This window comes from Amycolatopsis coloradensis (assembly GCF_037997115.1).
Lineage (GTDB): Bacteria > Actinomycetota > Actinomycetes > Mycobacteriales > Pseudonocardiaceae > Amycolatopsis > Amycolatopsis coloradensis_A.
On the sequence record NZ_CP150484.1, the window covers coordinates 6,496,095 to 6,611,437 of the forward strand.

The 115,343-nt window shown below is 70.2% G+C and carries 87 protein-coding genes (2 of these 87 cut by a window edge); 42 read left to right on the top strand and 45 right to left on the bottom strand.

Annotated elements, in window-relative coordinates; all coding sequences use genetic code 11:
* The 4 genes from ctaD to LCL61_RS30455 all read right to left on the bottom strand — a co-directional run.
* Window positions 1–1,246 carry the 5' portion of a cytochrome c oxidase subunit I gene (ctaD, locus tag LCL61_RS30440; protein WP_425342071.1) on the bottom strand. Its footprint begins 521 nt before the window's first position, so 1,246 of the gene's 1,767 nt are visible here — the first part of the coding sequence; it begins with the start codon at window positions 1,244–1,246; its stop codon lies off the left edge, out of view.
* A gap of 150 nt (window positions 1,247–1,396) precedes the next feature.
* The gene (locus LCL61_RS30445) at window positions 1,397–2,542 is read right to left on the bottom strand and encodes a glycosyltransferase (RefSeq protein ID WP_340682948.1); all 1,146 of its coding nucleotides are present in this window, start codon (window positions 2,540–2,542) and stop codon (window positions 1,397–1,399) included.
* A 101-nt stretch (window positions 2,543–2,643) separates the two neighbouring features.
* Window positions 2,644–3,816 carry a hypothetical protein gene (locus tag LCL61_RS30450; protein ID WP_340682949.1) on the bottom strand — a complete coding sequence of 391 codons (1,173 nt, stop codon included), beginning with the start codon at window positions 3,814–3,816 and terminating at the stop codon, window positions 2,644–2,646.
* A 583-nt stretch (window positions 3,817–4,399) separates the two neighbouring features.
* The gene (locus tag LCL61_RS30455; protein WP_340682950.1) at window positions 4,400–5,305 is read right to left on the bottom strand and encodes a LysR family transcriptional regulator; all 906 of its coding nucleotides are present in this window, start codon (window positions 5,303–5,305) and stop codon (window positions 4,400–4,402) included.
* A gap of 71 nt (window positions 5,306–5,376) precedes the next feature.
* Between LCL61_RS30455 and LCL61_RS30460 the strand changes: the two genes are divergently transcribed.
* Complete coding sequence (locus LCL61_RS30460) at window positions 5,377–6,366, top strand: YeiH family protein (protein WP_340682951.1); 990 nt, start codon at window positions 5,377–5,379, stop codon at window positions 6,364–6,366.
* On the opposite strand, the gene LCL61_RS30465 is transcribed toward LCL61_RS30460, so the two are convergent.
* A complete protein-coding gene (locus tag LCL61_RS30465; RefSeq protein ID WP_340682952.1) occupies window positions 6,344–7,519 on the bottom strand; it encodes an MFS transporter in 1,176 nt (391 codons plus the stop codon). The two genes, LCL61_RS30460 and LCL61_RS30465, sit on opposite strands and share 23 nt — an antisense overlap.
* Window positions 7,520–7,575: 56 nt before the next feature.
* Window positions 7,576–8,472, bottom strand: coding sequence for a DMT family transporter (locus tag LCL61_RS30470; protein ID WP_340682953.1), 897 nt, complete (start codon window positions 8,470–8,472; stop codon window positions 7,576–7,578).
* Here LCL61_RS30470 and LCL61_RS30475 point away from each other — a divergent pair.
* Together LCL61_RS30475 and LCL61_RS30480 are read left to right on the top strand one after the other, a co-directional pair.
* Window positions 8,471–9,895: a PLP-dependent aminotransferase family protein gene (locus LCL61_RS30475; RefSeq protein ID WP_340682954.1), complete on the top strand. Its 1,425-nt coding sequence runs from the start codon at window positions 8,471–8,473 to the stop codon at window positions 9,893–9,895. The genes LCL61_RS30470 and LCL61_RS30475 overlap by 2 nt on opposite strands.
* A 37-nt stretch (window positions 9,896–9,932) precedes the next feature.
* Window positions 9,933–10,628 (top strand): Crp/Fnr family transcriptional regulator, encoded by a 696-nt coding sequence (locus tag LCL61_RS30480; RefSeq protein ID WP_340682955.1) that lies wholly within the window; start codon window positions 9,933–9,935, stop codon window positions 10,626–10,628.
* On the opposite strand, the gene LCL61_RS30485 is transcribed toward LCL61_RS30480, so the two are convergent.
* The gene (locus LCL61_RS30485) at window positions 10,600–11,160 is read right to left on the bottom strand and encodes a hypothetical protein (RefSeq protein WP_340682956.1); all 561 of its coding nucleotides are present in this window, start codon (window positions 11,158–11,160) and stop codon (window positions 10,600–10,602) included. The genes LCL61_RS30480 and LCL61_RS30485 overlap by 29 nt on opposite strands.
* A 341-nt stretch (window positions 11,161–11,501) precedes the next feature.
* On the opposite strand from LCL61_RS30485, the gene LCL61_RS30490 reads away from it, so the two are divergent.
* Window positions 11,502–13,022 carry a sialidase family protein gene (locus LCL61_RS30490; RefSeq protein ID WP_340688714.1) on the top strand — a complete coding sequence of 507 codons (1,521 nt, stop codon included), beginning with the start codon at window positions 11,502–11,504 and terminating at the stop codon, window positions 13,020–13,022.
* A 56-nt stretch (window positions 13,023–13,078) separates the two neighbouring features.
* Here LCL61_RS30490 and LCL61_RS30495 read toward each other — a convergent pair whose 3' ends face one another.
* The 5 genes from LCL61_RS30495 to LCL61_RS30515 form a co-directional block, all read right to left on the bottom strand.
* Window positions 13,079–14,488, bottom strand: a complete 1,410-nt coding sequence (locus LCL61_RS30495; protein ID WP_340682957.1) for a DHA2 family efflux MFS transporter permease subunit — start codon at window positions 14,486–14,488, stop codon at window positions 13,079–13,081.
* Window positions 14,489–14,578: 90 nt separating this feature from the next.
* Window positions 14,579–15,046, bottom strand: a complete 468-nt coding sequence (locus LCL61_RS30500) for a hypothetical protein (RefSeq protein ID WP_340682958.1) — start codon at window positions 15,044–15,046, stop codon at window positions 14,579–14,581.
* Window positions 15,047–15,316: a DUF1905 domain-containing protein gene (locus LCL61_RS30505; protein ID WP_340682959.1), complete on the bottom strand. Its 270-nt coding sequence runs from the start codon at window positions 15,314–15,316 to the stop codon at window positions 15,047–15,049.
* 38 nt (window positions 15,317–15,354) lie between these two features.
* Complete coding sequence (locus LCL61_RS30510) at window positions 15,355–15,861, bottom strand: flavodoxin domain-containing protein (RefSeq protein ID WP_340688715.1); 507 nt, start codon at window positions 15,859–15,861, stop codon at window positions 15,355–15,357.
* A gap of 88 nt (window positions 15,862–15,949) precedes the next feature.
* Complete coding sequence (locus LCL61_RS30515; protein ID WP_340682960.1) at window positions 15,950–17,158, bottom strand: nitric oxide synthase oxygenase; 1,209 nt, start codon at window positions 17,156–17,158, stop codon at window positions 15,950–15,952.
* 375 nt (window positions 17,159–17,533) lie between these two features.
* Here LCL61_RS30515 and LCL61_RS30520 point away from each other — a divergent pair, with 375 nt between their 5' ends.
* Both LCL61_RS30520 and LCL61_RS30525 read left to right on the top strand, forming a co-directional pair.
* Window positions 17,534–18,550 carry a GTP-binding protein gene (locus LCL61_RS30520; protein WP_340682961.1) on the top strand — a complete coding sequence of 339 codons (1,017 nt, stop codon included), beginning with the start codon at window positions 17,534–17,536 and terminating at the stop codon, window positions 18,548–18,550.
* Window positions 18,551–18,855: 305 nt separating this feature from the next.
* Complete coding sequence (locus tag LCL61_RS30525; protein ID WP_340682962.1) at window positions 18,856–19,122, top strand: hypothetical protein; 267 nt, start codon at window positions 18,856–18,858, stop codon at window positions 19,120–19,122.
* A 61-nt stretch (window positions 19,123–19,183) separates the two neighbouring features.
* Here LCL61_RS30525 and ligD read toward each other — a convergent pair whose 3' ends face one another.
* The 3 genes from ligD to LCL61_RS30540 are packed head-to-tail and all read right to left on the bottom strand — an operon-like array spanning window position 19,184 to window position 22,459.
* Window positions 19,184–20,191, bottom strand: a complete 1,008-nt coding sequence (ligD, locus tag LCL61_RS30530) for a non-homologous end-joining DNA ligase (protein ID WP_340682963.1) — start codon at window positions 20,189–20,191, stop codon at window positions 19,184–19,186.
* A complete protein-coding gene (locus LCL61_RS30535) occupies window positions 20,188–21,267 on the bottom strand; it encodes an ATP-dependent DNA ligase (RefSeq protein ID WP_340682964.1) in 1,080 nt (359 codons plus the stop codon). Before LCL61_RS30535 ends, ligD begins: the two co-directional genes overlap by 4 nt.
* A gap of 40 nt (window positions 21,268–21,307) precedes the next feature.
* A complete protein-coding gene (locus LCL61_RS30540) occupies window positions 21,308–22,459 on the bottom strand; it encodes a DUF1015 family protein (RefSeq protein ID WP_340682965.1) in 1,152 nt (383 codons plus the stop codon).
* 111 nt (window positions 22,460–22,570) lie between these two features.
* Between LCL61_RS30540 and LCL61_RS30545 the strand changes: the two genes are divergently transcribed.
* Window positions 22,571–24,091: an MDR family MFS transporter gene (locus LCL61_RS30545; protein ID WP_340682966.1), complete on the top strand. Its 1,521-nt coding sequence runs from the start codon at window positions 22,571–22,573 to the stop codon at window positions 24,089–24,091.
* Between the two features lie 28 nt (window positions 24,092–24,119).
* On the opposite strand, the gene LCL61_RS30550 is transcribed toward LCL61_RS30545, so the two are convergent.
* Window positions 24,120–25,010 (bottom strand): TIGR03854 family LLM class F420-dependent oxidoreductase, encoded by an 891-nt coding sequence (locus LCL61_RS30550; RefSeq protein ID WP_340682967.1) that lies wholly within the window; start codon window positions 25,008–25,010, stop codon window positions 24,120–24,122.
* 145 nt (window positions 25,011–25,155) lie between these two features.
* Between LCL61_RS30550 and LCL61_RS30555 the strand changes: the two genes are divergently transcribed.
* Window positions 25,156–25,902 (top strand): thioesterase II family protein, encoded by a 747-nt coding sequence (locus LCL61_RS30555; RefSeq protein WP_340682968.1) that lies wholly within the window; start codon window positions 25,156–25,158, stop codon window positions 25,900–25,902.
* Here LCL61_RS30555 and LCL61_RS30560 read toward each other — a convergent pair.
* The 3 genes from LCL61_RS30560 to LCL61_RS30570 form a co-directional block, all read right to left on the bottom strand.
* Window positions 25,892–26,188 carry a response regulator transcription factor gene (locus LCL61_RS30560; RefSeq protein WP_340682969.1) on the bottom strand — a complete coding sequence of 99 codons (297 nt, stop codon included), beginning with the start codon at window positions 26,186–26,188 and terminating at the stop codon, window positions 25,892–25,894. The two genes, LCL61_RS30555 and LCL61_RS30560, sit on opposite strands and share 11 nt — an antisense overlap.
* Before the next feature lie 129 nt (window positions 26,189–26,317).
* Window positions 26,318–26,749 (bottom strand): DUF6292 family protein, encoded by a 432-nt coding sequence (locus LCL61_RS30565; protein ID WP_340682970.1) that lies wholly within the window; start codon window positions 26,747–26,749, stop codon window positions 26,318–26,320.
* A 100-nt stretch (window positions 26,750–26,849) separates the two neighbouring features.
* Complete coding sequence (locus LCL61_RS30570; protein WP_340688716.1) at window positions 26,850–27,293, bottom strand: MarR family transcriptional regulator; 444 nt, start codon at window positions 27,291–27,293, stop codon at window positions 26,850–26,852.
* A 104-nt stretch (window positions 27,294–27,397) separates the two neighbouring features.
* Between LCL61_RS30570 and LCL61_RS30575 the strand changes: the two genes are divergently transcribed.
* Both LCL61_RS30575 and LCL61_RS30580 read left to right on the top strand, forming a co-directional pair.
* The gene (locus tag LCL61_RS30575; protein WP_340682971.1) at window positions 27,398–27,790 is read left to right on the top strand and encodes a DUF5313 domain-containing protein; all 393 of its coding nucleotides are present in this window, start codon (window positions 27,398–27,400) and stop codon (window positions 27,788–27,790) included.
* A 144-nt stretch (window positions 27,791–27,934) separates the two neighbouring features.
* A complete protein-coding gene (locus LCL61_RS30580; protein ID WP_340682972.1) occupies window positions 27,935–28,876 on the top strand; it encodes an RluA family pseudouridine synthase in 942 nt (313 codons plus the stop codon).
* A gap of 54 nt (window positions 28,877–28,930) precedes the next feature.
* On the opposite strand, the gene LCL61_RS30585 is transcribed toward LCL61_RS30580, so the two are convergent.
* A complete protein-coding gene (locus tag LCL61_RS30585) occupies window positions 28,931–29,536 on the bottom strand; it encodes a hypothetical protein (protein ID WP_340682973.1) in 606 nt (201 codons plus the stop codon).
* Between the two features lie 30 nt (window positions 29,537–29,566).
* On the opposite strand from LCL61_RS30585, the gene LCL61_RS30590 reads away from it, so the two are divergent.
* Window positions 29,567–30,250, top strand: a complete 684-nt coding sequence (locus LCL61_RS30590) for a hypothetical protein (protein ID WP_340682974.1) — start codon at window positions 29,567–29,569, stop codon at window positions 30,248–30,250.
* Here LCL61_RS30590 and LCL61_RS30595 read toward each other — a convergent pair.
* Window positions 30,222–31,001 (bottom strand): alpha/beta fold hydrolase, encoded by a 780-nt coding sequence (locus tag LCL61_RS30595; protein ID WP_340682975.1) that lies wholly within the window; start codon window positions 30,999–31,001, stop codon window positions 30,222–30,224. The genes LCL61_RS30590 and LCL61_RS30595 overlap by 29 nt on opposite strands.
* Window positions 31,002–31,067: 66 nt before the next feature.
* On the opposite strand from LCL61_RS30595, the gene LCL61_RS30600 reads away from it, so the two are divergent.
* Window positions 31,068–31,694, top strand: coding sequence for an alpha-ketoglutarate-dependent dioxygenase AlkB (locus LCL61_RS30600; protein ID WP_340682976.1), 627 nt, complete (start codon window positions 31,068–31,070; stop codon window positions 31,692–31,694).
* A gap of 3 nt (window positions 31,695–31,697) precedes the next feature.
* Here LCL61_RS30600 and LCL61_RS30605 read toward each other — a convergent pair whose 3' ends face one another.
* Entirely contained in the window at window positions 31,698–32,972 is a 1,275-nt protein-coding gene (locus LCL61_RS30605) for a cytochrome P450 (RefSeq protein ID WP_340682977.1), read from the bottom strand.
* Between the two features lie 256 nt (window positions 32,973–33,228).
* Here LCL61_RS30605 and LCL61_RS30610 point away from each other — a divergent pair, with 256 nt between their 5' ends.
* Window positions 33,229–36,354 carry an ATP-binding protein gene (locus LCL61_RS30610; protein ID WP_340682978.1) on the top strand — a complete coding sequence of 1,042 codons (3,126 nt, stop codon included), beginning with the start codon at window positions 33,229–33,231 and terminating at the stop codon, window positions 36,352–36,354.
* A 145-nt stretch (window positions 36,355–36,499) separates the two neighbouring features.
* Here LCL61_RS30610 and LCL61_RS30615 read toward each other — a convergent pair whose 3' ends face one another.
* From LCL61_RS30615 to LCL61_RS30640, 6 genes are all read right to left on the bottom strand, one after another.
* Window positions 36,500–37,351 carry an ABC transporter permease gene (locus tag LCL61_RS30615; protein ID WP_340682979.1) on the bottom strand — a complete coding sequence of 284 codons (852 nt, stop codon included), beginning with the start codon at window positions 37,349–37,351 and terminating at the stop codon, window positions 36,500–36,502.
* On the bottom strand, window positions 37,348–38,328 hold the full coding sequence (locus LCL61_RS30620) for an ATP-binding cassette domain-containing protein (protein ID WP_340682980.1): 981 nt from the start codon (window positions 38,326–38,328) through the stop codon (window positions 37,348–37,350). The genes LCL61_RS30615 and LCL61_RS30620 overlap by 4 nt, the downstream gene beginning before the upstream one ends.
* Window positions 38,329–38,350: 22 nt before the next feature.
* Window positions 38,351–38,923: an NAD(P)H-dependent oxidoreductase gene (locus tag LCL61_RS30625; RefSeq protein ID WP_340682981.1), complete on the bottom strand. Its 573-nt coding sequence runs from the start codon at window positions 38,921–38,923 to the stop codon at window positions 38,351–38,353.
* 99 nt (window positions 38,924–39,022) lie between these two features.
* Window positions 39,023–39,922, bottom strand: a complete 900-nt coding sequence (locus LCL61_RS30630) for an ROK family protein (protein ID WP_340682982.1) — start codon at window positions 39,920–39,922, stop codon at window positions 39,023–39,025.
* Window positions 39,919–41,328, bottom strand: coding sequence for an APC family permease (locus LCL61_RS30635; RefSeq protein ID WP_340682983.1), 1,410 nt, complete (start codon window positions 41,326–41,328; stop codon window positions 39,919–39,921). Before LCL61_RS30635 ends, LCL61_RS30630 begins: the two co-directional genes overlap by 4 nt.
* A 544-nt stretch (window positions 41,329–41,872) precedes the next feature.
* Complete coding sequence (locus LCL61_RS30640) at window positions 41,873–42,706, bottom strand: alpha/beta hydrolase family protein (protein ID WP_340682984.1); 834 nt, start codon at window positions 42,704–42,706, stop codon at window positions 41,873–41,875.
* A 183-nt stretch (window positions 42,707–42,889) separates the two neighbouring features.
* On the opposite strand from LCL61_RS30640, the gene LCL61_RS30645 reads away from it, so the two are divergent.
* Window positions 42,890–43,969 (top strand): J domain-containing protein, encoded by a 1,080-nt coding sequence (locus tag LCL61_RS30645; RefSeq protein ID WP_340682985.1) that lies wholly within the window; start codon window positions 42,890–42,892, stop codon window positions 43,967–43,969.
* A 117-nt stretch (window positions 43,970–44,086) separates the two neighbouring features.
* Here the strand turns inward: LCL61_RS30645 and LCL61_RS30650 are convergent, their stop codons facing one another.
* Window positions 44,087–46,585, bottom strand: a complete 2,499-nt coding sequence (locus tag LCL61_RS30650) for a M14 family zinc carboxypeptidase (protein ID WP_340682986.1) — start codon at window positions 46,583–46,585, stop codon at window positions 44,087–44,089.
* A gap of 214 nt (window positions 46,586–46,799) precedes the next feature.
* Between LCL61_RS30650 and LCL61_RS30655 the strand changes: the two genes are divergently transcribed.
* The gene (locus tag LCL61_RS30655; RefSeq protein WP_340682987.1) at window positions 46,800–47,489 is read left to right on the top strand and encodes a DUF998 domain-containing protein; all 690 of its coding nucleotides are present in this window, start codon (window positions 46,800–46,802) and stop codon (window positions 47,487–47,489) included.
* Between the two features lie 92 nt (window positions 47,490–47,581).
* Window positions 47,582–48,259, top strand: a complete 678-nt coding sequence (locus LCL61_RS30660) for a class I SAM-dependent methyltransferase (protein WP_340682988.1) — start codon at window positions 47,582–47,584, stop codon at window positions 48,257–48,259.
* Here LCL61_RS30660 and LCL61_RS30665 read toward each other — a convergent pair.
* The gene (locus LCL61_RS30665; RefSeq protein ID WP_340682989.1) at window positions 48,153–48,803 is read right to left on the bottom strand and encodes a hypothetical protein; all 651 of its coding nucleotides are present in this window, start codon (window positions 48,801–48,803) and stop codon (window positions 48,153–48,155) included. The two genes, LCL61_RS30660 and LCL61_RS30665, sit on opposite strands and share 107 nt — an antisense overlap.
* Window positions 48,800–49,132: a hypothetical protein gene (locus tag LCL61_RS30670; RefSeq protein ID WP_340682990.1), complete on the bottom strand. Its 333-nt coding sequence runs from the start codon at window positions 49,130–49,132 to the stop codon at window positions 48,800–48,802. Before LCL61_RS30670 ends, LCL61_RS30665 begins: the two co-directional genes overlap by 4 nt.
* Before the next feature lie 359 nt (window positions 49,133–49,491).
* On the opposite strand from LCL61_RS30670, the gene LCL61_RS30675 reads away from it, so the two are divergent.
* The 9 genes from LCL61_RS30675 (at window position 49,492) to LCL61_RS30715 (ending at window position 59,329) form a co-directional block, all read left to right on the top strand.
* The gene (locus tag LCL61_RS30675) at window positions 49,492–50,781 is read left to right on the top strand and encodes a helix-turn-helix transcriptional regulator (RefSeq protein ID WP_340682991.1); all 1,290 of its coding nucleotides are present in this window, start codon (window positions 49,492–49,494) and stop codon (window positions 50,779–50,781) included.
* On the top strand, window positions 50,778–51,515 hold the full coding sequence (locus LCL61_RS30680) for a hypothetical protein (RefSeq protein WP_340682992.1): 738 nt from the start codon (window positions 50,778–50,780) through the stop codon (window positions 51,513–51,515). The genes LCL61_RS30675 and LCL61_RS30680 overlap by 4 nt, the downstream gene beginning before the upstream one ends.
* The gene (gene dcd / locus LCL61_RS30685; protein WP_340682993.1) at window positions 51,506–52,102 is read left to right on the top strand and encodes a dCTP deaminase; all 597 of its coding nucleotides are present in this window, start codon (window positions 51,506–51,508) and stop codon (window positions 52,100–52,102) included. The genes LCL61_RS30680 and dcd overlap by 10 nt, the downstream gene beginning before the upstream one ends.
* Complete coding sequence (locus tag LCL61_RS30690) at window positions 52,086–53,168, top strand: thiamine-phosphate kinase (protein WP_340682994.1); 1,083 nt, start codon at window positions 52,086–52,088, stop codon at window positions 53,166–53,168. The genes dcd and LCL61_RS30690 overlap by 17 nt, the downstream gene beginning before the upstream one ends.
* 461 nt (window positions 53,169–53,629) lie before the next feature.
* A complete protein-coding gene (locus LCL61_RS30695; RefSeq protein ID WP_340682995.1) occupies window positions 53,630–54,346 on the top strand; it encodes an AfsR/SARP family transcriptional regulator in 717 nt (238 codons plus the stop codon).
* Between the two features lie 577 nt (window positions 54,347–54,923).
* Window positions 54,924–55,799, top strand: a complete 876-nt coding sequence (locus LCL61_RS30700) for a helix-turn-helix transcriptional regulator (RefSeq protein ID WP_340682996.1) — start codon at window positions 54,924–54,926, stop codon at window positions 55,797–55,799.
* Window positions 55,800–55,936: 137 nt separating this feature from the next.
* Window positions 55,937–56,746: a 2-amino-3,7-dideoxy-D-threo-hept-6-ulosonate synthase gene (locus LCL61_RS30705; protein WP_340682997.1), complete on the top strand. Its 810-nt coding sequence runs from the start codon at window positions 55,937–55,939 to the stop codon at window positions 56,744–56,746.
* A complete protein-coding gene (locus LCL61_RS30710; RefSeq protein ID WP_340682998.1) occupies window positions 56,743–57,846 on the top strand; it encodes a 3-dehydroquinate synthase II in 1,104 nt (367 codons plus the stop codon). Before LCL61_RS30705 ends, LCL61_RS30710 begins: the two co-directional genes overlap by 4 nt.
* A 61-nt stretch (window positions 57,847–57,907) precedes the next feature.
* Window positions 57,908–59,329 (top strand): class I adenylate-forming enzyme family protein, encoded by a 1,422-nt coding sequence (locus tag LCL61_RS30715; RefSeq protein WP_340682999.1) that lies wholly within the window; start codon window positions 57,908–57,910, stop codon window positions 59,327–59,329.
* On the opposite strand, the gene LCL61_RS30720 is transcribed toward LCL61_RS30715, so the two are convergent.
* Window positions 59,330–60,124 (bottom strand): AfsR/SARP family transcriptional regulator, encoded by a 795-nt coding sequence (locus tag LCL61_RS30720; protein ID WP_340683000.1) that lies wholly within the window; start codon window positions 60,122–60,124, stop codon window positions 59,330–59,332.
* A 56-nt stretch (window positions 60,125–60,180) separates the two neighbouring features.
* Window positions 60,181–61,626, bottom strand: a complete 1,446-nt coding sequence (locus tag LCL61_RS30725; RefSeq protein ID WP_340683001.1) for an MFS transporter — start codon at window positions 61,624–61,626, stop codon at window positions 60,181–60,183.
* A gap of 295 nt (window positions 61,627–61,921) precedes the next feature.
* Here LCL61_RS30725 and LCL61_RS30730 point away from each other — a divergent pair, with 295 nt between their 5' ends.
* The 15 genes from LCL61_RS30730 (at window position 61,922) to LCL61_RS30800 (ending at window position 79,560) form a co-directional block, all read left to right on the top strand.
* Window positions 61,922–62,434 (top strand): flavin reductase family protein, encoded by a 513-nt coding sequence (locus LCL61_RS30730; protein ID WP_340683002.1) that lies wholly within the window; start codon window positions 61,922–61,924, stop codon window positions 62,432–62,434.
* Window positions 62,431–64,017, top strand: a complete 1,587-nt coding sequence (locus tag LCL61_RS30735; RefSeq protein ID WP_340683003.1) for a 4-hydroxyphenylacetate 3-hydroxylase family protein — start codon at window positions 62,431–62,433, stop codon at window positions 64,015–64,017. Before LCL61_RS30730 ends, LCL61_RS30735 begins: the two co-directional genes overlap by 4 nt.
* A 15-nt stretch (window positions 64,018–64,032) precedes the next feature.
* Window positions 64,033–65,685: a class I adenylate-forming enzyme family protein gene (locus LCL61_RS30740; protein ID WP_340683004.1), complete on the top strand. Its 1,653-nt coding sequence runs from the start codon at window positions 64,033–64,035 to the stop codon at window positions 65,683–65,685.
* Entirely contained in the window at window positions 65,682–66,743 is a 1,062-nt protein-coding gene (locus LCL61_RS30745; RefSeq protein ID WP_340683005.1) for a methyltransferase, read from the top strand. Before LCL61_RS30740 ends, LCL61_RS30745 begins: the two co-directional genes overlap by 4 nt.
* Window positions 66,744–66,750: 7 nt before the next feature.
* Entirely contained in the window at window positions 66,751–68,730 is a 1,980-nt protein-coding gene (locus LCL61_RS30750) for an FAD/NAD(P)-binding protein (protein WP_340683006.1), read from the top strand.
* Window positions 68,715–69,521 carry an SDR family NAD(P)-dependent oxidoreductase gene (locus LCL61_RS30755; RefSeq protein WP_340683007.1) on the top strand — a complete coding sequence of 269 codons (807 nt, stop codon included), beginning with the start codon at window positions 68,715–68,717 and terminating at the stop codon, window positions 69,519–69,521. The genes LCL61_RS30750 and LCL61_RS30755 overlap by 16 nt, the downstream gene beginning before the upstream one ends.
* A 12-nt stretch (window positions 69,522–69,533) precedes the next feature.
* Window positions 69,534–71,192: an FAD-dependent monooxygenase gene (locus LCL61_RS30760; protein WP_340683008.1), complete on the top strand. Its 1,659-nt coding sequence runs from the start codon at window positions 69,534–69,536 to the stop codon at window positions 71,190–71,192.
* Window positions 71,189–72,949 carry an adenylosuccinate lyase family protein gene (locus tag LCL61_RS30765; RefSeq protein WP_340683009.1) on the top strand — a complete coding sequence of 587 codons (1,761 nt, stop codon included), beginning with the start codon at window positions 71,189–71,191 and terminating at the stop codon, window positions 72,947–72,949. Before LCL61_RS30760 ends, LCL61_RS30765 begins: the two co-directional genes overlap by 4 nt.
* Before the next feature lie 159 nt (window positions 72,950–73,108).
* Entirely contained in the window at window positions 73,109–73,870 is a 762-nt protein-coding gene (gene fabG, locus LCL61_RS30770) for a 3-oxoacyl-ACP reductase FabG (protein ID WP_340683010.1), read from the top strand.
* A 3-nt stretch (window positions 73,871–73,873) separates the two neighbouring features.
* Window positions 73,874–74,326 carry a MaoC family dehydratase gene (locus LCL61_RS30775; protein WP_125674813.1) on the top strand — a complete coding sequence of 151 codons (453 nt, stop codon included), beginning with the start codon at window positions 73,874–73,876 and terminating at the stop codon, window positions 74,324–74,326.
* Window positions 74,327–74,417: 91 nt separating this feature from the next.
* Entirely contained in the window at window positions 74,418–75,440 is a 1,023-nt protein-coding gene (locus tag LCL61_RS30780) for a phosphotransferase family protein (protein ID WP_340683011.1), read from the top strand.
* A 136-nt stretch (window positions 75,441–75,576) separates the two neighbouring features.
* Window positions 75,577–76,800: an acyl-CoA dehydrogenase family protein gene (locus LCL61_RS30785; RefSeq protein WP_340683012.1), complete on the top strand. Its 1,224-nt coding sequence runs from the start codon at window positions 75,577–75,579 to the stop codon at window positions 76,798–76,800.
* Window positions 76,797–77,978, top strand: a complete 1,182-nt coding sequence (locus LCL61_RS30790) for an acyl-CoA dehydrogenase family protein (RefSeq protein ID WP_340683013.1) — start codon at window positions 76,797–76,799, stop codon at window positions 77,976–77,978. The genes LCL61_RS30785 and LCL61_RS30790 overlap by 4 nt, the downstream gene beginning before the upstream one ends.
* A complete protein-coding gene (locus LCL61_RS30795) occupies window positions 77,975–79,090 on the top strand; it encodes an acyl-CoA dehydrogenase family protein (RefSeq protein ID WP_340683014.1) in 1,116 nt (371 codons plus the stop codon). The genes LCL61_RS30790 and LCL61_RS30795 overlap by 4 nt, the downstream gene beginning before the upstream one ends.
* A gap of 83 nt (window positions 79,091–79,173) precedes the next feature.
* A complete protein-coding gene (locus tag LCL61_RS30800) occupies window positions 79,174–79,560 on the top strand; it encodes a DUF7715 family protein (RefSeq protein WP_340683015.1) in 387 nt (128 codons plus the stop codon).
* A gap of 3 nt (window positions 79,561–79,563) precedes the next feature.
* Here the strand turns inward: LCL61_RS30800 and LCL61_RS30805 are convergent, their stop codons facing one another.
* On the bottom strand, window positions 79,564–80,181 hold the full coding sequence (locus tag LCL61_RS30805) for a TetR/AcrR family transcriptional regulator (RefSeq protein ID WP_192745156.1): 618 nt from the start codon (window positions 80,179–80,181) through the stop codon (window positions 79,564–79,566).
* A 173-nt stretch (window positions 80,182–80,354) separates the two neighbouring features.
* Here LCL61_RS30805 and LCL61_RS30810 point away from each other — a divergent pair, with 173 nt between their 5' ends.
* Together LCL61_RS30810 and LCL61_RS30815 are read left to right on the top strand one after the other, a co-directional pair.
* The gene (locus LCL61_RS30810) at window positions 80,355–83,138 is read left to right on the top strand and encodes an AAA family ATPase (protein WP_340683016.1); all 2,784 of its coding nucleotides are present in this window, start codon (window positions 80,355–80,357) and stop codon (window positions 83,136–83,138) included.
* A 208-nt stretch (window positions 83,139–83,346) separates the two neighbouring features.
* Window positions 83,347–85,719: a BTAD domain-containing putative transcriptional regulator gene (locus tag LCL61_RS30815; RefSeq protein WP_340683017.1), complete on the top strand. Its 2,373-nt coding sequence runs from the start codon at window positions 83,347–83,349 to the stop codon at window positions 85,717–85,719.
* Between the two features lie 508 nt (window positions 85,720–86,227).
* On the opposite strand, the gene gntA is transcribed toward LCL61_RS30815, so the two are convergent.
* The 11 genes from gntA to LCL61_RS30870 form a co-directional block, all read right to left on the bottom strand.
* Complete coding sequence (gene gntA, locus LCL61_RS30820) at window positions 86,228–86,932, bottom strand: guanitoxin biosynthesis heme-dependent pre-guanitoxin N-hydroxylase GntA (protein ID WP_340683018.1); 705 nt, start codon at window positions 86,930–86,932, stop codon at window positions 86,228–86,230.
* Window positions 86,929–87,687, bottom strand: coding sequence for a 4'-phosphopantetheinyl transferase family protein (locus tag LCL61_RS30825; protein WP_340683019.1), 759 nt, complete (start codon window positions 87,685–87,687; stop codon window positions 86,929–86,931). The genes gntA and LCL61_RS30825 overlap by 4 nt, the downstream gene beginning before the upstream one ends.
* Window positions 87,684–88,430 carry a thioesterase II family protein gene (locus LCL61_RS30830; RefSeq protein ID WP_340683020.1) on the bottom strand — a complete coding sequence of 249 codons (747 nt, stop codon included), beginning with the start codon at window positions 88,428–88,430 and terminating at the stop codon, window positions 87,684–87,686. Before LCL61_RS30830 ends, LCL61_RS30825 begins: the two co-directional genes overlap by 4 nt.
* Window positions 88,427–89,476, bottom strand: a complete 1,050-nt coding sequence (locus LCL61_RS30835) for an HAD-IIIC family phosphatase (protein WP_340683021.1) — start codon at window positions 89,474–89,476, stop codon at window positions 88,427–88,429. The genes LCL61_RS30830 and LCL61_RS30835 overlap by 4 nt, the downstream gene beginning before the upstream one ends.
* A complete protein-coding gene (locus LCL61_RS30840; RefSeq protein ID WP_340683022.1) occupies window positions 89,473–90,612 on the bottom strand; it encodes an acyl-CoA dehydrogenase family protein in 1,140 nt (379 codons plus the stop codon). Before LCL61_RS30840 ends, LCL61_RS30835 begins: the two co-directional genes overlap by 4 nt.
* A gap of 13 nt (window positions 90,613–90,625) precedes the next feature.
* Window positions 90,626–90,877 (bottom strand): acyl carrier protein, encoded by a 252-nt coding sequence (locus LCL61_RS30845; protein WP_007029786.1) that lies wholly within the window; start codon window positions 90,875–90,877, stop codon window positions 90,626–90,628.
* A gap of 106 nt (window positions 90,878–90,983) precedes the next feature.
* Entirely contained in the window at window positions 90,984–91,829 is an 846-nt protein-coding gene (locus LCL61_RS30850) for a 3-hydroxyacyl-CoA dehydrogenase family protein (protein ID WP_340683023.1), read from the bottom strand.
* Entirely contained in the window at window positions 91,826–94,756 is a 2,931-nt protein-coding gene (locus LCL61_RS30855) for a type I polyketide synthase (protein WP_340683024.1), read from the bottom strand. Before LCL61_RS30855 ends, LCL61_RS30850 begins: the two co-directional genes overlap by 4 nt.
* Before the next feature lie 8 nt (window positions 94,757–94,764).
* Window positions 94,765–103,497, bottom strand: a complete 8,733-nt coding sequence (locus LCL61_RS30860; protein ID WP_340683025.1) for a type I polyketide synthase — start codon at window positions 103,495–103,497, stop codon at window positions 94,765–94,767.
* 208 nt (window positions 103,498–103,705) lie between these two features.
* Entirely contained in the window at window positions 103,706–114,700 is a 10,995-nt protein-coding gene (locus tag LCL61_RS30865) for an SDR family NAD(P)-dependent oxidoreductase (protein ID WP_340683026.1), read from the bottom strand.
* A 33-nt stretch (window positions 114,701–114,733) separates the two neighbouring features.
* On the bottom strand, window positions 114,734–115,343 hold the 3' end of the coding sequence (locus tag LCL61_RS30870) for an SDR family NAD(P)-dependent oxidoreductase (protein ID WP_340683027.1). 21,113 nt of this gene lie beyond the right edge of the window; 610 of the gene's 21,723 nt are visible here — the last part of the coding sequence; its start codon lies off the right edge, out of view; it ends in the stop codon at window positions 114,734–114,736.

Consider the following 115,343-nt stretch of genomic DNA (forward strand, 5'->3'; position numbering starts at 1 on the left):
AGAAGTAGATCCCGGCGAACGTGGCGAACACGATGGTGCCGAACAGCACGTAGTGGAAGTGCGCGACCACGAAATAGGTGTCGTGGATGTGGAAGTCCAGCGGTGGCGCGGCCAGGATGATCCCGGTCAGCCCGCCGAGCAGGAACGTCACCATGAACCCGATCGACCACAGCATCGGTGATTCGAACGTGAGCTGCCCCTTCCACATGGTGCCGATCCAGTTGAAGAACTTGATCCCGGTCGGCACCGCGATGAGGAAGGTCATGATGGAGAAGAACGGCAGCAGCACCGCGCCGGTGGCGAACATGTGGTGCGCCCACACCGCGAAGGACAGCGCGGTGATCGCGATCGTCGCGAACACCATGAGCTTGTAGCCGAAGAGCGGTTTCCGGCTGAACACCGGGACGATCTCGGTGATGATGCCGAAATACGGCAACGCGACGATGTACACCTCGGGATGGCCGAAGAACCAGAACAGGTGCTGGAACAGGATCGCCCCGCCGTTGGCCGGATCGAAGACGTGCGCGCCGAGCCGCCGGTCGGCCTCCAGCCCGAACAGGGCGGCGGTGAGGATCGGGAAGACCGCCAGGATCAGGATCGTGGTGAACAGGATGTTCCAGGTGAACAGCGGCAACCGCCACATCGTCATCCCGGGCGCGCGCAGGCAGAGGATCGTGGTGACCATGTTGACCGCGCCGAGGATCGTCCCGAGCCCGGAGACGATCAGGCCCATGATCACCAGGTCGGCGCCGACGCCCGGGGTGTGCGCGGCGTTGGACAGCGGCGTGTACATCGTCCACCCGAAGTCGGGCGCCCCGCTCGGCGTGAGGAACGCGCTGAGCGTCATCAGCCCGCCGAAGAGATACAGCCAGTAGGAGAACGCGTTCAGTCTCGGGAAGGCGACGTCCGGCGACCCGATCTGCAGCGGCAGGATGTAGTTGGCGAACGCGAAGAGGTTCGGTGTCGCGTACAGCAGCAGCATGATCAGGCCGTGCATGGTGAACAGCTGGTTGTACTGCTCCTGCGACAGGAACTGCATCCCCGGCCTGCCCAGTTCGCCGCGCATCAGCAGCGCCATGAACCCGCCGATGAGGAAGAACGCGAACGAGGTGCTCAGATAGAGCACGCCGATCGTCTTGTGGTCGGTGGTGCGGACGATGTTGAGGAACACGCTGCCTTTGGGTGCCCGGCGCCGCCCGCCGAAACGGACGGCCTCCGGTCGGAGCGATGTCTTCACCGCGGTCATGACGACTCCCAGCACGAGGACGCACCTTCTGAAGGCTGGTACCCCTCCAGGAGAGTCCCTACACGCGTGCTTTTCAAGAGGCCGAAGGGGACCATGCCCGCGTCTGATGAGGTGAACGCCCTTCACCGCGTGCGACACGGAAAGTCCCCGTCAGCCGCTGAGCAGAGCCTCCAGATGGTCCGCCGCCGCGGCGGCCCCGCCCGCCGCACGGAACGAGGCACCCACCTTTTCGGCGGCCGACCGGTACCCCGGATCGTCCAGCACCCTGGTGACCGCGGCCGCGATCCGGTCCGGTTTCGCGCGGCCGAACCGCAGCCGGACACCGGCGCCCGCGTCGACGACCTGTCCGGCGACGATCGGCTGGTCGTCCCGGATCGGCGCGACCACGAGCGGCACCCCGTGCCACAGGCTTTCGCAGACGGTGTTGTACCCGCCGTGGCAGACGACGGCGTCCACGCGGGCCAGAACTGCCATCTGGGGCACGTGGGGCACCACGAGCACCGTGTCCCCCATCGGCCCCACAGCTCGGCCGGGGTCGGCGATGACGGTTCGGATCCCGTCGATCCGAGAGAGCCCCCGTGCCGCCGCGCGGAGGAAGTCACCCGCGGCGTCGGCGTTCGTGGTCCCGAGGGTGACGAACACGGTCGGCACCGCCGGGTCGAGCCGGTCCCAGGGGAAGTCGCAGGTGGGCGCGCGGCCGCCGATGGACGGCCCGACCAGCCGGACCTGGTGCGGCACCGTGGCCGGGCCGAGCAGTTCGCGGGTGGTGAAGGCGAGCACACCGTGCGGGGACATCCTCGGGTCGGCGGGGCCGCCGTCGATCCGCGAGCGCAAACCGTCGAGGAGTTCGTCGAGCCAGGCCGCCACCTTCGGCGTCCCGGCCAGACGGTCGACGAGCTCCGCGGACGTCGTCGCGGAGGTGATCCACGGCAGGCCGAGCCCGTCGGCGACGAGGCCGCCCGCGATGGCCTGCTGGTCGGCGACCACGACCTGCGGGCGGAACCGGCCGATCGCGGCGCGGACGCCGGGTGCCATCGCCTCGGCCAGCGGGATCAGGAACTCCTCCCACAGGAACCGGAACGCCGCCGGTCCCTTGAGACTCGCGTCGCGCTCGGGCAGGCGGCGCGGGACCGCGCACGGGAACACGTCGGCGCCGTCGCCGGCGAGCCGCCGGATGATCTCCGGCCGCCCCGCCCAGGCGACCTGGTGCCCGCGCGCGGTCAGGGCGGCCGCGACCCCGACCGCGGGGTTCACGTGCCCGGTCAGCGGCGGCGTGACGAAGAGGACTCTGCCCACTCAGGCCGCCGCGCCGTGGTTCTCGGCGATCCAGCCGATCACCTTGTCATTCGCGAGCCGGTTCTTCGCCTCGGCGAGCCCGGCCGCCACGGTTTCAGTGGTCATTCTTCGTTCTCCGTCCAAGCCACGACGTGATCCTCCGCCGGTGTGGTGATCGTGGTGTGCCACACCGGATACCGGGTACCGCTCACCGCGACGGTGAGCCGCCCGTCGTCCGCGCCGACGACGGTGAAAGCGCGCGGGCCGGTGCGGAGCCGTTTCGCGACGGCTTGCTTCGCGGCCCGGAATCTGGTGGACCACAAAGCTTCCGGCGCACCGAGCAGTGCTCGTTCCGCCTCGTTGAGGTCGGCGTCCGTGCGGTCTTCGACAGCCTCGACGTCGATACCGCACGGTCCTGGGCGGGCGATGGCGACGCGGCAGCGCGACGCCGAGGCCAGCGTGATGGCCAGCCGGGCGGTGATGCCCTTGGCCCCGCCGATCAGGAGGACGACCGAATCCCGGTCCAGCCCCAGCGCCTCGGCCTCGGCCGTCCCGTCACCCGCCGGACCGGCGCCCGTGCTGCCGAGGCTTTCCTCGGCCATCCGCAGACCGCGCCGCGCGCCGTCGCGGCGGACGACGACCGGCTCCCAGACCCCGGCGGACAACTCCGCGAGCAGGCTCTCCACCTGTTCGTCCACAGTAGACTTGGGATGCTGCTCGACCACCCGGGCGACCGTGTCCGGATACTCCCTGGCCACCGTCCGGAAGAAGCCGCGGGCACCGTCGGCGGGTCCGTTCGCGATGAGCCAGCGCGGCCCGCCCGCCAGAACCGCTTGATACAGCGCGAAGTCGTCGGGGAAGGACGGTGACAAATGGAACACGCCGTCCGCGCCGTGCCGCGGTACACCCTGGACCAGTTCGGTTTCGGCGCCGTACCCGGCGAGCCGGGCGGTGAGCATCTCGGCGGCCTGGCCTTCACCGACGACGGCGAAGCGCAGCCCGGCCAGCTCCTCGTCGACGGGGAGGGCGTCGGCGAGGTCGAACTCCCGCATCAGGTAGCGCTTCGGCGCCACCACGACCGCGTCCGGCTCCTCGGCGGGCAGTGCCGGTTCGGTGCCGCCGCCGGAGATCAGATCCGCCGGCGCCGCCGCGGTCCTTGCTTTGGCGAGCACCTCGGGATCGGTACCGAGGTAGCCGAGCAGGACGTCCCGTTGCGCGGCGATCATTTCGCGGCCGGTGCGGAGGAACTCCGAGATCAGCGCCTCGCCGCCGTCGGTGCCGGGCCGGGAAGTCACGATCGCCTCCGTGGGGAGTGGCTGTGCGGGGTGCAGGGGATCTCGCCGTCGGCGGTGCGGACGAAGTGCCCGTCGACGGTCCAGCCCGCCTTCGAACACGACCGTCCGATGTGGACGGAGATCGAGCACGGCCCCGACGAGCCGGGCACCAAGAATCGACCTACCCACAGGAAGCCTCCGACACACGGAAGAGTGACTTGGTTACCGGGCGTACTTAAACGCAGGCGAGGCTTCCCGTCAATACTCGACGGTAGGGTTTCCGGTCACAGGAACCGGATGGCGGAACGCCGACCTGCGAAACGCGAAGACCTTCGCGAAAATTTAGCGTTCCGAATAAATCGCAGACCGCTGAGCGGCTTGGTTTTCCCGCAGTGGCAAGGAAGAACGGTCAACGGCCGGGCGACCCAACAGCCGATACGCCATCCGGCCTGTTACCCGGAGTCCACCATTCCGCTTTCATCGGACCACCGGGAATAGTGGTCCGCACCTATTTCCGGAAATCGACGGTGATTCCCCCTATCGTCGGTAGCACGCCGATGACGGACTCGGTATCACGCGCGTTCACGAAGAAACATGAAAGGACTCAGCGGGTATTCGCATTCCGGACCGCGATGCTCAGCAGTTCCGCGGCCGGACCGGCGAGCCGCCGTCCGGCCGGCCACACCGCGCGCAGTTCCCGGCCGAAGTCGACGCCGTCCACCGCGACCGGGACGAGCCTGCGGTCGGCGACGTCCCGGGTGATGGCGAGTTCGCTGATCACCGCCGGTCCGGCGCCCGCGATCACGGCGTTGCGGACGGCGGAGGCGGAACCCAGTTCCAGCAACGGTTTCGCCGGTCCGACCCCGGCCTTGCGCAATGCCGCGTCCACGGTCTCCCTGGTCCCGGACCCCGGTTCGCGGACCACGAGCGGCGTGATCGCCAATTCGGCCGCCGTGAGGGGGCGGCGTTTGCGCGCCCACGGATGGCTCGCGGGTACGACGAGGACCAGCCGGTCGGTGGCCACCCGCCGGGACGAAAGGCCGGGCAGCGAACCGGGCGACTCGACGAACCCGAGATCGACCTTGCCTTCCCTGGCCATTTCGGCGGCCTGGTCCGAGTTGGTGACCTCCAGCCCGAGATACAGCCCGGGGTCGCCGCGTTTGAGTTCGCCGATCCAGCCGGGCACCAGGTACTCGGCCAGTGTCATGCTCGCGGCGACCCGCAGATGTGCCTCGTGCTGGGTGCGCAGCGCTTCGGCGCCGTCGAGCAGGCCGTCGAGTTCGGACAGCACGCGATGCGCCCAGCCCGCGATCACCCGGCCGTCGGGGGTGAGCGCGGAACCACGCCGCGTGCGGTCGACCAGCACCAGCCCCAGCCTCCGCTCAACTGTGGACAGTCGTTTGCTGGCCGACGGCTGTGCGATCCCGAGGCTGGCCGCGGCCTGTCCGATACTGCCGAGCTCGTCCACGAGCACCAGCAGGCGCAGGGAGTCCAGATCGGGAGTGGTCATAGCTCAAGTGTATGACCTACCCCTGGTATTCCCGGCTACCGAGGCCGGCCCGTCCGGGCGAGGCTCGAACCATGAGCACCACGCACGCGAGACCGACGAAGCCCTACCTGACCGCGTTCGCGATCACCGGCGCCGGAGTGGCCGCCGCGTACCTGGTCGGCACCGCTTTCCCGGTCATCAGCGCGCTCACCATCGCCGTCGTGCTCGGCATCGTCACCGGATCGCTGCCTTCGCTGTCCGACGGGACCCGGAAAGCCATCGCCGGAATCACCAAGAAGCTGCTCCGCGCCGGTGTCGTGCTGCTCGGTCTGCAACTCTCGCTCCCGGCCGTCCTGGCGCTGGGCCCCGGGACCCTGGTCGCCGTCGTGCTCACCGTCGGGATCACGTTTCTCGGCACGATCGGTCTCGGCAGGCTCCTCGGCGTGCCCCGCGGCCTGGGGATCCTGGTCGCGACCGGGTTCTCGATCTGCGGCGCGTCCGCCATCGCCGCCATGGAAGGCGTCGTGAAACGCGAGGACTCCGACGTCGCGACCGCGGTCGCCCTGGTCACCTTCTACGGCGGGCTCGCCATCGCCGCGGTCCCGCTGATCGGTGGCTGGCTGCGGCTCGACGCGGCCCGGATCGGCGAGTGGGCGGGCCTCAGCGTGCACGAAGTCGCGCAGGTCGTCGCCGCGGCCACCCCCGCCGGGAGCGCCGCCATCGCGGTCGCCATCGTGATCAAGCTCAGCCGGGTGGTCCTGCTGGCCCCGATGGTCGCCGCGGTCGGCGTGCACGAGCGGCACCGGCCCGTCGACGGCAAGCGGCCGCCGCTGGTCCCGCTGTTCGTTCTCGGCTTCCTGGCCATGGCCGCCCTGCGCAGCACCGGGATCGTGCCGGGTGTCGTGCTCGACGTCGCCAAGGTCGCCTGCACCCTGCTGCTGGCCGGGGCGCTGTTCGGGCTGGGCTGCGCGGTGCGGATCGGCAAACTCGTCCGCACCGGGGGCCGAGCCCTGCTGCTCGGCCTGCTCTCGACCCTGCTGGTCGGGACCACCGCGCTGGTCACACTGGCCGTGCTCGGCTGAGGACGGCGGCCGCGAGCAGCGCGACCACGCCTCCGGTGACCATCACGGCCGGGACGGAGACCGCGTCGACGACCAGCCCGCCGAGCAGCGCGCCCGCCGAAAGGGTCGCTTGGAACGACGAGGTGAACAGCACCGACGCCGCTTCGGGCGTGTGCGGTGCCGCCCTCCCGAACCACGTTCCCGAGCAGACCGGGACGGCACCGTAGGCGAAACCCCAGAGCACCAGCAGCGCGAGCGCGCCCGCTTTCGTGTCGCCGATGAACGGCAACGCGCAGGTCACGACGCCTATCGAGACCGCCGCGGCGAGGAAGGTCAGCCGGAGATCGCGGGCGATCGCCGCGCCGGCCACGAAATTGCCGGCGATCCCGGCGGTGCCGTAGACGAACAGGAAGACGGTGAGCAGCTCCGGGCTCACGTGCGTCACCTGGCGCAGGAGCGGCGTGACGTAGGTGTAGGTCCCGAAGTGGGCGAGCACGGTCAGCACCGTGACGAGCAGGCCGAGCCGGGTCGCGCGCTCGCGGGTCATCCCCCGCAGGACGCCGAGCCGGGTCGCGTCCACCGACGGCAGTGGAGGCAACGCCAGCGCCAGCGCGGCGAGGACGCCGATCGTGAAGACCGCCATCACCGCGAAAGCCGCTCGCCAGCCGAAAAGTTCGCCGAGGAACGTTCCCGCCGGAACGCCGAGAACCGAGCCGAGCGGGACGGCGGAGAAGATCACCGCGGTCGCCCTGCCCGCGCGCCCGGGGCCGATGAGCCGTGCGGCGAGACCGGAACCGATCGCCCAGAAAGCGCCGATCACCAGCCCGACCAGGACTCGCGACAGCAGCATCGCCCAGTAGGCCTGCGCGGTCGCCGCGAGGACGTCGGCCAAGGCCAGGACCACCATCAGCGCGCACAGCAGGATCCGGCGGTCGAGCCGTCCGGCGGCGACGGTGACGGCCGGGGCCGCGAGCGCGGCGAGGAAACCGGGCAGGGTCATGGTCAGGCCCGCCGTCCCCGGGGTGATCCGGAAGTCCTCGCCGATCGGGGTCAGGAGGCCGATCGGCAGGATCTCCGTGGTGACGAGGGAAAAGATCCCGAGCGTCACCGCGAGGACGGCGAGCCATCCCTTCAGCGGGGTCCGCGCGGAGGTGTCGAGGGTCGAAGCGGTCATGTGCTTCAGCCCATCACCACGCGGGCACCGCGGTCTGGCGGATTCGCGACGTTGATCTAGGTCCGCGACCGCTGGGTCACGACGATGCAGGCGACGACGATCAGCGCGGTCACCGGCGCGGCGGCCGGGAGGTGCTCGCCGAGCAGCAGGACCGCCCAGACCAGGGTCAGCAGCGGCTGGGCGAGCTGCAACTGGCTCGCCCGCGCGACACCGATCTCGGCCATTCCCCGGTACCAGGCGAAAAACCCGCCGAACTGCGAAATGAGCGCGATGTACAGCAGGCCGACGATGCCCTCGCCGGTGACGTGCGGCGGTTCGGTCGCGAGTCCGAAGACGGCGAACGCGCCGGTGACCGGCAACGCCATCACCAGCGCCCACGCGATCACGTGCCAGCCCGCCATCTCCCTGGCCAGCCTGCCGCCCTCGGCGTACCCGAACGCGCACAGCACGAGCGCGCCGAACAGGAACAGGTCCGCTGTGGACAGTCCGCCGCCGCTCTGCGCGACGGTGAACACGACGACCGCGCTCGCACCGACCGCCGCGGCGAGCCAGAACCGGCGGGACGGCCGGTTCCCGGTCAGCTTCGAGGAGATGACGGCGGTGGCCAGCGGCAGCAGCCCGATCACCACCGCGGAATGCGCGGTCGACGACGTCTTCAGCGCGAGCGTGGTGAGGATCGGGAACGCGAGGACACAACCGAGGGAGACCACGGCCAGGCCCCGCCACTGGTCGCGCCTCGGCAGCGGGACCCGGAAGACACGAAGACAAGTGCCGGCGACCAGCGCGGCCAGGACGCTTCGCAGCCCGGTGGCGGTCCACGGGTCGAAACCCTTGAGCGCCCATACGGTGGCGGGGAACGTGAACGAGAAGGCGAGGACACCCAGCGCCGCCAGCACGGTCCCGGAGCGGACCGCTACTGCCCGATCCGCGATAGCGCTATCATCCAGTCTCATGTCCGATGGTAGCAGCGTCACCAGCCTGGTCACACAGCTGAGGTCCGGCCTGGAGCGCTATCCGGTCGATGGAAAGCTCCCGTCCAGCCGGGAGCTGGTCCGGCAGCTGAAGGTGAGCCCGGTGACGGTGTCGCGGGCCATCGCCGCGCTGGCCGCCGAAGGACTGGTGATCACCCGACCCGGCGCCGGCGTCTTCCGGGCCCCGCCGCCCCGCGAACGGGCGGTGACCGGTGACGTGTCATGGCAGGAGGTGGCGCTGAGTTCCCAGTCCGGCACCCGCGCGATCGACGCGACCGGCGTGCTCACCGCGCTGAGCGACCCGCCGTCGGGCGTCATCGACCTCAACGGCGGCTACACGCATCCCAGCCTCCAGCCGGAACGCGAACTCGCGGCGGCGTCGGCCCGCGCCGGACGCCGCCCCGGCGCGTGGACACGGCCGCCGATCTGCGGCCTGCCCGAACTGCGGGCCTGGTTCGCCCGCGACATCGGCAGCCCGGTGAACGTCGAGAACGTGCTGATCACCTCGGGCGGGCAGAGCGCGCTGACCACGGCGTTGCGCGCGCTCGGTGCTCCCGGCGCGCCGGTACTGGTGGAATCCCCGACGTACCCGGGGATGCTCGCCATCGCGCGGGCGTCGGGGCTGCGGCCGGTCCCGGTGCCGATCGACCGCGACGGCGTCCGGCCCGGACTGCTCGCGGACGCCTTCCGCGACACGGGCGCCCGGTTGTTCGTCTGCCAGCCCGCGTTCCAGAACCCGACCGGCGCGGTGCTGTGCGCCGAACGCCGGGCCGAGGTCCTGCGGATCGCCCGTGACGCGGGCGCTTTCGTCATCGAGGACGATTTCGCCCGCCTGATGGCGCATCCCGGCAGCCCGGCTCCCCCGCCGCCGCTCGTGGCCGACGACCCCGACGGCGTCGTGGTGCACATCCGCTCGCTCACGAAACCGGCGTCACCGAGCCTGCGGATCAGCGCGCTGGCCGCGCGTGGCCCGGCGCTGGAACGCCTGCGCGGACTTCACGCCGTCGAAAGCTTCTTCGTGCCGCGTCCGCTGCAGGAGACCGCGCTCGAACTGGTGAGTTCTCCCGCCTGGGGCCGCCACCTGCGAAGCCTCGCGGCCTCGTTGCGGGAACGCCGCGACGTCGCCGTCTCGGCACTGCGGGAGTTCCTGCCCACCTGGGCCGCCGTCACGGTCCCGACCGGGGGTTATCACCTGTGGCAGCCGCTGCCCGGCTTCGTCGACGAAGTAGCGCTGACCAGCGCCGCTTTCCGCGCCGGAGTAGCGGTCACCCCCGGCAGGATGTACTTCGCGGCCGAGGCACCGGGGCCCTATCTGCGCCTGAGCTACGTCAGCGCCGCGACCGGCGCGCAGCTGCGGGACGGCGTCCAGCGCCTTTCCCAGGCGTACCAGGAGATCCCCGGCTGACGTCTCGTACGATCGCGCACGGAGGCGACGAAAAGGCATGACACAGTCGGCAGCGGCGCACGATCCACCTGGCAGGCTCTGGGAGCTGCTCGACGACGGCCAGCGCAAGGCGCTGCGTGCCGAGGCCGAACTGCGCCGGTACCCGGCGGGCACGGTGATCATCCGCGAGGGCGACCGGTCGGACTGGGTGCTGATCCTGATGACCGGGCGGGTCAAGATCACCTCGGTGTCCACCGGCGGTTACGACGCCGTGCTGGCCGTCCGCGATCCGGGCGACATCATCGGCGAGATGGCGTCGATGGACGGCAGCCTGCGCTCGGCCACGGCGATCGCCGTCGAGCCGGTGACCGGCCTGTGGCTGTCCTCGCGCGCGTTCAACGCCGTGCTCCGCGAGCATCCCGGCATCTCGGTGGTCCTGCTCCGGATCATCACCTCCCGCCTGCGCTACGCCAACTCGCGCCGCACCGAATTCGGGGACAGCACCGCCGCCGAACGGATCGCCGCGATCCTCGTCGACCTCGCCGAGCGGTACGGCGTGCCCGTCGCCGACGGCACCCTGATCGCCCTGCGGATCAGCCAGCGCGACCTGGCCGGGCTCGCGTCCGCGTCGCGGGAAGCCGTCGCGCGGACCCTGCGGACCCTGCGCGCCGACGGGTTGCTCAGCACCGGCCGTCAGCGGCTGGTCGTGCGGAGCGTGGACGATCTCAGACAGCTGGCACCCGACGACCGCTGAGCCGCCACGGCAGGCCGAAGTGCCGTTCCACGCGCGCTCCGGTCGCCAGGAACAGTTTCCGCACGCGTGGCTCGTCCTCCGGATCGAAGTCCGGCGTGGTCTCGATCAGCGTCGCGAGTTCGCGGACGAGCCCGGCCGCGGACTTCCCCGGCACGAGCAGCACCCGCACCGGCGCGAGGCTCCGCACGGCCGGGGGCGGCGCGACGAGGTCGACCCGCGCACGGGCCAGGCCGGTCAGCCTCAGCAGCCGGAGAACGGCGCCCGCCACCGCCCAGGCCACCAGTTCCGCCACGAGGACCGGCGACAGGATCAGCGCCAGCCCGGCAGCCTGCCCGACGGCGATCCCCAGCATCAACCAGTCCTCGAAGCCCAGGCGTTCTTCCTCCGCGGACCTGCCGCGGTGCCGGGTGAACGACACTTCCCGGTAGCGCTCGCTTTCGGTGACGATCGCGAGCGGGCGGATCCGGCGCAGCCAGGGCGCGAACCGGCGCACGATCAGCCATTCCCCGCCTTCGGCATCGGTCACTCGCATCGCGTTCCCCCTCATCGGTGTGCAGCTCTCCGACGAAACAGCCGCCGATGCCGTTCCCCCGGGCCGGCAACCGCCGGTGGGTCCCGCCAACGGCCGGACCCACCGGCGCCACGACGCGAACCGGTGATCGACCGCCCCTCACCCTCTCCGGATCGATCACCGTCATCGGCCCTCCCTTCCGATCTCACGCCGTGTCCGACGGGAACGAGCTTGGCAGTCATCGTCCCGTCGTTCTGCGTCACCTGACACAAAGCGCGAAACCGGGTTGTACGCGTCTTGTACGAGCCGGAAGGACTCTGATGCCCCGTCACCTGAACCGCATCCAGGACGGAGTCACTCCCGTGAAGATCTCCCGCGTCGCACAGGGCCTGTTCGCGGCCCTCGTCGCCACCGCGGCGGTCGGCGCAACCCCGGCCACCTCTCTCGCCGCGCCGGCCACCGGCGACCAGTTCTCGACCGCCGCGGTCGGGAACACGTTGGTGTACAAACAGAAAACAGAAGGTTACGACTGCTTCAGAATCCCCGCTATCGTCAAGGCGAACAACGGCGAACTGCTCGCGTTCGCCGAAGGCCGCAACGGCGGAGCCAGCTTCTGCAACGACAGCGGCGACATCGATCTCGTCGTGAAACGCTCCACCGACAACGGCAGGACCTGGAGCGCCCCGAAAATCGTCATCGAAGGTTTCGGTGACACCAAAGGAAACCCGACACCGATCGTGATCCCGTCCACCGGGCGGATCGTGCTGCTCTCGGTGATGGAATGCGTCAAGAACCCCGACTGCAACCGGATTCCGCGCGTCTCGATCAGCGACGACCACGGCAAGACGTGGACCGCGCCCAAGGTGCTCACCACGCAGCTCGGGTTCAGCACCGCGCCCGGCTGGCTCGCGACCGGGCCGTCGCATGGCATCGTACTGACCCGCGGCGCGCACGCCGGCCGGATCGTCGCCGGAATGAGTTACACCTTCGACGGCAAGAACAGCGGCGCGCTCATCTACAGCGACGACCAGGGCGTCACCTGGAAGCGCGGCGCCACCGACACCCCGGCGTCGACGGCCGGGCTGAACCCGCAGGAGATCAGCGTCACCGAGCTGCTCGACGGCCGGGTCTACGCCGCGGCGCGCAACCAGGCCAACAACGACAACAAGTGCCTCAGCGGTGGCGCCAAGAACCGCGCCTACGCCATCAGCTCCGACGGCGGGGCGAGCTTCTCGACCAAGTTCACCTTCGAAGAGGACCTGATCACCCCGGTGGTGCAGGCCTCGACCGCGCGGATGACCGCCACCGACAAGGCGGGCAAGTACAACCGGATCCTGTTCGCCGCGCCGTCGGTCTGCGACCGCCGCAAGGAACTCGTCGTGCGGTCGTCGTTCGACGAGGGCGCGAACTGGCAGGGCAACTCCGCCGGAACGCTGGTGTGGAGCGGTGACGCCGCGTATTCCGACATGGTGCAGCTGTCCTCGGGTTCGGTCGGCGTGCTGTACGAGGCGGGCCCGGCGGGGAACGCCAACGAGACCATCCGCTTCTCGACCGTCACCGAGACGACCCTCGGCGCCCCGGTGTGCGGCGGCGGATACGGCGTGATCGACTCGGCGCCGCTGGGGACGGCAGGAACGGTTTACCTGTCCTACAACGCTTCCAACGGGCAGAACTGTGTCAGCACGATGAAGAGCGAGTCCGCGGGCACCGCGACCGCGACGTCGGCCTACCTCGAGGTGGCGGGGGCGTCCCGGATCACCGACTCCGGGTCGTTCTCGTGGTTCGCCGGTCCGGTGCGGGCGGCCGCCGCGGGCAAATGCGTGAAGTGGGGCGGTTCCGCGGGCGGGACGTCGTACAACAGCCCGTCGGAACACTGCGGCTGACCCCTGGGTCTCATGAGTGGTAAGGACGGTTCTGACCGTCCTTACCACTCACGAGGTCACCTGCGGCGTGTCACCCACCAGAGCCGCGCTCCCAGCACCGCCGCGACCGCGGCCGCGGCGGTGAGCCACCAGAACGTCGCCCGGAACGCCGCGTCCGCGCCCGCGGGCAGCAGGTTGGCCAGGACGACGGCGAACAGGGCCGTCCCGGCGGCTCCCCCGACCCGGCTGACGATGTTGATCTGCGCGGCCGCGTCGGGCAACTGATCCTTGGTGACGGCCGCATATCCGGCCGTCGTCGCGGGCATCAGCAGGAACGCGACGGCGATTCCCCTGGCCAGCAACAGGATCTGCACGACAAGGCCGTCCGGCGGGAAACCGCCGATGGCGAAGGGGACGGTGGTGGCGAGCGTCGCGACACTTCCCCAGGCGGCGACCAGGCCCGCGCCGTAGCGGTCGGTGAGCGCACCGGAGATCGGCAGCGCGATCGCCGAGCCGACCCCGAGCCCCATCAGCAGCAGCCCCGTCTCGACGACCCCGCTCCCGCCCAGCACCTGGAAGTACAGCGGCAGCAGGAAAAGCGCGCCGAACAACGCCGGTGCGGCGAAGAAGGACAGAGCGACCGCCGCGGTGTAGACGCGGCTCCGGAACAACGTCAGGTCCAGTACCGGGTTCGCCCGGCCCCACGAACGCCGGACGAACAGCGCCAGCAGCACGAACCCCGCCACGAGCGGCAGCAGCACTCCGGCGCCGAATTCTTCGCCGCCTTCGCCCCAGGTGGTGAGGCCGTACAGCAGTGCCGGGATTCCCGCGCTCACCAGGACGAAGCCGAGCCAGTCGGGCCGGGTCGCCGCGCCCTTCTCGCCGCGAGGCACCAGCTTCAGCCCGAGCGTCAACGCGATCACACCGACCGGGATGTTGATCAGGAACAGCCACTCCCACGAGAGACCGCGCAGCAGGACACCGCCGAGGACCGGACCGAACGTCGGGCCGACGCTCATCACGATGCCCAGCGTCCCCATGACACGGCCGAGCCGGGCGGGCCCGACCGCTTGGCCGAGCACCGTTTGCCCGGCGGGCAGGAGCAGTCCGGCGGCGAGGCCCTGCAGCACCCGCAGCCCGATCAGCCAGCCGATGTTCCCGGCAAGCGCGCACAGCACCGAAGCGACGGTGAACGCCGCCAGCGAAGCCAGCCAGACCCTGCCCGCGCCGAAGCGGCGGCTGAGCCAGCCGCACAACGGCAGCGCGACCGCCAGCGCGACCAGGTACGCGGTGAAAACCCATTGCACGGAGGCGATTCCGGCGCCGAGTTCACGGGTGAGTGTCTCTGCCCCCACCGCGAGGACCGTGGTGTCCAGCATGGTCATGAACGCGCCGAGCACGATCACCCAGGCCATCCGCCAGGCCTCGGCCGGAACCTTGTCCGGCGGCGGAACCGCTTTCGCCCGCCGTTCCAGCGAAACAGCCATCGGAGTGTTCTCCTCACGTGCCCCAGGGATCTTGACCTGGCCCACGCTAAGACCTCGACTTAACTCAAGGTCAAGCGAAGAACGCTTCGATCACTTCGGCGGACGCTGCCGAGGGGAGAGCTTGGTGAGCGCCAACTTCTCCAGCCGGCTCGAGATCTCCGCGATGCCGGCGTCGAACCGGTCCAGGTCCACGCCCTTGGCGGCCAGCTCCTCGCGAACGTGCTTCTCGACCTTCGCCCAGTCGTTGCGGTACTCGGTGGCGAGTTCCTTCCACGGCACACCGGCCAGCCCGGCGGTGAGGCCGCTGTCGTAGGCGAGCACGCCGCGCTCCATCAGGTACGCGATGCCCGGGTACCCGAGATAGCCCTGCCAGTAGGACCCGTTGTCGTTGGCCGTGATCGACCCCGCCGCCGGATCATGGCGGACGTCGTACGTCTTCGCCTTGTCCGACGACGCGACCCGCGCGGTGTCGCCGTCGATCTCGACCCGCCCGTCGGCGACCGCGCCGAGTGCCTCGTAGATCTTGATGACCGGGGACGGCTTCCAGTCCGCGGCCACTCAGCCCTCCAGCCGTTCGAGCAGGACGACCTCCACCGTGTCACCCTCCTCCTTGCCGATCGCCTTGCGCACATCGGCCTTCACCGGGAGCTTGTGGGTGCCGTCGCCCAGCGCCATGAACGAGCTCCGGAACGGATGCCCGTCGATGGTGCCGCGGACCTTCACCAGCCCCTTGGTGCCGAAGAACTCGGCGGAGCCGGGCATGACCACGTACGTCCAGCCGCCCTTCTCCGGGCTCTTGACCAGCGTCGCGGTGAACCGTTTGTCCATGGGGGCACCATACGGCAGGGCACCGACGAAACGGTCTTTCACAGTGCGACACGGATGCGCACCCGGCGGCCGACGTCACGGGCCCACGCCCGGATCGACGGCCAGTCCCGGAAGTCGCCCGCCCACGGGCCCGCGGCCATGATCTTCCAGAACAGGCCGCTCGCGGTGGCCGGGGTGAGCCTGCCGCCGAAGGTGGCCGTCCGCTCGGCGTCGATCCTCGCGGCCAGCACGGCGACCCCCGCCGGCAGGCTCACCCGTTTGCCCGCGGCGCGCGGCCCGCACGGCCCGCTGTGGAACAGCCAGACCGGCCGGTTCCGGAGCGCCTCTTCGTGCTCGGTGAGCAGGCGCACCGCCTCCGGGCGCCAGCGCCGGTGGTACAGCGCGCTCCCGACGATCACCGCGCCGTACGGCTCGACGTCCTTGACTTCGGCCGCGTTCAGCAGCTCGGCCGTCAGACCGCTTTCGCGCAGTTCGGCGGCGATCACCTCGGCGATCTCCCTTGTCCCGCCGGACTTGCCGGCGTGGGCGACGAGCACTGCGGTCATGCCGCCATTGTCCGCGCGGCCGCCTGCCGTGCCACCGTCCAGCCCATCGACACGCCGCATTCGGCTCACCTCTTCACCCGTCGGAGCGCTACCCGGGAGGCAGGAACGCCGGTCTCGCCGCCGGATCGGGTTCGTCGTAGTAGCGATGGAACACGGCGGTCTGCCCGCCGGACAGTGGCGGGACTATCCAGCTCCACTCGGCCTGGCAACGGCGTCCCGCGCGCTCCTCCTTGGCGATATGCGTGAGGAACCGCCGCGATTCGGTGTGATGGTCGGCGACGGTCACGCCCGCCGCGTCGAAGGAGTGCTGGACGGCCAGCGTCAGCTCGACGAGCGCGCGGTCGCGCCACAGGGTGCGTTCCGACTTCGTCGACAGGCCCATCAGGTCCGCGATCACCGGCAGCAGGTCGTAGCGGTCGGTGTCGGCCAGGTTACGCGCTCCGATCTCGGTGGCGAGATACCAGCCGTTGAACGGTGCCGCCGGGTAGGTGATCCCGCCGATGACCAGCCGCATGTCGCTGATCGCCGGTACCGCGTGCCAGCGCAGCCCGAGCCCGGCGAACCAGCGGTGGTCGGGATGCGACAGCGGGACCTCCAGCACGGCGTCCTGCGGCAGCCGGAACAGCCGCCGCTCCCCCGGCACGGACTCGATGAGCAGCGGAAGGACGTCGAACGACCCCTTGCGCTCGGGCGGGCACCAGCCGTGCTCCCGGACGGTCTCGGTGAAGCCGGCGTAGCGCGGATCGCCCAGCACCGAGCCGTCGCTCAGCCGGTAGCCGGCGTACCGGACGAGCTGGTCGTTGTGGATCTTCGGACCGGGCCCCTCGGGACCGTCCGGCGCGAACACGGTGATGGTCGGGCGGATCCGGCCGCCCCGGGTCGCCTCCCGCAAATGGGTGACGCATTCCTCGGCGACTGCGGCGGCTCCGACGACGTCGCGCCGATCCCGCACCCTCAGCCCCTGCCAGTACAGCCTGCCGATGCACCGGGCGGAATTCCGCCAGGCCACCCGCGCGCCGAACTCGACCTCGGCCGTCGTGTGGCGGTACGTGCCGGTCGCGGCGATCTCGGCGCGGACCCGGTCGAGCCGCTCGCGGAGCCGCGTGGGCCCGCCGTCCGTTTCGGCGTGGAAGAGCTGGAGGAAGTCCTCCGCCTCGGCCACGTCCACGCTCCGTTCCCGCGGCGCCGCCTCCGGAGGCAAGCGAGGGATATCCGTCACCCGCATCGAGGCCGTCGCCACCTCCGCTTCCCGCTCTCCGAATTCGACGCCGGCACCGGCGGCGGGAACGATCACCATTCCTCCTGCACTCGGAAATGCCCGGAGGGATCATGCCTGATCGGCAAGATGGCCAGGTCCGGACCAGACGAAAGACGATACCCCACGGAAAGACGACCACGATCCTCCAAATGGCAGAAGCTTCGCCCGCGAGGATATTTCAGCAGGTGGAAAGCTTGCGGACGACAATATTTGGAATTGCGTACGACTTCGCTGGATATTCACCGAATTGCACCGCGTGAAACGATCACCTCCGGCCAAGATCACTTACGATCGTCGCTAATCACTCTTTCGAGCGTATTCGACAGCGGACTCTTCTGCACTTTCCCCGTGCCGGTGTATTGGCCCGCTCCCACCGTCGCTAGAGTGCGGGGAGCTCCGACGGAAAGGAAAATCGTGGTCGACAGGCGGATTCCGGTCATCCTGGTCGCGGGCTTCCTCGGCTCCGGCAAGACCACCCTGCTCAACCACCTGCTGGCCAACCGGCAGGGCGCGCGGATCGGGGTCGTGGTCAACGACTTCGGCAGTATCGCGGTCGACGCGATGGCCGTCTCCGGCCAGGTCGACACCATGATGTCCTTCGGCAACGGCTGCCTGTGCTGCGCCGTCGACGCCAGCGGGCTCGACGCCATGCTCGCGAAGCTCTCCGAGGCCGAGGCCGGGATCGACGTCATCGTGATCGAAGCCAGCGGACTCGCCGAACCGCGTGACCTCATCCGCCTGATGATCGCCAGCGAGAACCCCGTCATCGCCTACGGTGGCCTGGTCGAGCTCGTCGACGCCGCCGAGTTCGAGTCGACCAGGAAGCGGCACCCGGAGCTGGACGAGCACCTCGGGTTCGCCGACCTGGTCGTGCTCAACAAGACCGACCGGGCCGACGAGGACACCTTGGCCAAACTGCGCGGCACGATCGACGAGATCGCGCCCGGCACGCCGGTGATCGCGACCTCCCACGGCCGGATCGACCCCACCCTGTTCTTCGACGCCCGGCCGCGCGAACGGGCGGGCCAGCTGTCGTTCGACGACCTCCGCGAGGAGGAGCACGACCACGAGCACCACTTCCACACCGCGTACGACAGCGTCGCCTTCACCACCGAACGGCCGCTGGACCCGCGACGGCTGATGGATTTCCTCGAACAGCGCCCCGGCGGGCTCTACCGGATCAAGGGTTTCCTCGACTTCGGCCCGAACGACCCGCGGTCCCGGTTCGGCCTGCACACCGTCGGCTCCTTCATCCAGCTGGACCGGTCGGCTTGGCCCGCCGGCCGGCCGCGCCGGAGCGAACTGGTGCTGATCGGCTCGGGGATCGACACCGAAGCCGTCACCGCGCGCCTCGATGCCTGCGTCGCGGACGATCCCGAGGCCGTCGACGATCGGGGCATGCTGCGCGTGCTGCGGTTCATTCAGGACTGACACGCCGAAAGGCCGCTTTACCCGCATCGCTGCCTCGCGTGTCCAGGGCCGGATCTCCCGTGATCGGGGGCGGCTCTCGTTCCGGTGGTGAATCCCGCCTCCAAGCACGCGAGTTCCGCTCCCAGGCACGCGTGTCCTTCGCCTGGACACAGGGATCGCGATTCCCCGGCCTGCCGAGTGAGTCAGGACCGGACGTACTTTGACACGCCGAAAGGCCGAAATACCGGGAATCGCGGCGCGTCTCGTCGACACTGGCCTGCGGAAGGAATCTCGAGCTGGACCACCTGTATCGGGAGGACAGTTCCATGACGAACACCGCCGGACGCTGGTACCTGGTCGGCGCGCTGCCGGAGGACTCCCCCGCCGCGCATCTGATGACCCGCTCCGAAGACCTCCGCTATCGGCGTTCCGCCTGCGGGGACAAGGAATCCCGGCTGTGGACACCGGTGGATCTCACCACCACCGACGTCGCCCCGTGCCCCCGCTGCGCCGCGACCCTCCCCGGCCACCGGTCCACCCGCAAGGCCGAACCCGCCGCGAACACGCAACTCGCTTTCGACCTGCCGCTCTGACTCCCCCGCGTTTAGTCCTCTGAATGCGATTATTGCGCGTGCAACTACCGCATTCAGAGGACTAAACGCTGTCTTTCTTGGCCCTGCTCGGCGCGACCCGGGGCGGCTCGTTCGGCATCTTCGGGTAGACGGGCGGCCAGGGCGCGTCCATCAGCCCGTTCGCCATGTCCTTCCTCGACAGTGCGAGCAGCGGCTCGATCGACTGTGGTTTCGTTCCCTCCCAAGGGTCTCCGCGTTCGGCGAGCCGAGCGGGCACAGTGGACAGGGTGAGCTTGTCCGGCTCGATGGTCTCCAGTTCGTCCCAGCCGATCGGTGTCGACACCTGCCCGCCGACCCTCGGCCGCACACACCACGCGCCGAACACCGTCTTGTGCGGCGCGTTCTGGTTGAAGTCGACGAACACCCGGGAGCCGCGTTCTTCCTTCCACCACTGCGCCGTCATCTCGTCCGGGTGGCGGCGTTCGAGTTCGCGGGCGAGCGCGACGGCGGCCGCCCGGACCTCGTAGCCGTCCCACTTCGGTTCCAGCGGCACATAGAGATGCAGGCCGCGCGAGCCCGAGGTCTTCAGCTGCGCGGTGATGCCCAGCTCCTCGAGCAGCGCCTTCGCCAGGACGGCGCCATGCCGCAATTCGGGGAACCCGATCCCCGGCGACGGGTCGAGATCGACGCGGAGCTGGTCGCTGATGTCCAGCGCGTCGGCCCGGTTCGGCCAGACATGGAAACCGAGGCAGCCCTGGTTCACCGCCCAGATGATATGCGCGAGGTCCTTCGCCACGAGCGCGTCCGACGTGGTCCCGTTCGGGGTGGACACCATCGTCGTGGTCAGCCAGCCGGGTGCGTTCTTCGGGACCCGCTTCTGGAACCACGACTTCCCGCCCGCGCCGTCGGGATAGCGTTCCAACAGCAGAGGCCTGCCGCCGAGTTGCGCCAGAAGCGGAACCGAGACCGCGCGGTAGTACTCGACGAGGTCCAGTTTGGTCTCGCCGTGCTCCGGGAAGTAGACCTTGCCCGGATTGGACACCGTGACCTCGACGCCGTCGAGGTCCAGCGTGACCGGCTCTGCCTTCATCTTTCCCCCAGTTCGGTGAACAAAGTGGCCAGCTCGGCGGGCGGGACCTCTTCGAGCTGCGCGTACGTGCACGAGGCAGGTTCGCGGTCGGGGCGGAAGCGCACGAGCCTCCCGCCGTGGCGGAACCTGGTGCCCTCGACGTGTTCGTAGCGGACCTCGGCGACCCATTCGATGCGGAGCGGCTCCCAGCTCAGATCCTTCTGCGGCGCCCACCGGCTGCCCGCGCCCGGCATGCGGCCGCCCGCCTCCTCGTGGGTCTCGGCCCACTCGCGCCACGGATGGTTCTCCAGCGCGTTCTCCCGCAGCGGCGCGAGCTCGTCCACCAGCTCACGACGCCTCGCGGCGGTGAAACTGCTGGCCACGCCCACACTGTGCAAGACGCCTTCGTCGTTGTAGAGCCCGAGCAGCAGCGACCCGACGCCGACGCCGTCCTTGTGCCACCGGAACCCGGCGACGACGCAGTCCGCCGTCCGCTGGTGCTTGACCTTCCACATCACCCGCTTGTCCTGTTCGTACGGCGCGTCGGCGGGTTTGGCCATCACGCCGTCGAAACCCGCGCCCTCGAACCGGGTGAACCAGTCCTGGGCGACGTCGGGATCGTCGGACAGCGGGGTGAGGTGGACCCGGGCGAACTTCGTGTCGACGACGCCCTCGAGCAGCTTCCGCCGTTCCCCGAACGGTTCGGGCGTCAGATCCCGGTCGTCCAGCGCGAGCAGGTCGAACACCACGAAACTGGCGGGCGTCTCCTCGGCCAGTTTGTTCACCCGGGACGCCGCCGGGTGCAGGCGCAGCTGGAGCGTCTCGAAGTCGAGCCCGCCCTCGGTGACCAGCACGATCTCGCCGTCGACGACACAACGCTCGGGCAGCGCGTCCTTGAGCAGCCCGACCAGCTCGGGGAAGTACCGCGTCAGCGGCCTGTCGTTGCGCGAGCCCAGCACGACCTCGTCGCCGTCGCGGAAGACCACGCACCGGAAGCCGTCCCACTTCGGCTCGTACAGCAGCCCCGGCGTACGAGGCAGTTCGTGCACGGCCTTGGCCAGCATCGGCTTGACGGGTGGCATCACGGGCAGTTCCACGAGGCCGATCCTAGGCCGCGCCACCGACAGAAGCGCGGCATCAGAGCTCGGCCAGGAGGAGCCCGCTCCGCGGTTTCGGCGTGAAGTAGGTGGCCTTCCTCGGCATCCGCGATCCGGCCGCGTGCACGGCGAGCACCTCCGCGTACGGGACCGGGGCCAGCAGCACTACCGCGTCCGCGTCTTCGGGCACCGGCGCGCCCGGCAGCAACGGACGCACGTTCGGCCCTTCCGGATCGACGCCGAGCGCCCCGCGAAGCAGCTCCTGCTCGACCATCGCGTGGTCGCCGCCCGCCTTGCCGAGCGTCACCCGGAGCGCCGACTCTCCGGCCAGCACGGTCACCTCGCCCGGCTCGGCGGGCGGCCCCGGCGGGCCGGGATGGACGTCGAACCCCGCCTCCGTCCATCGCCGGAGAAGGGTGGCCGGGTCGAGGCCGGTGCCGGCGAGCACCCGGTGGATGGGCCCGATCCGCAGCCCCGGCCCGCCGGTGACCAGCGCGAGCAACGCGCCGCGCCCCGAAGCCGCGGCGGCCGCGACCCGGTGGTTGCCGTCCGCGACCAGGAGATCCAGCTCGTCCAGTGCCGCCAGCAGCTCGTCCTGGGCCGGGCCGGGACCGGCGAGCCACAGTTCGTGCTTGCGACCCGGGCCGTCCACTGTGGACAGGCTCGGCACCTGTCCCCGGCAGAGCCGCTCGATCAGCGCGGTCAGCTCCCGGCCACCGGTCGCGGGGACCAGCATCGCGGCACTCGTCGCGACACCGAGCGCGGCCAGCATCGCCGCCCGCTCCGCGACGACGTCCGGATAGACGTCCTCGGTATGCCGCACCCGGGTGACCCCGTCGTCCCGGACCGCGGCCGGATCGACCAGGCACAGCACGCCCAGCGCGACCCCGTCCGGTCCGTCGATGCGATACGGCGCGACGACGTCGGCGACCGGGCGATAGTGCCGCTCCCGGATCCGCTCGAACGTCGCTCTGGCCTGCGGCAAGGCCGCCTCGATCGAGAGGCCGCCCGCCAGCGCGGCCGGGGTCCTCGCCGGATGCTGGACCGCCAGCAGGCTGTCGCCGTGCGCCCCGGCGAGCGCGGCCTCCACCCGGTCCGGGTCGGCGAACTCGTCGACGTCGGGCCCCGGGACGCAGTCGCGGACGGCCCAGCCGCGGCCGATCGGCCGGATCCAGGTGCTCATCCGATCCATTCTGCGGGATAGCTCACGGAAAAAATCGGTCCCATGACCGGGTGTCTCCGTGGAATGCTTACCCATACGAAGTAGTTGACGCCGTTCATGAGCCTGAGGAGACCGCCACAGATGACGACCCCGGCCCCGGTCACCGCGAAGGAAGGGGTCGGTTTCCGGTCCGAACGCGGCCCCGTCCTGATCGCCGTGATGCTGTGTTCCGGCCTGATCGCGCTGGACTCGACCATCATCGCCACGGCGGTGCCCTCGGTGGTCGCCGATCTGGGCGGGTTCTCGCAGTTCCCGTGGCTGTTCTCGATCTACCTGCTGACCCAGGCGGTCACCGTTCCGCTGTACGGCAAGTTCGCCGACGTCCTCGGGAGGCGGCCGGTGATGTTCTTCGGGATCGCGGCGTTCCTGGTGGGCTCGGTGCTGTGCGGCGCGGCCTGGAGCATGCCGGTGCTGATCGCGGCCCGCGCGGTGCAGGGCATCGGCGCGGGCGCCATCCAGCCGATCGCGCTGACCATGGTCGGCGACATGTACACCGTCGAGGAACGCGCCAGGGTGCAGGGCTATCTCGCCAGCGTGTGGGCCATCTCGTCGGTGGTCGGGCCGACGCTGGGCGGCGTGTTCGCCGAGTACCTCGACTGGCGCTGGATCTTCTTCATCAACCTGCCGCTCGGCGCGCTGGCGGCGTGGATGCTGTTCCGCAACTTCCGCGAACGCGTCGAACGCCGCTCGCACCGCATCGACTACCTCGGCGCCACGCTGCTCACCCTCGGCTGCTCGCTGCTGATCCTCGGCCTGCTGGAGGGCGGGGTCGCCTGGGGCTGGGCGTCCGCGCCGAGCCTGGCGATCTTCGGCGGCGCGGTGGTGCTGCTGGCGGCGTTCGTGTTCGTGGAACGCAAGGCCGACGAGCCGGTGCTGCCGCTGTGGATCTTCACCAAACGGACCCTGATCGGCGGGAACCTGGTCGCCGTCGTCGTCGGCATGCTGCTGATGGGCCTCACCTCGTATTTGCCGACCTTCTCCCAAGGCGTGCTCGGCACCGGCGCGCTCGTCGCCGGATTCGCGCTGGCGGCGCTGACCGTCGGCTGGCCGATCTCGGCGTCGCTGGCGGGCCGGGTCTACATGCGGATCGGGTTCCGGGACACCGCGCTGATCGGCAGCGGGATCGTCATCGCGGGCGCGGCGCTCACGGTATTCCTGACGGCGGGGTCGTCGATCTGGCTGGCGGCCGCGGCCGCGTTCGTCCTCGGGCTGGGGCTGGGCCTGGCGTCGAGCCCGACGCTGATCGCCGTGCAGTCCACGATCGGGTGGGAACGCCGCGGCGTCGTCACCGCGACCAACATGTTCAGCCGCTCGCTGGGCAGCGCCGTGGGCGTGGCGATCTTCGGCGCGATCGCGAACGCCACGCTGGCGAGCCGCTTCGCCGGCCCGCCCGCGGGGGTCACCGGCCTGCCATCCGGGGTCGACGCGACCAGTGTCGTCCTGGAGGGCCACGGCCCGGACACCCCGACGACGACGTTCGTGCGCGGCGCACTGGCGGACGCCACGCACCACGTCTTCCTGGCGATGCTGGTGGTCGCCGTGCTCAGCGTCGGCGCGCTGCTGCTGATGCCGCGGCGGACCGAAGAGCTGAAGTTCGACTAGCAGGCCACTCACGACCACGGTGACCCACTTAGTTCTGCAGCGGGACGGCGTGTTCGACGAAGTTCTCGACGAACCGCTGGATCGGCTCCGGCCCGGCCGGGTACAGCACGAACTTGCTCAGCCCGGCGTCGACGTACTCGGCGACCAGATCGCGGGCGGCACGCCAGCCGCCCGCGATCAGCCGGGACGGGTCCGCGTCGGACCGGGCCGCGATCGAAGCCGCGAGCGCGTGCGGGATCCCGTCCTCGGCGACGATGAGGCTGATGCCGAAATGGTCGGCCTCGATTTCCCTGCCCGCCTCGGCCGCGGCCTCCTGGATCGCCTCGCGGCCGGCACGCGCTTCCTCCGGCGTGAGGAAACTGGCCAGCCAGCCGTCCGCGAGCCTGCCGACCCGCCGCAGCGCGCCCGGTGCCTTCCCGCCGAGCCAGAGGTCGAGCCGCTTGACCGGCCGCATGCCGAGCCCCGCGCCCTCGACGCGGAAGAACTCGCCATCGAAGGTGACCTCCTCCTGTTCCAGCAAGGCCCTGATCAGCCGCAACGACTCGTCGAACACCGCGGCGCGGCGGCCCGGCGGCACCGGGAACAACGGCAGTTCCGCGTCGCGCGCGGGCTTCAGCCCGAAGACCGGCAAGACCCGCTTCGGCGCGAGTGCGGCGAGGGAGGCGAGTTGTTTGGCGACCAGGACCGGGTCACGGCCGGGCAGCACCATCACCCCGGTGCCGACCTTCAGTTTCGTGGTGCGGGCGAGCGCGTGCGTCAGCCCGACGACCGGATCGATCCTCGGCGAGTACACCGCCTCGGGCAGCCAGAGCGAATCGACGCCCGCCCGCTCCAGCAGATCGACCGCGGCACCGAACTCCCCTGGCGCCGTCGCTGTCCCCAGCCCGGCACCGATCCTGATCTTCAGGTCCTCCGCCACGTCCGCTCCTTCCGCGGGCCAGGCCGCGGCCCGGTGTCCAGTGTTCCCAGCGTGAACAACCCCGCACAAGCATGGACTCATTCCGCGAATCCCCCGTACATTCCAGTGTCGTGCGGGCCGTTCCCGCACGGATTGGGGGATTTCGATGGCAGGACAGGCTCCGAGCAGCTGGACGCGATGCTTCCATCGGGCGCCGTCGGCCGGGATGCGGCTCCTCGCCTTCCCGCACGCGGGTGGATCGGCGAGCGCGTACCGCGCGTTTTCGGCGGCCCTCTCGCCCACGATCGAGGTGCACACCGCCCAATACCCGGGGCGGCAGGACCGGATGGGCGAGCCGGTCATCGACGATGTCCACGTCCTGGCCGAGCACCTGGTGGACGTCGCCGCCGCGCTCCCGAAACCCTTCGCCCTCTTCGGCCACAGCATGGGCGCGATCGTCGGCTTCGAGGTCGCCCGGCGGCTCGAAGCGCGAGGCATCGTCCCGGCCGCGCTGTTCGTCTCGGCCCGCCGTGGTCCGGACGTGCAGAAGGAGAAGTCGCATCACCTCGCCGACGACGACACCTTCCTCGACGAGGTCAGCCGTCTCGGCGGCACGGACCCCACGATCTTCGCCGACCCGGACATCCGCGCGCTCGCGTTGCCCGCGCTGCGCGGTGACTACAAGGCCGTCGAGACCTATCGCTACCGGCCCGGCCCCGACGTGAGCTGCCCGGTCGTGGCGCTCGCCGGGAACGCGGACCCGGTCCTGCAGCTGCCGGACGTCGAAAACTGGCGCGAGCACACCACCGGCTCGTTCGAGATGGAGGTGTTCGAGGGCGGTCACTTCTTCCTCGAAGACAACCTCGACGCCGTCGTCGCGCGCATCCTCGGCAAGCTGACCGTCAGTCCCTGAGGCCTTCCCTGCTCGCCCACGCGACGACCTCGGTCCGGTTCGCCAGGATGCTCCGGACGTGGCCTTCCACCGTGCGTTCGGAAAGCACCAGCTTCTCGGCGATCCGGCGGTTGCTCAGCGCGTCGGCGAGCAGGGCGACGATCTCGCGTTCCCGCCCGCGCGAGCGGTCCCGGTATGGCCAGTCGCCGGAACTCGTCGAGCGCGTCGCGCGCGATCCCTTGCGCGCGAACGAGATCGCCCCGGGCGACCAGTGTTTCGGCGAGCAGCAAGCTCGCCTGGGCGACACCAGGCCGGGCGCCGATGCCTTCGTTGACGGCGATCGTCGCCCAGGACGGCGGGCTGACCGGGCTCGTCGTCGCGTTGTGGCGTGACCGCGGGTCCGCGCTCGCCGCCGCCGATCGCCCCGCCGGGATGATCAGGCCCAGGCGGAAAGTTCCTTGGCGAGCGCGGACGGCCCGCCGGCGGTGCGCAACGTCGGCGCGCCGGGCCAGCAGTCCTGGTGGTCGCCGGTGCGGAGGGTTTCGGCGAACCTGGCGACCAGCCGCGGCTGCGACGCCACCGTCCGGCCACCGAGGTAGGCGACGACGACGTGGTGATCGTCGTCCGAATGCGTCACCACGGCGGCCGACCAGCCGTGCTCCTCGTGCCACATCAGGTCGACGTCGCGCTCGGGGAAGCCGGGAAGGCGCCAATTCAGCCTCATCCTGGCGGTGACCGGACCGGCGAGGTCGACCGTGCACGCGTCCCTCCGTATCCCCAATGCCGCGGCCACGTCCTCCAGGTAGGCGTTCAGCCTGGTCTTGAGCTCCAGACCTGCTTCCGTGGGCGCGGGGGTCGAGGTGGTCACGGTCCCTCATCTTCCTGTCACTGTGAGTTGGCGTGACGGGAATTACCCACCCCGGAGCGGCTTCACACCCTCATTTCGTCACACCACGGTTTCGGTTCGCTCAAGCCGTGGCTTCGATGACGCGGGTCAGTGCCGTGTGCAGCGCCTCCAGCTCGGAGACCTCCATACCGAGCTTCTCCACCACGCGATACGGGATCTTTTCCGCCTCCGCGCGCAACGCGCGACCGGATTCCGTCAGCTCGACCGTCAGCAGCCGCTCGTCCTCGGAGCTGCGCCTGCGCGTGACGTACCCGATCGTCTCCAGGCGCTTGAGCAGCGGTGACAGCGTCGCGGGCTCGGCACGCAGAGCGACACTCAGGTCCTTGACGGCCTGCGGGCCTCGCTCCCACAGCGCCAGCATGACCAGGTACTGCGGATGGGTGAGCCCATGGGGTTCCAGCAGCGGACGGTAGATGGCGATGACGCTGCGCGAAGCGACCGACAGCGCGAAACACACCTGACGCTCCAGCGCGAGCGGATCCTCGCCCAGATCGATCGACTTCATCTCCGGCCCCTCCGAGTTCATGCCGCCGATCCTAGCCACGACGCTAACGTTTAGCGTGCTAATCATTAGTGTACTGTGACAGCATCGACGGAAGGAGTCGCCCGATGCCCCGCAAGCGCCCGGACGTGTTCCGCTGGCTGTGGTACTCACTCGGCGGCAGGCTGCCCGAGCGCTACCACGCCTGGATCCTCCACGACGCGACCACGGGAAGCTGGCGCTGGCGGCACGTCGCCCGCAGCACGGTGATGATCGCCCCGCTCTGCGCCGTATGGCTGCTCCTGCCCGGCCCGCTCACGCTGCGGCTGGCGATCGTGCTGATGGCCGCGCTCGTCGCGTACTTCTACTCGATGGCCTACATGGAGGAGAGCATCGAGCACCGGCTGGCCAAGAACGGCTTCCCACCCGGCATCGGGCGCCGGACGCGCGCGGAGGCCATCGCGGTCGCGGAAGCCGAGGTGACCGAGCGGTACCTCGCGCGGTACCGGAATCAGGCCTGATCTCCTGATACCTTCGGCGGGCGCCCGCCCCGGCACCGGCCCAGTGTCGCGAAAGTGGCTTTCGCGACACATGCGCACAGCCGGCACCCCAGGAAGCCGCCCGCGACCAGGACGGACGAGCCGCCGCGGCTAGAGTGCGCGGTGATGAGACGCAAGCTCCGCCCGCCGCTCCCGCCCCGTCACGGGCTCGATCCCGCGAGGCTCAAGATGCCCGCCGAGGGCCCCTGGACGACGTTGCGGGAGCACCTCGTCGAGCGGCTCCCCCGGGTCGCACCCGAGCGGATCGAGGAGATGCTCCGGGAGGAGCGCATCGTCGGGCTCGACGGGCCGCTGGGCGTCGATTCCCCGTTCGTGCCGGACTCGTTCATCTGGTTCCATCGCGACCTGCCCGACGAGATCGAGGTGCCGTTCGAGGTCTCCGTCGTGCACCGCGACGAGCATTTCCTGATCGCCGACAAGCCGCATTTCCTCGCGACGATCCCGCGCGGGCGGCACATCCTGCAGACCGCGCTGGTCCGCCTGCGCCTTGAACTCGGCCTTCCCCAGCTCAGCCCCGCCCACCGGCTCGACCGGGTCACCGCGGGGCTCATCCTGTTCGTGATCACCCCCGAAGTCCGCGGCAAGTACCAGACGATGTTCCGGGATCGCCTGGTGCACAAGGAATACGAGGCGATCGCCCCCTACGACCCTGATGTCGTGCTGCCGCGCGAGATCAGCAGCCGCATCGTCAAGGAACGCGGGGTCATCGCCGCGCAGGAGGTCGACGGGCCGCCCAACGCGGAAACGCGCGTCGAGCTCATCGAGCACCGCGACGGCCTCGGCCGGTATCGCCTGATCCCCGCGACCGGCCGCACCCACCAGCTCAGGCTGCACATGAGCGGTCTCGGGTTGCCGATCCTCGGCGACGACTTCTACCCGGAGCTGACCGAAACCCCGCTCGACGACTTCACCGAACCCCTGCAACTGCTGGCGAAGGTCCTCGAGTTCACCGATCCGGTCTCCGGGGAACGCCGCCGGTTCGAGAGCAGGCAGACGCTCCAGGCGTGGACGGACCTCGACGCGTGGCGCCGCGGGCCCTTGCCGTGAAGGCCTCCTTACCTACCCTGAAGGTAGTGAAGGAGGCCTTCACGGACTTCGGGGTTACTTCCGCCAGAACTTGATCCCGCTCCAGGTCACCTTGACCGGTCCGGCGCCACTCGCCGTCCGATAGGCGCCGAACTTGTCGTAGTAGCTCCCGCCGCTGCTGCTCACGGTCTGCTTCAGCGAACCGTTGATGTACACCTTGTGCGTGCTCCCGACCTGATGCACGGTGTTGACCCGCACGGACGTCCCGACGGTCGCCCCGCTCCCCAGCGTGTCCCCGCCGTGGACGGCGTAGAGCCGCCCGCCGCGTTCGACCGCGAGCATGAAGTACGGCCCGGCGGTCGGCGCGTCGCGGAAGGTCTGCTTCAGGCTGATCCGGGTGCCCGCCATGCTGGTGATCCGGAACGATCCCTCGAACTGCCGGGTCCCGCCGGTGTAGGTCGCGTAGCGCCGTTCCGCCCGCTGATCCCCGCTTCCGGTGGAGCAGGTCAGTTCGAAGTTCAGCCCGTCGACGGTGCCGCAGCCGCGTTCCTGGACGTTGAACGACGGGTTCTCCGCTGTCCACGGCCCGGTGCCGACCTGGGCGTTCGCCGGCATCGCCGACGCGATCAGGCCGAGCACGGCCGCCGCGGCCACCCCGGCGGTCCGAAGTCGTCTCCGCATCCTGCCTCCTGCACACTCAGGGCGGCGGTGATGGTCCAGACCAGGACCAGGCTGCGACTGTACGAGTACGGGCCGTCATCGGACAAGACGTTGACGCCCCGGCGTCCCGCTGATTGGGTAACGACGGTGATCCTCTCCTTGACGGTCCTCGAAGGACTGGCGGCCGGGACGATCGACCTGGCCTTCCGGCGCTGGTCGAAACAGAACGTCCACCCGGGCGACATCCTGCGCCTCGAGGCCGGGGTGATCGAGGTCGTCTCGGTCGAGATCGTCGACCCCGCCACCATCGCCGACGCCGACGCCCGCCGATCCGGCGCCGAATCGGCGATCGCGGTGCGGGGCACCCTGCGCGGCCTCGCGGACGCGCCGGTGTACCGCATCGGCCTGCGCTACCTCGGCCCCGATCCCCGGCGCGCGCTCAGCGCGGACGCCGAACTGTCCGAAAAGGACTTCGAGGAGATCCGCCATCGACTGTCCAAAATGGACAAACAGCGCTCCTGGACGCACGAGACCTTGCGCCTCATACACGACAATCCCGGACGCCGGGCCCAGGAGCTCGCCGACCTCCTCGGCCGCGAGAAGGATCCGTTGAAGGTCGAAATCCGCAAGCTCAAGAACCTCGGCCTCACGCTCAGCCTCGAAGTCGGCCACCGGATCTCCCCGCGCGGTGCGGCGTACCTGCGTCTTACCGAGGATCCCGGTAGAACGCGCTGAGTTCCGGCGCGAGCCGTTCCGGCGGGACACTGTGGAACTCGCCGTCCAGCCCGACCTGCCGCGCCCCCGGGACCACCTTCGCGGTGACGAGAGCGGCGGCCTTCAGCCAGTCCGTGCTGCCGTTGCTGTTCACCACCAGAACAGGTGTCGCGATCGACGCCAGCTCACCAGGCACCTTCGAATCCTTCATCACGAAGGCGTCGTAAACGAGCGTGGGCACGAACGACCGCAGTTCGGGCCACATCGGCGACGCCTTGGCTTCGGCCACGGCCTCCACCGGGGAGCCGACCGCGGACATCATGAACAGGGCGACGGCGTCGTCCCACCGGTCCGCCGCGACCAGCTCGCGCATCTCGTCGGCGTACCCCTCGGGGACTTCTTCCGTTTCGCCGCGATAGGGCGGCTCGAAAACCGACAGCCGCGCCATCGGCACACCGGCCGCGGCGGCGAGGAGGGCCAGCGCGCCGCCGGAGGAGATGCCGTGCACGATCGCCGGCTCGCCGAGCGCGGTGACGACCGCGGCCAAATCCTCGATCTCGCGCTCGACCGCGTACGGCGCGGTGTCCCCGCTGTCGCCCCGCCCCCGCCGGTCGTAGGTCACCACGGAGAACTCGGCCGCCAGCTCCGCGACCAGCGGTTCGTCACCGTGCCGGTCATTGCCCGCACCCGCGACGACGACCACGACCGGCCCCGCGCCACGTCGTTCGAACGCGATCGGCGTCCCATCGGCGGACTTCGCTGTGTGGATCATGCGAGCCATCGTGCCACTCGAACATCCGTTCGACAAACGGCCGGAACCGGGGTAGTTTCGGTTGCCATGACCCCCACGCTTCAAGCCTCGCTGTTCGACGAGTGCGCCGCGCTCGGGCTGGGCTCGCTCGACGGGCTCCGGCGCACCGAGCTGACCCGTGGCGCCTGGATAGACGTGCTCCCGGGCTGGCTCTCCGGCGCGGACGAGCTGTTCACCCGGCTCGCCGAAGACGTGCCATGGCACGCCGAAAGGCGGCAGATGTACGACCGCGTCGTCGCCGTCCCCAGGCTGCTGAGCCATTACCGCGAGGGCATGCAGCTCCCCCACCCGATCCTCACGGAGGCGAGGGAGACGCTCTCCGCGCACTACGCGGAAGAGCTCGGCGAGCCGTTCGTGACGTCGGGCCTGTGCTTCTACCGGGACGGGCGCGACAGCGTGGCCTGGCACGGCGACGACACCGGCCGGTCCCGCACCGAGGACACCATGGTGGCGATCGTCTCGGTCGGCGCCGCCCGCCAGCTGGCCCTGCGGCCGCGCGGCGGGGGTGCGACCGTCCGGCACGCCCTCGGCCACGGCGACCTGATCGTCATGGGCGGCAGCTGCCAGCGGACCTGGGAACACGCCGTCCCCAAGACCGCCAAACCGGTCGGGCCGAGGATCAGCATCCAGTTCCGCCCGAGAGGAGTCGCCTGAGGATCAGTCCAGCAGCACGGGCAACGCGTCGACGCCGTAGACGATCGAGACCTTCCGGAAGCCGACCGAGTCCGGTTCGATCGCCAGCCGCATCTCCGGGAACCGGCGTACCAGCGCGGGATACGCGGTGCGCAGTTCCATCCTGGCCAGTTCGGCACCGATGCACCGGTGGATGCCCCAGCCGAAGGCGAGGTGCGAGGTCGGCTCGCGGGTCGCGTCGAACTTCTCCATGTCCTCGCCGAGGTCGCCGTCACGGTTCGCGACGCTGAGCGAGACCAGCACGATGTCGCCCTTCGCGATCCGGACGCCGGCGACCTCCATGTCCTCCTTGGCGAACCGCGGGAAGGCCATCTGCACGACGGTCAGGTACCGCAGCAGCTCCTCGACGAACCTGTGGACGGCCTCATCGTCGCCGCGGACGGTTTCGAACAGCGAGCGGTCCTTGAGCAGCACGAGCGCGCCGAGCGCGATCATGCTCGCCGTGGTTTCCAGCCCGCCGGTGAGCACGCCGTCGGCGAGGCCGGCCAGTTCGCGGTCGTCGATCTCGTCGCCGTGCTCCTTGATGAGCATGCCGAGCAGGCCGTCGCCCGGGTTCTCGCGCTGCTTCTTGACGATCTCGTCCAGATAGGACAGTGACTCGGTCATCGCTCCGAGTGACGCGCCCGCGCCACCGAAGAGGTCGAACCGGGCGGTGCTCAGCCGCTGGAAGTCGTCGCGGTCCTCGTACGGGACGCCCAGCAGTTCGCAGATCGTCAGCGACGGGATCGGCAGCGCGAAGGCCTCCCACAGGTCGACGGGACCGTCGGCCTTCGCCATCGCGTCGAGCTGGTCGGCGACGATCTCGTCGATCCGCGGCGCCAGCCGCGACAGCCGCCGCATGGTGAACTCCGGTGTGAGCAGCCGCCGCAGCCGGGTGTGCACCGGCGGATCGGCGAACCCGAGCCCGCCGGGGTTCTGGTCCTCGGTCACGCCCGCGTTCCCGACCAGGTTCGTGAAGTCGTTGCTGAACTCGCCCACCTTGCCGAGTACGGCCTTGGCCTCGTCGTAGCCGGTGACCAGCCAGCCGTTCATTCCGAACGGCAGGTCGAGCTTGCTGATCGGCTCCGTCGCGCGGATCCGGCCCAGCTCGGCCACCGGGTCGAGACCGTCGCGCTTGAGCGGCAGCAGCGCGTTGTCCGGGATGATCGACATCTTGGACAGGTCGAAACCGTTCTTCTGCTGACGCGCGAGATAGCGACGGCCGATCCAAGCCAGCACGCGCGAGCGAATGCTCCCCATACCCCGCACCCTACTCCAGCCGCTGACCACCTGACCTGGCACAACAGGCCGCCTTCGCCCGGCAGGACAGGAATTTCGACGGCTGTTCACCCGCCGTCCCACTCGATTAGTCACGTCCAGAAAGTCGGTTTTCCCGCCCGAGGGGTTCCCTGCGACCGGGAGACGTCCGTCACCGTCGGTCACGACGGACCGCGGGTAACGCCTGACATCGGGCGCGCGTCGTGAGATTGTCGGACCTTACTGGGAGGATTCGGACATGTCAGCCGCGCTCATCGGACGCGACCATCCCGCGGGGGTGCTCCGCGCGGAGATCGCCCGCGCCGCCGAAAGCCACGGCGGGCTGGTGCTGGTCACCGGCGAGGCCGGGATCGGCAAGACCACGCTCGTCACCGGCGCCGCCGAAGAGGCGAAGCGCCTCGGCGCCCTGGTGCTCAACGGGTCCTGCTGGGACTCGGCGAGCGCACCGGGCTATTGGCCGTGGACGCAGGTGGTCCGCGGGTTGCGGCGCGCGGTCGGGCAGGGCCGCTGGGCCGCGATGGCCGACAGCGAATTGGACGTCCTGCTCGGTGAGGCGCGCGGCGACGGCGCGGCCGACGGGTTCCGGCTGTACGACGCGGTGACGAGCGTGCTGGTGGCCGCCTCCCAGGACCAGCCGATCGTGGTGGTGCTCGACGATCTGCACTGGGCCGACGCCGCGTCGCTGCGGTTGCTCGAGTTCGCCGCGCAGCACACCTGGTTCGAGCGTCTGCTGTTGATCGGCACGTACCGGGACGTCGAGGTCGAGGCGACCGATCACCCGCTTCGCTCGCTCATGATGCCGCTCCTCACGAAGGCCACTTCGGTCACTCTCACCGGCCTCGAACCGGACGAGGTCGGTGCGCTCATGACCAGGACGGCGGGCGCGGCACCCGACGACGCGCTGGTCGCCGAGGTCCATCGCCGCACCGGCGGCAACCCGTTCTTCGTCGAGCAGACGGCGCGGCTCTGGCACAGCGGCGGTTCCGCCGAGACCATCGCGCCCGGCGTGGCCGACGCCCTGCAGCGACGGCTTTCCCTGCTCCCCCAGCCGGTCCTCGATCTGCTGACCACCGCGTCGGTACTCGGCAGGGAGTTCCACCGCCGGCTGCTCGCGGGCGTGGCGTCGGCGCCCGTGCCCCAGGTGGACCGGCTGCTCGACCAGGCCGTCGCGGCACGGCTGGTGGTGGTGCAAGGCCAAGGGCGCTTCGCCTTCGCCCACGACCTCGTCCGCGAAACGTTGTACGCGAGCCTGTCCGAGCCGGACCGCCGGAAGCAGCACGCCGCTGTCGTCGCGGCGGTCGGCGAGACGCCGGCGTCACGGGACAGCCTCTTCGCCGCGGACCTGGCCCGCCACGCGCTGCTCGCCGGCCGGGAAGTCGATCCGGACGAGGCGATCGACCTGTTGCTGGCCGCCGCGGTCGACGCCACCGGCCGCATGGCGATCGAAGAGACGACCACGCACTACCGGCGGGCGATGGAGATCGCCGAGGACCGGCGGCGGAAGGCGGTCATCGCCCTCGAGCTGGGCGCGCATCTGACCCGTCACCACGAGACGGACGAGGGCAGACAGGTCCTCGACGAGGTCTCGGTGCTCATCCGTGAACTCGACGACGACGATCTTCTCGCCCGGTTGGCGCTGACCCTGGTCCGCGCCGACCACAAGAGCCTCCGGGTCGACGAGACGGTCGAGGTGCTCACCGAAGCACACGCGCGGCTGTGCGGCCGCGAGCCCGGACAGGAGCTCACGGTCGAGGAGATGACACAGGAACTCTCCGCGCACATCATGATGACCGCCCGCGACGACCACGACGATTCCGCGCTGTTGTTCGGTTTGTGGGCCCGGCACGACTCGATCTGGGGGCCGGGCAGCGCCGCGGAACGGGAACGGCTCACCGACGAACTGGTCGCCGTCGGCCGCCGCACGGCGAATCCGGAATTGGAGCACTACGCGGCGTCCTTCAAGTGGGTGGCGCAGCTCGAACAGGGCGATCCCCGGTATTTCGGGCAGTATCAGGAGTTTCTCGCCTTGGCGGCCACCGGCAGGGCCCCGAGTTCGCAGCTGGCTTCCCGGATCGACCAGAGCATCATCGCCACCCTTCAGGGCCGGTTCGCCGAGGCCGAGGCGTACATCCAGCAGGTGATCTCGTGCCACGAGGGGGACGAGCATCCTCATTTCGCCGATCTGAACCAGCTGCAGCTGTGGGTCCGGTGGTGTCTGGAGGGGCGGTTCGACGAGCTCACCGGCCTGCACCGCGAGATCTCGCGCAGCGGGTACTCCTACGGCCGGATACTGGAGGCGATCACCGCGGCCCAGCGCGAGGACGCCGGGGAGGCCGTACGGCTCACCGATCTCGCGGCCGACGCGAAGCCGTATCCTCGCGACCTGGCGGCCTTGTGGTTGCGCTGCCAGGCGCATACGGCGGCGGTCTCGGGCGATCCCGAACGCTGTGAAGCGGCCCGCGCGCTGCTCGTGCCCTACAGCGGGGAGTGGCTGGTTTCCCTGTACGGCTGCGAGATCTCCGGCCCCGTCGACCTCTGGCTCGGCAGGCTCGACCTGGCGCAGGAACGCTGGAACGACGCGGTGAACCGGCTGCGCGGTGCCGTGCTCTCCGCGGATCGGCTCCGGGCCGCGGTCTGGGCGACCGAAGCCAAGTCCTGGCTGGCGAAGGCGCTGCTCGGCCGCAACCTCGAAGGCGACGCGGCGGCCGCGGCGGCCCTCCTGTCCGAGGTGACCGAAGAAGCCACCGCGTTCGGCATGCGGCCGGTCGTGGCCAGGATGACGAGAGCACGTGAGGAGACGCGGGCTCCGGCCGCGCCGAGGGCGGAGTTCCGTCGCGACGACGTCGTGTGGACCTTGCACTTCGACGGCGTCACCGCCCACCTCCCGGACTCGAAAGGCTTGCGGGACCTGCATTTCCTGCTCGGCAGGCCGGGTTCGGAGGTCGCCGCCGTCCGGCTGCTCGATCCCGAGGGTGGTGAGGTGGTCGTCGCCGCGAAGAGCCTCGGCGGAGACGCCGTCCTCGACGACGAGGCGAAGGCCCGGTACCGCGCGAGGCTCGACGAGCTGGACGAACTGATCGACACCGCGGCCGGGATGGGCCAGGACGCACGCGCTGCGGCGCTGGACCGTGAACGGGACGCGCTGCTCGCCGAACTGCGGTCCGCGGCCGGGCTCGGCGGCCGCACCCGGCGGCTCGGGGACGAGGCGGAACGCGCCCGCAAGACGGTGACCGCGCGGATCCGGGACACCCTGCGCAAACTCGACGAGCAGCATCCGGCGCTGGCCGCGCACCTGCGCGCGGCGGTCACCACCGGTTCCTCGTGCCGTTACGCACCCGAGGACAAGGTCCCCTGGCGGCTGTGAACCCACCGACTCGTGAGTGGCCAGGACGGTTAGAACCGTCCTAGGCTTCATCGAGGCCGCCGAGAGCGGTCGCGACGGTGCCCGCCCCGAGCGCACGGTGTACCGGANCGGTTAGAACCGTCCTGGCCACTCACGAGGTTGAGGCTCACTTGCGGTTGTAGAGCCGCATCGTCAAGGTGCCGAAGATCGCGAGGATGACCGCGCCGGCGATCAGCACCCAGGTGATCTCGCCGCCGTCCCAGTTGCCGTCCATCATCGAGCGGACCGCCGCGACCACGTGGGTCACCGGGTTGACGTCGACGAAAGCCTGCAGCCAGCCCGGCATCGTCTCCGGGTTGACGTAGATGTTGCTGAGGAAGGTCAGGGGGAACAGCACCATCATGCTGACCCCCATCACCGACTTCTCGCTGCGCAGCAGCAGGCCGAACATCGTCCAGATCCACGAGAACGCGAACGAGAACGCCAGCAGCAGGAGGATCGCGGCGGCCACGCCACCGAATCCGCCGGCGGGGCGGAAGCCCATGATCAGCCCGACGCCGAGGATCACCAGCGACGCGATGAGGTACCGCAGCATGTCGCCGAGCAGATAGCCGACCATCGCCGACGGCCGCCAGATGGGCAGCGTGCGGAACCGGTCGAAGACGCCCTTCTCGATGTCGGTGTTGACCGAAATTCCGGTGTACATGGTGATCATGAGGATGCTGCTCGCCATGATGCCCGGCAGCACGAACTGCAGGTACTGCGTCGGCGAGCCGGACAGCGCGCCGCCGAACAGGTAGGTGAACATCAGCGTCATCATGATCGGGAACGCCGTGACGTCGAACAGCTGCTCGGGCACGTGCTTGATCTTCAGCATCGCGCGCCACCCGAAGGTGACCGAAGTCGACAGCGCGCTGGGGCGCTGAGGACGGTTCTTCGCGATCAGGACGGCGGCGAGATCCTCCGCCTTCGGTGCCGCGAGAACGGGTTCGTTGTCTTTGACTGCCGTGGTGCTCAAGCTGCACTCTCCTCAGGCGTGGCGGTGCGGTCGGTCAGGGCCAGGAAGACCTCGTCGAGGCTCGGCTGGCCGAGGGAGAAGGTGTCGACGACGATGCCGGCGCGCGCGAGCTCGGACAGTGCGCGCGCGGCGTGCTCGGCGGCACCCTGTTCGGTGCTTTCGCCCGTGAGCCGCGCGGTGAGCGCGACCGGGTCCGGCTCCAGCAGCACCTGTGCCTCCAGGTTGCGGACGAGCAGCGCTTCAGCCTCGGCACGCTGGTCGGCCTCCCGAAGGCGGACGTGGATCGCGCCCGCGCCGACCGACGCCTTCAGCTGCCCCTTGGTGCCTTCGGCGATCACCTTGCCGTGGTCGATGACCGCGATCCGCGAGGCCAGCTGGTCGGCCTCGTCGAGGTACTGCGTGGTCAGCAGGACAGTGGTGCCGTGCCGCACGATCGCGCGCACGATGTCCCAGACCTGGTTGCGGCTGCGGGGATCGAGCCCGGTCGTCGGCTCGTCGAGGAAGAGCACGTCCGGGGTGTTGAGGATGCTCGCGGCGATGTCGATCCGCCGCCGCATCCCGCCGGAGTAGTTCTTCACCTGCCTGCCCGCGGCCTCGGTCAGGCCGAACGCCGCCAGCAGCTCCTCCGCCCGTGCGCGAGCGGCCGGTTTGCGGTGCCCGGTCAGCCTGCCGATCAGCACCAGGTTCTCGGTGCCGGTCAGGTCTTCGTCGACCGAGGCGTACTGCCCGGTCAGGCTCACCATGGACCGGACCGCGTCGGCCTCGCGGACGACGTCCTTGCCGAAGACGCGCGCTTCTCCACCGTTGGGGCGGAGCAGGGTCGCGAGCATCTTCACGGCGGTGGTCTTGCCGGCGCCGTTCGGCCCGAGGACGCCGTACACGGTGCCGGCAGGGACCTTCAGGTCGATCCCGTCGACCGCCCGGTTCTCCCCGAACACCTTGACCAGCCCCGAGGCTTCGATGGCCAGTTCACTCATTTTCGTTTCCTTTCAGAAGCATTCAGCAGACGTAGGGGCGAGCGGCGCGTGCTTCGCGCAGGGCGAGGCCCCACCAGGCGAGCTCGTCGAGCAGGGTGGTCACGGCCTGTCCCTGCCCGTCGCTGTCGAAGGGGGTGCCGTCGCGGGCGAAGGTGCCGTCGAGGAGGTTGAAGGCCACGGTGTCGCGCATGGTCACCGTGTGCAGTTCGGTGAAGATAGTGCGCAACTGCTCCACGGCGTAGAGCCCTTGCGAGCGGTAGCCGTAGGAGACGAAACCGACCGGCTTCGCGCGCCACTCGTCGTAGGCGCAGTCGATCGCCTGCTTGAGCGACGCCGGGAAGCTGCGGTTGTACTCGGGGGTGACGACGACGAACGCCTCGGCCTCGTCGACCAGCCTCGCGAACCGCTTCATGTCCGACGTCGGATGCTCCGGCAGTCCCGCGGGCAGGTCGAAGTCGACCAGGTCGAGCACTTCGGTGACGAGGTCTTCCCGGTTTTCCGCCCGGCCGGTGAACCACTTGCCGACGGCGTCCCCAACCCGCCCCTCGCGGGTGCTTCCGATGATCACCGCGACCCGCAGTGGACTGGTGTCCATGACCGACCTCCTCTCGCTTCACCCCTTGGGCGCGAGAAAGCCGCCGGACTTTCGCTAGATCGGATCTAGCGGGCGCCCGGCGGCTTCGGTCGGTGATCGCTAGGCGTCCAGCGCGATTGCGATCGCGCCCAGCAGGGACGCGTCCTGGTCGAATTTCGCCGACACCAGTTCCGGCGGGAACGGCGCGGCTTGGGTGAGCCGCTCGCGCAGCGCGGGCAGCAGGATGTCGGCCGAGCGCACCAGTCCCCCGCCGACGGCGATGCGCTGCGGATCGAGCGCGATGGCGAGGTTCGCGACGTGCATCGACAGTTCGTCGAGCGCCGCGCCGACCAGTTCCTTGGCCTGCGCGTTCTCCCTGGCGAGGCCGAACAGCTCACCCGCGGTCACCGGGCGGCCGAGCAGCGCACTCGCCCGGCCGCCCAGCCCACGCCCACCGACGGCTTCCTCCAGCGGCGCCGCTCCACTGGCGAACCCGTCGGTGTCCTGCGGCGAGAGAAGGTTGTACCCGATCTCTCCCGCAGCGCCGTTGGCGCCGGCCACCAGCCGGCCACCGACCAGGACCGCCGCGGCGATCCCGGTCCCCAGCGAGAGGAACACCGCCGGATCGGTGTCCGCCAGCGCCCCCCATCGCCATTCCGCGAGCGCCGCCGCCTTGGCGTCGGTGCCCACCTCGATCGGCACGCCCTCGAACTCGGCGGCGACGAGGTCGCGCAGCCGCAGTTCCTCCCAGCCCGGCACGTTCGGCGCGAGCAGGACGCGGTCCTCCAGCACGATGCCAGGGCTGACCACACCGATCGCGACGAGCCGGTCCGCGGCGCCTTCGTCGGCGAGCAGTTTCCGCGCGGCGGCGAGCGCGCGGCTCACCACCTGTCCGGCGCCCGCCTGCGCGTCGGTGTCCAGCCTCCGGGTGACCAGGAGGCTCCCGGACCGGTCGGCCAGCCCGATCGCGACCTTCGTGCCGCCGAAGTCGATCCCCAGGATCAGGTCTTCCCCCGTCACTTTCCGTTCCCCTCTGCCGCCCCCGCGAACGCTTCCTGAATTCCCTTGGGCCCGAACGGCCACACGCGCTCCGCCTTGGCATAGGCCAGGAACGCCGCCACGCCGAGCGCGATCCACCCCACCGAAAGCCCGATCGAAAGCCACGTGGCGGAGAAGTAGATGTAGATCCAGCCGAGCAGCGCGATGATCGTCGGGATCGGATAAAGCCCTTGCCGGTACGGCCGCTCCAGTTCCGGCCGCCGTCGCCGCAGCACGACGATCGCCGCGACCTGCGCGAGCGACTGGATGAGGACCAGCACCGTCACCGCGGCGTTGATCACCGCGGTCAGCGTGAAGAGCGAGCCGATCGCGGCGATGACCCCCATCGTCAGCACGCCGGCGGTCGGCAGGTTCAGCTTCGGGTGCAGCCTGGCGAACACCGGCAGGAACACCTTGTCGCGTGCCGCTTCGAACGGGACCCGCGAACCGCCGAGCAGGCCGGCGAACACCGAACCGATCGCGGCGATCACGATGAACACGGTGATGACCTTGGCCGCGCCCGTGCCCCACGCCTGTTCCAGCACGGTGGAGGCGACCGAAGTGGCGTTCTTCAGTTCCTCCAGCGGGATCGAGCCGAGCACTCCGAGCTGCAGCAGGAAGTAGAGGCTCATGATGCCGAGGATCGAGAGGATGATCGACCGTGGCAGCGTCCGGCCTGGGTCACGAACCTCGCCGCCGAGGTAGGCGCTGGTGTTGTAGCCGAGGTAGTCGTAGATGGCGATGATCAGGCCGGCGCCGAGCCCGGCCCAGAACGCGCCGCCGTCGAACGAGAACGCGCCAGGTGTGAAGGCGAACGCTTGCGCGCCGTCGAAATGGGTGAAGGCAGCGACGATCACCGAAAGGGCGGCGAACAGCATGATCCCGAACAGGACGGTGGTCAGCTTCCCGATCTCGCCGATCTTGCGGAACAACGCCAGCACGATCAGCACGATCACGCCGAGGCCGATGACCTTGCCGAGCGCCGTCGTCCCGCCGTCGTCGGCGACCCCGGGGACCAGGTACCCGAGGTACTGGACGAGCCCGATGATGCCGGTGGACATGATCAGCGGGATGAACAGCACCGCGCTCCAGGCGAACAGGAACGGCATGAGCCTGCCGGTACGGGAGCCGAACGCCTCGCGCAGATAGACGTAGGTGCCGCCGGCGCCGGGGAGGGCGGCGCCGAGTTCGGCCCAGATCAGGCCGTCGGCCAACGCGATGACCGCGCCGATGAGCCAGCCGAACATGGCCTGCGGGCCGCCGAGTGTCACCACCATCGCGGGAATGGTGACGAACGGGCCGATGCCGCACATCTGGGTCATGTTGATGGCGGTCGCCTGGAGCGGCCCGATCTTCCGCTCGAGCCCCGGCCGCGGGGATGAACTCAAAACGCGCCTCCCTGTTAGTTAGTAAAGTTTCTTAACATAATTTCGGGCGTGTCGGAAGGCCGGTCCGCAAAGTTGTCGTGCTCCGGTCCACCAAACCGGGACGTATCAGGGGGCCGTCGGTCCGCGTCCTTGTCCGGAAGGACGTCTTCCCCAGGAACGGTGGGGTCCATGAAACGGCTGTTCAGCGCGGCGATGGCGATCGCCGCACTCGGGTTCGCGGCGGCCTGCGGCGGGACCGACGGGCGGGCCGGACACCGGCCGCACCGAAGACCCCCGTCCGCCTGGCGTCGTCGCCGGGAGCCCGATCAGGTACAACAGCGACCTGCTCGGCACCGCCAAGAGCGCGATCGAGCAGAACCTCGAGCGTCTCCGCAAGAGTTCCCGGCGGTGCGGCGTTTCGACGATCACGGTCGAGGCCCGTACGTCTTCCTCCCGGCGAGCCGGCGGGCTTCGACCGGCGTCGCGTTCGTGATCCCCAGACCGACGAGCTGCGCCTGGAATTCGGGCGTCCCGATCGGCCCCGCCGCCAGGCTGCTGACGCGGGTCAGCGCAGGTGGCGCTCCAGCCACTCGGTGACCGCTTCGTCGGCGAGCTTCGCGATCGGCAGCTGCGGCGCGGGATCGATGCCCGGGTCTTCGGCGAGCGGGTGGGCGAGACCGGGGAGGCGACGTAACCGGACGTCTTCCGACACCGCATACCGGGCACGCACCGCGTCGACGAGTTCGTCGGCGTCCGCGCGGAACGCGGGGAAATCCTCTTCGCCGCTGACGACCAGCAGGGGAACCTGCGGTTCCCTGGCCGAGATTTCACCCGATCGTGCGACGAAGTCGAGCTGATCCGCCGCCTGGTTCGCTTCGTCCGTCCACGTATAGGGCTGTTCCAGCATGGTTTCCACCACGCCGACCAGCGACCGCGCCCGGACGGCGGGGTTGACCAGCGCGGCGGCCCGCACCGGGATCTCCCTGGTGGCCAGGATCGTGAGCGCCACGGCACCACCGAGGGAACCGCCGACGACGGCCATCCGCGAGGTGTCGAAACCGAAGCGTTCCCGCAGTTCAGCCAGTGCGGCGGGGAATTCCAGCGCCGCCTGCCGGACGAACGGGTCGGCGTAGGCGAGCACCGCGTCACGGACGGCCCGTTCGACCACCGCGTCCATGCTGCCGTCGACCATTCTCGCGCCGCACAACGGCATTCCGAGATACACCCGCCACGCGGGCACCCCGGCCAGCGGCAGCGCGGCCGCGAACGCGGCGTCGGTGCGGGGCGCGTCGATCATGTGCCAGGCGACGACCACCGGCGCGGGGCCGCTGACCTCGGCCGATGGCGGCAGGACGGTGAACGGTACCCCCGCCGCCGTGCCCGTGACCGGTTCTCCCACCGCTGTCCCCCCTCGCGTGCTGTCGATCTCCACGATATCCAGGACGCAGCGGAGGCTGACCTCGTTCCGCCACAAGCGAAACAGTATGCCCGCGAGTCACCCCGACGCGCCGCGGAGGTGGTTGCGGGCGCCCGGCGGCGGCCGAATAGTGTTGCGGCCCGGCCCTTTGGAGGTGAACCGCCCGTGCCCGATGTCGACTACTACGAGGTGCTCGGCGTGGGCAAGGCCGCCTCGGTCAACGAGATCAAGACCGCGTACCGGCGGCTGGCGAAATCGCATCACCCGGACACCGGCGGGTCCGCGCTCACCTTCCAGCTGGTCCGCGAGGCCTACGACACGCTCAGCGATCCGATGCGGCGCGCCGGCTACGACGCGGGCGGCCGCTCGGTGCGCGCCCCGATCCGGCCGCGCCCGCGGCGTCGCTTCGGCGAAGAACCGGGCTACGAGCCCGAACCGGTCGTGATCGATCCGGACGACCTCGAATGGTGGGAATTCGCCGCGCAGGACGCGCGCGTGCGGCACGGGCGGCGGCGCGGGCCCGGGCACACCCCGGTGGTGGCGGCGGTCGGCGGGATGGTGCTGGTGCTGCTGCCGGTGCTGACCGGCGTCGGATTCTCGGCCCCCACGCTGATCGTCTGGCTGATCCTGACCGCCGGGACCGCGCTGCTCGTACAACGGCTCGCACGCGGCTACCTGGCGGCGTCCCGCGCCAAGACCCGGTTCGCCGCCGAATTCGGCGGGAAACGCGTGTTCGGCACCCCCGGCGTCGAGACCGACGAACTCGCCGAACGGCTCACCGCCGACCTGCTCGAGCGCTACCTGACCCGGCTGCCCGGCGCCCGGATCTTCCACGGCCTCTCGTGGCCGGATTCGGTGTTCGCCGACGTCGACCACGCCGTGTTGTGCGGAAAGCGGCTGGTGCTCATCGAATCGAAGCTGTGGCTGCCGGGGCACTACGAAACCGATGACGACGACCGTCTGCTGCGCAACGGCCGCGCCTTCCGCGGCGGTGGGAGCAGGCTGACCGAAAGCCTCGATGAATACCGGCGGATCCTGCCGGGGGTCGCGTTGCGCGGGGCGATGATCGTGTACCCGAGCCGGACCGGTGAGATCACCACGGACCTCGATGATCCCTCCCCCGCGCCACCCATGACGCCGGAACAGTTCCTGCACGAGATCGGCGGGTGGCTGGCGGCGGAGCCGTCCACTGTGGACTCGGCGACGATGCGGGTGGTGCGGGACCGGGTGGTCGGCACCGTCTGAGCCGCGGCAGCCCGCATTTCGGGGCGAAGCGCGTGAAGGCCCCCTTCCCTCGGCTCAGCCGAGGAAACTCGACCTNCGGCTCAGCCGAGGAAAGGGGGCCTTCACGCGCAAAAAGAACTACCGGACCGAGCGCTCCTTCTTGGCGCGCGCGGAGCGGGTGCAGACTTCACCGACGTCGACCGTCTGGCCTCGGTCGATGTAGACGTCCGTCAGCCCGACGAGCTTGCCCTTCGGCGACGTACAGGTCAGCTGGTACGCCTCCTTGGGGCCGTAGGTCGGCGGGATCGGCGACTGGAACGACACTCCGCCGGTCCAGTCGTCCACAGTGGACGGATTCGCCTGCGAGTAGTTGACCAGCACTGCCGTGTAGTCCCCGGCGGGCGGGTCGTACAGGATCGCGTGCTCTTCCGTGGTCGAACCGTTCGCCGACGACGACACCATGTTGCCCGCGGAGTCGAAGACGTACAGGTCCCAGTCCGTGTCCTGGCTGGCCCACTTGACGTCGACGCTGAACTTCCCGTTGTCGACCTTGGGGAGTCCGTCGACGTGGAACGTGAAGCTCTCCGAAGCCGGGTCGGCCGGGTAGTTCGTGTTGATCGCCGGGACCCCGGCCGGGTTGACGGCCTGGATCGCGGGCTGCGCCGGACCCTGCGGCTCGCGGCCGTAGCGGCCGGCGACATAGGGCCGGGTCGACGGGTTGATCGACCACGCGAACCGGCCGCCGGTGGAGGACAGCGACGAGTTCAGGTCGTCGGTGACGTAGATCGGCGGCTTCGTCGAGCCGTCCGGCTGCACCACCGGCGAGGTCGGCGTCTGGAACGTCTTGTGCAGCTTCAGCTGGTAACCCTTCGGCGCCGTACCGATCAGCGTCGAATGGGCCGCCGGGTCGGCGGTGTTGGCCAGCATGTCGATGAACGCGGCCCGGTTGCCGCCCTTGCCCGCGCCCGCCGCGGGGGCGACACCGGTGTACTCGGCCACGACACCGTCGGCGAACGGCGGGTGGAACTCGTTCGGGCCGACCTCGAAGGTGAAGCCCCAGCCACCGGTGGCCCAGTACGACCAGTCCTCGGTCGAGCCGGTCGTGTCGTAGAGCGCCCACGACGGCTGGCTGGTGTACCCGTTGCGCGAGGCCATCTTGTCGCCGAGCGCCTTGTACGCCGGCTCGTCGAGCGGCGGGCGGACGGCGGCGACGCCCGGGACACGCAGCACCAGGTTGGAGTAGGTGTGCAGCGTGATCAGGTTGGTCACCTGGCGGTTGGACACGATCGAGCGGATGTTCTGCGTCTCGGGCTCGGAGAACGGGCCGGAACCACGGAACGTGTCACTGCGCCACAGGGTCGACGCGCCGGCGCCGCCCCAGAAACCCGCGTAGTTGCGGTTCGGGTCGGTTCCGCGTTCGCGGCCGGCGGGGTTGGCCTTGCAGACACCGGTCGCGAATTCCTTGGGCGAGTCGTTGACGTTGCAGTTCTTGCGCTTCATCTCGTAGTCGAACCGCGAGAAGTCACCCTTGGGCTCGGCCTCACGGGAGATTTCGAAGCCGTCGGGGTTGACGATCGGCACGATGATGTTGCGCGTCCGGCCGACCAGGCCGCGGATCTCGGCGTTGCCGCCGGTGTAGCCCTTGACCAGCTCGTGGGCCCATTCCATGGCGTGCTCGCCCGCCGGCCACTCCCGGGCGTGGTGCACGCCCATGGTGAAGTTGACGGGTTTGCCGTCCGCGATGTTCTTGACGTCGCTCGCGACCTCGAGGCCGATGACGTCACGGCCTTCCCAGGTCGGCTGCGGCAGCGTGAACGCCGTGACGAGCTTGGGGTTCTTGCGGGCCAGTTCCTTGACCTCGAACTGGTAGTCGTAGAGGTGCCGGTAGCTCGTACGCCCGGACGGCAGGGTGGAGCCCGGCGTCTTCGCGGCGTACTCACGGTCGGTCTTGGCGTTCTGGATCGACTTGGCCGAAAGGTCGGCCTCGACCACCTTCGACTTGAAGCCGTTGTCCGCCAGCGTCTTGCGGTCGGCGTCGTTGGCGAGGACGACCTCGACGCCGCCGGCGTCGGCCTTTTCGGTGACGTCGAGGCCCAGCCGGAGCAACTTGTCCTTGTCCTGCTTGGCCGGGGTTTCGACGCGGACCAGCTCGGCGCGCTGCGGCGCGTGCGCGGCACTGGTCGGTGTCCCCTGCGGCGTGAGGGCCAGGAAGTCGACCCCGAGCAGCGCGTCGCGCGTCTTGCCGTCGTACCGGCAGGTCTGCACGACCAGCTTCTGGTCCTTCTTCACGAAGCCTTCGGCGAGTTCGTGGCTGCGCAACGCGGCGGACGCGGCGACCACGGCGCCGGTGTCCTTGTCGAAGACCGCGAGGTCCCAGTCGCCCTCGGCGCCGCCACGAGGCGCGATCCGCGCCTGCAGCAGACCGTCCACTGTGGACGTGAACTCGCGCCGGTCGGTACCTGCCGTGCCCGGCTTCTGGAGCGCGGCGAAACAGGAACGCGCCACGGCCTGATTGGCCCGGACCACGTTGTCCGCGGCCACCGCCGTCGTGGCCGACGGAAGTGCCACGAAGGTGCCGGCGAGCACCAGGGTTGCCGCCGTCCATCCCGCTCTTCGCCGGTTTGGTGAATACCCCACAGACTGACCTCCTTGGACAGTCCGGTGACCGGGTGAGGTCACCGGTAGCGAGACCCTAGACCCGGGACACCGCCGAAGGGACCCGCCACAAGTCGCCTGCACCCCTTTCGGCCCAACGATCTCACCGACCGTGCCGGAACGATCACCGGGATTCCTGTCGATTCCGACAGGATGGCCTAAGAAAACCTTCAGGTTGGGTGGTTACCTTTCAACCATGACGACGCCCCAGGTCACCACCAGGTCCCCGCTGGCCCTGCTGGCCGCCGTGGCCTCGGTCGCCGGCGGAGCGCTGCTGATCCTGCTCCTGCAGATCCTCCCCGCCACCAGCGACATCAGCCCGGTCCGCCGCACCATCAGCGAATACGCGCTCAGCGAGAACAAGTGGATCTTCGACGTCGCGGTCCTGCTGGTCGCGCTGGGCTCGGCGATCGGCTTCGGCGCGCTGATCCGCCGCAAGCACCTTCCCGTGCTGTCCGCGGCCTCGGTCTTCTGCGCTCTCTGGACGGTGAGCCTGGTGGTGATCGTGGTGTTCCCCAAGAACAACTGGGCGATCGGGCCGAGCATCGGCGGGACGGTGCACCGGATCGCGAGCGTCGTGGCCTTCGTCTGCCTGCCGCTGGCCGTGTGGTTCGCGGCGAAGGCCGTCTTCCCCTCTTCCCGCGCGCGGCGCGCCGTGACGCGGGTGCTCGCGGTGGCGGCCTTGGCCTGGTTCGGTGTGATCCTCGGAGCGATCGTGATCTCGATGAACGGCGGCGAGCCCTGGTGGCGGGCGATCCCGCTCGGGCTGGTGGAGCGCGCGATGGCGCTGACCGGGCTGCTCGCGCTGGCGTCGCTGCTCATCCCCGCGCGCGTGGTCACCGCACCGGTGACCGAGCAGGCCGAAGCACTGGAGACAGCGTCCTGAACGCCGAACGCCTCGCCCGAGCCTGGGACGAAGCCGCCGACGGATACGAGGCGTACTACGTCCCCCGGTTCGCGCCTTGGGTCTCCGCGGCGGTGCGCGCCCTCCCCACCGAACTGCCCGACGGCCCTGTCTTCGTCCCGTGCTGCGGGACCTTCCCGGAACTCGACGTGCTCAGCGGGCACCTGCCCGGCCGCGAGATCGCCGGTATCGATCTGTCCGCCGGCATGGTCGCGAGGGCAAGGCGACGGGGCGCGGGCGATCCACTCGTACGCGTCGTCGAGGGTGACGCCTCGGAACTCGAACCGGCCTCGGCCGCCGCGGTCGTTTCGGTCTTCGGCCTCCAGCAGCTCCCCGAGCCCGACGCCGCACTCCGGTCCTGGGCAACCGCGCTGCGCCCGGGCGGCGTGCTTTCGGTCGTCTACTGGCCGCACAGCACCGAACCGGGCGGGCCGTTCACGGTGCTGTCCGACGTACTCCGGGAACGTGTCCCCGCCGGCGACCGGTCCTGGGAGGAACGGCTCGTACCCGCGCTGGAGGGCGCCGTGCTCGAACGGGACGAGCCTTTGTCGTTCCCGATGGTCCACCCCGACGCGGACACGTTCTTCACCGCGCACACCCGGTCAGGACCGATGCGGCCGCTGGCGGACGCGCGCGGCGAAGAGTTCATCGCCGGGCTGCGCGCGGAATTCCTGCGAAGATCCCCGGCAGGGGAATGGCGGCACCGTCCGACTGCCCGGCATATCGTCGCGCGGGCGGCAGACCGGGCTTGACCTCGTCCTCTTCCGCGTCCTTGCGCAAGCGTGCGGTGCAGACCGAAAGGTGCACGACGTTGGCGCGCTTGTGATGGCGGTACACGTGGACGTCGGAGGCGAAGCACGCCGCGGCCAGTAAGGCCCGCCGCTGCTCGATGCGCTCGTAGCCGACCCCTGCCGGACAGAACACGGTGACCTCGACCTCGTCGCCGCGCGGTTTGGTCCACAGGATCACCGGCAGCTTGCCGTCGAGCGTGCACACCCGGGCACGGGCGAATCCGGTCCGCAGCCGGTGCTGCACGACGATCGAGCGGAGCCGGTCGCGGAGGAATCGCCGCGCCGAGCGCCAGTAGAACAGCCAGTTCGCGACGCCGAACAGCACGACCGCGCCCCAGATCGGGCCGACCGCCCGGAAAAGCGAGACCAGCGCGTACGGGAGGACGAGTAGCGCGCCGATCTCGTATCGCCAGTGATAAAGGACGGTGACCGGGTTCGGCCTCCTGACCACCGTGATCTCCCTGGCCAGTTCGGCGATCGCCTGGGGTTCCTGCCAACGGCTCATGACCTTCCTCCTGTCCGTCCGGCGGTTTGCTCGGCGGCCACGGCCGCCGCGGGAATGGAGCGGACGACACCGGCACCGGCGCAGTCCGGGCAAACGGCGTCCTCATAGGGCCACCACCCCGTGCCTCCGCACGGCGCGCAGGCGTGAACGGTGTCCCAGCGGGGATCGCGGTAGACGCGGCGCCTGCTGTCCGGCACCCGCGTCACCTGCCAGCCGCGAGCGGCCGCGCGCGTGTCCTCGCCGGTCGCGAAGAGCCATTCGTGGAAGCGTTCGAGAAGTCGATCGAACCAAGATCGGGGCGCTGCCGTGTGGTTCTCGTGGTGGGACATGAGGTTCACCCCCGATACTGCGAGGCGCGGACTCGGGTCGGCACACGACGCCTACTCCGGCATTCGTGTGCCCGCAGGCGACGCGAACCGGTCAGATGCGCAGCGTCACATTCAGATGGCTGACAGCATCCGTTCTCCGGTCGTGCCCGGGTCGGACCGGCCCTCGTGACCGGGCGGGTCACGCACACCAGGACCAGGTAGAACCGGGTCCGCCGCGGCACTCGACACGTTGTGACACGACGTTGACCCACGCGCCAGCACGGTCCGATTCCCTTGCTGTACTCTCGCCGTTGTGTGCACGTTCAGTCACCGCCCTACATTGCCTACCAAAGGTAGGTAAGCCTGTGTCTAGTGCCTACATGAAGCCTACATCGGCCGGGCAAGGGCCGGTAAGCCCTGATGCGGAAACCGTTACCGCGTCGGGTGTCGGACGTGAGCTGCGGCGGCTGCGCAAGGCCGCGGGCGAAACGCAGGCGGAGACCGCCCGGATCATCGGCGTCACCAGGGCGAACCTGACCCAGTGGGAGACCGGGAAATACCTGCCGTCGGCGCACAACGCGCGTCAGCTCGACGATCACTTCCGCGCCGCGAACGCGCTGTTCACCTTGGTGGAGACGGCCCGTTCACCCCAGAACCACACTCCGCCCGCCCTCGGTGACGCCGCCGTCGTCGACACCTCCCGGTCACTGCTGGAGGTCTTCCACACCGTCGGCGCCAAACTCGCCCAGCGCCTGATCCGGGACGAGCACGGGAAACCGCTGGGCTGGCGGCACAACCTGCAGAAGAGCACCGGGCCGAAGGCGCTCAGCACCGCGTACGGGATCAACACCATGCTGGTGGTAGGCGATCCCTACATCGACCTACATACGCTTGCCGAAGACCTGTACCGGCTGCAATCCGCCCAGGGCTGGCGGGGCCGCGCGGGCGGCAAGCGGCCGGAGACGACCGCTTCCGTGGTGGACGCGCTCTTCCGCACCAGCACCATGTCCGCCGACGAAGGGCTGGAACAGCTCGAAGGGTCACTCGACCCGTACAGCAGGACCCGCCCCTACCTGTTGTCCGCCGTGTTGCACACGGCGGTCCGGCTCCGGCCGGACGCCCCGCTGACCGACCGGCTGATCGACGCCCTCCTGGCGGCCCGGCTCGACTTCGACGGCTCACAGCTGTGGCCGGAGAAGAACGAGGACGGGCTCGTCGCCCCGGAGGCTTCGGTGGTGCACACCGCACGGTCGGTCGTCGCCTTGCGGGAAGTCCTGCGCAGCCGTGAAGATCGCAACGACGTCCGAGAGGCGGCCGACGAAGCCACACAATGGCTCATCGACCGGTCGCATTCCGACGATGGCGTGGCCGAGGATCTCGAAAGGCCTCGCCCCGACGGGGAAGGAACGACCCGGATCATCATCCGGCACTTCACCGCAGCCTGGGTCGTCCAAGCGCTCGCCACCGCCCCCTTCCTGCCACTCCCCCGGCTCAACCGGGCGCTCGGAACCCTTTGGGAGCGCTACGACGCCGATCAGGGACTGTGGGCCTGGGGAAGCGGCGACCTACCCATCTGGCAGACGTTGGACGCCGTCACCGCGCTCCGCGCGGCCGCCTTGGCCGCCGCCGGGCCCCCGCTCAGCCCTCCAGGAACTCCAGGAACTCCATGATCGACACCCCGCCCTCGACCCTCACGGCCGTGCCCGCGTTCCTCCGTAAGGTCACCGACAGCCGCCCCGGCCACGGCGACGCGGACCTTCCCTGGCTGCGCACGGTCGCGCACCGGGTACAGGACTCCCCCGGCACCTTCTTTTCGTGGCTCGAAGAAATCCTCGGCGACGAGGAAGCCGTCCGAGTCGCGGCGAAGCGTTCCTACTGGCATCCGAACGGATTCGCCAAAATGGTGCTCCACGCCTCTGCCGATTTCCGCATCCGGCTCCATGTCTGGCCGGAATCCGCGGAGCCGTCCCGCGGCGAGTCCAATCCGCACAGCCATCGGTGGGAATTCGCTTCGACCATCGTCGCGGGCGAAGGCCTGCACATGGTCGAGTTCCACGAAACGACCGAAGGCGGGAAGCCGTACGCCCGGTACCGCTACGGCGCCGATCCGGCGAATCCGGCCGCGTTGCTCGCGGACGGCGATGCCCGGCTCACCGTGGAGAAGACCCCGCACGTCCGGCTCGGCGACGTCTACTCGTGCGACACCGCCGTCGTGCACACCGTCCGGCCCATCGAAGCGGGATTGACCGCGACGGTGGTGGTCCAGGGACCGCACCGCACCAGCACCACGGTCGTGTACTGCGAGCCCGGCGAGTCCGACGACCAGCCCAACGGCGAACTGACCGAGACCGATTTCCGCGTCCTGGTCGGCGCCGTCGCGGAAGCGGTGGCGTCATGCCGTTGACCTGGCCCGCCCCGCGCCGCGGGATCCTGACCGACCGGGCCATCAAACGCGCGCACCGCACCGGGGAACTCGCGATCACCCCGTTCGAGCCCGGCCTCGTCCGTCCCGCCGCGATCAGCCTGCGGCTCGGACGTCAGGCGTTCGCACTGGAATCGACCGGGACCGTCGACATCGCCGACCGGAGCACGTATCCGGAGCTCCGGCCGAAGGAACTCGACGCCGAAGGGAGGCTGCGCGTCGAACCCGGCGAAGTCGTTCTCGCCCCGACGCTGGAGAAGATCGGGCTTTCCGAGAAGCTCGCCGGGCTCGTCGACGGCACGAGCGACTACGCGCGGCTCGGCATCAGCGTCGTCCTGTGCGGTCAGGTCAGCCCTGGCTTCGGCAACGAGACCGGCGCCGTGCTGACCCTGGAAATCGTGAACCACCTGCGGCATCCCGTACTCCTGCACCCCGGAACGCGGATCTGCAACCTGATGCTGTTCGCTTCCACCGGCAGCGAACAGCCCTACGGCACGATGCCGAACAACTACTCCAGCGACCACAACGTCGCGCCGTCCCGATTGGCGGATCATGTCGGGCGTAACTGAACTCTCGCCGATCGGCGACGGCGTCCGGCTCGGCGACCTCGGCGAGCACGCGATCCTGGAGCACATCCTGCGGCCGCGCTACGGCGGTGTTCGCGGGTTCGGGGACGACTGCGCGGTCCTCGACGCCATGGAAGGGCTTCGCGGCGAGCTGGTCGCCACCACCGACAGCTGCCCGACGCCGCTGGTCACCATCCTGGGTGAAACGGACCCCTACCACGCCGGATGGCTACTGGCGACGATCAACCTCTCCGATCTGGCCGCGGCCGGGGCCACCCCGCTCGGCCTGGTCGTCAACTACACCCTGCCGAAGACGACCACCGCGGGCGAGTTCCGGCGGCTTCTCGACGGCGTGGACGACTGCACGAAGGTGCACGGCACCAAGGTCGTCGGCGGCGATCTCCGGGACGGCCCGGTCCGGCAGCTCACCGCGACCGCGATCGGCCGGTGCGTCCCCGGCGGGCGGCTCGGGCGCGCGGGGGCCGAAGCCGGCGACCGTCTGCTGCTGGTCGGTTCGCCCGGCTATCTCTGGGCGTACGCGCTACTGGTCGAAAAGCAGGCACAGCTTCCCGGACCTCTCGTCGCGGACATCCGTGAGCGCGCCTGCCGTCCGATGGCCCAGGTGGCCGCTGGCAGGACCCTCGCCACGGCCGGGCTGGCACGCGCCGCCATGGACGTCTCCGACGGTCTCTTCCCGACCGTGCGAACCCTGTGTGGCGCCAACGGTCTCGGCGCGCGGATCACCAAGGACATCCGGCTGGACGACGCTCCCGCCGACGTCTGCGCGCAGTCGGGGCTCGGCCGGTTCGAGCTCGCGCAGGCTTGGGGCGACTGGACGCTCGTGGTCGCGGTGCGGGTGCAGGATGTCGCACTCGCCAAGAAGATCCTCGCCGGCGAAGGCGTCGCGGCACAGGAAATCGGCTCCCTCGTGCCCCGCGAGGAAGGCATTTCGCTGGACGACGGCGAAAGCTGGGAAGGGATCGCGCAGGAGCGGTTCTCGCCCAGTTCCTGGCACGGCGGCGAGGTGCCGAAGCTGATCACCGAGGTTCTCGGCAGGCGCGCGGGCTGAGCCCCTGCGGGCGCGGAAACGATTGTTCCGCGCCCGCATTCACCAAAGGACGCCTCAAAAGGCATTGACAGTACCGACGTCGATGCCGTTCCGTGAATACGGAAGATCACCGGAGTTCCACGGTCGCCCGAAAACACGGGCGGCGCGGGTGTCACGCAAGGCCACGGTCGCCGCCATGAAGGAACGAATGGACCAGCCATCGGCAAATCCCACCACGCGTATGTCGCCGTGTGTCAGCGGGATGCCGCTTCTCCACCCTTGGGAACACCCGTTCAGCCCAGAGCGTTCCTGCTAGGATAAAACGTAGGATGTTTGGCCGGTTTTCGCCATGCGAGCATCATATCCATTGCGCATACGGGGGTACCATGAAGTTGCGTATACTTGGCCGTCTCTCAGTGACCGTGAATGGCGTTGACTACACGCCGACGGCACCCAAGTTACGACACCTTCTCGCATTGTTCATGATTAACTCCAACGAAGTCGTTTCGGTGGACTGCTGCATCGACGAATTATGGCCGACGGACCCGCCCAAGAGTGCGTTGTCGACGCTGCAGACCTATACGCTGCAGTTGCGCAAGATCCTCCGGTCCATTCCGGTGAGCACCACCTCGCCGGACGCGACACTGGAACTGCGCACCCGGCACCAGGGGTATCAACTGGTGGCACCCCGGGAGAGCCTCGACAAGGAACTCTTCGACAGACTGGTCGAAACGGCGAGGGAAGAACTCGGACGAGACAACGTGCGCCGGGCCGCCACGCTCTTCCACTCCGCGCTGCGATTGTGCGAGGAGCCCGTTCTCGCCGACGTACGCCAGGGCCCCTCGATCGCCGCCTACCGGCTGGAAATCAAGGAGACCAGGTTCAGCGTCCTCGGCGAGCGCATCGACGCCGATCTCAGACTGGGAAGGCACCGCGCGGTGATCGCCGAACTGCGGCAGCTCATGTGCGCCCATCCGATGGACGAGAACATCCACGCCCAGCTGATGGTGGCACATTATCGTTCCGGGCAGCGCGCGGAATCGGTGATGGTCTTCCATCGGCTCCGCCGCACTCTCGCCGAAGACCTGGGACTGGAACCCAGCCCGCAGACGAAAAGGCTGTTCGAGGCCATTCTCAAAACCGACGAACTGCCCACCGGCGAAGTGCCGGACAGCCTGTCCGGCCTGCGGCTCGCCTGATAATCGTCGACCCGATGACGAGGTAGCGGACTCGCCAACGAGACCCGACACCTTTCAACTGTCCATAAGAACCTTTCCCGAGGGGACGGCGCCCGATTAGCCCGATTTGCATGATTTCGCGACGGGTCAGTGAGTGACAAAGAGGGTGAGAGCCCAATGTCACGTAGCTTAAGTTGATCTTGGGCGAGGTTGGCAGGTGAGGTGCAGGCTCCCTTCGCTGCGCCTGATGCGACGAAGGGGGCGCCTTCGGCCCTGGTCGTGGGTCGGGTTGGTCGTGAGTGGCGTTTCGGGTTCTAACCCGAAACGCCNACCCGAAACGCCACTCACGACCCCCACGCGAACCCGCACATAGACCTGAAGCGGACATCCAACCGGCCGAAATAGTCCTTTGTGGACACTCGGAGCACGGCGGGCCTCCGCCGGCCGGTCAGAACCACGCCACAAGGCCTCCTTCCCACCTTGAAGGGGCCATCGGCGAGCCTGACCGCGGATCCCGGTGGTGGTAATCGTCAACCTAGTACTGGCATTACCAGCTTACCGAGGTTGTCGGCCGCGACGGTTCCGCCATAATGGGTAGGTGCAGGCAAGGAAGGAACTCAGCGATTTCCTGCGGTCCCGGCGCGATCGGCTGCGGCCGGAGGACGTGGGACTGACGTCCGTCGGCCGTCGGCGCACCCCGGGCCTGCGCCGTACCGAAATCGCCCACCTCGCCGGGATCAGCGTCGATTACTACGTGCGGATGGAGCAAGGCCGTGACGGGCGCCCGTCGCCCACGGTCCTGGAGGCGCTGTCGCGGGTGCTGGGTCTCGACGAAGACGAACGCGGTCACCTGTACACCCTCGCCCGCTCGGAACCGGCGCCACGGCGCGAGAACTCCGACGAGGAGGTCCGGCCGAGCGTGCGCAGGCTGCTCGAGCTGCTCAACCCGAGCACACCCGCGTTCGTCGTGGGGCGGCGTATGGAAGTCCTCGCCTGGAACGATCTCGCGGTCGCACTGCTCACCGATTTCGAGGCCTGCCGTCCCCCGTTGCGCAATATGGTGTGGCACGGTTTCTGCGATCCCGCGGCCCGGCAGTTGTACGTGGACTGGGAACAGATGGCCCGGCAGGAGCTGGCGCACCTGCGGGTGGCGGTCGGCCGCTACCCGGACGATCCCGGCATCGTCGCGCTGGTCGGGGAACTGTTCCTGAAGAGCGAGGATTTCCGGCAGTGGTGGGAGAATCACGACGTCCAGGACCGGAGCCACGGCCTGCGGGAGTTCGATCACCCGTTGGTGGGCAGGCTCGAATTGCACTATGAATCCCTCGCCGTCCCCGGCGTACTCGACCAGAAACTCGTGACCTACACCGCGGACAAGGGCAGCCCCTCCCAGGCCGCTCTCGACACGCTCGCGGCGGCGGCTGCCGAGACGAAGCGTGCGCATGGGGAGCGCGATCCCGCGCCGAGCGGCTGACTTCCGTCGATTTTCGCCCGATTCTTCAGCGTGCGCTGCCAGCCTGGCTGCAGGGAGACTCCCGCACCGCTCGAATGCCGGATGCGGAGCCCGGAGCCAAAGGCAGGTACTTCGGACACGACACGCTAGGCGGGCAGATGTCAGTCACTCTTCTCACCGGGAAATCACTACGCATGGCGCGCCTTTCCCGGCGCGCCGACAACAGATACCTCTTCGTGCCGCTCGACCACTCGATATCCGATGGGCCCATCGGCACCGCGGCGGCTTTCAATCGCTTGATAGAAGACATCTCGGACGGCGGCGGCGACGCGATCGTCGTGCACAAGGGCCGCGCGCGAATGGTCGATCCGGCCTCGCTGGGCGATTGTTCCCTCGTGGTACACCTTTCCGCCAGCACCACGCACGCCAGCGACCGCGACGCCAAAGTGCTCGTCGGTGGCGTCGACGAAGCGGTGCGGCTGGGCGCGGACGCGGTCAGCGTGCACGTCAACATCGGATCCGAGACCGAAGCAGCGCAACTGGCGGATCTGGGCGCCGTCGCTTCGGCCTGCACGAACTGGGGCATGCCGCTGCTGGCCATGATCTACCCCCGTGGCCCGCGGATCAGCGATCCGGGCGATCCGGAGCTGCTCGCGCACGTGGTCGGCATCGCGGCCGACCTCGGCGCGGACATCGTCAAAACGGTGCTCGCCTCCCCCGCCGAGCGGATGGCCCAGGTAGTGCTGAGCTCACCGATCCCGGTCGTGGTCGCGGGCGGTGCCGCCGCCGAAGGGGGCCTCGCCGAGTTCGCCACCTCGGCGCTGGCGGCGGGTTGCCGGGGCGTGGCCGTGGGCAGGCGGGTCTTCGAAAGCCCCGACCCGCGCCACGCCGTGCGTGAACTGGCCGCGGCGATCCACGGCCCTCAGATGACCGACTCCCTGCGCAAGGAACTGGTTGGTGCCCCGTGAAGTTCGCCTGGATCGATCTCCGTACCGTGCCCGACGCCCAGCGGGAGGCGGTCGTCGACGCGGCCGTGCACGCGAGGGTGGACGCCTTGGTGCACGACGACGTGCGGCTCCTCGACACCCTTCCCGCGACAGTCAAACGCGTTCTGGTCCGGCCGGACCAGAACGGCGCAGGCGAGGGTTTGGTGCATCTCCGCGCCGTGGGCGGGGAAGCCGACCTGAACGCCCTCAAAAGCGCCTGGTACGACGAAAAGACCGACATCGCCGGACTGGTGCACGTGCGTGACGACGCGACGCTGACACTCGCCTGCGAATCCGCGCGCTCACTGCCCTACACGGTGGTGGAATTCCGCGACCCGACGAAGATCCCGCTCGAAATCGTCATCGCGGCCGCGGACGGCTCGCCAGGGCAGCTGATCTGCCAGGCCGCCGATCTCGAAGAGGCGCAGATCATCGTGGACGTCCTCGAAAAGGGCTCCGAAGGTGTGTTGCTGGCGCCTCGCGACGCCAACGACGTCTTCGGCCTGATGGAGATCTTGCGGGACAAGACACCACAGCTGAGCCTGACCAAGCTGACCGTCGAGTCGATCGAGCACTGCGGGCTCGGCGACCGGGTCTGCATCGACACCTGCACCCATTTCGGCGAGGACGAGGGCATGCTGGTCGGCTCGTACTCTCAGGGTTTCATCCTGTGCTGCAGCGAAACCCATCCGTTGCCCTACATGCCGACGCGGCCGTTCCGGATCAACGCCGGGGCGTTGCACTCCTACGTGTTCGGGCTGGACAACCGGACGAACTACCTGAGCGAGCTCAAGGCCGGAAGCACGGTACTCGGTGTCGGCGCCGACGGCCGGACCCGCCGCATCGTGGTCGGGCGGATCAAACTCGAGTCCCGGCCGTTGCTGAGCATCAAGGCCGTTTCCGAAGAGGGCGTCGTCGTCAACCTGATCGTCCAGGACGACTGGCACGTGCGGGTCCTCGGTCCCGGTGGCACGGTGCTCAACGTCACCGAGCTCACGCCGGGCACGCAGGTACTGGGCCACCTGGCCACCGACCAGCGCCACGTCGGCTGGCCCGTCGGCGAATTCTGTCTGGAAAAGTGACCTCCGCCGGTCCCGCCCGGACGGCGAACCGGGCGGGACCGGCCTTCGGACGGTGGTGGGCATGAAAACGCGATCCTGGTGGGGAGAGGACCTTCTCGGCCGCGGTGCCGACGACGAACTCTGGGCGTACGGGGAACATGCCGTCACCCGCGGCCGCCTCCGCGCGGAGGTGGCCTGGCTCGCGGGCGTGTACCGCCATCACGGCATCGGGGCAGGTACCACGGTCGCCCTGCACGGGACCCCCAGTTTCACCCAGTTGTGGTCCGTGTTCGCGTTGTGGGAGCTGGGTGCGCAAGTCGCCCTGATCGAGCAGAAGACCTGCCTCGCCGAGATGACCTGCCTGCTCGGCCGGTGGCGTCCGCGGTATTTCGTCACCTTCGGCGGCAGCGGGCGCGGGAGCCGCCCGTTCACCGATGAATGCGAAGTGCTGGTGAGGCGGCTGCCCGACGGCGAACCCGCCTCGACCGGCCACTGTCTGCTCCAGCTCTCCTCGGGTACCACCGGAACGGGGAAGCTCATCGGCCGGACGCCGGAGTCGATCCTCGCCGAGCTCGGGCGGATCGCGGCGGTGGACGGCGTTCCCGGACCGGGGGAACGGGTGCTGCTGCTGAACTCCCTCGCGCATTCCTTCGGCATGGTCGGTGGTGTCCTGCACGGGCTCGACACCGGGGCTTCCCTGCTGTTCCCCGCCCGCTCGTCGGCGGTGCGGACAGCGGACGTCGTCCTCGGTGAACCGCGGGACTTCGCGCGGCTCAGCGAAGAAACCGTCGCCCCTTTCACCTCGCTGCGCGCGGCGGTCTCCAGCGGAGACGTCCTGCATCACGATGTCTTCGACCGCTTCCTGGACCGGCACGGTGTGCGCATCGGCCAGGCCTACGGCACCACCGAGACCGGCGTGATCGCGATGGACGTCGCGGGCCGGTTCGCGGTCTCCGGTGTCGGGAAACCGGTCCCCGGGATCCGGGCCCGCGTCGCGGACGGCGTGCTGGACGTGCATCTGGCCCGTTCGCCGTACGTCATCGAGGCCGATCCCTGGTTCGGTGGCTGGCTCTCCACCGGTGACCGACCTGCTGATCGAGATCCGCGGCTCGCGCCCCGAGTAGGCAGTCTCNCCTGGGTCCGAACCTGGGTGACCACGTTCGGCCCGGCCTGGACGACGGTCACCGGCTCGCTGCAGCTCCTCGGCCGGACCGAACGCGCCGGCGGGGACCACCGGGATCTGGACCTGCTCGAGATCGAACGGGTACTGGCGGCGCACCGCGAGGTCACCGACGTGATCGTTCTCGGTTCCGACGTCATAGAGGCCCACGTGGCCGGAACGACGGCGCTGGACCCGGATCACCTCGGGTCGTGGTGTCGCCGGCTTCTGGGAGCGGAGAAGACACCATCGCGTTACCACGTCCTCCCCGCGCTCCCCCGCACCACCAACGGAAAGTATCTGCGGGATCGGAACGCGCTCCGGACCGCCGGACGGTCTCGGTGACTATCCGGCGGAGATGAGGTCCGCGGCGAGACCGGCCGATGTCGCCGCGGGCCCTTCCAGCACCGGATCGGCGAGCAGGATGGCCGTCTGGAGTTCGCTCAGCGCACGGGAGCCTCTCTCGGCGGTGGCCAGGAATCGTTGATACACCGCCAAGGCGTCGGCCTGCCTGCCGCTGCGGTAGAGCGCCGTCATCAGATACGCGGTGAGCTGTTCCTCCGCCGGATGCCGGTGTACCAGTGCGGCGAGCTTGCCGAGCACCTGGCGATGACGGCCCAGCCGGAGCGCCAGGTCGGCGCAGATCACGACGGCCGCCATGCGCTTCGATCGCAACCCGACCAGCGTCCGCTGGGTCCCTGGACCGGTCTTGACGTCGACGAGTGCCTCGGTACGCCACAGATCCAGCGCCTCGGTGATCACCCTGGCCGCTTCGCCGAGTTTCCCGTCCGCGCGCCGGATCCGCGCGAGCGCCACGAGCTTGTCGAACCGGTCGAGATCGAGTTCCATCGGCTCGGTGGTGAACAGATAACCCGCGTCGGGACCGGCTCCGGTGGTACGCAGACGTCCCGCCGCGGGGCCGAGAGCCTTGCGCAGCTGCAGGATGTGCGTGTGCACGGTCGACACCGAACAGTTCTTCGACGCCCCGTCCCCGAGCTCTCTGGCGCACTGGGCGACGCTCACCTCGTGGTTGGCGTTCAGCAACAGCAGCGCCAGCAGTGTCCGCTGCTTCGGCGCCGAAGGCACGATCGGCCTTCCGTCGTGAACCACCTCGAGCGGGCCCAGCAAAGCGATCCTCACGGTGACTCGACTCCCTTCGATCTCTGTACTGGCGGTGATCCGGCGGTCCACGCCGCTCATCCGGTGACCGGGGTGCTCACCTCCGGCGCCCGATCGTCGGTGCGGCGGCCGAACAAGACGGCGGTGACGAACGCGCCCACGACCACGGTGCAACTGATGACCAGGTAGACCGCGTGATATGTGGACAGGCGTTCGGATTGCTCCCCCGACCCGGAGAGCGCCGAGGCGAACGCCACCAGTGCGGCGATGCCGACGCTCGAGCCGATCTGCTGCGCGGTGATGTTGAACGCGCCGGCGACGCCGTGCCGCGCACCGGGGACGCCGGTGAGCGACGCCGCGGTGAGCGCGGTGTAGGCCAGTCCCTGCCCGATGGCCATCACCGCGACTCCCGGCAGGATATGTGTCAGGTAGTCGCCGTCCAGCGGAGTGCGGAGCCAGAGCGCGACGCCCGCGGCGAGCAGGAGAAGCCCGACGACGAGGACCCGCCGCTGACCGAACCGCGACAGCAGGCGGCCCGCGACGTTCGACGACACGGCCACGAGCAGGCTCATCGGGAGCACCGCCAGCCCCGACTGCAGGGGGCTGTAGCCGAGCATGCCCTGCATGTAGAGCGGCGCGAAGAACAGCACCCCGTTGAGCGCGAAGAAGAACAGGCCACCGGCGAGGGTCGCCGCCCGGACCGGCCGGGAACGCAGGATGCCGACCGAGAACAGCGGCTCCGGCGCCCGGCGCTCCCAGAGCACGAAACCGACGATGAGAAGGATCGCCAGCAGTGCCGACACGACCGTGCCCATGTCCGCGACGCCGACTTCGCCCGCCCTGGTCACCGCGAAGATGCCCGCCAGCAAGCCGGCGGTGACCATCACCGCGCCAGGCAGGTCGACCGGACGCCGGTCTCCGGTCGAACTGGGCAGCAACGGCCGGATGCCGAGCAGGACCAGCGCGCTCATCACCGCGCTGAACGCGAACACCGCGTGCCAGCCGAACGCGCTGGTGAGCACTCCGCCGAGCACCAGGCCCACGCCGAAGCTCGCCGCGCCCACGGCGGTGTAGACGCCCAGTGCGCGGTTGCGCAGGCGGCCCGGCGGAAAGACCTGGAACAGCAAAGCCATCGCCGCGGGTACGGACAAGGCCGCGCCCATCCCCTGCGCCGCCCTGGCCGCGATCAGCACCTCCGCCGTGGGCACGACGACCGGAGCGAGCGCGCCCACCGCGAAGACACCGATACCCGCCGCCAGCACCAGCCGTCTGCTGAAGACGTCGGCCAGCCTGCCGCCGAACAGCAGACAGCCCGCGAACGTGATCCCGTAGCCGGTCATCGTCCACTGGAGCAGGGCGTCGTCCATCCGCAGATCCCGCCCGATGTCGGGCAGCGCCGGGTTGACCACCGCCACGCTGCCGACGTCGAGCGCCACCGCCGCCGCGAGCAGGATCAGGGTCCACCACAGGCGTGGCGTGAAACCGGCGCCCAGTTCCTCGACGCGCGGCATTTGCTTGGTCACTAGAACGCTCCTCGGATGGTGACTGACGCGACAGGCCGGACCGATGCCGATCGATCCGGGGATTCGGCCAGCCTCGCAGGCCACGCGCCCCGCAGATAGTGCTCTGTCTTTCCTAGTAATCGGCGGGCTAGTCAACGAAATACCAGGAATCGCCGACGGGGCTATAGCGGACCTTGCTCGATTTTTCATCGGGCGTCGTGAGCATGGGTCACGTACCAGTCCGGCCAAGGAGGGAGATACCGGTGTCCGGCCAAGAACCTCACCCGCCTTTTCCCCGGCGAACCGGAAGTGGGCGGTGAACCGGGCGATCCACGGGCTCAGGGACTGTTTGGGCCAGTTCGCCACCGGCGTCACCGTGGTGACCGTTCGCCACGAAGGCGCCGTCCACGGTGCGACGGTCAACGCTTTCGCCTCGATTTCCCTCGAACCACCGCTCGTGATGGTCTCACTGGACCGCCGCAGCAGATTGTGCGGGCGACTGGCGGGAGCCGCATTCGAAATCAACATTCTTTCGTCGTGGCAACAAGGAATCGCCCGGCATTTCGCGGGTGACGGCACGGATCCGGCAGCCGAGATCCGCTGGGACACGCTTCCGCATTCCCTCCGCCTCGCCGGCTGCGCGGCGTATCTGACCTGCGCGCCGTGGGCCTCCTACGACGGTGGCGATCACGTGCTCTACCTCGGCGAAGTACGGAACTTCGAGATCCGCGGCGGACCTCCGCTCATCTTCCACCGCGGTGACTTCCACGAACTGCGCCAGACCGCCACGCTCGCCCCCACCACCGACGGGACAGGAATTCTTCGATGACACTGCAGCAGGAAGCCGCCGGTACGGCGAACGGCAGCCGCCCGGCCCCCCGGCCGATGAACGGGAAGGAATACCTGGAAAGCCTGCGCGACGACCGGGAAATCTACCTCTACGGCGATCGCGTCGCCGACGTCACGAAGCATCCGGCGTTCCGCAATTCCGCCCTGATGACCGCGCGGCTCTACGACGCGTTGCACGATCCGGCCAAACAGGACGTGCTGACCACGGCGACCGACACGGGAAGCGGCGGGTACACGCACAGCTTCTTCCGCACCCCGCGGAGCCGGCAGGATCTCCTCGACGATCGTGAAGCCATCGCCGAATGGGCGAGGCTCACCTACGGCTGGATGGGGCGGAGTCCCGACTACAAGGCGAGTTTCCTCGGCACCCTCGGCGCCAACGCCGACTTCTATTCTCCGTTCCAGGACAACGCCCGCCGCTGGTACCGGGAGTCCCAGGAGAAGGTGCTGTTCTGGGACCACGCGATCGTGCATCCGCCGGTGGACCGGCATCTGCCGTCCGAAGCGGTGAAGGACGTCTTCGTCCACGTGGAGAAGGAGACCGACAGCGGCCTGATCGTCAGCGGCGCGAAGGTCGTCGCGACGGGATCCGCGATCACCAACCTGAACTTCATCTCGCATTACGGCATGCCCATCAAGGAACGCGAATTCGCGCTGATCGCGACCCTGCCGATGACGGCGCCGGGGCTCAAACTCATCTGCCGCCCGTCCTACGCGGCCACCGCCGCGGTGATGGGCAGCCCCTACGACCATCCCTTGTCCAGCCGGTTCGACGAAAACGACACGATCTTCGTGATGGACAAGGTGCTCATCCCGTGGGAGAACGTGTTCATCTACGGCGACGCCGGCAAGGTGAACGAATTCGTCGCCGAATCCGGTTCTCTGGAGCGGCTGACCTTCCAGAGTTGCATCCGGTTGGCGGTGAAGATCGATTTCATCGCCGGTCTCCTGCTCAAGGCGATCGAGATGACCGGGACCAAGGACTTCCGCGGCGTGCAGGCCCGGGCGGGCGAGGTCCTCGCCTGGCGGAACCTGTTCTGGGCCCTCAGCGAGGCGATGGCCCGGAATCCTCGGGAGTGGCGGGACGGGTCGCTGCTGCCACGGAAGGACTACGGGCTCGCGTACCGCTGGTTCATGACCCTCGGCTACCCGCGGATCAAGGAGATCATCGAGCAGGACGTCGCCAGCGGCCTCATCTACGTGAACTCGAGCGCGGACGACTTCAAGAACCCCGCGATCCGCCCCTATCTCGACAAGTACGTCCGCGGTTCGAACGGGCACGACGCGGTCAGCCGGGTGAAGCTGATGAAACTGCTGTGGGACGCGATCGGCACGGAGTTCGGCAGCAGGCACGAACTGTACGAGCGCAACTCCTCGGGGAACCACGAGTCGATCCGGACCGAGATCCTCGCGGCGCAGACCGAAAGCGGACAGGTCGACGGCTACAAGGGCTTCGCCGAGCAGTGCCTGCGTGAATACGACCTCGACGGCTGGACGGTGCCGGACCTCGACTCCTTCGACGAGCTGAAACACGTCATGCGCGGCCTGGGCCGTAGGTCTTGAGCCGGGAGGGACATCGTGTATCTGCTGGGAACGCACCGGTCCGTCACCGACCGGCTGAAACTTTCGACCCGTCGTGATCTGGGTGCGGGGAACTTCTTCTGGCACGTCTGCGAAATCGCCCGCGACCTCGACCGGCCGCTGCTCTTCCGGCACGAGGGCGGCGGGAAGACATCGGGCCATTCCCTCGGCGGACTGCGTGACCGGGTGCTGCGGTGCGCGCGGTGGTACGCCGAAGAAGGGGTGAAACCCGGAACACGGGTCGGCGTCCACCTGACTGACGGGCTCGCCGGCTTCGTGCACCACATCGCGATCACCGCGCTCGGCGGGGTCACCACGCTCACCAACCCGCGGATGCCGCCGGAGACCGCGGCCCACTATTTCGCCCGCACGGACACCTCGCTCGTGGTCACCGACCTCGAACGAACGGCCACGGACGGCACGCGGTTCGTCGGCGAGGAAGCGGTCGGCGTTCCCGGGGACGGCCCGGCTCCGCCGCTGCCGGATCGGCACCGGCACCGGGACGACGACCTGGTGCTGATCTCCCATTCCTCCGGCACCACCGGTGTACCCAAGCCGACGGCCTTCGCGCACCGCACGTTCTCCGTCGGCAAACGGGAACGGCTCTGGAAGTTCCCTTCCCTGCGAACGGATCGGATGCTCACCGCGCTGCCGCACAGCCACTCGTCCGGGATCAGCTATCTGAGCCTCGCCCTGATGCTCGGACTGCCGACCATGCTGGCCGACGGGATGTCGGGCGCGGCGGTCGCGGCGGCGATGAACGCGTTCGAGCCCACACTCGTGCTCGGCTTCCCCGGTACCCTCGCGGAGTTGCCGATCGGCGCGCTGACAACGGAAGCCGCCGACGCCGTCCACACCTGGATGGGCATGGGGGACGCGTCGCACGAACGCCACATCCGCCCGTTGGTGGCACTCGGTCACACCCGGACGAACGGCGCCGTGACCGCCGGTTCGACCTATGTGGACGGTCTCGGTTCGTCCGAAATGGGCATGGTGCTGTTCAAACACGCCTACACCGCCGACTCCACCACTTACGCGCGGGCGATCGGCAAGCCGGTGCGGGTGGTCCGCGAGGCCGCGGCCCTCGACGACGCGGGCCGGGTCCTGCCGCCGGGCCGGGCCGGCCTGCTGGGGGTGCGCACGCCGAGCGTCACCCCGGGATATGTGAACGACGAGACGCTGAACCACCTGGCCCGCCGCGGCGGCTTCTTCCTCACCGGCGACGTCGTGCGCCACGACGAGGACGGGACCTGGTACCACCTCGACCGGACGCCGGATGTCATCGAGACCGTCGATGGCCCGGTGTACAGCCTGCCGGTGGAAGAGGTCGTGCTCAACGAGACGAAGGCCTTGGACGCCGCCGTGATCGCGGTGGCCGATCCCGCCGTCCCGGACCGGTCGCTGCCCGCCGCCGTGGTGCTCTTCGGACACGGCGATCCGCCGGGCGCCGAGGAGATCCGCGCCTCGTGCAACCGCGCGCTCGCGCGAGCGGGGCTCGCGGAACTCGCCGCCGTGGTCGTGGCCGGCTCACGGAGCGATTTGCCGGTGGGGGTCACCGGAAAGGTGCTCAAACGCGAGCTTCGGGAAAGGCATCGGGAGCTCCTCACCCGCACGTCGAGCAGTGCCGAGCAGAAGGGACGGAACGGATGACCGTGGTCGACGCCGACGTGGCCGCCGGGAACGGGACGGACGAGACGGCCGCGCGCGCCGTGGTCGACATCGTCACCGGGACCTGGCGTTCACAGGCACTCTACGCGGCGGTCGCGCTCGGTCTGCCCGATCATCTCGCCGAGGGGCACGTCACGAGCGCTTCCCTGGCCGCACGCGCTCAAGCCGACCCCGACGGCGTGCTCAGGCTGATGCGGTTGCTCGTCGCGATCGGCGTGTTCGACGGCGACGACCGCACCGGCTACCGGCTTACCCCGATTTCCCGGCTGCTGCGCACCGGCACCTCGACGTCGATGCGCGAGATGTGCCGTCTCTACGGTGAGGAGTTCCATCAGGCCTGGGGTTCGGTCGTCACCGCGGTGCGAACGGGGCGTTCCGGCTTCGAGCACGCCTTCGACCGCACGCTCCACGAGTATCTCGCCGAGGTACCGGGGGCGGGGCAACGCTTCCTCGACGCCATGAACGCCGGGAGCGCCTTCTTCGCGGACGTCCCCAAGGCGTTCGACTTCTCGCGCGGGAAGACGGTCGCGGATCTCGGTGGCGGCAGCGGCAACCTGCTGTCCACCGTGCTGGAGGCCCATCCCCGTCTCCGCGGGCTGCTGGTGGACAAGGAGCACATGCTGCCGGTGGCCAGGAACCAGCTCGTCGCGCGCGGCTGCGCGGACCGCTGCGAAGTGGTGGCGGGAGACATCTTCCGCGCCGTTCCCAAGGGCGTCGATTTCTATCTGCTGTCCCGGATCCTGCAGGACTGGGACGACGGCGAGTGCATCACGCTGCTCACGCACTGCCGCCGCGCCATGGCGGACGAGTCCGCGCGGGTGCTGATCCTGGAGCGGGTCATCCCCGATTCCGGGACCGAGGTCCTGCCGCTGTTGTGGGATCTGCACCTGCTGATGATGGCGGGCGGGCGGGAGCGGACCCTGGCGAGCTACGAGTCCATTCTGGACGGTGCGGGTCTCCGGCTCGAGGCCGTCCATCCGCTGGCACTGGAGACCCGGTTGCTGGTCGCGGCGCCGGTGGCGCCGGGCCGGTCCCGGTGACGACGTCATGCGGATCTGCATCATCGGCCTCGGTCCCCGTGGACTCTCCGTGCTGGAACGGTTGTGCGCCAACGCGTCCGTCCTGGCGCCCGCCGACCGAGAACTCGTGGTGACCGTCCTCGACTCGCATGTGCACGACGGCGGGCAGGTGTGGCACCGGCGCCAGGATCCGAAACTGCTGATGAACACCGTGGCAGCCCAGATCACCATGTTCCTCGACGACACGGTCGAAGCGGCGGGCCCGGTACTTCACGGCCCGAGCCTTCACGACTGGGCGAGGTCGATCGCGGCCGCGCCGTCGTCCGGCGACATCCCGGACGGCGTCCACCGGGAGGCCGCGCTGCTCGGGCCGGACAGCTATCCGTCGAGGGCCTTCTACGGCTCGTATCTGTACTGGACCCTGCGGCGGATCGTCAGGACCGCTCCGGCCACCGTGCGGATCGTGCTGTGCGCGGAGAAGGCCGTCGACCTGCGGGACGCCGAAGACGGTTCGCAGCGCGTCTGGCTGTCCGGCGGAACCGTGCTCGACGGTCAGGACGCCGTGGTGCTCACCCAGGGCCATCTCGACACGCTTCCGGACCGTGAAGAGTCGGCGATGGCGCGGTTCGCCAAGCGGCACGGTCTGCGCTACCTCCCGCCGGGCAACCCGGCGGGCGCCGCGCTCGAGGACATCGGGCCGGGTGAAACCACCGTCCTCAGAGGAATGGGACTGGCCTTCTTCGACTATCTCGCTCTGTTCACCGAAGGAAGGGGCGGACGTTTCCTCCGCACCGCCGACGGGCTGGTCTACCGCCCGTCCGGCCGGGAGCCGCGGCTGGTGACGGGATCCCGGCGCGGCGTTCCGTATCACGCACGCGGCGAGAACCAGAAGGGCGCGTACGGCAGGCACGAGCCGTTGTTCCTTACCCCGGCGGTGCTCGAACGGTTTCGCGGGCGCGCGGAGCCCGCCGACTTCCGCGTGGACATCTGGCCGCTCATCGACCGCGAGGTCCGCACCGTCTTCTACGGCGCGCTGGTGCGCGACCGCGGATCACCGGAGAGGGCGCGGGAGTTCACTCGCGCTTTCGTCACGGCGGCAGGCGATCGGCCAGCGCCTCCCGTGCTCACGGATCCGCTGGCGCCGGCACCATCGGCTCGGGAAGAACGAGTGCTCGCCGAATTCGGGCTCGAGGAACGGTGGGACTGGCGCCGCGTGGCGCATCCGATCCCGGAGGCCGGGCTCACCGGCACCTGCCGGTTCCGGCGATGGCTACGGTCCTATCTGGACGAAGACATCGCGGAAGCGAAGCGCGGCAATGTGTCCAGCCCGCTCAAGGCCGCACTCGACGTGCTCCGGGATCTGCGCAACGAGATCCGGCTCGTGGTCGATCACGGCGGCCTCTCCGGCGACTCCTACCGTGACGACCTCCAGCGCTGGTACACGCCGCTGAACGCGTTCCTCTCGATCGGTCCGCCGGTGCGACGCGTCGAGGAGATGGCGGCGTTGATCGACAGCGGCGTGCTGAGCGTCCTCGGTCCGCAACTGCGCGTGCGGGCCTCGCCGGACGCCCGCCGGTTCATCGCGAATTCGGCGCGGGTACCCGATGTCACCGAGATCGCCACCACCTTGATCGAGGCCCGCCTGCCCGAGGCCGACCTGCGGCGGACCCAGGACCTGCTGCTGCGGAACCTGCTGGCACGAGGCGAATGCCGCCTTCACCGGATCCCGATCACCCACGGCGGTTCCTATCCGACCGGCGGCCTCGCCGTCACCCGCCGCCCGTATCGCCTGGTGGACCTCAGCGGGAGGCCGCACGCCCGCCGGTTCGCCTTCGGGGTACCCACCGAGACCGTCCACTGGGTGACGGCGGCGGGAATCCGGCCCGGCGTCAACTCGGTCATCCTGACCGACGCCGACGCAGTGGCCAGAGCCGCTCTGCGGATCGCGCTGCCGAACTCACCGTCATCCCGACCGAAGGAATCAGGAGAATCATGGATCTACAGCTGACCGGCCGTGTCGCGGTGGTCACCGGTGCTTCCAAGGGGATCGGACTCGCGATCGCCCGGACACTGCGAGAGGAAGGCGCCCGTGTCGTCGCGGTGTCACGGAAGAGCAGCCCCGAACTCGACCTGCTCGCCGGGGCCGGGCTGACCCACGTCGCGGCCGACCTGATGGATCCCGACGCGCCCGCGGATGTCGTGGCGCGGACGGCGGACCTCTACGGCGGCCTCGACATCCTGGTGAACAACGCGGGCGGGCCACCACCGGGGGTGCTCCTGCCGCGCTCCTCGTTCCTGGACGCGACGGACGAGGAATGGCGGAAGATGTTCGAGTTCAACCTGTTCTCCGCCGTCCGCGCCATCCGGGCCGCGCTGCCGCTGATGATCGAGCGTGGTGGCGGATCGATCGTCAACATCTCCTCGTGCAACGCGCGGCAGCCCTCCCCCATCAACGTCGACTACGGCGCCGCCAAGGCGGGCATGAACAACGTGAGCAAGGTGCTCTCCGAGGAGTTCGGTCCGCAGGGCATCCGGGTGAACGTGGTCTCCCCCGGTCCGGTCCGCACGGCGTGGTGGACCGAGGAGGGCGGCGTCGCGGACCTCTTCGCGGCCAAGACCGGGACGGACCCCGAAACCGTGATGACCGAGGTCGTCCCGGAGATGATGCGGCTGGCGACCGGCCGGATCGCCGACCCGGGCGAGGTCGCCGCCCTGGTCGCGCTGCTGGCCTCGCCCCTTTCCGCCAACACCACCGGGGCGGAGTTCGCGGTGGATTCCGGATTCGTCAAGACCATCTAAGGCGGAACGGCCATGAACTCTCCGGCGAGGACCCCGGTCGCCATCGTGGGCGGCGGACCGGTGGGCCTGTTGCTCGCCTTGTTCCTCGACCGGCACGGCGTCCGGTCGGTGGTGTTCGAACTCGCCGAGTCCACTTCGGACCAGCCCCGCGGCAGCACGCACAGCGCCCGCAGCATGGAGCACTACCGGAGGCTCGGCCTGGCGGGTGACGTCCGCGAACTCGGCCTGCCTTGGGACCACTCGACGGACATCGCGTTCTACACCCGCTACAACGGGTTCCGGCTCGCCCGCAATCGCCGCCCGGCCGTGCGGGACCTGCTGCGCCAGGTCGCCTCGGGGCCCCGCACGGCGCAGGTGCCCGAGCCCATGCACCGCGCCAACCAGATGTACGTCGAACGGCTGCTCTACCGCCGGGCTCGCGCCGCGGCGAACATCGAGCTGCGGTTCGGCTGGCGGGTGACCGGGATCGCCGCCGACCCCGGCGGCGCCGACATCCTCGCCGAGGACGCCGGCGGCCGGGTCCGGGCCTGGCGGGCGGGCTATGTCGCGGGGTGTGACGGTGCCCGCGGCGTCGTACGGGGCCACCTCGGCGCTCGGTACGCCGGAGCGGACCGCGTCGAGCAGGAGGTCCTCGGCGGCCGCACGGTCGCTGCGCATCTGCGGATCCCCACGCTGTACCGGGACTTCCTCGTCGACGGCGGGGCGTGGAGTCACTGGGCGGTGAACACCGATCTGGTGCTGAACCTCATCGCGCTGAACGGCAAGGACGAGTTCTTTCTGCTCACCAGCTCGGTCGACCCGGACTCGGCACCCGACGACGCGCTGGTCTCGGCGGTACGGCGGGCGGCGGGCGCGCCGATCCCGGTCACCGTGCTCGCCAGACGGCCGTGGACGTCGGGGATGGCGCTCGTCGCCGACAACTTCGGCACCGACCGGGTGTTCCTCGCCGGAGACGCGGCACACCTGTTCACGCCGAACGGCGGGTTCGGGATGAACACCGGACTGGACGACGCGGCGAACCTGGCCTGGAAGCTGGCCGCCGCGGTACAGGGCTGGGGCGGGCCAGGGTTGCTCGCGTCCTACCACCACGAGCGACGGCCGGTCGCGATCCGCAACACCGGCGCCGCGCGTGAACTCAATCTGGGTCTGGCGAACGTCGCACGGCCCCACTGCGTGGAACAGGACACCGCCGAAGGCAGGGCGGAACGCCGTCGGCTCGGCCGGATGCTGGCGGACTACGGCGACCGGACGCTCGACACCCTCGGTGTCCAGCTCGGCGCGCGGTATGACGGTTCCCCGATCGTCGACGGCCAGGACACCCCACCCGCGGACCTTCTCGACACCTACACCCCGAGCAGCGTGCCGGGCGGGCGGGCACCGCATCTGTGGCTGGACGACACACGCGTCAACGGCAGCTCGCTCTTCGACCACTTCGGCGTCGGCTTCAGCCTGCTCCGGCTGGGGCCGAAGGCGCCGCCCGCCGACGGTCTGCGCGCCGAGGCGGCACGGCGGAACATCCCCCTCAAGGTGCTCGACCTGCCCGATCCGCTGGCCCGTGACCTCTACGAAAGGGATCTGGTGCTGATCCGTCCCGACCAGCATGTGGCGTGGCGAGGCAACGGTCTCGACCGCCCCGACCGGCTCCTCACCACCGTGACGGGCGGACGATGAACGCCCTCGACTCCGGGCTGCTCGCCCCGGCGCGGGCCGGGACACCGGTGGAAGCGGCGACGTCCGACGAAGCCTGGCTCCAGGCGCTCTTGGACGCGGAGGTCTGTCTGGCCCGTGTCCAGGCCGGACTCGGCGTCGTCCCCGAAGAAGCCGCCGAACGGATCGGCGAGATCGCCCGGGCGGAGGCCGTCGACATGGTGAGTCTGGCGAGGCGGAGCCGTGAATCCGCGAACCCCGTGGTGGCGCTGGTCGCCGACCTGACCGCGCTGGTCGCCGAGAGCGATCCGGAGGCCGCCGAGTACGTCCACCGGGGGTCGACCAGCCAGGACATCGCCGACAGTGCCGCGATGCTGTTCGCACACCGGGCCACCGGCCTGCTGCTGACCGAACTGGAGCGAGTGACCGAGGGACTGGCCAGGCTCGCGGAGGAACACCGGAACCTCGTCATGCCGGGGCGCACACTGGCGTTGCAGGCGGTACCGGTGACCTTCGGCTTGAAAGCGGCAGGCTGGCTTCAGTCGGTAGCGGCCGCCGCGGACGGACTTCGCCGGGTGAGGGACACGCTTCCCGCTCAGCTCGGCGGCGCCGCGGGCACACTCGCCGGCTACGTCGAGTTCGCCCGTCTGCGGTTCGGCGAGGACACCGGCGCCGCGCGCGTCGAACGCTATCCCGAAGATCTCCTCGCCGGGTTCGCCGACGCGCTGGGCCTCGCCACACCGGTGCTGCCATGGCATACCGCCCGCGCCCCGCTGGCGGAACTGGGTTCGTCGCTGGCGGTGGTCTCCGGGGCGCTCGGCAAACTGGCCATCGACGTCCAGACGCTGTCCCGCACGGAAATCGGCGAGGTATCGGAACCCGCGGGCGCCGCGCGGGGCGTGTCTTCGGCGATGCCGCACAAACGAAATCCGGTACTGTCCACCCTGATCCGCGCGGCCGCGCTCCAGGTGCCGCCGCTCGCCCTGATCCTGGCCCAGTCCATGCTCGCCGAAGACGAGCGGCCAGGCGGCGCGTGGCACGCCGAGTGGCTGCCGTTGCGAGACTGCCTCCGGCTGGCCGGAGGTGCGGCCACCACCGCCGCCGAACTCGTGGAAGGTCTGGTGGTGCATCCGGACCGGATGCGGGAGAACCTGGACCGCACCGGCGGCCTGCTGGTGACCGAGCGGCTGGCCGCGGTACTGACACCGTCGTTGGGACGGGTCGCGGCGAAAGCCTTGATGACCGAAGTGGCGGCCGAAGCCACGCGCACGGGCCGCTCGCTCCGCGAGACACTGCTGGCCGGCCCGCTCCTCGCCGCCCGCTTCGACGGCGGATCTGGCCGGGCTCTTGGCTCCGGAGCGGTACACCGGCGCGGCCGCCCGGCTGGTGGACCGGGCGCTGGCCGACTACCGGCAGCGCCGATCGAGTCTTCGCGAGTGACGTTATCGAGGGATGCGGCAAAGGTGCCGGGGCCGGCACCTCAGCGACTCGCGACAGAACCCGGCCTCGGTCGTGTCGTCCATCCAGTCACGCGTGTCGTCCGCCGGATCACGCGTGCCGTCCGGTCAGTCACGCGAAACCGCCGGCGCCTACCGCAGGCGGTAAGCGTTGATGATCGTCCGCGTCACCGAGCTCCCGAACACGGGCTGACGGTGCCGGCTCTCGCCGCCGCCGAACGACGCTTCGCCGGTCAAGGCATGGCCTTTTCGGCGCATGTGGCACCTTCGTTTGCGCTCATATCGGCGCGCCGAGGCTTTCGGAAGTGCAGGTCGAAGCGCTAGACGTCGGGATGCTCAGGTTGTCCGGAGTATCCGTTCGGACACCGGCGGCATCCACAGTGATGACGATCACAACGCGACTCCATGCCCGGCATCCCTACAAACCGACCGCTCAGTACGGCAGACTCGACGTCACTTCAACTCGACGACGAGGAGTCCCCCGTGACCGAACACCCCTCCCGTGTAGCGATCGTCACCGGCGCCGGCCGCGGCATCGGCGCGGCCGTGGCCGAACGCCTCGCTTCCGACGGGTTCGCCGTCGGACTGCTGGATCTCGACGAGGCAGGCGTCAAGCAGGGGGCCGAAGCGATCGTCGCCGAGGGCGGCAAGGCCGTCGGTGTCGCGCTGGACGTCAATGACGCCGCACAGGTGGAAGCCGCGGTGACGCGGGTGGCCGAGGAGCTCGGCGCGCCGACCGTGCTGATCAACAACGCCGGCATCACCCGCGACAACCTGCTGTTCAAGATGACCGAACAGGACTGGGACTCGGTGCTGGGCGTGCACCTGAAGGGGTCGTTCCTGATGACCCGCGAGGTGCAGAAGTACCAGACGCAGGAGAAGTGGGGCCGCATCGTCAACCTCTCCAGCACCTCGGCGCTGGGCAACCGCGGCCAGGCCAACTACTCCGCGGCCAAGGCGGGTATGCAGGGCTTCACCAAGACCCTCGCGATCGAACTGGGCAAGTTCAACGTCACCGCGAACGCCATCGCCCCCGGGTTCATCGCCACCGACATGACCGCGGCGACCGCCGAGCGGATCGGCATGTCGTTCGAGGACTTCAAGGCGGCGGCCGCGTCGCAGATCCCGGTGCAGCGCGTCGGCACGCCCGAGGACATCGCCAACCTCGCGTCGTTCCTGGTGAGCGACGGCGCCGGCTTCATCTCCGGCCAGGTCATCTACGTCGCCGGCGGACCGAAGGACTGAGCCATGCGCGAATTCGCCTCTCTGCAGGAGTTCGAGAACGCCGTCGGCGAGCACTTCGGCCACAGCGACTGGCTGACGCTCACCCAGGACCGGGTGAACCTGTTCGCCGACGCCACCGACGACCACCAGTGGATCCACGTCGACGTCGAGAAGGCGGCCGAAGGGCCGTTCGGCGCCCCGATCGCCCACGGTTTCCTGACGCTGTCGCTCATTTCGGGCTTCGTCGGGAAGCTCTACCGCGTCAACGGGCTCAAAATGGGCATCAACTACGGGCTGAACAAGGTCCGGTTCCCCCAGCCGGTCAAGGTCGGCGCGAAGATCCGGGCGGGCGCCGAGCTGGTCGAGGTCACCGACGTGGCAGGCGGCAAGCAGGCCGTCGTCCGGTGGACGATCGAGATCGACGGCGAGCCCAAACCGGCGTGCGTCGCGGAGATGGTCGTCCGGCTGATCGCCTGAGAGGGTGACGTCCGGCACCTCGACGGACCACCCCTATCCGACATACCGACTGGTCGGTACTGTAACCGGAAAGCGAGCCGCTGGAGGCACCATGAACCAGTCCGACCTGCCGGGCCTCGACCTGGCCAGGCTCAAGGCCCATCTGGACGAGCACCGGCCGGGTCTCGTCCAGGGCGACCTGAGCGGCCAGGTCGTGGAAGGGGGCCGGTCCAACCTCACCTACATCGTGGGCGACGGCCGGTCCCGCTGGGTGGTCCGCCGCCCGCCGCTGGGCCACGTCCTGCCGACCGCGCACGACATGGGCCGCGAATTCCGGGTGATCTCCGGACTGCACGGCACGGCGGTCCCGGTGCCGGAAACCGTGCTGCTGTGTGAAGACACCGACGTCATCGGCTCGCGGTTCTACGTGATGGAGTTCGTGGAGGGCACCCCCTTCCGCTCGGACACCGAACTCGCCGCGCTCGGCCCGGCCCGGACCAGGGCGATCGCGGAGGAACTGGTCGACACCCTGGTCGAATTGCACGCCGTCGATCCGGAATCGGTGGGGCTGGGCGACTTCGGCCGCCCGGAGGGCTTCCTCGAACGCCAGCTGCGGCGCTGGAAGAAGCAACTCGACGGCAACCGCAGCCGCGACCTCCCCGGCGTCGACGAACTCCACGACCGGCTCGCCTCGTCGGTCCCCGAATCGGGCAGGCCGTCGATCGTGCACGGCGACTACCGCCTGGACAACGTGCTGGTGAACGCGGACGACCGGATCACCGCGGTGCTGGACTGGGAGATGTCCACCCTCGGCGACCCGCTGACCGACCTCGCGCTGCTGGTGGCCTACGCCGAACGCGACAAGGTCTCGCTGCAGTTCGTGTCCAACGCCAGCTCGGCGCCGGGCTATCCGCGCAACGACGAGGTCATCGCGCGGTACGCCGAACGTTCCGGCCGCGACGTCTCCCGGCTCAACTGGTATGTGAGCTTCGCGTTCTTCAAACTAGCGGTGATCCTGGAAGGCATCCACCTCCGCTACAGCAAGGGACAGACCGTCGGCGCCGGCTTCGACGGCATCGGCTCGGGCGTCGTCCCGTTGATCGCGCACGGCAACGAGACTCTCAAGGCCGAATGACGGGACGTGCGATGACTTACTCGAAAGGTGGCCAAGCGGCGCGCCGCTCTCATCGCGAACGAGAGAAGTCATCGGAAGCCGCAGCCCGGCTACGCATTCGTCGACGCGCCTCTGAAAACAAGGAAGAGGGATAGAGATGGACTTCGCCTTCGACGCGAAAACCGAGGAACTGCGGGGAAAGCTCCTCGAGTTCATGGACTCGCACATCTACCCGGCCGAGGCCGTCTTCGAGCGGCAGCTGGCCGAGCGCGACAGCGAATGGTCGCAGCCGCCGATCGTCGAAGAGCTGAAGGCCGAGGCCCGCGAGCGCGGGCTGTGGAACTTCTTCCTCCCCGGTGACCACGGCGCGGGGCTGACGAACCTGCAGTACGCGCCGCTGGCCGAGATCACCGGCCGCAGCCTCCGGCTCGCGCCGACCGCGCTGAACTGCGCGGCGCCGGACACCGGGAACATGGAAGTCCTCACCATGTTCGGCACCGACCAGCAGAAGAAGCAGTGGCTCCAGCCGCTGCTGGACGGCGAGATAAGGTCCGCGTTCGCGATGACCGAGCCCGACGTCGCCTCCTCCGACGCGCGCAACATCGCCACCAGCATCCGCCGCGACGGCGACGAGTACGTCATCAACGGCCGGAAGTGGTACATCTCCGGCGCGATGAACCCGAACTGCAGGATCTTCATCGTAATGGGCAAGACCGATCCGGACGGCCCGCCGCACAAGCAGCAGAGCATGATCCTGGTCCCCCGCGACACTCCAGGCATGACCGTGAAACGCGGTATGCACGTCTTCGGCTACACCGACGGCGATCACGGCGGCCACGCCGAAGTGGTCTTCGAGGACGTCCGCGTGCCCGCGGAGAACCTCATCGCCGGCGAGGGCGACGGGTTCGCCATCGCGCAGGCCCGCCTCGGTCCCGGCCGGATCCACCACTGCATGCGTGCCATCGGCATGGCCGAACGCGCGCTGGAACTGATGTGCCGCCGGGCGCTTTCGCGCGAGACCTTCGGCAAGCCGATCGCCGAACAGGGCGTGGTGCAGGACTGGATCGCCGAGGCCAGGGTCAAGATCGAGCAGCAGCGCTTGCTGGTGCTCAAGACCGCGTGGCTGATGGACACCGTCGGCAACCAGGGTGCGCACACCGAGATCCAGGCGATCAAGATCTCCACGCCGATCACCGTCGAGTGGATCCTCGACAAGGCCGTGCAGCTGTTCGGCGCGGGCGGCGTCAGCCAGGACTTCCCGATCGCCGAGATGTGGGCGCAGGTGCGGACGCTGCGCCTGGCCGACGGTCCGGACGAGGTGCACAAGCGCTCGCTGGCGCACCGTGAGCTGAAGAAGTACCGCGGGGAGGCGTCGAAGTGACCACTGTGGACGATCTCAAGCGGCGCGTGGCGGATCTGCTGGCCGCGTATCCGCCGGAAAGCACGCCGCGTCAGGACTTCCTCGACGCGCGGTTCGACGCCGGACTGGCGTGGATCCACTTCCCCGAAGGTCTCGGCGGCCTGAGCGCACCGCGTTCGCTCCAGTCCGTCGTGGACAAGGAGCTCGCCGCGGCGGGCGCACCGGACAACGACAAGCGGCGGATCGGAATCGGTCTCGGCATGGCCGCGCCGACCATTCTCGCCTTCGGCACACCCGAACAGCACCAGCGCTTCCTGCGTCCACTGTGGACCGAGCGCGAGGTGTGGTGCCAGCTGTTCAGCGAGCCCGGCGCCGGATCCGACCTGGCCGCGCTGGGCACCCGCGCGGTACGCGACGGCGACGACTGGGTGGTCACCGGGCAGAAGGTCTGGACGTCGGGCGCGCACAAGTCCCAGTGGGCCATCCTGGTCACCCGCACCGATCCCGACGTGCCGAAACACCGTGGCATGACGTACTTCCTGTGCGACATGACCGCTCCGGGCGTCGAGGTCCGGCCGCTGCGCCAGATCACCGGTGAGGCCGAGTTCAACGAGGTCTTCCTCAGCGAGGTCCGCATCCCCGACGCGCACCGCCTCGGCGCGGTCGGGGAGGGCTGGAAGGTCGCGCAGACCACGCTGATGAACGAACGGGTCGCGATCGGCGGCACCGAGTTCCCGCGCGACGGCGGCATGGTCGGCGTCGTCGCGGAAACCTGGCGGGAGCGCCCGGAGCTGCGCACGTCCGAACTGCACGACAGGCTGCTGAAACTGTGGGTGGAGGGGGAAAGCCTGCGCCTGGTGAGTTCGCGGCTGCGGCAACAGCTCGCCGCGGGCGCGCCGGGACCGGAAGGTTCGGCGGTCAAGGTCGCGTTCTCCGAACTGAACCAGGCCGCGTCCGGGCTGGAGATCGAGCTGCTCGGCGACGAGGGCCTGCGTTACGACGACTGGACGATGCGGCGTCCCGACGGCGTGAACTTCCTCGGCCGCGAGGCCGGTTACCGCTATCTGCGCGCGAAGGGCAACTCCATCGAGGGCGGCACCTCGGAGATCCTGCGCAACATCATCGCCGAGCGCGTGCTGGGACTGCCGTCCGAGCCGCGGATCGACAAGGACGTCGCCTGGAAGGACCTGCCCCGATGACCGACCTGCTGTATTCCGAGGTCGAAGAGGACCTTCGCGCCAGCGTCCGGGCTCTGTTCTCCGATCGCGCGGAGCCGGCGGCCCTGATCGCCAGGACCGAGACGGCGGAACCGTACGACCTGAAGTTGTGGCGCACGCTCGCCGCCGACCTCGGCGCGGCGGGCCTCGCCGTCCCGGAGGCGCTGGGCGGGCACGGCGCTTCGGCGCGGGAAGTCGCCGTCGTGATGGAGGAACTCGGGCGCAGCGTCGCCCCGGTCCCGTACCTCGGCAGCGCCGTCCTGGCGACGTCGGCCCTGCTGGCGGCCGACACGTCACAGGCCGAAGTGGCCGAAACGCTCGGGAAACTGGCCGCGGGCACGCTCATCGGCGCGCTGGCCGTCCCGCTGTCGGCCGCGCCCGGCGCCGAGTTCCCCTCGACGGTCGCCGCGGCCGCCGACGGCACGGTCAGCGGCCGGGTCCGCAGCGTCGCCGATGCTTCGGTGGCCGAACTGATCGTCGTTCCGGCGGTGGGACCCGACGGCCCCGGCCTGTACACGGTCGACGCTTCGGCGGCGGGAGTGACGGTCGCCGAGGCGATTTCCCTCGACCTCACCCGGCGCATCGCCGACGTCACCTTGGAGAAGGTTGCCGCGAAGCGTGTCGCCGGCCCCTCGGTGGCGGCGTCCGCGCTGGACACGGCACTCGTGACCGCGGCGGGGCTGCTCGCCTCGGAACAACTCGGGATCGCCGAATGGGCGCTGACCGAAACGGTGCGCTATCTCAAGGAGCGCTACCAGTTCGGCCGTCAGGTCGGTTCGTTCCAGTCGCTGAAGCACCGGCTGGCGAACCTGTACACGGATCTGATCAACGCCAGGGCGACCGCGCGCTACGCCGCCGACTGCCTGGCCTCCGGCGACGACATCGCGATCGCCGTCGCGGTCGCGCAGGCCCGCAACTCCCCCATCGCCGTCCACGCCGCCGAAGAGGCGATCCAGCTGCACGGCGGGATCGGCATGACCTGGGAGCACCCCGCGCACCTGTACCTGAAGCGCGCGAAGAGCGACGAGATCGCGTTCGGCACTCCTGGGCGGCATCGCGCCGCCCTCGCGCCGCTGATCGACCTGCCGGCCTGATCTCCTCCGGCGGGGTCCGTCCCGGAAAGTGTCGGACCCTGCCGGTAGACCTGTTCGAACATCAGATCGAACAGGGAGTCATCATGAAACTGCTCGTGGCCACCTCGAAGACCCAGGGCACCCGGAAAAACGACTTCGACCACTGCGTCGAGGGCGAGCTGCTCTGGATCGCACCGTGCTGTGACGACGGCGAGAGCTCGCCCGATTCCGATTGCGGCTGCGGAAGGGCGTTCGGCGGCCTGAGTTCGCACCGCGGGACGACGACGGCGCTCATCGCGGAACTGCCCGGCTTCACCTATTCCGACTACGCCGAAGCGTTGCGGTCGAGTCTGGCCGCCCAAGGCTGGCCACCCGAAGCCGCCGAAGAGCTGGCGGCGGGCTTGCTCGCCTTCGCCTCCGGATGGGAGGTGGGAACGGTGATCGAACGCCGCGACGACTGTTTCGCCGAGCGACTCGTGCCCGCGGGCTGAGCACTACTCGGGTCGCAGCGCGGCCAGCAGGAGATCGGCGAAGTGGTCGCCGATCTGGCGGGCCGAGAGCGCGCCGCCGCGCCGGTACCACGATCCGAGGTGGTGCACCGACCCGAAGAAGAAGTCGACGATCACGTCGGCCGGTTTGTCCGCGCGGAACTCGCCGGACTCCTGGCCTTCCTCGATCAGCGTGCGGAACCGCTCGTGGTACTTGCGGCGTTCCGCGCGGACGGCCTTCTGCTTCTCCACGCTGAGCTGGTGCATGGACTGCATGAAGATCGTGTTGTCGTCGAGGTTGTCGATCGTGCTGACGACGACGTCGGAGGCGGCGGAACGCAGCCGTTCCCGCAGCGGAGCCTCGCTCGAGACCACTTTTTCCAGCTGCTCGGTCTGCGCGCGCAGCACCCGGGCGTAGATCTCGTAAAGGAGGTCGTCCTTGGAACCGAAGTAGTGGTACATCGCGCCCTTGGTGACCCCGGCCGCCTCGACGATCTCCTGCACGGAGGTGCGGTCGAAACCCTTCTTGGCGAAGAGCTTCGTGGCGTGCGACAGCAGACGGCGCGGGACGGCGGCCTGGTCCTCACCGCCGGCCTCGGCCTTCCTGGTGGTCGCTCGTGTCATGGCCGGCCCCTTCTCGTGCGGACACTCAGCATACCGGCCGGTTTGTCGACGGCCGGAGAAGCGCCGGTTCCCGGGAAGGATTACCGGCCACTGGGCGCCTGGGAGGGCCTCGACCGCCCGGTTCATACGGTTGGGTGACGGCCAGCCGGGCCCCGTCCTGGTGAACTGGGCATATGAGCACCAGGCATCCGGGCACCGGGACGGGATCGCGGGCGGACGTCCGCGTCGAGGAGGTCGGAGCCCTGAGAGACGGAGCCGCTCTGGGCACGACCCCGCTGACGGTGCTAGCCGGGGAGCCGGGTTGCGGCCGCGGCACGGTACTGGACAGGCTCGCCGAGGAGCTCACCCCGTCGGCCAAAGTGCTGGTGCTGCGGCTGGCCAAGCTCGACCGGACACTCCCGTACGGGGCGATGTTCCGGCTTCTCGTCCTTCTCGGCGGGGACCGGGCCGAGGAGGAACCCGCGCGGCGCTCCGTGCTGGCCATGCTCGCCAGGGCGGGCGAGACCACGCCGACCCCGGAGACCGTCGCGAAGATCGCGACCGCCGTGTTCGCGCTTCTCCGCGTCCAGACCCCGTTGGTGGTCCTGGTCGACGACGCGCAGTGGCTCGACGAGCACACCGCCCGGCTGGTGAGCGCGCTGCTGCACCGTTGCACGGCGGAGACACCGATCAGCGTGGTCGCGACAGTGCGGACAGGCGCGGGAGACGACCTGTCCGAGAGCCCCGCGCTGAGAGGCGCCTTCGCGCGGCTCCGGGCGAGCGGGCGCGCGAAGTCGCGGTTCCTCCGGCCGCTTTCGCGTGCGCAATCGCGGTCACTGCTGACGGGACTGGTCTCGGCCCTGCCCAACGATGGCCTGGTGAGCGAGCTGCACACCGCCGCCCGGGGCAATCCCGCCGCCCTGACCGCGCTCGTGCACGGCTACCGGAAGGCCGGAGCGCTGCGGATCATCGACCGCACCGCGTACCGCGTCGAGCGGGTCGACCGGCCGGTGGCCACCGAGGACCATCCGCTCCTGCTGGCGGTGACCGAGGCCGGTGGCGGCGTCAGGGAGGTGGCCGAGACGATGGCGATGCTCTGCCCGCTCGGCACCGCCGCACCCGGCCTGGCCGCGACCGCGCTCGGATGGCGTGAAGACGATCTGCGGGCGGTGCTCGACAGGCTTGTCGCCGAACGTGTCCTGGTGCGGCAGCACGACGGCGGGCATCGGTTCCGGGTCCCCGCCGTGCGTGATGCCTTGCTGACCAAGATCGGGCCGTACGCCTCGCGCAGCCTGGCCGCTCAAGCGGTCCAGGCGGTGTGGTCCGGCTCCGCGTCCGTCTCGGATCCGGATCTGGTGCTCGACTGGATCACCCAGGCCGGGTCGCTCGTCGACACGCGCCGCGCGGCGGACGAACTCCTCGAAAACGGCAAGCGGGTCCTGTTCACCGACGGCGCGAAGGCGGAACGCTGGCTCCACGCGACGCTGTCCTGGGTGACCGAACCGCCGGCGCGGACGGTCGTGCTGATGCTGTTGAGCGCGGCGAAGGCGTTGCACTACCGGGCGGCCGAGGCCGGGGACTGCGCGCGGCAGGTGCTCTGCAAACATCTCGGCCACCTCGAACCCGCGGAGGCACAGGAACTTTCGGTCCTGTTCATCTCCGGGCTCGCCGCCCGCGGTGACCTCGGTGAACTCGCCGAAATCGCGGCGGGCGCGTCGCCGGTGCTGCCGGACGACCCGGCACTGATGGTGATCAACCGCGCGTATGCCCTGGTACTGAGCCATCGCTGGATCGAGGCGCGCGACCTGCTGGAGCGGGCGCGCGCGGTGTGGACCGGCAGCAACCACATCACCGCCGACTTCGGCACGATGTTCCTCGCGGCCTGCGGCGTCGTGCTCGGCGACACGTCCCAGCTGCACACGCTCATCGCGCATCCGGAACTGTGGCGTTCCGGGCATCTTCCGCAGTACAACATCGAACAGCGCCGGTTCGAAGTGGAGATGCTGCTGCAGTTGGGAGAACTCCGGCAGGCGCGGCGACTGATCACCGACGCCGGGATGCCCTTGGACCAGTTGCCGGGAGCCAACCTGTTCGCGCTGAACTACCTCGGCGGTGACTGGGCCGAGGCGATGGAACTGGCCCGGCGGACGATGCTGGGCGGCACCGATCCGGCTCGGCCGCTGCACTGCCTGCTGACGCACTGCGCGATCCGGATCCTCGGCGCGCAGGGCCGGCTCGCCAGGGCCAGGGCGCTGGCCGCCGACAGCCGCCCGGCCGGGATACAGCACACGATCGACCACGCCGAATCCACCGTGCTCGGCGGACTCGGTGACACCGAGGGCGCCGACGCGTTGCTGTACTCCGCCGCGCGCAGCGCCGACGCGGGCGGCTACCTCCTGGGCACCGAAGACCTCTGGGCCGACCTGGCGCGCTCCGCGCTGGCGCGGAACAAGCAACGCGAAGGTGAACATTGGGTACGGCGCTCCGCGCGCACGGCGACCCAGCTCGACACCGCCCGCGCGCACCAGAACCACTACCTCGCCCGCGCGGCGGTCCATCGCGAACCCGCCTCGGCCCGGCGCGCCGCGGCCATCGCGCGCGAACGCCGGGAGGTTCCCTACGAGTCGGCGATGACCCTCCTGCGGGCAGGGCTCGCCGGGCACCGGCCGGAGCGGTCATGGACCGAGGCGTACGAACTGTTCGGCGAGGTCGATGCCTGGTACTGGCGCGGCCGCGTTCGGAAGTTGTTGCGCGACAACGGCTTCGCCGGACCCGGCCGGACGGAGACGACCGCCGAGAACGAACGCCTGCTGGCGATCCTCGTCGCCGAGGGCCTCACCAACCGGCAACTGGCGGTCGTCCTCGAAACCAGTGAGAAAAGCGTGGAAGGCAAGCTCAGCAGGCTTTTCTCACGGACCGGGTACACGTCCCGGGTGGAACTCGCGGCGGCGATCCTGACCGGCGACTACCTGACCTGACCCGACGCATTCAGAGGACTAAGTGCGAGAGTGGCGCGCGCGTCTAGCAGGTGCGAACGTCCACAGTCAACACATCGTGCGGTAACTGGCATCGTTCTCGGGTGCCACTGGCACCGAGCCAGTATCCGCGCCGCGGCGTTGTCCGGGGGTGGGGTGCGGGGCCACGGTGGAGATCGTCTTCGCAAGTCCCGAACAAGGTGGTGACCCTGTGCGTTTCGACCTCCTCGGCCCCTTCAACGTCGTGCACGACGGACGTCCGGTCGTGTTGCGCGGGGCGACCCAGCGAGCCGTGCTCGCCTATCTGCTGTTGCGGCACAACGAGGTCATCGCCACCAGCACGCTGCTGCAGGCGATCTGGGCGGACGAGATCCCCGCCACCGCGCGCAAGATGGTGCAGAACGCCGTTTCGGGGCTGCGCTCGACGCTGGCCCAGCGCACCGGCGCCACCGAGCAGGCGATGCTGCTCACGCACGCGCCCGGTTACCTGCTGCGCGTCGACAGCGAGCAGGTCGACGCCGCCCGGTTCCGGCGGCTCGCCGCCGAAGGGCGGACGGCGCAGGCGGCCGGGAATGTCGAGCAGGCCGTGTCGGCTTATCGTGAAGCGCTCTCGCTGTGGCGTGGCCCGGTGCTCGCCGACCTCACCGAGACCGGTGTGGTGTGGCCCGAGCTGGTCGCGCTGGAGGACCAGCGGATCGCCGTCCACGAGGACCTTTTCGGCTTGGAGCTGGACCGCGGGCACCACCACGAGGTACTCACCGATCTGCGCGGGCTGGCGGAGGCCAACCCGAACCGCGAGCGGCTCAACGCCCAGCTGATGACCGCGCTCTACCGCTGCGGCCGTCACGTGGACGCGCTCGAGGTCTACCGCGCGACGCGCGCCAGCCTCGCCGAAGGGCTCGGCCTGGAGCCGGGCAAGGAGCTGCGCGAGCTGGAACGCGCGATCCTCCAGCACGACGAAACCCTGCTCACCCGGCGGCCGGATCCGGCGCCGCGTCCCGACCCCGAGCCCGCACCGGTGGCCGAGCCACTGCCGTTCACGCCCGCACCGGTGATCGCCTTGCCCCGCACGGAGCCCGTCGAGAGCGAGCGGAAGCCGGTCGTCGCGGTCGGGGTCGCGCTCGCCACGCCGGACGACGATCCCGAAGAGGCCATGGAGGCGCAGGCTCGGTTGCGGACCGTCGTCGAGGAGGAGGCCATCGCCGCGGGCGCGCATCTGCCCGGCGAGTCGGGGCCGGTGGTGCTGGCCCTGTTCGGTCTCCCCCGGACCGGTGACGACGACGCCGTCCACGCGACCCGGACGGCGTTGCGGATCCTCGATCGCCTGGCCACCGCCGGGATCGCGACCCAGATCGGTGTCGACAGCGGGGACGTTCTCGTCGAGTTCACCGCCGCCGGGCCCGGACAGGTGGCAGGCCCCGTCCTGGACCGCTGTGTCCGCTCGGCGCTACGCGCGCCCGAAGGCCGGATCCGCGTCTCGGACGCGGTCCGCGAAGCCTCCGAGCCCGCCGTGGTGCACGAAGCATCCGAAGACTCGCCTGGCTGGTGGCACGCCGTCTCGGCCCGTCAACATCCGATCGCCGAGCCCGCCGATCCCCGCGGCTTCGTCGGCCGTGACCACGACCGCGATCTGCTGAACCACCTTCTCGGTTTCGTCGAGCGCGGCGGGCGCCCGCATCGGGTGACCGTGTTCGGCGAGCCCGGGATCGGCAAGACACGGCTCCTCGCCGAGTTCGCCGAAACCCTCGCCGAGCAGCCCCGCATCCGCGTGCTGGACGCCGGGGCCGACGTCGCCGAGGCGTTCGCCGTCGTTCCCGGGCTGCTCCCCCAGACCGCGTCCCGGCTGCGCACCGAGGGCGGCGACGCCGCGCTTCGGGCCGCTGCCACCGAACTGACCGCCTACGGGCCGCTGGTGGTGCTGGCCGATGACCTGCACCGCGCCGACGCCGAGACCCGCGACTCCGTCGACCGGCTCGGTGAAGCGTGTGCGGGGCTGCCGGTCCTGATCGTCGCCTCCGCACGGCCCGGGCTGCTGGAAGCCGAACACGGCGAGCGATGCGGCACGACGGTGACGCTGGCCCCGCTGGCCGACGACGCCGTCGGCAAGCTGCTCGACAAGCTTCTGCCCGGTACCGCCCGGCTCATCCGCGGCAGGCAGGAGCTGATCGCCAGGATCGGCGGCAACCCCAGGTTCGCGCACGCGTACGCCGAGGAGGTACACGGCCGCACCACCCCGTTTCCGGGACTCGGCCAGGCGATGACGCCGCCGTTGGTCCGCCGGACGCTCGCCGCGCAGCTCGACAGCCTGCCCGCCGCCGAGAAGTCGCTGCTGAAGGCGGCCAGCCTCGCCGGGGACGCCTTCACCGCCGAAGACGTCGCCGCGGTCTGCGGCCGCGACACCGCCGAGATCGAGGGGACGCTGTCCCGGCTCGCGAGCCGCGCGGTGTTGCGCCGGGAGGACGACGCCGGCTACACGTTCCGCCGTGCGACCTTGCGGGAGCTGGTCTACCAGCGGATCCCGCGCGCGACCCGCACCGCGCTGCTCCGGCGCCCGGTCCCGCGCCGCGTCGAAGCGCTGGCCTGACGGCTTTGTACATGAACGCCCCCTTCACCGCGCTAGGCGCCAGGGCCCCGGCAAAGTCGCACAAACGCTGGCCGGTGCCGTTCTTGGTGATTCGAGGTGGACCTCCCGAACGGGGCCGATGACAGAGGCCCTGAACGGACGATGTCCACAAAAGACGCCAGAGGACAGATGAATGTCCGTTTGATATCTATCTGTACGGTTCTGACCGGGGTCGTGAGCGATAAGGACGGCTCTAACCCTCCTCATCACTCACGACCCCTTCACAAAACGCCCGAATCGGGCACGGTCACCCCGAAAGCGCCCCCGGTGGACAGTCGAGAAGTGTCAGGCCACCGTGACGGGCCCTCCGCCAACCACTTGGGCAGCGTGAACACGACTTCGCCGGAACCCTGACCCTCAAGGTAGTGAAGGAGGCCTTCATGTACTTCCGGCTGTGGCGGCGACGGGGTGGTGAAGGCCTCCTTCCCTACCCTGAAGGTAGGCAAGGAGGCCTTCACGGACCGGGGAATCAGCCGGTGGGGCGCTGCATGACGTCCGAGGTGTACTTGACCGACGAAGGCTCGTGCCGCGAAGTGAACGGGCACTTCCAGTCCTCTTCGGTCATCCGTCCGGAGAAGTGCCGGGACGGCATCTGGTACTCGTAGGTGGTGAAGCTCGGGTTGACCGAGCCGTTGTTGGTCGTCTCGCGTTTGCGGATCGCGTCCTGCATCGAGAAGAACTTGTCGCCCAGCAACATGAACTGCATCAGCGAGTTGAACGCGATCGCAGGCCGGGAGAACCTCCGGCTCGCCCGTGACGAACCCGGATGCATGCCGACGACGAAGAACGAGTGCCCGGCGACGTGGAACCCGAAGTTCGGTTCGTCGGGGTCCGAGGTGGCGCCTTCGTCGAGGCCGTAGGTGCGGCTGTCGATGTCGTGGATCAGCTGGAGGTGGCGCCACAGCAGGCGTTCGTACTCCTCCTCGTCGAGGATCCCGCCGGGTTCTTCGAAGGTGGACACGAACGTGCGAAAACTCTTGTCCGACAACGTGGGCCGGATGTCGCGGGCATAGCCGAGCATGTCGCGGTAGTGGGCCCGCGCCGACTCCGGATCGCCCAGCGCCGGGTAGTGGCCGTGGACGATCGAGCCCTTCTTCAACGCCGCACGAGCACCGAGACAGCTGAACTCCGTGGTCTGGATGAACGCTTCGAGCTCCGCTTTCGGGTCGCTCATTTCACTCCGCCTTTCCGATACTCCCCGGCCGTTCGCCGCCTGCCGGGAAGCCAGTCGAAGGCACGCACGGTGACCGGGCGCACCGGGACGGCCAGCGCGGCCGCGTTGCCGGCGCCGGCGTCCAGTTCCGTGATCGTCCATTCAGGACGGTCTTCGAAGGCGACGTCGCCGCCGGTGAGGGTGAAGGAGGGCCCCGGCAGTCCGGCCAGTCCGGTGCCGTCGACCTTGAGGTAGGCCTCCTTGCAGGTCCAGTACCGGAAGAAGGTCAGCGGCTCGCGGACGGCGGCGGCCTCTTCCGGACGCAGTGTCCGCGCGGCCAGTCCGCCGTGGTCGACCTCCCGGACCTCCTCGACGTCCACGCCGACCCGGACCCCGGCCGCGACCGCGACCAGCGCCAGCGCGCCGGACCGGGACAGGCTGAATTCGATCCCCGTCGCGCCTGCCAGTGCCGGGCGGTCGCCGTCGCGGGTGAACCGCAGCTCGGACGGCGGGGTGCCCGTGTACGACGCGAGGATGTCGCGCAGCGCGACATGCGCGGCCAGGAACCGGGCCCGTTCCTCGTCCACCGCGATCGCGGCGGCCCGGCGCAGCTCGTCTTCGGAGAGCGCGCCGAGCAGACCGTAGGCCTCGGACGAGCCCGGGGCGAGCACCCGCGCGAGGGCGATCCGCCACACGTGCACGTCCCGGCCGGGGCTGAGCCGTTCGCCCAGCGCGCCCGAGGGCTGTTTCCACGCCGGGAACCACTGCGTGGTCATCGGCCCAGTTTCCGGTGGATCACGTCCAGCAGCGCCGCCCTGTGCTGCTCGAGATAGAAGTGCCCGCCCGGGTAGGTCACCATCGTCGAGTCGGTGGCGAGTTCGAGCCACGCCGCCAGTTCGTCCAGATCGGCCCGCGGATCGCGGTCGCCGCCGAACACGGTCAGCGGCACCGGCAACGGTTCCCCCGGGACATGCCGGTAGGTCTCGTTGACCGCCAGATCGGCCCGCATCAGCGGCAGGAACATCGCCAGCAGTTCGCGCTCGCGGCGCAGGACGTCCGGCAGACCGCCGAGGGCGTGCAGTTCGGCGGCGAGCCGCTCGTCGGGCAAAGCCCGCAGCTGGAGCCGGGTGTCGGGCAGCTGCGGGGCCGCCCGCCCTGACACGAACAGATGCTTCGGCAGCGTGGCCCCGCGCTCCGCGAGCCTGCGGGTGAGCAGGTACGCGGTCAGGGCGCCGACACTGTGCCCGAAGAACGCGAAGTCACCGGTGAGCGCGTCCCCGAGCCCCTCGATCGCCGCCTCGACAAGGCTTTCGACGTCTTCGTGCGGTGTCTCGCGACCGCGTTCGGCACGGCCGGGCAACTGGACCGGCAGGACGACCAGCCTTTCGCCCGCCGCGAGGACCCATTCCCGGTAGACCGCCGCGCTCGCTCCGGCGTGCGGGAAACAGAACAGCTTGGCCGCCTCGGCAGGCGGGATCCCGCCGGGCAGCCAGGGACATGCCGTGCTCGGAGCGGTCATCGCAGCTCCATCGTCAGATAGGGCGGCGGCGGCTGGATCGTGCTCAGATCGGACTCCAGGACGAGCCGGTCGCCGTCCCGCGAGATCTCGGTGAAGCCCGCGAACGCGTAGGTCACGTACATGACCCGGTTGCGGCCGGTCTCGACGAAGTCCGCGCGCAGTTTCGCGCCGTCTTCCTTCGCCAGTCCCATGATGTGGTTGAGCAGCACCGTGCCGACCCCGCGCGACATCACGCGGCACGACATCAGCATCATCCGCAGATGCCAGGCCGGCGCGCCGCGTTCGGCCAGCGCCAGGCCGATCTTGCCGTAGCCGCCGTACTTGTCGGAAAGGGAGGCTACGAGCAGGACGTGGTCGGGCGAGGTGCGCAGCTCGTCCAGCTCGTCGTAGGAGTAGGTCCGGCCGGTGGAGTTGAGCTGGTTGGTGCGGACGGTCAGTTCCTCGGCCCGCTGCAGGTCCTCCCGCTGGGCACGCGCGATCGTGAACTTCATGTCCAAAGTGGACAAAAACTCCTCGCTGGTGCCCTCGTGGTCCTGTTCGACCTGCTCCCGCACGGCGGCAGCGCGGTAGAGTTCGCGGCGCACCCGCGACTCGTCGGTGACGAACTTCGGCCGGAACTCCTCCGACGCCAGTGCTTCCCCCAGCTTCGCCACGTCGACGGTCTTGACCGAAGGCAGCGCGTGCGCGACCTCGGCCAATTCGAACGGCTGGTCGTCGACGAACGCGATCGCGTCGAGACCGATGTTCAGCGACTTCGCGATCCTTTCCACGGAACCGGATTTGGGGTTCCAGCTGATCTGCGGGTACAGGAAGTACTCGTCGAGCCCGGCCGCCTTCAGCCGCGTCATCGCCGCTTCGTGGTCGTTGCGGCTGGCCACCGAATGCAGGATGCCCAGTTCGTCGAGCCGCTTGATCTCCGCCACGACCTCCGGCCGTACGGTGACCTCGCCGTCTTCCAGCAGCGTGCCGTCCCACAGCGTGTTGTCGAGATCCCACACCACGCATTTGATCCGGCCCCGTTTGGGTTTCTCCAGCACCTCGGTCATCCCGGCACCTCCCGATACGCCTCGTCCGCGATGGTCAGCTCCTGGATCTGGGTGCTGCCCTCGATGATTTCCATGACCTTCGCGTCGCGGTACAAGCGCGCCACCGGGTAGTCGGGGCCGCAGCCGTTCGCGCCGTGGATCTGGACCGCGTCCGAAGCCGCCTTGGCCGCGGCCGTGGACGCGAAGTACTTGGCCACCCAGGTCGCCATGATGGTCGCCGGATCGCCCGCGTCCTTGAGCCGCCCGGCCTTCTCGCACAGCAGGCGCGCGGCGTCGCGCGCGGTGACCATCTCGCTGATCTTGGCGCGGATCTGCGGCAGATCCCGCAGCAGCCCGCCGCCCGCGGACCGCACCGACGTGTAGGCGGCCGACGCGGCGAGCGCCGCCCGCACGATCCCGACCGAACCGCACGCCACGCTGTAGCGCCCGAGGTCGAGCGCGCCGGTCATCACCGTGCCCGCGGCCCAGCCCGGCGGACCGACCAGCGCGGACGGGTCGAGCCGGACGTCGTCGAACTCGATGGTCGCCAGCATGCTCGCCGTGGTGCCGAGCATGTGCCGGACCGGGGTCACCCGGACCCCCGGATGATCCGAGGGCACCAGGAACGCGCTCATCCCGGTGGCCGTGCCGGCGAACACCAGCAGCAGCCCGGCGACCTGGCCGCCGGTGATCCAGGTCTTGCGCCCCCGCAAAGTCCAGACGCCGTTCTCGGCGACGGCCACGGTGCCCGCGGCCGTCGAGTCGCTACCGCTGAAATCCGGCTCGGTCAGGCAGAACGCGCCCAGCGTCGCGCCGTCGGACAGGACGGGCAGCCAGCGCTCGCGCTGCTCATCGTCGCCCCAGCGTTGTACCGTCGCGGTCACCATCGTGTGCACGGTGAGCAGGCTCCGCAGCGAAGAACAGCCGCGGCCCGCCTCCTCGTGCAGCCGCCCGAGGGTGACCATGTCCAGCCCGGCGCCGCCGGCTTCGACGGGGAGGAACGGGGCCCACAGTCCCAGCGCCCCCACCCGCCTCAGCACCTCCGGGGGGATGTGCTCGGCCCGGTCCCACGCGTCCGCGTGCGGGCCGACCTCCTCGTCGACGAAACGCCCGATCACCTCGACCGCGGGCGTTTCGGGCCGTGTCCTCGCCCTCACGTCGTTCTCCCGTTCAGTGCGCGGCCGCGGCGGTGCGCCGCTCGACCAGTTCGGTCATCCGCGTGACGGTGCGGAAGTTGTCCAGCTTCAGTTCCTCGTTGGGGATCCGGGTGGCGAACGCCTTCTCGATGAACATGACCAGCTCCATCGCGAACAGGGAGTTCACGAAACCCAGCGCGAAGATGTCCTGTTCGTCGGTGAACGACAGGCTGGGGAACTTCGCGCCGATGAAGCCGCGGATCTCGCCGCGGACGTCCTGCGACATGGTGGATGCCTCTCTCGTGAAGGAAGATGGGGGCTGAAGGGGCCCTTCACCGCATGCGATGCGACGAAAGCGCCCTTCACCGCGTGAGACGAGGGGAAAGTCCCCTTCAGCCGCCGTAGTTGTAGAAACCCTTGCCGCTCTTGCGCCCGTGCAGCCCGGCCGCGGTCATCTGCTTGAGCAGCGGGCAGGGGCGGTACTTGCTGTCGTTGAACTCGTCGTAGAGGACCTCGACGCTGTAGAGGATCGTGTCGACGCCGATCAGGTCGGCGGTCTCCAGCGGGCCCATCGGGTGCCCGAAGCAGCCGCGGAACACTTCGTCGACCGTCTCCGCGTCCGCGACCCCTTCGTGCACGAGGAAAGCGGCCTCGTTGACGGTGAGCATCAGCACGCGGTTCGAGACGAACCCGGAGGCGTCGTTGACCGGGATCGGCTTCTTTCCCATCGACAGCAGCAGCTCGCGCACGATGTCCTTTGTGGACTCACTGGTGTGGTAGCCGGGGATGAACTCGCACGAAGGCTTCATCGGCACCGGGTTCATGAAGTGCACCCCCATCACCTTGTCCTGGCGCCGGGTGAGCGCCGCGACCTTGGTGATCGGGATGGCGGAGGTGTTGACGACGAACACGGTGTCGGCCTTGCAGGCCTCGTCGAGTTTCGGGTACAGGCGGGACTTGAGGTCCCAGTTCTCGGTGATGTTCTCGATCACCACTTCGGCCTCGGCGAGCAGGGCGAGCTCGGTGCCGAAGGTGATCCGGCCGAGTACGGCGGCCGCGTCGATCTCGGGGCCGCCGAGCATGCGGCTCATCCGGCATTCGAGTTCGATCCGGTCGCGGGCGTCGGCCAGTTTTCCCGGGTCGACGTCGATGAGCACGGCCTCGTGCTCGCTGGTGGCGAGGTTCTGCGCGACCCCGGTGCCCATCACACCGGCGCCGACGACTCCGACGAGGGTCATCGTTCCTCCTTGGCTGCGTTGCTCGTGGTCAGGTCCAGCACGCCGTCGAGCCGGCCGTGGGCGGCCCGGACGGCGTCGGCGCCGCCGGGGTGCTGGTCGGCGAACACGACGGTCGCGCCCAGTTCGGCACCCAGCCGGGTGGCCAGGTCGCGGGCGGTGACGTCCAGTTCGCCTTCGATCAGGTAGACCGGGGTCTCGGCGGACCGGGCGCCGAGCGCGACGTCGGTGACGGCCCTGGTCGGCTCGATCCAGTAGCGGTCGCGCTGGAACGGATAACCCGGCAACGTGGTCTTCCGCGGGTCGCGGCCGTCGTGATAGGCCCGCCAGTCGATGTCCGCCCCGGAAAGCCAGGCGCGGCCGAGCGCTTCGGTGAGCACGGCCGTGTCCTGGCGGGGGTCGGCCTCGCCGGGCAGGGTCGGAACCAGCAGCGGCCACGAGGTCTGCGGGAAATCGGGGTGACCGCGGAACATCGAGCCGAGCGACTGCCCGGCTCCCAGTTCCAGCAACACGGTATCCGGGGAAACACTGGCAAGATGCTCGATCATCGCCGCGAACCGCACGGGACGGCACATGTGCTCGGCCCAGTAGCCGGGATCCTTCAGCTGCTTGAGCGTGATCGGCGCGCCGGTGACGTTCGACAGGTAGGGCACTTCCGGCTCGCGCGGCGTGAGGTTCTTCCGCGCCCACGCGGTCAGTTCCGCCGCGGCCGGGCGCAGGGCCCGCGAGTGGAAGGCGTGCGTGGTGCGCAGCGGCCTGGCCGGGACGCCGTGTCCGGCGAGTTCGGCGGCCAGCCTTTCGACGCCGTCGCCGGCGCCGGACACCACGATCATCCGCGGTCCGTTCACCGCGGCGACGTCGACGCCGAACGCCGTCACGTCGCCCACCAGCGCGGTGAGTTCGGCGGCCCCCAGCGGGACCGCGGCCATCGCGCCTTCCGGCAGCTTCTCGATCAGCTTCGCGCGGGTGGCGACGAGCGCGGTGGCCTCTTCCAGGGTCAGGGCCCCGGCGAGCGTGGCGGCGGCGAACTCGCCGACGCTGTACCCGGCGAGCACGGACGGCTGGACTCCCCAGGCGCGCAGCAGGCGGCCGAGCGCGTAGCCGAGGGTGAACACTGCGGGCTGGGTGACCGACGGAGCGGCGTCCTCGCTGTCGGTCGCGCGACCCAGCAGGCGGGCGAGGTCGCCGCCGTCGGAACCGCGAGAGCCGTGCAGGCTCGTCGTCGGGTCAGTGCCGAGATGCGACTTGAACAGTGCGGCGCATTCGTCGACGGCGGCCTTGAACTCCGGCTCGCTCTCGTAGAGTCCACCCGCCATGCCGCGGTACTGCTCGCCGACCCCGGCGAGCAGGAAGCCGGCCTTCCGCGGCTTCGAGTCCGCTTCGGCCACCACGGACGCGAACGCGTCGACGGCGTCATCCACAGAGGACACAACCGTCATCCGCCGGTGCTCGAACGCCTTCCGGCCGTTGTGCAACGTGTAGGCGACGTCGGCCAGATCCGTCCACTCAGGACTGGAGGCGGCGAGCCTGCCGGTCATCGCGTCCGCCGCTTCGGAGGTCCGCGCGGACCACACGAGCAGCTGGTGCGGACGCGCGGGCGGACGCTCCGGGCAGTCCTCCGGCGCTTCCTCGATGACGACGTGGGCGTCGGTGCCGCCGAAGCCGTACGCGCTGACGCCGGCCAGCCGGGGCCGCTCGCCGCGCGGCCAGTCGCCCAGTTCGGTCTGCACGACGAGTTTGTCACCGCTGTGGGCGAGCTGCGGGTTGGGCTTCTCGAAGTTGACCGCGGGCGGCAGCTTCTCGTGGTGCAACGCCAGCGCGGCCTTGATCAGGCGGGCGACGCCGCCCGCCTGGTTGATGTGCCCGAGATTCGCGTCGATCGAGCCGAGAGTGACCCGCTCGACGCCGTCGACGTCGAAAATCTTCTGTAGCGCGGAGATCTCCGCGACGTCACCGAACGGGGTGCCCAAAGTGGACACTTCGATATGGTCGATCTCGTCGGGCTCGACGTCGGCGGCGGCCATCGCCTCCGCTACGACGGCGGCCTGGCCGGGAACGCCCGGCAGGTTGAACCCTTGCCGCGCGCGGTTGCCCTCGTGGTGGATGGCCCAGCCCCGGATCACCGCGTAGACGCGGTCGCCGTCGGCCAGCGCGTCCTCCAGCCGCCGCAGCACGACGACGCCGAGACCGTTCCCTGGAACCTTGCCGTTGGCGCCCGCGTCGAGGATCCGGTTGATGCCGTCGGGCGCGAACCGGCTGCCCTCACGGTAGAGATAGCCCGGTTCCTGAGGCACCACAACGGAAACCGAGCCGGACACGACCAGGTCGGACTCGCCGGTGAGCAGGCTGGAGCAGCCCTGCGCGACGGCGGCGAGCGCCGTCGAGCTACAGCTCTGCACGCTGACCGACGGGCCGGTCAGATCGAGCGCGTACGACAGCCGGGACGCGAGCAGATCCTTCTCGTTCTGCAGGATCAGCTGATCCGGGCCGACGGTCAGCGCGGTGACGTCGTTGGACAGCAGGTTCGACAGCAGGTACGTACTCGGGGCGCCGCCGGCGAACACCCCGGCGAGGCCTTCGATCCGGTCCGGGTCGACACCCGCGTCCTCCAGCGCGTGCCACGCGCATTCGAGGAACAGCCGGTGCTGCGGGTCGAGGAGTTCGGCGTCGGCGCGGCTGTAGCCGAAGAAGTCGGCGTCGAAGCGGTCGATGCCGGGCAGCAACCCGGCCGCGGGGACGAACGCGGGATCGTCGGCCACTTCGGCGGGGACGCCCGCGGCCAGCAGTTCGGCGCGGGTCATCCGGGTGATGCCGTCGCGGCCGGCGCACAGATCGGCCCAGAACTTGCCGATGTCGGGCGCGCCGGGAAAGTTCCCGGCCATGCCGACGATCGCGATGTCGTCGCCGGTGTCCCGTTCTCGCGTGGTCATGGGGTGGTTCACCTTCCGGTCCGGCTCGGGCGCTTGCGGAGCTTGGCGGTGCGGGCGCGGCGGCGCTCGCCGCGCGCGGAGACGTCTTCGGCGGGCTCGGCGGCCACCTGCGGCGCGCCGGGTTCGCCGAGAAGCGTGACGAACTCGGCGATGGTCGGTTTCTCGAACAGGCTCGCCGGGGCCAGTTCGACGCCGAACTCCTTGGCGACGCGGCCGATCAGCACCAGGCCGATCAGCGAAGTACCGCCGAGGTCGAAGAAGGGGTCGTGCACGCCGACCTGTTCCAGGCCGAGGCAGTCGCACCAGGCGGCGGCGACGCGCTCTTCGGCCGGGGTGCGCGGGGCGACGTACGCGGTGCGCAGATCGGGTCGCGGGTACCGCTCTCCGGTGGGGATCGCGGCGTCGGCGCCGACCAGCGCGTCGACCGAGCCCATCCGGGCCAGCGCGGCCAGCACGTCGGCCAGCGGGAGCGGCAGCACGGTCACCAGCGGCTCTCCGGAAGCGACGATCCGCGAGAGCAGTTCGGTGCCTTCTTCGGCGCCGATGCCGAACTCCTCACGGAACTTGCGGGAGCCCTCCTGCGCTTCGGCGGAACCCGAAAGCCCGGACGCCGTCCAGGCATCGAGCTGCCAGGGACCCCACGCGACCGAGACGACCTGCTTCGCGGGACCGCGTCCGCCCGCCGAGGCCGAGGCGACCCCGTCGAGGAAGGCGTTGGCCGCGGAGTAGTCGATCTCGCCGACGCCGACGGTGAGCGTCACCGTCGAGGAGTACAGGATCAGCAGGTCGACCGGTTCGACGCGCAGCGCCTCGGTCAGGGCCAGGGTGCCGTCGACCTTCGGCGCCAGCACCGCGGCCGCCTGCTCACGGGTCTTGTTCTGCAGCAGGCCACCACCGGCGACCCCGGCCGCGTGCACCACGCCGTCGAGGTAGCCGAAGTAACCGCGGACCTCCGCCAGCAGCGCCGCGGCCTCGCCGGGGGCACTGACGTCGGCGCGCAAGGTGAGGACGTCGGCGCCGAGGGCGCGCAGATCCCGGACCGCCAGCAGGACTTCGCTCGTGCGGTCATCCACGCCATGATCCCGGATCCAGTCGTCCCAGGTCTCCTCCGGCGGCAGCTCGGACCGGCCGGCCAACGCGAGGTTCATCCCCAGCGGCGCGAGCCGCCGGGCCAGCGCGAGACCGAGGACACCGAGCCCGCCGGTGATCAGGTAGGTACCACCGGGCTTCCAGGCCAGCGAGTCGTCGACCTCGGGCAGCTCGACGACGTCGAAGCCGCGCAGCCAGCGCCGTCCGCCGCGCCAGGCGGCGACCGCGACGCCGTCGACGGTGTCCACTGTGGACGCCGCCAGGAGGTCGAGCTCGTGCAGGGCCTGGGCGACCTTGTCCCCGGCGCGGTCGAAGTCCGCGTACTGCGCGTGGACCAGCGGGTACTCGGCGGCGATCGCGTCGGCCGTGGCGGCGATGGTCGGGGCGAAGGCGTCGGTGGCGTCCCCGCCGAGGACGTCGAAACCGTTGCGTCCCAACGCGAGCAGATCGACACGACGCCCGGCGCATTCGGCGCCGATTGCCTTGCCGAGCTCCAAGAGGCTGTAGAAGCCGGATTCGAGGCCGCCTGCGGTGAGCCCGAGGGCGTGCACGATCCGCAGCGGGCCGTCCCCGGCGAGCACCTGGCGGTCCATCTCGGAGGCGACCGTGACGCGGTGCCCGGCGGCCTCCGCGGCGACCGCGAAGTCGTCGGCGAAGGCACCCGGCTCGGCGAACAGGACCAGGTCCCCCGGCGTCGCGGGGACTCGGCGAGTGGTGTCCCGATGCCACGTCGGAGTGTGCGCGGCCAGACCGGCGCGAACCGGTGTCTCCGGCTCGGCGGCGGACATCTGGTCGAGCGACCAACCCGAGCCGCGCGAGGCGACCTCCGGCCAGTAGCGGGTGCGCTGGAAGCGGTAGCCGGGCAGCGAAACGAACCGGCGGTCCGGTCCCGCGCCGTCCGCCCAGCCGATCTCGACGCCGTGCTCCCACAGCGTGCCGAGCGCGGTCAGCCAGGCACGCCGTCCGGTACCGGCCACCGGCTCCGGCAGCAGGGAGACCACCGGCGTCTGCGGCAGGTAGCGTCCGGCCGCCTCGGCGCCGTCGTCGCCGAGCCCGGCTTCCACCAGGACTCCGGCGTACTTCGCCAAGGCCAGCAGGCCGTCTTCGAAGCGGTCGTCCGCGATCCGCCAGTGGGCCGGGTCCGCGGCCTCGGCGGCGGTGAGCACCGTGCCGGTGCGGGGCGAGATCACCGGCGCCGTGGGCGTTCCCACCCGTGGGACCGGCCCGCCGAGCGCGAGTTCGAGGCCTTCGGCGAGCCCGAACAACCCGCCCGCGACGGCGGCGACACATTCGCCGGTCCCGCGTCCGAGCACCACGGCCGGTTCGAGGCCCCATGCGGTCAGCAGCCGGCAGAAGGCGTACTCGACGGCGAAGACCACGGCTCGTTCGTCGGCCTCGGCCGTGCCGTAGAGCGCGCCGAGGAGGTCGGCCCGGCCGTCCAGCAGGGCGGCGCATTCGTCGATCGCGGCGCGGAACGCGAGTTCCGTGCGGTACAGCTCGTCGGTCGTGCCCTGCCAGGCGCGGCGGGTGCCGGGCAGCAGGAGACCGAAGCGCCGCTTGTCGGTGACGGCCGAGCCGCCGGTGACCGCGCGCAGTGCCGTGACGGCGTCGGCGTGGTCGCGCACCAGCACCGCCTTGCGGACCGGCAGTGCGCTACGCCCGGCCTGAGTCGTGAAGGCGACGTCGGCGAGTTCGAGGTCTTCGGTCAGGTGATCGGCCAAGGCCTCGGCGTTCGCGCGCAGCCCGGCTTCGCTCTGCCCGGACACCGTGAGCAGTTGCCATTCCGGGCCCGGCGCGGGCATCGGAGCGGGCGCCGCCTGATCGAGGACGAAGTGGACATTGGAGCCGGACCAGCCGAACGAGCTGACGCCCGCGCGCAGCACCCCGTCGGCGTTGGCCGGGAAGGGACGCGCCTCGGGGACCGGGCGGACCGTGCCGTCCACGGTGACCACCGAGTTCGGCGTGCTCAGGTGCAGGTTGCCCGGCAGGGTGCCGTGTTCCAGCGACAGCACGGTCTTGATCAGCCCGGCCATCCCCGCCGCGGCGAGCGTGTGGCCGACGTTCGTCTTGACGGCGCCGACGTAGAGCGGTTCGGGCGCGTTCCGCTCGCCGAAGATCTCACCGAGGGCGGTGAACTCGATCGCGTCGCCGAGTTGTGTGCCGGAGCCGTGTGCCTCGACGTAGCCGACCTCGTCGGGGGTGACCCCGGCGTCGGCGAGCGCCGCGCGGATGACCGCGTTCTGCGCCGCGCGGTTGGGTGCGGTGAGCCCGTTGCTGCGGCCGTCCTGGTTGGTCGCGGTGCCGCGGATGACCGCGCGGGTCCGCCTGCCCGGGCCGACCTCGCCCGCCCGGCGGAGCACCACGACGCCGCCGCCCTCGCCGATGACGTAGCCGTCGGCGCTCTCGTCGAAGGTCTTGGTGCGGCCGTCGGCGGCCAGCATGCTCATCTTGCAGGACTGGATGAACACGTCCGGGTTGATCATCGCCGAGGCCGCGCCGACGATCGCGATGTCGCATTCGCCGCGGCGGAGGCTCTGCACGGCCAGGTGCGCCGCGCTCAGCGCCGACGAGCAGGCGGTGTCGACGGTCAGACAGGGCCCGCGAAGGTCGAGCAGATGCGCGATGCGGCCGGCGGCGGCGGAAAGCGAGCTGCCGAGCCCGAAGTAGGGGTCGTCGGCCGCGTCCATGCCGTCGGCTTCGAGCTGCCGCATGCTGTACTGCATGGTGTCGATGAGTCCGGCGAACACGCCGGTGCGGCTGCCGCGCAGTTCGTCGGCGGTGAGCCCGGCGTCTTCGATGCCTTCCCACACCAGTTCCATGAGCAGGCGGAAGGTCGGGTCGAGCCTCCGCGCTTCCTGCGGAGAGAGGCCGAAGAACGCCGCGTCCCAGCCCGCGATGTCGTCGACGAACGCGCCCTGCTGCGTGTACGCCTTGCCCGGCGCGGTGCGGTCGGGGTCGTAGTAGTCGGCGGCGGTCCAGCGGTCCGGCGGCACCTCGCGGACCAGATCCTTGCCCTGGACGAGGTTCTCCCAGAACTTCTCCGGGGTGTCGCTGCCACCGGCGAAGCGGCAGGACAGACCGACGACGGCGACGTCCTGGCCCGCGGCGGCCGGTCCGGTGACGACGGTCCGCGGCTCCTGGGCCACAGGAGTGAGCGCGGCCAGCAGATGCGTGGCGAGCGCGGCCGGGGTCGCGTGGTCGAACACCATGGTCGGCGGCAGCGCAAGTCCGGTCTCGGTGTTGATCCGGCCGCGCAATTCGATGGCGGTGAGCGAATCGATACCCAGTTTCGTGAACTGCTGCCCGGCCGGGACACCGTCGGTGTGTCCGAGGACGGCGGCCGTGTGGGTCAGGACGAGTTCGGTGAGCACGCGTTCGCGTTCGGCCTCGGGCAGTCCGGCGAGCCGGGCTCGCCACGCGTCGGCGGCTTCGGCGCCTTCCTCGGCGCGGGCGGCTTCGGCCTCGGCGATGGCGACGACCTCGGGCAGGTCGGCCAGCAGCGGGCTCGGCCGCAGCGCGGCGAACGGTGGGGCGAACTTCTCCCAGGTCAGTTCGGCGACGGTCAGCACGGTCTCGTCCCGGTCCAGTGCCTGCCCGAGCGCGACCAGGCCGGTCTCCGGGGCCATGGCCGGGACGCCGAGACCACTGAGCAGTTCGTCGAGGTCCGCGCCGACACCCATGCCGACCTCGCCCCAGCGACCCCACGCGATCGACGTCGCGGGGAGCCCGTTCGCCCGGCGGCGCTGCGCGACCGCTTCGAGATGCGCGTTCGCGGCGCCGTAGGCACTTTGGACCGCGTTGCCGATGGAGGCGGCGATCGAGGAGAACAGGACGAAGGCGTCTAGGTCGAGCCCGTCGGTGAGCTCTTCGAGGTTGCGTGTTCCGGCGACCTTCGGGCGGAGGACGTCGGCGTAGCGCGTGCGGTCCATCGACTCGATGAGACCGAGTTCGAGCACGCCGGCGAGGTGGAAGACCGCGCGAAGATCGCCGCGGATCGGCTCGATGACGGCGGCGAGGGCGTCGCGGTCGGCGACGTCGCAGGCGGCGATGGTGACGCGATCCCCGGCCAGTTCGGCCGCGCCGGGAGCGTCTTCTCCGTGGCGGGAAACGAGAACGACGTGGTCGGCGCCGTGGTCGGCCAGCCACCGGGCGACGATCCCGCCGAGTCCGCCGGTGCCGCCGGTGACGAGCACGGTGCCGCGCGGCTGCCAGGACCGCTGGGGCTCGGCGGGCTCGGCGTGAGCGAGCCGCCTGCCGAACGCGCCAGCGGCCCGGACGGCGACCTGGTCCTCGCCGCGAGGGCCGGTGAGGACGCCGCGCAGCAAGGCGACGGTCCGCTCCCCCGCCTCGGCCGGGACGTCGACGAGGCCGCCCCACGCTTGCGGGTTCTCCAGCGCCGCCGCCCGGCCGAAGCCCCACAGCTGGGCCTGGGCAGGCGAATCCGGCGCGTCGTGGGCGCCGGTCGAGACCGCGCCCCGGGTGAGCGTCCACAGTGGACCTTGCGGGTCGCGGGCGGTCAGCTCCCGCACCAGGGTCATCGTGGCCTCGGCGCCGAACGAGAGTCCGTCGGTCTCGGTCTCGTCGAGGGCCAGCAAGGACAGGATGCCGTCGAAGGTCTCGTCCGGCAGTTCCACACGATCGGGCTGCTCGACGACGAGCCGCCGCACCTCGGCACCGGCCAGTGCCTCGACGGCGGTCTCGATCCACGGGTGCTCGCGAGACGACGTGACGAGCAGCCAGCGCCCGGTGGCCGCGGTCGTCGCGGGGGTGAACGGCTGCCAGCGGACATGGTAGGCCAGCGAAGCCGCCTCGGCCGACAGCGACCGAGCGCGGCGGTAGCGAGACAGCGCGGGCAGGACGGTGCCGAGCGGCGCTTCGACGTCGGACAGCTTCAGTTCGGCGGCGAACTCGCCGACGTCGCCGGATTCGACGACCGACCAGAACCGGCCGTCCTCGGCGGCGACCACGCCCGCGCCCGGGTCTTCCAGCCAGAAACGCTTGCGCTGGAAGGGGTACGTCGGCAGCGGGACGACCCGCGCACCGCTGCCATCGAGGTAGGCGGCCCAGTCGACACGGGCGCCGTGGGCGTGGATCAGGCCCAGCGCGGCGACGAGCGTGGCGGCCTGGTCGCGGTCCTTGCGCTGGGCCGCGGCGAACACAACGCCTTCAGGGCGGACCGACCGGCCCATCGGGGTGAGCGCGGCGTCCGGACCGAGTTCGAGGAAGGTCGTGACGCCTTCGCCGTGCAGGGTTTCCACCGCGTCGGCGAATCGGACGGTCCCGCGGACGTGCTCGGCCCAGTACGCCGGATCCGTGAGGCGGTCGGCGAGCTCGCCGGTCAGGGTCGAGACGACCGGGATCGCGGGCTCGCGGAAGGTCAGGGTCCGCGCGACGGCGGCGAAGTCGGCGAGCATCGGCTCCATCAGCGCCGAGTGGAAGGCGTGGGACACCGAAAGCCGGGTCGTGCGGCGGCCGGGGAAGCGTTCCGCGACGGCGGTGGTCGCTGCCTCGGCGCCGGACAGGACGACCGCGCGGGGGCCGTTGACCGCCGCGAGGGCGACGTCGGCCGACAGGTACGGGCGGACCTCGTCTTCGGTCGCCTCCAGCGCGATCATCGCCCCGCCGTCGGGCAATGCCTGCATCAACCGGCCGCGAGCAGCGACCAGGCGAGCCGCGTCCTCCAGTGAAAGCACCCCGGCGATGTGGGCGGCCGCGATCTCGCCGACCGAATGCCCGGCGAGGAAGTCGGGGGTCACACCCCAGGACGCGACGAGCCGGAAGAGGGCGACCTCGAACGCGAACAGGGCGGGCTGGGCGAATTCGGTGCGGTCCAGGCGCGCCGCGTCGGTGCCGAAAACGACGTCCCGGACTCCGGGCAGGTGTGCGCAGGCCTCGTCGAAGGCCTCGGCGAACACCGGGAAACACTCGTGGAGACGGCGGCCCATGCCGAGCCGCTGTGAACCCTGGCCGGTGAACAGCACGGCCAGCCGTCCCGCGGTGTCGCTGCCGGTGACCGGACCCGCTTCGCCGCCCGCAAGGGCGCGGAGACCGGCAGTCAGCTCGGCGCGGTCGGCACCGGTGACGACCGCGCGGTGCTCCATGGTGGCGCGGGTGGTGGCCAGCGAGAACGCGACGTCGGCCGGTTCGGCGCCCGATTCGTCCACAGTGGACAACAGGGCGGCGGCCTGCGCGCGGACGGCGGCGGGCGAGGCGCCGGACAGCACGTACGGAACCACCGGCGGCGCCACGATCTCGCGGTCCTCGGCGGGCGTTTCGGCAGGCTGCTCCAGGATGACGTGCGCGTTGGTGCCGCTGATCCCGAACGACGACACGCCCGCGCGGCGCGGCCGGTCCGTCGCGGTCCACGGGCGGGCCTCGGCGAGCAGTTCCACCGCGCCGGCGGACCAGTCCACGTGCGGCGACGGCGCGTCGACATGCAGCGTCGCGGGCAGCGTGGCGTGGCGCATCGCCTCGACCAGTTTGACGATGCCGGCGAGACCGGCGGCGGCCTGGGTGTGGCCGATGTTGGACTTCACCGAACCCAGCCACAGCGGGGTTTCGCGGTCGCGACCGTAGGTGGCCAGCAGGGCCTGCGCCTCGATCGGGTCACCCAGCGCGGTCCCGGTGCCGTGCGCCTCGACGACGTCCACAGTGGACGCTTCGATACCGGCGTTCGCGAGCGCGGCGCGGATCACGCGTTGCTGCGACGGGCCGTTCGGCGCGGTCAGGCCGCTGGAGGCGCCGTCGGAGTTGACCGCGCTGCCGCGGACGAGAGCAAGGACCGGATGGCCGTTGCGGCGCGCGTCGGAAAGCCGCTCCAGCACCAGCATCCCGGCGCCCTCGGCCCAGTTGGTGCCGTCGGCGGCGGCCGCGAACGGTTTGCAGCGACCGTCCGGCGCGAGCCCCCGCTGCCGCGAGAACTCGACGAACGCACCGGGCGTCGCCATCACCGTGACACCGCCCGCGAGCGCCAGCGTGCATTCCCCCGACCGCAGCGCGCGGGCGGCGAGGTGGACCGCGACCAGCGACGACGAGCATGCCGTGTCGATCGACACCGACGGCCCTTCGAGACCGAGCGCGTAGGAGACGCGGCCCGACACGACGCTGCCCGAGGTACCGATGCCGAGGTAGCCCTCGTGCTCTTCGGGTAGCGCGGTCAGTCGTGACGCGTAATCGGTGAACCCGACCCCGGCGAACACCCCGGTGGCGCTGCCCTTGAGCGAATGCGGGTCGATCCCGGCCCGCTCGACGGCTTCCCACGCCGTCTCCAGCAGCAAGCGCTGCTGCGGGTCGGTCGCCTCGGCCTCCCTCGGCGAGATGCCGAACAGCTCGTTGTCGAATTCCGCGGCGTCGTGCAGGAACCCGCCCTCGCGGACGTAACTGGTGCCGGGCACGGAAGGGTCGAGATCGTGGATCGCGTCGGTGTCCCAGCCGCGGTCGGCCGGGAACGGCGAGATCGCGTCACCACCGCCGTCGACCAGCTCCCACAGCTGTTCCGGGGTGCGGACACCGCCGGGGAACCGGCAGCTCATCGCGACGATCGCGATGGGCTCGGTCTCCTTCTCCCGCGCGTCCGCCAGCTCGCGGCGGCTCTCCCGCAGGTCGGCCGCCATCCGCTTGAGGTAGTCGACGTACTGCTCTTCCGAAGGCATGTCACGGCTCCTCAATGTCTGTAGTGAACCCGCGACCGCGATCGACGTCGGCAGGGCGCTGCCTGGTCGTCCACGTCACGAGCGGGGGAAAGGCGCCCTGCCACCGCGGTAGCGGGGCTTGCGGCCGATGCGGGTTCACGCGTCTGGTCACCTTTCCGAGAGATGTGTCAGCTCCGCCGGCTGGCTCCTGAATGGGACGAGGGCGGTCTCAGCGCGGGCCGAATTCGTCGTCGATCAGCGCGAGGAGGTCGTCCGGTGAAGCGGCGTCGAGGTCCGCGTGGGCGGGTTTCTTCGCCGCCCATGCCGACACCAGCCGCTTCAGCCGTCCGTCGATCTCCGCGTCGCCGGGGTCGGCGCCGTCGAGCAGGGCTTCGAGCCGGGTGATCTGCTCGGTCACCGCGGCGGCCGCGCCGGTCTCGGGGGCGAGTTCGGTCTGGAGGTACTTCGCCAGCGCGTCCGGCGCCGGGTAGTCGAAGACGACCGTCGTGGGCAGGGTGAGGCCGATCGCGGCGGCCAGCGCGGTCCGGAACTCGACCGCGGTGAGCGAGTCGAACCCGAGGTCGAGGAAGCCGCGCCCGGGGGCGATCGCGGCCGCCCCGGCGTGCCCGAGCACGGCCGCGGCCTGCCCGCGCACCAGGTCGAGCAGCGCGCGTTCCTGCTCCGCTTCGGCGAGCCCGGCGAGCTTGGCCCGCAGCGCGCCGGCGTCGGCCGCCGCGGCGGTGCGCCGGACCGCGGGCACCAGGTCGCGCAGGACAGCCGGCAGCTGTCCGGCCGCGGCGGCGTCGGCGAGACCGGCCTTGTCGAGTTTCACCGGGACCGAGGCGGCCACGTCCGCGGCCAGTGCGGCGTCGAACAACGCCAGGCCCTCGTCCGTGCTCAGTGCGGGGAAACCGTTGCGGCTCAAGCGTTGCCCTGCCTGAGTGCCGAGGGCGCCGCCCATGCCGTCCGCCCAGCGGCCCCAAGCCAGCGAGCGGGCGGGCAGGCCGAGTGCCCGGCGGTGCACGGCGAGACCGTCGAGGAAGGCGTTGGCGGCGGCGTAGTTGCCCTGACCCGCGTTGCCGAAGACCCCGGCGGCCGAGGAGAACAGGACGAACGCCGCGAGTTCGTGCCCCTTGGTCAGCTCGTGGAGGTGCCAAGCCGCGGCGGCCTTGGGATCGAACACGGTGGCGAGCCGTTCCGGGGTGAGCGCGCCGACGAGACCGTCGTCGAGGACGCCCGCCGCGTGCACGACCCCGCTCAGCCGGGGGATCCCGGCCAAGAGGCCTTCGACGGCGGTGCGGTCGGCGACGTCGCACGCTTCGACGCGGACGTGCGCGCCGAGAGCCGTCAACTCGCCGGACAACTCGGTCGCGCCCGGGGCGTCGGGACCGCGGCGGCTGGTGAGCACCAGTTCCGTGACGCCGTGCGCCCGCACCAGGTGCCGCGCTAGCTGGGCGCCGAGCCCACCGGTGCCGCCGGTGACGAGCACCGCTCCCCCGGCCAGCACCGGAGTCTCGGTGGTGTGAGCACGCACCAGCGAGAGCTTCGGCGCGTACAACTTGCCTTCTCGCACCAGCAATTGGTCTTCGCCGGTGGCCAGCGCCTTGCCGAGGAGCGTGGTGTCACCGTCGCCGTCGACGAGGACGAACCGGCCCGGGTTCTCCGACTGCGCCGCGCGTACCAGGCCCCAGACCGCGGCGGCCGCCGGATCGGCACCGTCCTCTTCGGACAGTGCGACGGCGCCGGCGGTCAGGACGACCAGCCGGGTGCCCGCGTACGCCGGGTCCTGGAGCGCGGTGAGCACGGTCGCCGCGGCCGAACGCGCCGCGTCGGCCACGTCACCGGCCGGTTCGGCGAGTTCCAGGACCACGGCGCCGGGCAGCTCGGCGCCGACGTCTTCGAGACGGGACCAGGACAGCTCGGCGCCACCCGCCGGGACCGGCGACCAGACGATCCGGTGCAGCGACTCGCTCGGTGTCGTCACCGCGGCCGGGCGCTCCCCGAAGGTCACCTCGGCGGACAGCACCGGGGCGCCCGCGAGGTCGAACACCGCCAGCTCCCCCGGCGGGCTCAGGTGAGCCCGGACGGCGGTGGCGCCGGTGGCGTGCAGGGTCACGTTCCGCCAGGCGACCGGCCAGCCGCGTCCGGCGAGGACCGGGTCGAGCAGGCTCGGGTGCAGGCCGTACAGCTGCGCGGAGTCGTCCGGCAGGGTCAGCTCGGTCAGCGGCCCGTCCGGGGCCGACGGCGCCGGGACCGGGGTGGTGACCAGGAATCCGGTTCCGTGCCGTCGCCAGCCCAGGCCGGCGCGGGTGTGGATCGAGACCGGGCGGCGGCCGTCGCTCTCGGCACCGACGGCGACCTGGACCTCGCGGTCCCCGGTCAGCGGTGCCTCGACCGCGAATTCGGCCAGGGTGCCCGCGCCTGCCTCGTCACCGGCGCGGATCGCCAGTTCGACCAGCAGGGTGTCCGAGGCGTCGGCGGGGAGGACGCCGGTGCACAGGACCGAGCCGTCGTCCGCCGACGTCACGGCGTTGGCCAGCACCGGATGGCGCAGGCCGCCGGCGACGCGCGCCACGGCGGGTTCGCGCAGCCAGTACCGCTCGTGCTGGAAGGCGTAGGTCGGCAGGTCGACGACACGCGGTTTCGCGGGGGCGAAGAACGCGGCCCAGTCGACGTCGATCCCGCGGACGTGCAGGCGGGCCAGCGCGGTGACCGCCGTCGCCGGCTCGTCCTTGTCGTCACGCAGGGCGGGGATCGCCTCGCCGAATCCCGCGGCCAGTGCCGAAAGCACCGCCGCCGGGCCGATTTCGAGGTAGGTGGTCACGTTTTCGGCGGAGAGCGCGGTCAGCGCGTCGGCGAACCGGACCGGCTCCCGCACGTGCCGCACCCAGTACGCGGGGTCGGTCAGCTCGGTGGCGACGGCGCCGGTGACGGCCGAGACGACCGGGATCGACGGCTCGGCATAGGTCAGGCTCCGCGCGACTTCCGCGAAGTCGTCGAGCATCGGGTCCATGAGCGGCGAGTGGAACGCGTGGGAGACGTCGAGCCGCTTCACCTTGCGGCCGCGGTCCTCCAGCGCCGACGCGGCCGCCAGCACCGGCCCCTCCGCGCCCGAGAGCACGACGGCGTCCGGGCCGTTGACCGCCGCGACGGCCACGCCGAACTCGGCCACTTCGGCTTCGGTGGCCTGCACGGCGACCATCGCGCCGCCTTCGGGCAGCGCCTCCATCAGCCTGCCTCGCGCCTCGACCAGCTTTGCCGCGTCCTCCAGTGAGAACACGCCTGCGACGTGCGCGGCGGCGATCTCGCCGATCGAGTGCCCGGCGACGAAGGCCGGGCGCGCACCCCACGACTCGAAGAGCCGGTGGAGCGCGACCTCCAAAGCGAAGATCGCTGGTTGGGCGGTCCCGGTCCGGCTCAGGTCGCCGTCGAGCGGGAGCAGCGCCGCGATTTCGTCGTAAGCCTTGGCGAAGGCGGGGAAGGCTTCGTAGAGTCCCTGCCCCATGCCGAGTCGCTGCGAGCCTTGGCCGGTGAACAGGAAGGCGAGACGGCCAGGCACGGGTTCGCCCGAAGCCAGCGTCCGCAGGCCCGCGCCGGGATCGCCGACGACGACCGCGCGGTACTGGTGCTGGGTACGCGTGGTGGCGAGCGAGTAGCCGGTGTCCACAGTTACATCCACAGTGGACAGACGTGAAATCTGCGCCGCCAGCGCCTCCGGCGTGCGCCCGGAAATCAGCAACGGCAGGACCGGCAGGGTTCCCGAAGGCTCGGGCTCGGGTTCGGCCGGAGCCTGTTCGAGGACGACGTGGGCGTTGGTGCCGCTGATGCCGAACGACGACACCCCGGCGCGGCGCGGGCCACCGGTCTCGGGCCACGGCGTCTGCTCGGTGAGCAGCGAGATATCCCCGGCAGTCCAGTCGACGTGGGGCGTCGGCTCGTCCACGTGCAGGCTCGCCGGGACGATCCCGTGGTTCATCGCCTCGACCATCTTGATGATCCCGGCGACCCCGGCCGCGGCCTGCGTGTGGCCGATGTTGGACTTGACCGAACCGAGCAGCAGCGGCCGCTCGCGGTTCTGGCCGTAGGTCGCGAGCAGCGCCTGCGCTTCGATCGGGTCGCCCAGCGGAGTGCCCGTGCCGTGCGCTTCGACGACGTCCACAGTGGACGCCTCGACCCCGGCGTTCGCCAGCGCCGACCGGATCACGCGCTGCTGCGAAGGTCCGTTGGGAGCGGTGAGCCCGTTGGACGCGCCGTCCTGGTTGACCGCGGAACCCTTGACGACCGCGAGGACGCGGTGCCCGTTGCGGCGGGCGTCGGAAAGACGCTCCAGCACCAGGACCCCGACGCCTTCGGCCCAGTTCGTGCCGTCGGCGGTCCCGGCGAACGGCTTGCAGCGGCCGTCGGGCGCCAGCCCGCGCTGCCGCGAGAACTCGACGAACATGTCCGGCGAGGCCATCACGTTGACGCCGCCCGCCAGCGCCAGCGTGCACTCCCCCGACCGCAGCGACTGCGCCGCCAGGTGCACGGCGACCAGCGAAGACGAGCAAGCGGTGTCGACGGAGACGGCCGGGCCTTCCAGCCCCAGCGAGTAGGCGACGCGGCCGGAGACGACGCTGCTGAAGGACGCGGTGCCGAGGAAACCCTCGACCTGCTCGGGAATCGCGCTCAGCCGCGAGATGTAGTCGTTGGACAGGGCACCCGCGTAGACACCGGTGCTGGTGCCGCGCAGGGTGGCCGGGTCGATCCCCGCCCCCTCCAGCGCCTCCCACGCGGTCTCGAGCACCTGGCGCTGCTGCGGATCCATCGCCAGCGCTTCCCGCGGTGAGATCCCGAAGAACTCGGCGTCGAAATCGCCCGCGTTGTACAGAAAGGCGCCCTCGGACGCGTAGGTGGTGCCGCGGTGATCGGGGTCCGGATGGAACAGCGAGTCCAGCGGCCAGTCGCGGTCGGCCGGGAAGTCCCCGACGCCGTCGCGGCCCTCGGCGACCAGCTGCCAGAGCTCGGCGGGTGAGGTGACCTCGCCCGGGTACCGGCAGCCCATGCCGACGATGACGACCGGATCGTCGTGGATACCGGCCCCGGTCGTGGCGGGGGTGACCGCGACCGGGGCCGGCGTCTCGTCCCCGACGAGTTCGCCGCGCAGGAAGATCTTCAGCGCGTCGGGCGTCGGGTGGTCGAAGACGAGCGTCGCGGGCAGCCGGAGACCGGTGGCGGCGCCGAGACGGTTGCGCAGTTCGACCGCGGTGAGCGAGTCGAAGCCGATTTCGTTGAACGCGCGGGTCGCGGCGATCCCGGCCGCGTCGGCGTGCCCGAGGACCAGCGCGACCTCGCGGCGCACCAGGTCCAGCAGGAGTTCGTCCCCGTCCGGCGCCGACAGCCCGGCGAGCTTGCGCCGCAGTTCACCCGCCTGCTCGGCGGTGGCGGTCTTCGCCTTGGCGCGGCCGGAACCACCGACGAGCGCGCGGATCAGCGGGGAGATCGGGGCGTCGCTACCGCGTACGGTCGCACGGTCGAATTTGAGGCCGAGCAGGACGGCGTGATCGAGGCCGACCGCGCGGTCGAACATCGCCAGGCCCTCTTCGGGGTCGATCGGCGGGAAACCGCTGCGGCGCATACGTTCTTCGCCCGCGTCGCCGAGTTCGCCCTTCATCCCGCCCGACCACAGTCCCCACGCGATGGACTGCGCGGCCAGTCCTTCGGCGCGACGCCGGGTGGCGAGGCCGTCGAGGAAGGCGTTGGCGGCGGCGTAGTTGCCCTGGCCGGGGTTGCCGAGCACACCGGCGGCGGAGGAGAACTGGACGAACCAGCGCAGCGGCAGCTCCGCGGTCAGCTCGTGCAGATGCCAGGCGGCATCGGCCTTCGGGGCGAGGACACGGTCGAGACGTTCGGGATTCAGCGCGTCGATCGGGGCGTCGTCGAGAACACCGGCCGCGTGGACGACGGCGGTCAGCGGGTGCTGCGCAGGGATCGCGGCCAGCAGCGCGGCGACGGCTTCGCGGTCCGCGCTGTCGCACGCGGCGATGGTGACGGTCGCGCCCAGCGCGGTCAGCTCTTCGGACAGCTCAGCCGCGCCCGGAGCGTCCGGGCCGCGGCGGCTGGTCAGGAGCAGATGCCGGACGCCGTACTCGGCGATCAGATGTTCGGCGAGCAGGGCGCCGAGGCCACCGGTGCCGCCGGTGATCAGGACGGTGCCGCCGGGCTCCGGTCCGCGCGGGATGGTGAGCACGACCTTGCCGATGTGCTTGGCCTGGCTGAGCAACCGGAACGCCTCCGGTGCGCGGCGGACGTCCCAGACGTGACGCGGCAACGGCCTCAGGACACCACTCGCGAACAACTCCAGCACTTCGGCCCACATGCGGGAGAACTGCTCGGGGCCGGCTTCGATGAGGTCGTAGGGCCGGTAGTGCACACCGGGGTGCCGCGCGGCGACCTCGCCGGGGTCACGCAGTCCGGCCTTGCCCATCTCCAGGAACCGGCCGCCACGCGGCAGCAGCCGCAGGGAGGCGTCGACGAAGTCACCGGTGAGCGCGTCGAGGACGACGTCGACCCCGCGGCCTTCGCTGGTGGCGAGGAAGTGCTGTTCGAAGTCGAGGGTGCGGGAGTTCGCGATGTGGCCGTCGTCCAGCCCGGCTTCGCGCAGCACGTGCTGTTTCGCGGGGCTGGCGGTGCTGTAGACCTCGGCGCCGAGGTGACGGGCGATCTGGATCGCGGCCATACCGACACCGCCGGCACCCGCGTGGACCAGGACGGACTCCCCCGCCTTCAGTCCGGCGAGTTCCTTGAGGCCGAAGTAGGCGGTGAGGAACACCAGCGGCACGGACGCGGCTTCCTCGTCCGTCCAGTTCTCGGGGATACGAGCGCACATCGAGCGCTGCGCGGTGGTGATGGAGCCGATGCCGCCGATCGCGACACCCATCACGCGGTCGCCGGGAGCCAGATCGTCCACTTCGGACCCGGTTTCCAGAACAACGCCGGCGATCTCGTTGCCGAGCGGCCCGGGCTCGCCTTCGAACATGCCGAGGACGTTGAGCGCGTCGCGGAAGTTGAGACCCGCGGCGGCGACGGCGACCCGGATATGCCCGGGTTTGAGGGGTTCCAGGGCCTGCGGGCAGGGCTCGAGCCGCAGCTCCTCCAGCGTTCCGCGGGCCGCCATGCCGAGCCGCCACGCGGGTTCGGCGGGCGGGCTGAGCTCGTCGGTACCGGGCATCGGGCCGAGCCGAAGCGCGGCGAACACACCGTCGCGCAAGGTCAGCTGGGGTTCGCCGGTCGCCAGCGCGGCGGTGAGTTCGGATTCGGTCAGGTCGCCGGTCTCGGTGTCGACGAGGACGACCCGGCCGGGGAGTTCGCTCTGCGCGGAGCGGCCGAGCCCCCAGACCGCGGCGGCGGCCGGATCGACCCGGCCGGGGCCGATGGCGGCGCAGGTGACGAGGACGAGTTTCGCGTCGGCGAAGCGGTCTTCAGTGGAGAATTGCTGCAGGACGGCGAGGACCTCGCGGGTGGCGATACGGACACCCGCCGGGTCGGTGAACACCGGGAGCACGACCACCGGCGGAACGGCGCCGCCGCCGACCCGCCCGTGATAGGCCCACTCGACCGGCGCCGGTTCGGCCGGGGTGGGCAGTGGCGTCCAGTCGAGGCGGAACAGCGAGTCGAGACCGGGGGCCGCCGAGGTGACGGGGGCAAGTTCGCGCAGGGTCAGGGAGCCGATGGTGACGACCGGTGTTCCCGTTCCGTCGGCGGCGCGCAGGGTGACGGCGCCGGACGGTCCCGGCGTGAGCTTCAGCCGCAGCGCGGACGCGCCGGTGGCGTGCAGGGTGACGTCCTGCCAGTGGAACGGCAGCTTGGCGCCGCCCGGTTCCCCGGCCAGCAGGCCGATCGAGTGCAGACCGGCGTCCAGGAGCGCGGGGTGGAGACCGAAGCGCTCGACGTCGGCCTTCGCGGTGTCTTCCGGCAGCGCGGTCTCGGCGAAGATCTCCTCACCCAGCCGCCAAGCGGCCTTGAGTCCTTGGAAGACCGGGCCGTATTCCAGTCCGGCGGCGGCGAACACCGGGTAGACGTCGGCGACGTCGATCGAGACGGCGTCACGGGGCGGCCACTCGGCGAGGTCGAAACCGGCGGCCGGGGCCTGCGGTACCAAGGTCCCCGAACCGTGCAGCGTCCAGGCACCTTCCCCGGCGCGCGAGTACACGGCGACGGCCCGACGGCCGCTCTCGTCCGGCCCGGCCACGACGACCTGGACGTCCAGCGGACCCGAAAGCACCATCGGCTCGCGCAGGGTGAGTTCTTCCAGGTGCGCGCAGCCGGCTTCGTCACCGGCTCGCAGCGCGAGCTCGACCAGGGCCGTACCCGGCACGATGACGGTGCCCGCGACCGCGTGATCGGAAAGCCAGGGATGGGTGGACGGCGAGATCCGGCCGGTCAGCACGACCCCGGCGCCATCGGCGAGCGGGACGGCCGCGCCGAGCAGCGGGTGAGCGGCGTCGGCCAGGCCGAGCCCGCCCGGGTCGCCCGCGCCACGGCCACCGCGCAGCCAGTAGTTCTCGCGCTGGAACGGGTACGTGGGCAGATCGACCGTACGGGCCCCGGTGCCCTCGTAGAACGCGGTCCAGTCGACGCGGGCGCCGCGGACGTGCAGTTCGGCGAGCACGGTCATCGCCGTCTGGGCTTCGGCACGGTCCTTGCGCAGCACCGGGACGACGAGAGTGCCTTCAGGAGGGAGGGTCCGCGCGGCCATCCCGGCCAGCACCGCGTCCGGCCCGATCTCGACGAACCGGGAAACCCCCTCGCCGCGCAGGAATCCGACGCCGTCGGCGAACCGCACCGGCTGCCGGACGTGGCGCGGCCAGTAGCCGGGCACGGTGACCTCGCCGGGACCGGCGAGGCGGCCGGTCACGTTGGACACCACGGGGATCGACGGTGCCCCGTGCGGGATCCCCTCGGCGATGGCGCCGAATTCGGCGAGCATGCCGTCCATCCGCGCGGAATGCGACGCGTGGGAGATGTTGAGCCGCTTGATCTTCCGGCCGCGTTCGGCGAATTTCGCGGCGAGGGCCTCGGCCGCGGCCTCCTCCCCGGAGACGACGACCGAGTCGGGGGCGTTGAGCGCGCCGATTTCCAGACCGTCGGTCAGTTCGGCGGCGACCTCCTCTTCGGTGGCCTGGATGCCGATCATCGCGCCGCCCGGCGGCTGGGCCTCCATCAGGCGTCCGCGCGCGGTGATCATCCGCGCGGCACCGGCCAGGTCCCAGACCCCGGCGACCTGGGCCGCGGCCAGCTCACCGGCGGAATGGCCGACGACGTAGTCCGGGTGCACACCCCACGACTCCAGCAGCCGGAAGAGCGCGACCTGCACGGCGAACATCGCGGGCTGCGCGAAGGTCATCCGGTCGAGCAGCTTCTGGTCGTCGCCGAAGACGACGTCGGCCAGCGGGCGGTCGAGGTGCGGGTCGAGGGCGGCGCACGTCTCGTCGAAGGCGGCGCGGTAGGCGGGGAAGGTGTCGTACAGCTCGCGGCCCATGCCGCAGCGCTGGGCACCCATGCCGGAGAACAGGAACGCGGTGCGCCCGAGCAGCGGTTCGCCGGTGACGACGCCGGGTGCGGGCTCTCCCTCGGCGAGCGCGGCCAGCCCGGCCGCGAGGTCTTCCCGGGTGCCGCCGACGATCGCGGCACGCGACTCCAGCGCGGTGCGCGTGGTCGCCAGCGACCAGCCGAGATCGAGCGGATCGAAGGTGTCCACCGTAGACAGGAGCTGCGCGGCGGCGGCTTTCAGCGCGGCGGGGCCGCGAGCCGAAAGGGGCCACGTCTGGACGGCGGGCGGAGTCCGCTCCGGCTCGGCGTCCTCAGCCGAAGGGGCCTGCTCCAGGATGACGTGCGCGTTGGTGCCGCTCATGCCGAAGGACGACACCCCGGCGCGGCGCGGGCGGTCGCCGGTCTCCCACGGCCGGGGTTCGGTGAGCAGTTCGACGGCTCCGGCCGTCCAGTCGACGTGCGGGGAGGGCTCGTCGACGTGGAGGGTGCGGGGCAGCACGCCGTGCCGCATGGCCTCGACCATCTTGATGATCCCGGCGACCCCGGCCGCGGCCTGGGTGTGCCCGATGTTCGACTTGACCGAACCGAGCCACAGCGGGGTTTCCCGCTCACGACCGTAGGTGGCCAGCAGCGCCTGCGCCTCGATCGGGTCGCCCAGCGTCGTGCCGGTGCCGTGCGCCTCCACGGCGTCGACGTCGGCGGCGGTCAGCTTCGCGTTCTTCAGCGCGGCACGGATGACACGTTGCTGGGCCGGCCCGTTGGGCGCGGTCAGGCCGTTGGACGCGCCGTCCTGGTTCACCGCCGTTCCCCTGAGGACGGCGAGGATCCGATGCCCGTTGCGGCGCGCGTCGGACAGCCGCTCCAGCAGGAGCATGCCCGCGCCCTCGCCCCAGCCGGTGCCGTCCGCGCCGGCGGCGAACGCCTTGCAGCGCCCGTCCGGCGCCATCCCGCGCTGGCGTGAGAACTCGACGAACGTCTCCGGCGTGGCCATCACCGTGACGCCGCCGGCCAGTGCGAGCGAGCACTCCCCCGACCTCAGCGCGTGCGCCGCGAGGTGGACCGCCACCAGCGAAGACGAACACGCCGTGTCGATCGTGACCGCCGGGCCTTCCAGCCCGAGGGTGTAGGAGAGCCGCCCCGACAGCACGCTGTTGGACGAGCCGGTGCCGAGAAAACCTTCGACCTCTTCGGATTCGCCGTCGAATCCGGAGACGTACTCGGTGCGCATGGCCCCGGCGAACACCCCGGTGGCGCTGCCCTTCAGCGCCGCCGTGTCCAGCCCGGCCCGTTCGAAGGTCTCCCAGGTGACCTCCAGCAGCAACCGCTGCTGCGGGTCCATCGCGAGCGCTTCCCGCGGCGAGATCCCGAAGAAGCCCGCGTCGAATTCCCCGGCGTCGTGCAGGAATCCGCCCTGGTCGCTGTAGCTGGTGCCCCGGTGTTCCGGGTCCGGGTGGTAGAGCCCGTCGGTGTCCCAGCCCCGGTTCGCCGGGAATCCCGTCATCCCGTCCCCGCCGCCGTCGACGAGGTCCCACAGTCCTTCCGGCGAGGTGACCCCGCCCGGGAAGCGGCAGGCCATGCCGATCACGGCCAACGGTTCCGAGCCGCTTTCCTCGGCCTCTCGCAGACGGCGCCGCGTCTCGCGCAGTTCGGCGGTCAGTCGCTTGAGGTAGTCGAGCGTCCGCTCGTCGGTCGTCATGACGGTGGTCCTCCTCGCGGCGGCGGGCCGGGGTCAGAGTTCGTTGTCCAGCAGGGCGAACATGTCGTCGATGGTGTCCACTTCCAGATCCGCGTCGCCGCCGGACGACGGCCGCGTCCGGTCCTGCCACAGGGACACCAGGTTCCGCAGCTTCGCCTCGACCTCGGCACCGTCCGCACTCGCCAGGTCCACTGTGGACAATTCGGCGGCGAGCCGGTCGATCCCCGACGTCAGCCCGGTTTCCGCGGCCGGAGCCGGGATGACTTCGGACTGCAGGAACTTGGCGAGGTCGTCCGGGGTCGGGTAGTCGAAGATCAGCGTCGCGGGAAGGCGCAGCCCGGTCGCCGCGTCGAGCCCGTTGCGCAGCTCGACCGCGGTCAGCGAGTCGAAGCCCAGTTCGGTGAACGCCCGGCCCGGCTCGATCGAATCCGCGCCGTCGTGCCCGAGCGCGGACGCGGCCTGGCCGCGCACCACCCCGAGCAGCACCAGTTCGGCGTCGGCCTGCGAAAGCCCGGCGAGCCGTCGCTTGAGCCCGTCGGCCTGCGCCGCGGCGTCCACCGGCGCGGCACGCCGCACCGAACCGCGGACGAGACCGCGCAGCAGCGGCGGCACCGGTCCGGTCATCGTGCGGAGCCCGGCGACG

What these genes read in the sequence shown, in the direction of transcription:
- LCL61_RS30775 (WP_125674813.1), top strand. Translation starts at nt 73,874, where the DNA reads ATGCGCGAATTCGCCTCTCTGCAGGAGTTCGAGAACGCCGTCGGCGAG.
- LCL61_RS30805 (WP_192745156.1), bottom strand. Translation starts at nt 80,181, where the DNA reads ATGACACGAGCGACCACCAGGAAGGCCGAGGCCGGCGGTGAGGACCAG.
- LCL61_RS30665 (WP_340682989.1), bottom strand. Translation starts at nt 48,803, where the DNA reads ATGAGCCGTTGGCAGGAACCCCAGGCGATCGCCGAACTGGCCAGGGAG.
- LCL61_RS30705 (WP_340682997.1), top strand. Translation starts at nt 55,937, where the DNA reads ATGTCAGTCACTCTTCTCACCGGGAAATCACTACGCATGGCGCGCCTT.
- LCL61_RS30855 (WP_340683024.1), bottom strand. Translation starts at nt 94,756, where the DNA reads ATGACCACGCGAGAACGGGACACCGGCGACGACATCGCGATCGTCGGC.
- LCL61_RS30505 (WP_340682959.1), bottom strand. Translation starts at nt 15,316, where the DNA reads ATGGACAAACGGTTCACCGCGACGCTGGTCAAGAGCCCGGAGAAGGGC.
- LCL61_RS30575 (WP_340682971.1), top strand. Translation starts at nt 27,398, where the DNA reads ATGCCCCGCAAGCGCCCGGACGTGTTCCGCTGGCTGTGGTACTCACTC.
- LCL61_RS30800 (WP_340683015.1), top strand. Translation starts at nt 79,174, where the DNA reads ATGAAACTGCTCGTGGCCACCTCGAAGACCCAGGGCACCCGGAAAAAC.
- LCL61_RS30785 (WP_340683012.1), top strand. Translation starts at nt 75,577, where the DNA reads ATGGACTTCGCCTTCGACGCGAAAACCGAGGAACTGCGGGGAAAGCTC.
- dcd (WP_340682993.1), top strand. Translation starts at nt 51,506, where the DNA reads ATGCCGTTGACCTGGCCCGCCCCGCGCCGCGGGATCCTGACCGACCGG.
- LCL61_RS30825 (WP_340683019.1), bottom strand. Translation starts at nt 87,687, where the DNA reads ATGACCACGCAGTGGTTCCCGGCGTGGAAACAGCCCTCGGGCGCGCTG.
- LCL61_RS30850 (WP_340683023.1), bottom strand. Translation starts at nt 91,829, where the DNA reads ATGACCCTCGTCGGAGTCGTCGGCGCCGGTGTGATGGGCACCGGGGTC.
- LCL61_RS30585 (WP_340682973.1), bottom strand. Translation starts at nt 29,536, where the DNA reads ATGCGGAGACGACTTCGGACCGCCGGGGTGGCCGCGGCGGCCGTGCTC.
- LCL61_RS30795 (WP_340683014.1), top strand. Translation starts at nt 77,975, where the DNA reads ATGACCGACCTGCTGTATTCCGAGGTCGAAGAGGACCTTCGCGCCAGC.
- LCL61_RS30570 (WP_340688716.1), bottom strand. Translation starts at nt 27,293, where the DNA reads ATGAAGTCGATCGATCTGGGCGAGGATCCGCTCGCGCTGGAGCGTCAG.
- LCL61_RS30625 (WP_340682981.1), bottom strand. Translation starts at nt 38,923, where the DNA reads ATGGACACCAGTCCACTGCGGGTCGCGGTGATCATCGGAAGCACCCGC.
- LCL61_RS30860 (WP_340683025.1), bottom strand. Translation starts at nt 103,497, where the DNA reads ATGCCTTCGGAAGAGCAGTACGTCGACTACCTCAAGCGGATGGCGGCC.
- LCL61_RS30605 (WP_340682977.1), bottom strand. Translation starts at nt 32,972, where the DNA reads ATGGGGAGCATTCGCTCGCGCGTGCTGGCTTGGATCGGCCGTCGCTAT.
- LCL61_RS30865 (WP_340683026.1), bottom strand. Translation starts at nt 114,700, where the DNA reads ATGACGACCGACGAGCGGACGCTCGACTACCTCAAGCGACTGACCGCC.
- LCL61_RS30755 (WP_340683007.1), top strand. Translation starts at nt 68,715, where the DNA reads ATGGATCTACAGCTGACCGGCCGTGTCGCGGTGGTCACCGGTGCTTCC.
- LCL61_RS30810 (WP_340683016.1), top strand. Translation starts at nt 80,355, where the DNA reads ATGAGCACCAGGCATCCGGGCACCGGGACGGGATCGCGGGCGGACGTC.
- LCL61_RS30485 (WP_340682956.1), bottom strand. Translation starts at nt 11,160, where the DNA reads ATGCGAGTGACCGATGCCGAAGGCGGGGAATGGCTGATCGTGCGCCGG.
- LCL61_RS30470 (WP_340682953.1), bottom strand. Translation starts at nt 8,472, where the DNA reads ATGAGACTGGATGATAGCGCTATCGCGGATCGGGCAGTAGCGGTCCGC.
- LCL61_RS30610 (WP_340682978.1), top strand. Translation starts at nt 33,229, where the DNA reads ATGTCAGCCGCGCTCATCGGACGCGACCATCCCGCGGGGGTGCTCCGC.
- LCL61_RS30580 (WP_340682972.1), top strand. Translation starts at nt 27,935, where the DNA reads ATGAGACGCAAGCTCCGCCCGCCGCTCCCGCCCCGTCACGGGCTCGAT.
- LCL61_RS30495 (WP_340682957.1), bottom strand. Translation starts at nt 14,488, where the DNA reads ATGGCTGTTTCGCTGGAACGGCGGGCGAAAGCGGTTCCGCCGCCGGAC.
- LCL61_RS30515 (WP_340682960.1), bottom strand. Translation starts at nt 17,158, where the DNA reads ATGGTGATCGTTCCCGCCGCCGGTGCCGGCGTCGAATTCGGAGAGCGG.
- LCL61_RS30540 (WP_340682965.1), bottom strand. Translation starts at nt 22,459, where the DNA reads ATGGATCGGATGAGCACCTGGATCCGGCCGATCGGCCGCGGCTGGGCC.
- LCL61_RS30750 (WP_340683006.1), top strand. Translation starts at nt 66,751, where the DNA reads ATGCGGATCTGCATCATCGGCCTCGGTCCCCGTGGACTCTCCGTGCTG.
- LCL61_RS30600 (WP_340682976.1), top strand. Translation starts at nt 31,068, where the DNA reads ATGACCCCCACGCTTCAAGCCTCGCTGTTCGACGAGTGCGCCGCGCTC.
- LCL61_RS30830 (WP_340683020.1), bottom strand. Translation starts at nt 88,430, where the DNA reads ATGACCGCTCCGAGCACGGCATGTCCCTGGCTGCCCGGCGGGATCCCG.
- LCL61_RS30555 (WP_340682968.1), top strand. Translation starts at nt 25,156, where the DNA reads ATGGCAGGACAGGCTCCGAGCAGCTGGACGCGATGCTTCCATCGGGCG.
- LCL61_RS30745 (WP_340683005.1), top strand. Translation starts at nt 65,682, where the DNA reads ATGACCGTGGTCGACGCCGACGTGGCCGCCGGGAACGGGACGGACGAG.
- LCL61_RS30590 (WP_340682974.1), top strand. Translation starts at nt 29,567, where the DNA reads ATGGTCCAGACCAGGACCAGGCTGCGACTGTACGAGTACGGGCCGTCA.
- LCL61_RS30680 (WP_340682992.1), top strand. Translation starts at nt 50,778, where the DNA reads ATGATCGACACCCCGCCCTCGACCCTCACGGCCGTGCCCGCGTTCCTC.
- LCL61_RS30465 (WP_340682952.1), bottom strand. Translation starts at nt 7,519, where the DNA reads ATGACCGCTTCGACCCTCGACACCTCCGCGCGGACCCCGCTGAAGGGA.
- LCL61_RS30595 (WP_340682975.1), bottom strand. Translation starts at nt 31,001, where the DNA reads ATGATCCACACAGCGAAGTCCGCCGATGGGACGCCGATCGCGTTCGAA.
- LCL61_RS30655 (WP_340682987.1), top strand. Translation starts at nt 46,800, where the DNA reads ATGACGACGCCCCAGGTCACCACCAGGTCCCCGCTGGCCCTGCTGGCC.
- ligD (WP_340682963.1), bottom strand. Translation starts at nt 20,191, where the DNA reads ATGAAGGCAGAGCCGGTCACGCTGGACCTCGACGGCGTCGAGGTCACG.
- LCL61_RS30695 (WP_340682995.1), top strand. Translation starts at nt 53,630, where the DNA reads ATGATTAACTCCAACGAAGTCGTTTCGGTGGACTGCTGCATCGACGAA.
- LCL61_RS30670 (WP_340682990.1), bottom strand. Translation starts at nt 49,132, where the DNA reads ATGTCCCACCACGAGAACCACACGGCAGCGCCCCGATCTTGGTTCGAT.
- LCL61_RS30460 (WP_340682951.1), top strand. Translation starts at nt 5,377, where the DNA reads ATGAGCACCACGCACGCGAGACCGACGAAGCCCTACCTGACCGCGTTC.
- LCL61_RS30545 (WP_340682966.1), top strand. Translation starts at nt 22,571, where the DNA reads ATGACGACCCCGGCCCCGGTCACCGCGAAGGAAGGGGTCGGTTTCCGG.
- LCL61_RS30455 (WP_340682950.1), bottom strand. Translation starts at nt 5,305, where the DNA reads ATGACCACTCCCGATCTGGACTCCCTGCGCCTGCTGGTGCTCGTGGAC.
- LCL61_RS30780 (WP_340683011.1), top strand. Translation starts at nt 74,418, where the DNA reads ATGAACCAGTCCGACCTGCCGGGCCTCGACCTGGCCAGGCTCAAGGCC.
- LCL61_RS30480 (WP_340682955.1), top strand. Translation starts at nt 9,933, where the DNA reads ATGACACAGTCGGCAGCGGCGCACGATCCACCTGGCAGGCTCTGGGAG.
- LCL61_RS30675 (WP_340682991.1), top strand. Translation starts at nt 49,492, where the DNA reads ATGAAGCCTACATCGGCCGGGCAAGGGCCGGTAAGCCCTGATGCGGAA.
- LCL61_RS30510 (WP_340688715.1), bottom strand. Translation starts at nt 15,861, where the DNA reads ATGACCGCAGTGCTCGTCGCCCACGCCGGCAAGTCCGGCGGGACAAGG.
- LCL61_RS30690 (WP_340682994.1), top strand. Translation starts at nt 52,086, where the DNA reads ATGTCGGGCGTAACTGAACTCTCGCCGATCGGCGACGGCGTCCGGCTC.
- gntA (WP_340683018.1), bottom strand. Translation starts at nt 86,932, where the DNA reads ATGAGCGACCCGAAAGCGGAGCTCGAAGCGTTCATCCAGACCACGGAG.
- LCL61_RS30760 (WP_340683008.1), top strand. Translation starts at nt 69,534, where the DNA reads ATGAACTCTCCGGCGAGGACCCCGGTCGCCATCGTGGGCGGCGGACCG.
- LCL61_RS30475 (WP_340682954.1), top strand. Translation starts at nt 8,471, where the DNA reads ATGTCCGATGGTAGCAGCGTCACCAGCCTGGTCACACAGCTGAGGTCC.
- LCL61_RS30620 (WP_340682980.1), bottom strand. Translation starts at nt 38,328, where the DNA reads ATGAGTGAACTGGCCATCGAAGCCTCGGGGCTGGTCAAGGTGTTCGGG.
- LCL61_RS30765 (WP_340683009.1), top strand. Translation starts at nt 71,189, where the DNA reads ATGAACGCCCTCGACTCCGGGCTGCTCGCCCCGGCGCGGGCCGGGACA.
- LCL61_RS30835 (WP_340683021.1), bottom strand. Translation starts at nt 89,476, where the DNA reads ATGACCGAGGTGCTGGAGAAACCCAAACGGGGCCGGATCAAATGCGTG.
- LCL61_RS30845 (WP_007029786.1), bottom strand. Translation starts at nt 90,877, where the DNA reads ATGTCGCAGGACGTCCGCGGCGAGATCCGCGGCTTCATCGGCGCGAAG.
- LCL61_RS30735 (WP_340683003.1), top strand. Translation starts at nt 62,431, where the DNA reads ATGACACTGCAGCAGGAAGCCGCCGGTACGGCGAACGGCAGCCGCCCG.
- LCL61_RS30525 (WP_340682962.1), top strand. Translation starts at nt 18,856, where the DNA reads ATGACGAACACCGCCGGACGCTGGTACCTGGTCGGCGCGCTGCCGGAG.